Below are 113,063 nucleotides of genomic sequence, written 5' to 3'. Positions count from 1 at the left end.
CCGGAGGCAATGCGGAACAGCAGGGCGTAGCCGATCTGGCCGGCGGCGCCCGTGACAGTGACCTTGGTGGCCATCAGACGTTCATCTCCTTCTTCAGGTTCTCGTCAATCGCGGTGAGGAACTCCTGCGTGGTGAGGAAGGGCTCGTCGGGACCGATGAGCAGCGCGAGGTCCTTCGTCATCTGACCGTTCTCCACGGTCTGGATGCAGACCCGCTCCAGCGTCTCGGCGAACGCCGTCACGTCGGGCGTGTCGTCCATGCGCCCGCGGTAGGCCAGCCCGCGCGTCCACGCGAAGATGGAGGCGATCGGGTTCGTCGAGGTCGGCTTGCCCTGCTGGTGCTGGCGGTAGTGACGGGTGACCGTCCCGTGCGCCGCCTCGGCCTCGACCGTGTTGCCGTCGGGCGTCATCAGCACGCTGGTCATCAGCCCGAGCGAGCCGAAGCCCTGGGCGACCGTGTCGGACTGCACGTCGCCGTCGTAGTTCTTGCAGGCCCACACGTACCCGCCCTCCCACTTCAGCGCGGCGGCGACCATGTCGTCGATCAGCCGGTGCTCGTAGGTGATGCCGGCGGCGGCGAACTCCGAGGCGAACTCGGCCTCGAAGACCTCCGCGAACAGGTCCTTGAAGCGCCCGTCGTAGCGCTTCATGATCGTGTTCTTCGTGGACAGGTAGACCGGGACGCCGCGGTCGAGGCCGTAGCGCATCGAGGCCCGCGCGAAGTCGCGGATCGAGTCGTCGAGGTTGTACATGGCCATCGCCACGCCGCCGCCCGGGAAGTCGTAGACGTCCAGCTCGGTCGGCGCGCTGCCGTCCTCCGGGGCGAAGGTCAGCGTCAGCTTGCCCTTGCCCGGCACCACGAGGTCGGTCGCGCGGTACTGGTCGCCGAAGGCGTGGCGGCCGATGATGATCGGCTTCGTCCAGCCCGGCACCAGGCGCGGGATGTTGGAGATGACGATCGGCTCGCGGAAGATGACGCCGCCGAGGATGTTGCGGATCGTCCCGTTGGGCGACCGGTACATCTCCTTGAGGCCGAACTCCTCGACGCGCGCCTCGTCCGGCGTGATCGTCGCGCACTTGACGCCGACGCCGAACTCCTTGATCGCGTTTGCCGCGTCGACCGTGATCTGGTCGTCGGTCGCGTCGCGCGCCTCGATGCCCAGGTCGTAGTACTTCAGGTCCACGTCGAGGTAGGGCAGGATCAGCTGCTCCTTGATGAACTGCCAGATGATCCGCGTCATCTCGTCGCCGTCGAGCTCGACGACTGGGTCTTTCACCGTGATCTTCGCCATGAGGCAGGCGATGCTAAGACAACGCTGGCCCCAGCGCTGTCGCCAGCGGCCCGAGGTCCAGGCGTTCAGGGGGTCTGTGGCGCGGGTATCGGCCGCTCATGACCGGATGGCGAGGCCTGAGCGGCACGGTGGCCGCCATCGTGTGCGCGACCGCGATGGGCTGCGGGGGAGGCGGCGCTGACCCGCCGTCGACGACCGCCGCCACCGGCGCCGCGACCAGCCTGCGCCAGCTGACCGAGCGCTTCTCGCAGTACACCGGCCTGAACGCCGAGCTGCGCACCAGCTCCAACCGGTATCTCGACGACAGCATGCGCGTCGATCCCGCCGACGACGCGGCCCGCCGGCTCGGGGGCTTCCGGGTCGAGTGGGCCGAGGACGCGACCGAGGAGGCCGGGTCGCTGGACCGCACCGCCGGTCCGAACGGCTGGTACGTCTCCGAGGACGGCAACAGCCTGGCCAAGCCGTTCGGCCGCCACGCCGTCCTGCGCGGCTACGACTTCGACGAGCAGCCGGGGCTCCCCGCCGACCTGCTGGCCGCCGAGCGCGCCGTCCGCGCCGCGAACGCGGGCCGACCCGAGCTGCTGCCCGCGGCGGAGCGCGCGTGCAAGAACCAGCACCTGACGCCGTTGCGCGGCCCGACCGGCGCCTGCGCGGTCGACGGCGTCCCGACGACGTTCGTCGACGCCACCACCGCGCTGCGCACCGAGGCGCTCGGCGCCCGCGTGACCGGTGTCGAGATCCGCGACACGCTGGGCGAGACGTCCGCGCTGCCCCAGAAGGCCGACCCCGGTCAGACGTTCGTCGTCGTCGCCTACCGCGTGCACAACCGCACCAAGGAGGAGCTGTTCCCCGGGCACGAGCAGCTGCGGGTCGGCGACCGCACCTACGAGTCCGACCTGTCGGCCGGCTACGTGCTGGCCCGTCCGGCCTCGACGATCGAACCGGGCGCCACGGTCGAGACGGTCGCCGCCTTCCCGGTGGATCGGGCCGTGGCCGTTCGGGCCCGGGCCGGCGGCGCGCTCGTGCTGGCCACCGGGCTGCGCACGCACGGGGTGCTGCAGCCGGAGCTGGCCCAGGGCTGGATCCGCCTGGCCCGCGCGCCGTCGCAGCTGCCCAAGCTGTCGGGCGGCGCGCCACCCGCCCCGGCGCCCGCACCGCAGCCGACCGGCCCGCCGGACATCCCGGTCGAGGTGGGCAGCGGCCCGGAGATCGGCTCGGCCGCGCGCTCGGCCTACCACGCCAGCATGTTCTTCCCGGTCCCGGCGAACTTCCGTCCGGGCGGCGTCACCGTGGGCACGCGCGCCGGGCCGTGTCAGGTTCCCCGCCCGACCGACGAGGACCGCGAGCAGATCCGCCAGATGGCCGCCACGGGCACCCCCGACCGGGTCGTGGGCATCTTCGACCGGAGCCTGCTGCTGGCCGAGTGCGACAAGCTCGGCGACTTCGGGATCGTCTTCTGGACGCACGTGACGCCGAAGGGCAAGCGCATCATCAGCGGCGTGGAGATCATCCGGCGCGACGGCCGCTGGGTGGAGAACAAGGGTCGCTTCTACCCGGGTTGCACGATCCCGCTGGACGCCGCCGCGGCCTGGCAGCTGGACGTCTCCGCCTGTCCGAAGAACGCCCCAAGGCCCGAGGCCAAGGGCGATCTGGCCTGATCGGCAACCGCTTTCAGCTTTTCCCCACTTGTCTCGTTTGAGGCAGTAGTGTCGCGTTTGCCGGGTGCACGACGCATGTGCACGGACCGCTTTGCGAGGCCCCGGCGCGCCCGGCCGCCCCTGGCGGCTGTTCCCATCAGCGTCGCCGGGGTCTCGCAAAGTCGTTGATCGGCAGAACGCAAGCCGCCTTGCGCCACTCTGGAAGATTGAGTGTTCGGCCGACGTCTGGGTAGACGACGACTTACACCACCGCATCCGGGCGTGGGGAAGCGACCGGATGCGGGGCAGACAACGCGGGGACCAGGGCCCGGCGGAGGTCCCGCAACGCGTGCCCCAACTCCGATTCATCCGCCCTCGGGCCCTGACCATCGCCATCATCGGCGCGGTCGCCTTCGCCCTCACCGGCCTGCTCGCCCTGCCCGACCACCCGTCGGCGCCGGCCGCCCCATCCGAGCGCCTGGCCACCGGCTGGCAGCGTGGCGTCGCGCTGACCGACTGGAGCGAGGCGGGGCTGGGCACCCATGCGGCCGACCAGGCGATCGACGACGCGATGGCCATCGGCGCCGATCGCGTCGTGCTCAGCCCGACGCTCTACATGGCCGACGCCAACGCCGCCGGCGTCGAGCCCGACCCGACCCGCACCGCCGGCGATCCCGCCCTGCGCGACGCGATCGCCGCCGCCCGGGCCCGCGGCCTCTCGGTGACCCTGAAGCCGCACGTCGACGTGGCCGACGACCGCACGCCGCGCACGGAGATCGCCCCGGACGACCCCGCCGCCTGGTTCAGCTCCTACCGGCTGTGGCTGGTGCACTACGCGCGCCTGGCCCAGCAGACCGGCGCCGACACGCTGGTCCTCGGGGTCGAGCTGTCCGGGCTCCAGGACCAGGACACCCAGTGGCGGGATCTGGCCTCCCAGGTGCGCCGGGTGTTCACCGGCCAGCTGACCTACGCGGCCAACTGGGATGCGCTGGACCTGCGCTGGTGGGACGCCGTCGACCTGATCGGCGTGGACGCGTACATGCCGCTGACCGCGACCGACGAGCCGACCGACGAGCAGCTCGCCGCCGGCTGGGCCGGCGCCCGCGAGCAGCTGGCGGCGCTGCACGCCCAGTGGAACAAGCCGCTGCTGCTGACCGAGATCGGCTATCCCGACACCGTCGGCGCGGCCGCCGAGCCGTGGGCGCCCGACGGCGCACCCGATCCCGCGCAGCAGGCCCAGGCGGTCAAGGCCGCGTTCACCGCACTCAGCCGTGAGCCGTGGCTGGCCGGCGCGTACTGGTGGGACTGGCCGGTCGACGACGCGCAGTCCAGCGCCTACTCGCTGCGCGGCTCGCCCGCGGCTGACGTGCTCCGCGCCTGGCAGGCGCCCAGCGGCGGCCCGGTGCAGGCCGCCCTGCTGCCCGACAGCCCCGGTCCCCTGCTGGCGCTCGCGCTGGTCGGCGCGGCGCTGGCCGCGGGCGGCTACCTGCTGGGCTGGGTCGGCCGGCGCTCGCGCCGGGAGGAGGAGGCCGCGCTGGCCCGCGCCGCCCCGGCGGCCGCCCAGGACACGCGCGAGCTGGAACGCGTGCTGATGCGCACCCTGCGCGCGCACGACGCCGACACCGCCGATCATGCCGCGCGCGTGGGCGCCCTGGCCGCGGCGGTGGCCGGGCAGCTGGACCTGCCCGCCGACGAGACCGCCCGGTTGCGGCGCCTGGGCGAGCTGCACGACGTGGGCAAGCTGCGCATCCCCCTGGAGATCCTGCTCAAGCCCGGCCGCCTGAACCCGGACGAGCGCGCGCACGTGCGCCGCTGGGGCGAGTGGAGCGCCGAGCTGATCGCCCACGTGCCCGATCTGGCCGGCGATGCGCCGATGCTGGAGCGGGCCTGCCGGCTGGACGACTCGACCCCGCTCCCCGCCCAGGTGATCGCCGCCTGCGACGCGTTCGACTCGATGACCCACCGCCGGCCGTTCCGCCCGGCGATCCAGCGCCGGGCGGTGCTGGCCGCGCTGGCCGCGGACCGGCGGCTGGACAAGCGCATCGTGCAGGCGCTGGACGCGGTCGCCCCCGCGGCGGCGCCCGAGCCGACCGAGCGCCGGTTCGAGTGGGCCGGCGACCTCGTTGCGACAAGGACTGAATAGTGATTCACTTCTTGTCACGATGGCCTACCGGGCAACCGAGCGCACCGAGGCGCGCCGACTCGCGGCCCGCGAGCGGATCGTCGCCGCAGCGCATGCGCTGATCGCCGACGACGGCTACCGGGCGGCGTCGATCGCCACGGTGGCCGAGCGCGCGGGGCTGGCCACCGGCAGCGTCTACCGCCACTTCCCGTCCAAGGCGGACCTGTTCGCCGAGGTCTTCCGGCGCGCCTCCCAGCGCGAGGTCGACGCCGTCACCGCGGCGTTGGAGCAGGGCGGGGTGGCGGCCGGCGTCGAGACGTTCGCCCGCCGCGCGCTGCACGGGCGGCGGATCGCCTGGGCGCTGCTGGCCGAGCCGGTCGACCCGGCCGTCGAGGCCGAGCGCCTGGCCTTTCGGCGGGCCTTCCGCGACGCCTACGCCGCCGCGCTGCCCGATCACGTCACCGACCGCGAGCTGATCGCCGCCGCCCTGGTCGGCGCGATCGGCGAGGCCCTGGTCGGCCCGCTCTCCCCCACCGCCGACGGCGTGCGCGACGAGGACGCGCTCGTCGCCGCGCTGGTGGGCTTCGTCCTCCGTTCCGTCTCGCAAGAGGAGCCCGTCCCGTGCTGACCGAGTCGCCCGACCGCACCGCCGCCGCCAACCAGTCCGTCCCGCTGGAGGACTACGACACGTTCGCCGCCGACCGGCCGCTGGTCGAGGCGCTGACCCGCGAGGGCGCCGACTGGGCCGTCGAGCGCGCGCACGCGCTGGGCACGATCGGCGGCAGCGCCGACATCCTCGAGGCCGGCCGCCAGGCCAACGCCAACAAGCCGGTCTTCCGGCCCTTCGATCGCTTCGGCCACCGCATCGACGAGGTCGACTACCACCCGTCCTACCACCGCTTCATGAGGCTGGCCGTGGAGCACGAGCTGCACGCGCTGCCCTGGCGCGAGGGGCGGGCGGGCATGGGTGGCGCCCACGTGGCCCGCGCGGGCCTGTTCATGACCCTGTCGCGCGCCGAACCGGGCCACGGCTGCCCGATCTCGATGACCTACAGCGCCGTGCCCGCGCTGCGGGCCAGCCCCGAGGTGGCCGCCGCCTGGGAGCCGCGCATCACCTCGACGGTCTACGACGGCGCGCTGCGCCCCGACAAGCCGGGGGCGATCGTCGGCATGGCCATGACCGAGAAGCAGGGCGGCTCGGACGTGCGCGCGAACATCACCGCCGCCGAGCCCGACCCCGCCGGCGGTTGGCGACTGGAGGGCCACAAGTGGTTCTGCAGCGCGCCGATGAGCGACCTGTTCCTGATGCTCGCGCAGACCGCCGAGGGCGTGACCTGCTTCGCGGTGCCGCGGCTGCTGCCCGACGGCACCCGCAACCCGATCCGCATCCAGCGCCTGAAGGACAAGCTGGGCAACTGGTCCAACGCCAGCTCGGAGATCGAGCTGCACGGCGTGTGGGGCGAGCTGGTCGGCGAGCCCGGCCGCGGCGTGCCGACGATCATCGAGATGGTCGGCCACACGCGCCTGGACTGCGTGCTCGGCTCGACCGCCGGGATGCGCACCGCGGTCGAGCAGGCGATCCACCACGCTCGCCACCGCAGCGCGTTCGGCCACCTCCTGATCGACCAGCCGCTGATGCGCAACGTGCTCGCGGATCTGGCCGTCGAGTCCGAGGCGGCCACCGTCACCGCGATGCGCCTCGCGCGCGCGTACGACGAGGCGGCCGACGACGAGGGCGCCGTGCTGTTCAAGCGGCTGGCCACCGCGGTGGCCAAGTACTGGGTCTGCAAGCGCGGGCCCGGCCACGCCGCGGAGGCGATGGAGTGCCTGGGCGGCAACGGCTACACCGAGGAGTGGCCGCTGGCCCGCGTCTACCGCGAGCAGCCGCTGCTGTCGATCTGGGAGGGCTCGGGCAACGTGATCGCGCTCGACGTCCTGCGCGCGATGGCCCGCACCCCGGCCGCGCTCGGCGTGCTGCTCGACGAGATCGGCGAGGCGGGCGGCGCCGACCCGCGCCTGGACGCCCACGTGGCCGCGGTCGTGCGGTCGCTGCGGGACCCCGAAGGGCTGGAGTCCCGCGCCCGACGCGTCGTCGAGGACCTCGCGCTGGCCCTGCAGGGGTCGCTGCTCGTGCGCCACGCGCCCGCCGCCGTGGCCGACGCGTTCTGCGCCACGCGGCTGGCCGGCCTGGGCGGCCACGCCTACGGCACGCTGCCCGCCGGCGTGGACGTCGACGCGATCATCGAGCGACACGCCGCCATGTAGCTGGCACCATGGGGCGTATGCCCACCGGCAGTTCGATCCAGCTCGTCCGGATCTTCGGGATCCGCATCGGCGTCAGCGTCAGCTGGTTCGTCGTGCTGTTCGTGTTCATCTTCATCCTCTCGGACACGTTTCGCGACCAGCTCGGGGGGTCGCAGACCGAGGGCTACGTCGTCGCGGTCATCGCGGCGCTGCTGTTCTTCGTCTCGCTGATCATGCACGAACTCGGCCACGCGCTGGTGGCCCAGCGCGCGGGGATCGAGATCACCGGGATCGACCTGTGGTTCTTCGGCGGCATCGCCAAGATGAGCCGCGACACCAAGTCGCCGGGCGAGGAGTTCCGCGTCTCGGCGGCCGGACCCGCGGTCACGCTGGCCATCGTCGCGCTGTGCACGGCGATCGGCGTGCTCGTCGACGGCAACACGTTCTTCGACCTGGCCGTGTTCGACACGACGAACGGCAACGAGAGCGCGCCGCTGGCCCTGCTGGCCTGGCTGGCCACGATCAACGCCTTCCTGTTCGTGTTCAACCTGATCCCGGCCTTCCCGCTGGACGGCGGGCGCATCTTCCGCTCGGTCCTGTGGAAGCTCACCGGCCAGAAGGCCTCGGCCACGCGCTGGGCCGGGCGCACCGGCCAGCTGTTCGCCTACGCGATGGGCGGCTACGGCCTCTACCTGATCTTCACCGGACGGACCGCCAACGGCCTGTGGCTCGGCGTGCTGGCCGTCTTCCTGGGCCAGGCCGCGCGCGGCGCGGTCGTCCAGAGCGACGTCGACGAGCGCCTGGAGGGCGTGACGGTCGGCGACGTGATGGACCCGCATCCGTTCACCGTCGCGGCCAACCTCACGGTGATCGACGCCGCCGACCACGTCTTCGGGCCCAACGGCTGGCCCTGGGTGCCGGTGGTCGAGTCCGACGGCACGTTCGCCGGCGTCGTGCACCGCGAGGCGATCGACCGCGCGCTGGCCGACGGGCAGCCCGCGCTGAGCGTCCGCGACCTGGCCCGCGAGGACGGCTGGCGCTGGCGGATCGACATGGACGAGCCGCTCGAGGCGCTGATCGGCACCGAGGGGATGCGCCACCTGGGCGCGGTGTTCGCCGTCGACCATCAGGGCGTCCTGCGCGGCGTCGTGACGATCGACCAGGTGCGCCGAGCGCTCACCCCGGCGCGATAGCCCCCACTCGGGGGTGCCCGCGCACCCGTACGGGGGATTGAGGGCACCCGAATTTTCGCCGATCCTCTTTGGGTCGTGCCCAGCCAGGGACACGGTCTCCGCCGCCAGCGACTCTCGCTGCGCGAGACGTGGGACTCCACCATCGGAAAGAAGATCGCCGTCGCGGTGTCGGGGGCGGTCCTCGTCGGCTATCTCGTGTTGCACATGGTCGGCAACCTGAACTCGCTCTACGGCGCGGGCGACGGCGACCCCCGCGTCGACGACTACGCGCACTGGCTGCGCACGTTCGGCGAGCCGCTGCTGCCCTACGGCGCGCTCGTGTGGGCGATCCGCGCGCTGCTGCTGGGCGCGCTGGTGATCCACGTCACCGGCATCGTGCAGCTGCGCCGCCGGGCCGCCGCCGCGCGCGGCCCGTATCCCGCCAAGCGCGTCGCCCGCCCGCTGTCGGCCCGCGCGATGGCGGTCACCGGGACGCTCGTGCTGGCCTTCGTGATCTTCCACATCCTCCAGTTCACGACGCTGACCATCGACGTCACGCCGCTGCGCGAGGGCGCGGTCTACGCCAACCTCTACGGCGCCTTCCAGAAGTGGTACTTCGTGGCGATCTACGTCGCCGGCGTGGGCGCGATCGCCTTCCACCTGCGCCACGGCATCTGGTCGGCGGCCCAGACGCTGGGCTTCGACCGCCCGTTCCGCCATCGCCTGATCCGCTCGACCGCCACCTGGGGCTCGATCGTCCTGGCCGTGGGCTTCCTGTCGGTGCCGATCTGCTTCTGGACCGGCGTGCTGGGAGCGCCCGCATGATCTTCGACGCCCGCATCCCCGACGGCCCGCTGCCCGAGAAGTGGGACAACTGGCTGGACGCGCACCGCATGATCGGCCCGGGCAACCGTCCCGGCCGGCGGGTGATCGTGATCGGCACCGGCCTGGCCGGCGCCAGCGCCAGCGCGTCGCTGGCCGCGCTGGGCTACCGCGTCGACGCGTTCTGCTTCCAGGACAGCGCCCGGCGCGCGCACTCGATCGCCGCGCAGGGCGGCATCAACGCGGCCAAGGACTTCGCCAACGAGGGCGACTCGATCCGCCGCCTGTTCACCGACACGATCAAGGGCGGGGACTTCCGCGCGCGCGAGGCCAACGTGTGGCGCCTGGCGCAGCTGTCGGCCAACATCATCGACCAGGCCGTCGCCCAGGGCGTGCCCTTCAACCGCGAGTACGGCGGCGCGCTGGCCACCCGCTCGTTCGGCGGCGTGCTCGTGCAGCGCACCTTCTACGCCCGCGGGCAGACCGGGCAGCAGCTGCTGCTGGGCGCCTACAGCGCGCTGCAGGCGCAGGTCGCCCAGGGCCGCGCGCACGTCCACAACCGCCACGAGATGCTCGACGTCGTGCTGATCGACGGCGTCGCGCGCGGCATCATCGCCCGCAACCTGGTCACCGGGGCGATCGAGCGCCACGTGGCCGACGCGGTGGTGCTCGCCTCGGGCGGCTACTCCAACGTCTTCTACCTGTCGACCAACGCGATGGGCTCCAACGTGACCGCCACCTGGCGGGCCCACCGGCGCGGCGCGCTGTTCGCCAACCCGTGCTTCACGCAGATCCACCCGACCTGCATCCCGCAGACCGGCGAGTACCAGAGCAAGCTGACGCTGATGAGCGAGTCGCTGCGCAACGACGGGCGCGTGTGGGTTCCGCGCGATCCGCAGGAGCGCCGCCCGCCCAACGAGATCCCCGAGTCCGGGCGCTACTACTTCCTGGAGGAGCGCTACCCGGCGTTCGGCAACCTCGTGCCCCGCGACATCGCCTCGCGCGCCGCGCAGGCGGTGTGCGACGAGGGCCTGGGCGTCGGCCTGATCAAGCGCGGCGTGTACCTCGACTTCCGCGACGCGATCGTGGCCCAGGGCCGCGAGACGATCGCGGGCCGCTACGGGAACCTGTTCGACATGTACCGGCGGATCACCGACGTCGATCCGTACGAGCAGCCGATGCAGATCTACCCGGCCCCGCACTACACGATGGGCGGCCTGTGGGTCGACTACGAGCTGCAGACCACGGTCCCGGGCCTGTTCGCGATCGGCGAGGCGAACTTCTCCGACCACGGCGCCAACCGCCTGGGGGCCAGCGCGATGATGCAGTGCCTGGCCGACGGGTACTTCATCGTGCCGCGCACGGTCACCAACTACCTGTCGACGCTGCCCAACGGGATCACCACCGAGCATCCGGCGTTCGCGCAGACCGAGCGCGACGTGCGCGAGCGGATCGAGGGCCTGATGGGCATCGGCGGACGCACCGCGCCGCAGGTCTTCCACCGTCAGCTGGGCCAGATCATGCTCGACAAGTGCGGCATGTCGCGCGACGCCGCCGGGCTGACGCAGGCGCTGGGCGAGATCGCCGAGGTGCGCGACGCCTTCTGGAGCGACCTGTTCATCGACGGGCGCTCCGACGAGCTGAACCCGACGCTGGAGTACGCGGCCCGGCTGGCCGACTTCCTCGAGCTGGCCGAGCTGATGTGCCTGGACGCGCTGCGCCGCGAGGAGTCCTGCGGCGGGCACTTCCGCGACGAGCACCAGACGCCCGACGGCGAGGCGCTGCGTGACGACGCCCACTACGCGAAGGCCACCGCCTGGGAGCACACCGGCGGCGACACCCCGATCCCCCACGACGAGCAGCTGGCCTTCGAGGCCGTCGCGCTGGCCACGAGGAGCTACAAGTGAGGTTCACCCTGGAGGTGTGGACCCAGGCCTCCCGCGCGGAGCCGGGCCACTTCGAGAGCTACGAGGTCGACGAGATCGCGGCGGACGCCTCGTTCCTGGAGATGCTCGACCAGGTCAACGAGCGCCTGGCGCAGCGGGGCTGGCGGACGATCGCCTTCGACAGCGACTGCCGCGAGGGCATCTGCGGCGCCTGCTCGCTGACCATCGACGGGCAGCCGCACGGGCCCAACCAGGTCACCACCTGCCAGACGTACATGCGCGACTTCCAGGACGGCGCGACGATCCGCATCGAGCCGTTTCGCAACCAGGCCTTCCCGGTGCTGCGCGACCTGGTCACCGACCGCAGCGCGCTGGACCGGATCGTCGAGGGCGGCGGCTACATCTCCACCACGACCGGGCCGCAGCCCGATCCCAACTCGATGCCGATCTCGCCCGACGTGCAGCAGCGCGCGATGGACGCGGCCACCTGCATCGGCTGCGGCGCCTGTGTGGCCGCGTGTCCCAACGGCGCCGCGATGCTGTTCACGGGCGCGAAGGTCAGCCACCTGAACCTGCTCCCCCAGGGCCAGGCCGAGCGCCCCGCGCGGGCCCGCTCGATGGTGCTGGCCATGGACGCCGAGGGCTTCGGCGGCTGCACGAACTTCGGCGAGTGCGCGCGCGCATGCCCGCAGGAGATCACCCTCGACGTGATCGGGATGCTCAACCGGGAGTACCGCCGCGGCGCGCGCCGGCGCACCGACGCCGTGGGCCGCGTTCCGTAGCCACCGCATTAGGGTTACCGAATAAAGCGAGACGGCGAGAGCGCCCGATATGGTCCGCTCCTCAATGCCCGCACATGACGTCCTCATCATCGGCGCTGGTCTGGCCGGTCAACGGGCCGCCCTTGCCGCCGCCGAAGCCGGCGCGACGGTGGCCATCATGAGCAAGGTCCACCCTGTCCGCTCGCACTCCGTCGCCGCTGCCGGCGGGATCAACGCGGCCATCAGCGTCTCCGACGACTGGCGCTCGCACGCCTACGACACCGTCAAGGGCTCAGACTTCCTGGGCGACCAGGACGCGATCGAGGTCATGTGCTCGGAAGCGCCCCACGAGGTCATGCACCTCGAGCACATCGGGGTCACCTTCCACCGCAACGACGCCGGCGAGCTCGACCTGCGGGCCTTCGGCGGCGCGTCGACCAAGCGCACCGCCTACGTGGCCGACATCACCGGCCAGGCGATCCTGCACGTGCTCTACGAGCAGCTGCTCAAGCACGGCGACAAGATCGACCGCTACGAGGAGTGGTTCACCACCTCGCTCGTCGTCGAGGACGGCGTGTGCATCGGCGTCGTGGCCCGCGACATCCGCACCGGCGCGATGGAGACCTTCTCGGCCAAGAACGTGATCCTGGCCTCCGGCGGCGCGGGCCAGTGCTTCAAGCCCACCACCAACGGCCTCATCTGCACCGGTGACGGCATCGCCCAGGCCCTGCGGGCCGGCGCGCCGATCATGGACATGGAGATGATCCAGTACCACCCGACCTGCCTGGTGGAGAACGGGTTCCTGATCACCGAGGGCGCGCGCGGCGAGGGCGCCCATCTGCTCAACGCCAACGGCGAGCGCTTCATGGAGAAGTACGCGCCCAACAAGCTCGAGCTGGCCTCCCGCGACGTCGTCTCGCGCGCGGAGCAGACCGAGATCAACGAGGGCCGCGGCGTCGGCCCCGGCGGCGTGGGCATCTGGCTCGACGTCACGGTGGTCCCGAAGAAGCGCACGCTCGAGGCGCTGCGCGAGATCGTCAACATCGGCAAGGACTTCGCCGGCGTGGACATCACGAAGGACCCGATCATGATCCGCCCGGGTCAGCACTACATCATGGGCGGCGTCAAGACCGACATCAACGGCCAGACCCCGCTGGAGGGGCTGTACGCGGCCGGCGAGGTGGCCTGCGTCTCGGTCCATGGCGGCAACCGCCTCGGGGCCAACTCGCTGCTGGACACGTTGATCTTCGGCCGCCGGGCCGGCGAGCACGCCGCGCAGCGGGCCACCGGGATCCGCATGCCGACCGTGTCGCGCGCCCCGCTGACCGACGACACGAAGATGATCGAGTCGATCATCGCCCGTCCCAAGGAGGGCGCGCGGCGCATCTCCGAGATCAAGGACGAGCTCGGCACGACGATGAACCGCTACGTCGCGGTGTTCCGCGAGGAAGAGGGCCTGAAGAACGCGCACGAGGTCGTGCTGCGCCTGAAGGAAGAGGCCAAGACGGCCTACATCGACGACCGCGGCACCATCTTCAACCAGGACGTCCTCGGGGCGATCGAGCTGGGCTACATGCTCGACTGCGCCGAGGCGACCGTCATGTCGGCGATCGAGCGCAAGGAGTCACGCGGGGCGCAGTTCCGCACCGACTACCCCGAGCGCAACGACGACGAGTGGATCAAGCACATCGACATCTCCCGGAACGGCGACGACACCCCGACGATCTCCTACTCGGACGTGACGTTCACCCAGTGGCAGCCTGAGGAGCGCAAGTACTGATGGCCGAAGCGACCGAATTCACCCTGCGCCTGCGGCGCTACGACCCCGAGTCAGGCGAAGCGGCCTACTGGGACGAGCACACGATCGAGCTCGAGCCCCACCGGTCGGTGCTGGAGGCGATCCTGCAGGCCAAGAACCGCTTCGACGGCTCGATCGGCATCCGCTGCTCGTGCAAGGCGGCGATCTGCGGGTCCTGCGGCGTGCGCGTCAACGGGCAGCCCGGCCTGGCCTGCCACACCCACCTCGACAAGGCGAAGGCGTCCTCCAAGGACGGCGTCATCGAGATCGAGCCGATGGGCAACATGCCGGTGATCAAGGACCTGATCGTCGACATGGACGCGGTCCACTGGAAGAAGATCCAGCGCGTCACGCCGTGGCTGATCACCGACGACGAGAACATGCCCGAGCGCGAGCACATCGTGCCCCGCGAGTCGATGGTCGACGTGACCCAGTCGATGGCCTGCATCCAGTGCGGCGCCTGCGTCAGCGACTGCTTGGCCATGGAGGTCGATCCGCTGTTCGTGGGTCCGGCCGCTTCGGCCAAGTCGTACCGCTTCGTCGGCGACCCACGGGACACGCAGCAGTTCGAGCGGCTCAAGGACCTGGCCGAGGACCCGCACGGCATCTACACCTGCACGCACTGCTTCAAGTGCATCGACGCCTGCCCCAAGGGCGTGGCGCCGATGTCGCAGATCATGCGCCTGCGCCGCCGCGCGACCGGCGATTACCACATCAACGATCGCAACAACGGCGACCGCCACGAGCAGTCCTTCGTCACCCTGATCCACGACTACGGCCTCCTGCACGAGGCCGAGCTGCTCCCGCGCTCGTGGGGCGGCAACTCGTGGTTCGGCAAGTTCCACCCGGCCGCGGGCAAGGTCCTGCTGGAGTCGCTGCCGGTCGTCACCAAGGCCGTGCTGCGCGGCAAGATGTCGATCAAGCTCGCGCTGCTCGGCCACAAGCTGCCCGCCCAGGACCTCAAGGCCGTGCAGAAGATCTACGACAAGGTCGAGAACCGGCCCGAGCGGATCGAGCTGAACCTCTACATCGTCGGCGACGACAAGGACAACGAGGACAACCAGTCGGCGGTTGCCGAAGGGAGCGCAACGGCATGAAGGTCGCCTACTGGCCCGGCTGCGTGAGCCGCGGCTTCACCCCCGAGCTGCACGGATCGATGGCCAAGGTCGCGCCGCTGCTCGACCTCGAGCTGATCGAGCTGGACCGCGCCTGCTGCACGGGCGCGGGCGTCATCGCCGAGCACAACCAGGAGCTGGCCGACACGCTGAACGCGCGCACGTTCGCGCTGGCCCAGCAGACCGACGGCGAGCTGATGATGAACATCTGCTCGACCTGCCAGGGCGCCCAGTCGGAGTGCCAGGAGCGCCTCGACGCCAACGCCGAGTACCGCGGCATGGTCAACGAGACGCTGGCCGACGAGGGCCTCGCCTACGAGGCGGGCATCAGCAACAAGAACTTCCTGTGGCTGCTGGTCGAGGAGATCGGCCTGGAGACGCTGAAGTCCAAGGTCAAGGTGCCGCTGACCAACCTCAAGGTCGGCCCCTTCTACGGCTGCTACATCGTCCGTCCCGAGGACCGGCTGGGCATCAACGCCGAGCTCCCGCGCGACACGTACCTGTCGCAGGTCATCGAGGCCCTCGGCGGCACGGTGATCGAGTACGCCGGCATGCACAAGTGCTGCGGCTTCCCGATCATCACGATGAACCAGGAGGCCTCGCTCAAGCAGGCCGGGACGCACATGGGCGACGCCAAGGACGCGGAGGCCGACTGCGTCGTCACCCCGTGCCCGCTGTGCCACCTGAACCTGGACCTGCAGCAGCCGCTGGCCGAGAAGGCCGTCGGGCGCGTCATCGACATGCCCGTGCTGCACCTGCCCCAGCTGGTCGGCCTGGCCCTCGGCCTGTCGCCGAAGGAGCTGGGCATGGGTCGCCACGTCGTCAAGCCGACCTCGGTCATCGACTGGTCGACCTCGGTCGTCGCCGGCGTGGGTGCCGGCGAAAGCGGCTGGTGAAGCTCAGCGAAGAGCTCGCACGGATCCTGCCGGGACGACGCGCACCGCGTCGACCGGCGGATCAGGCGCCCCGCGAGATCGTGCCGTCCGGCGAGCCGACCGCCCAGGTCGAGCGCCTCGACGAGGCGCGCGAGCGCCTGCGTCGGCAGATCCCGCCGCGCGCCGACGACGAGTAGCCACGCGGCGCGCGCGGCTCAGGCCGGCCGGGTCAGCTCGCGGCGCGTGCGCACGCCGAGCTTGCGGTAGATGTTGCGCGCGTGGGTGCGGACGGTCTCGATGCCCACCTGCAGCGCGAGCGCGATCTCGGCGTTCGAGCGGCCCTCCTGCAGCAGCGCGAGGACGTCGGCCTCGCGGCTGGTCAGCGGCTCGGGGCCGCTGGGGCCCAAGCCCTGCTCGCCGGCCTTGGCCCGGGGCAGCACCTGCAGTCCGCGGGAGGCCAGGTGGATCGCGTTGAGCACGTCGCGGGCCTGGGTCTCCTTCGACAGGCACGCGGTGGCGCCGAAGGTCAGCATCTGGTTGGCCTCGGCCGGCGTCGGGCGGCTGGCCAGCACGACCAGGCGGGTGACCGGGTAGGCGACGTGCAGCGCGTGCACCTCGAACGGCGTGCGCAACGAGCCGTAGTTGAGCAGCGCGACGTCGGGCTGGCGCCGGCCGAGCACCGTGCGCAGGCGCTCGTCGTCGAGGTCCTCGGCCACCACCTCGAGGTTGGGGTCGTCGTCGATCAGCGCGGTCAGCCCGCGGGCGATCAGGTCCTCGAAGCGGGCGAGCGCGACGGTGGCAGCCATGGTCCGGGTGTCTTATCGGCAGGAGCGGACGAAAGGGTGAGGGTCAATTCACCCTTGTTCTCCCCCATCCTCCCCCCAAGATCCCCCTCGGCGGGTGACGCATGCCGGGCCAGAAACGGGAATAGTCGTCTTGCCAGCAGGCAACGTCTTTTCCGAAGGACGGCAGATCAGGGGTACGACAACGTGCACCGGAAGGGGCCCTCGATGGGGCCCCTTTCGTGTTTCTGGGGCCGCGCGGCAAGTGGGCGGCAAGCGCCGATCGGCACGCTGCGGCGATGCGTACGCTCGACAGCATCCTCCTGCGCGACGGGGTGGACTTCCGTGCCCATCCCCAGGCCGGGCCGGCGATCGACGATCGACCGGTGGCGATCGCCGTGCCGCGCAACGTCGACGAGGTCCGCGCCGTCGTGCAGCACGCCGGCGAGCAGGGCTGGCGCATCGCGATCCACACCACCGGGCGCGGCGTCCGCCAGACCGGACCGCTCCACGAGACGCTGCTGATCCGCACCGGCGAGCTCGGCGGCGCCCAGCTCGACGCGCCCGCGCAGATCACGCGCGTCGGCGGCGGCGCGCAGTGGGCCGACGTCTCCCAGGTGGTCGGACCCGCGGGTCTGGCCGCCGTGGCCATCACCACCCCGACCGTCGGCGTGGCCGGGACCGTGCTGGCCGGCGGCACCGGCTGGCTGGGCCGCCGCTTCGGCCTGGCCTCGGAGTGGCTGCGCGCGGTCGAGCTGGTCACCGGCGACGGGCAGCTGCTGCGCGCCGACGCCGATCACGAGCGCGACCTGTTCTGGGCGCTGCGCGGCGGCGGTGGCGGGCTCGGCGTGATCACCGCCATGGAGCTGGCGCTCGTCGCGCCCCAGCCCCTGCAGCTCGGCTACCTGGGCTGGCCCGGCCCACGGGCCGACGAGGTCCTGCACGCCTGGCGCGCCTGGACCCAGGACCTGCCCCGCGAGATCACCTCGATCGCGCGCATCGTCGGCGGCGACCACGAACCGCGGGTCTACGTCGAGGCGGCCGTGCTGACCGGGACCGCCGAGGCCGACGCGCTGCTGGCCCCGCTGCGCGCGCTGGCGCCCGAGGACGACACGTTCGCCCCCGCGGCCCCGCCGGCGCTCGACACGCTGCACTTCGACGTGCTCGGCCAGCGCCCCGTCTTCTACGACCACCTGATGCTCGACAGCCTGCCCGAGGAGGCGATGGACACCTTCCTGGAGGTCGCGGGCCCCAGCGGCGGCTGTCCGTTCCTCGACGTCGAGCTGCGCCACCTCGGCGGCGCGCTCAACGACCGCCAGCGCCACGGTGGGGCGCTCGGCGCGCTGGACTCCGAGTACGGCCTGGTCGTCGCCGCCGACCCGGCGGCGGCCGCCGCGGCCCGTGAGCTGTGCGACGCGGTCTCGCCCTGGGCCGCCGGGCACATCTTCGTCAGCTTCCTCGGCCAGTCGTCGGTGACCGACGATGTGTTCACCTCCGATGCGCTGCGCCGGCTGCACGCCGTGAAAGCCTTGTACGACCCCGCTGACCGCTTCATCTGGCCGCTGTAGGCTCGCGCCCGCATGTTCCAACCAACCGTGACCGGAGCGTCGCTGATCGAGCGACCGGAGCTGGCCGAACGGGTCCGGGCGGGCATCGATCGCGGCTCCATCGGCCTCGTCGCAGGGGCGGGCTACGGCAAGACCGTGCTGGTCGAGCAGGCGCTGGAGGGCCGCACCGCCGCCTGGCTGAGCTGCCGCTCGCGTGACCTGGAGGTCGATCGCCTGCTGGTCGACGCGCTGCAGGCGATCCGCCGCGCCGTGCCGGGCGCCGCGGACGTGCTGCTGGAGTCGGTCGGCGGCACCGGCGCGCCGCTGTCGCCGATCAACCTGACCCGCGCGATGCTCGACGAGCTGGAGGCCCTGCTCGTCGAGCCGCTGGTGTTCGTGCTCGACGACGCCGAGCAGCTGGCCGACGCGCGCCCCGTGCTGGACCTGCTCGAGCAGCTCGTCGAGACCGAGCACGGCCGCCTGCGCATCGTCATCTGCACCCGCCGCCCGCTGGACCTGCGCGTGGCCCGGGCCCAGGCCACCGGCCGCGTCTCGCTGATCAGCGAGAGCGAGATGGCCTTCAGCGCCGAGGAGACCGCCGCGCTGCTGGCCTCCCAGCTCGGGCGCACGCCGACCGACGACGAGGTCACCGACACCATGCAGGCGACGCTCGGCTGGCCGCTGGGCGTCGCGCTGGGCGCCACCGTCGGCAACCCCAACGGCGGCATCGCGCGCTTCCTGGCCGAGGAGGTGCTGGCCGGCCTGGATCCCGACCTGCGCGCGGCGATGCTCGCCTCCAGCGCGGTCGAGGAGATCACCCCGGCGATGGCCGAGGCGCTTGCGCTGCCCAACGACCTGGCCGCGCGCCTGGGCCGACTGGGGGTGCTGCTGCGCCCGGTCGCCGGGCGCCCCGACGCGCTGGCCTACCACCCGCTCCTGCGCGATCACCTGCGCAGCGTGTGGCAGGGCGAGGCCGACGCGGCCACGCGAGCCGACGTCCTGTCGCGCGCCGCCCGCCAGCTGCTGCGCGAGGGCCGCACGACGCAGGCGATCGACGCCTGGCTGGCCGCGGGCGAGCCCGGCCCGGCGCTGGACGCGATCTTCGCCCAGGCCACGGGCCTGGTGCGCAGCTCGCCCCGCGGCGTGCGCGCCTGGCTGTCGCTGCTGCCCGACGGCTTCGCCGACGACCCGCGGGCCGCCGCCGTGTCCGGGCGCCTGGCCCACACCGAGGGTCGCCACGAGGACGCCGTCTCGCTGCTGGGCGCCGCGGTCGCCGCGCTCCCGCCCGACGACGCCCCCGGGGTGGCCAGCGTCGCCGCCGAGAGCCTGTACTGGCTCGGGCGCACCGAGGAGGGCATCGAGCTGCTGGCCGCGCTGGAGCGCCCGACGGCCGAGACGCTGTCGTGGTGGGCCGCGCTGTTGGGCGGGATCGGGCGCCTGGACGAGGCGGCCGAGCGCCTGGCCCGCATCGAGCGGATGCCCGACGCCCCGCTGGCCGCCGGCATGCGCGCCCTGGGCGAGTTCTACATCGCCATGCCCGACGGGCGCCACGACGAGATCGTCCAGCTGCTGCGCCGTCGCCTGGAGTCCCTGGGCGACGACCACCGCGCCGCGCACCGCCCGGAGTACCTGGCCGGGTTCGTCGCCTTCGCCCTGGCCGACAGCGGCCACCCCGACGAGGCGGTCGCCTGGACCGACATCCTGCTCGAGGAGGCGGGCAAGTCCGGCCTGCCCTCGTTCATCACCGCCGAGACGCACGCGCTGCGCGCCTGGCTGCTGGCCATGGCCGGGCGTGAGGCCGAGGCCGAGCTGGCGCTGGGCGCGATCCGCGAGGTGCCGCCGACCGACGGCTGGGCGCCGGGGATCGCCGAGTCGGCGATGGCCGCCTGCCTGCTGGCCCGCGGCGAGCGCGCGGCCGCGCAGGCGCTGGCCGAGCAGGCCCGCACGCACGTGGCGATCGCGCCGATGCCCTTCCGCAACATCGTCGAGCTGCTGGTCATCCGGGTGCTGGCCGAGGCCACCTCGCCCGCCCGCGGCATCGAGCAGGCGACCGAGACGCTGACCTGGATGACCGAGGTCTACGCCCCCGACCACGGCCGCCACCACCGGGCCCGGGCCCTGGCCCTGCGGGCCTGGGCGCGGTCGCTGGCCGGCGACGTCGCGGGCGCGGGTGCGGACATGCGCGACGCGCTGGAGATCGCCGGGCCCGGCGCCGCCGCGGTGCTGCGCGTCGAGTGGCTGCGCATCGGCGACCTCGTCTACGAGCTGCTGGCCGCCGAGCTGCTCGACCCGGTGGCCACGATCGCCGCCGCCGAGCGCGCGTTCCCGGGCGGCCAGGAGCTGATCGACTTCGCCGAGCATCCGTCGGCCGCGGTCCGCGCGGTGGCCGCGCGCTCGCTGGGCTCGTCGGGCCACCCGCGCGCCGAGGCGCTGCTGGAGGCGCTGTCGGCCGATGACGACCCGCAGGTCGCCGCGGCGGCGCACGCCGCCCGCGCGGCCGGGCGCCGCTCGCCCCCGTCGCGCACGTTCACGCTGTTCGGCGCCTTCTCGCTGCGTCGCGGCGACTGGCCGGTCGACGAGCGCGCCTGGGGCCGCCCGACCACCGCGCGGCTGGTGCGCGTGCTGCTGGCCCAGCGCGGCGCGTTCCTGCCCGAGGAGGCGCTGACCGACGCGCTGTGGCCCGACAAGCCGCCCAAGTCGGCGCGTGCGTCCGTGCAGGTCGCGGTCTCGCGGGCCCGGGCGGTGCTCGACGGGCCCAACGCGACCAAGAGCGCGATCCAGTACTCCGAGCGGGCCTACCGGCTCGTGCTCGACGACCGCGACCGGGTCGACACCGAGTTGTTCAGCGTCGCCGCCGAGGCCGCGCTGGCCGACTCGACCCCCACCCACCCCGCGCGCCTACGACTCCTGGAGCACGCCGCCGCGCTGTGGACGGGCGAGCCGATGCCCGAGGAGCGCTACAGCGACTGGGCGGCCCAGTGGCGCGAGGACCTGAGCGCGACCTACGCGCGCGTGCTGTGGATGCTGGCCGACCTGCGCGGCCGGGCCGGCGATCACTCCGGCGCGGCCGCCGCCGCCGGGCGCCTGGTCGCCCTGGACCCCCTCGACGAGGGCGCCCAGCGGCTGCTGATCGCCGCGCTGGCCCGCTCCGGCAACCGGGCCCGCGCGCTGCGCCAGTACCTGGCCTGCCGCAAGCAGCTGGTCGACGCGCTCGGCCTGGAGCCGACCGAGGAGACGCGCGCGCTCCAGCGGCGGGTGCTCGCGGGCCAGCCGGTGTAGCGTCCAGGACGCTTTGCTGCTGCTGCAGGAGTCGTTCCCCGACCGTCCGGCCTTCGACATGGCGGTCTCCGCGGTGCTGCTGGAGAAGGTCGCCTCCGGTGAGCTGCCCGACGTGCTGCGCCTGCAGCGCCACGCGCCCGCGGTCGCCTTCGGGCGTCTGGATGCGCTCTCCCCCGGCTATCCCGCCGCGCTGGCCGCCGCCCGCGCGGGCGGGCTGGTGCCCTTCGAGCGCCTGGCCGGGGGGCGGGCCGCCGTCTACCACGAGGGCGTGATCACGATCGGCGAGGCGGTCGCCGATCCCGAGGCCAACGTGCACATCGCGCGCCGCTACGAGCACACCGCCGAGGTCGTCGCGAGCGCGTTGCGGGGGTTGGGCGTCGACGCCCGCATCGGCGCCGTCGACGGCGAGTACTGCCCGGGCGACTTCAGCGTCAACGCGGGCGGCGTGCGCAAGCTCAGCGGCACCGCACAGCGGGTGGTCCGCGGCGCGGCCTACGTCGGAACCGTGCTCGTCGTGCGCGACGCGGCGCCGATCGCCGCCGCCGTGGCCGAGCTGTACGCGGCGCTCGGGCTCGAGGTGGACCCCGCGGCGACCGGCGCCGTCGACGACGACGTGCCCGGCGTGACGTTGGAGACCGTCGAGCAGGCGCTGCTGGCCGCGTACGCCGCCGCGGCGGGCGGGCTGGACCGCACGCAGCTCGATCCGCGCACGCTGGCCGCGGCCGAGCAGGCCGAGGCGCGCTTCGCGCCACGCGAGCGTTCAAGCGCCGTCCCACCGCGCCGATGAAGGAGACAGCGCCACGGATGGCGTAGTCGGTCCCTCTCACCCACGAGCAAAGGATTGCCCGTTATGCGCAAGCTGTTTGCCGTTCCCGCTGCCGCCACGATCGCCGCGGTCGTGCTCGCCGTCACCGGGTGTGGCTCGAGCTCGTTCGACACCAAGGACCTGCAGTCCAAGCTGTCCGCCGACATCGCCAAGACCAACGGCCTGAAGGCCGCCGACGTCACGGTCACCTGCCCGGACGACTCGCCCGCCGACAAGGGCTCGGAGTTCACCTGCGACGCCACCGCCGGCGGCACGAAGCACACGATCGCCATCACCGTCACCAACGACGACGGCGACTTCACCTACGAAGAGGCCAAGAAGTAGTGCATGCGGGCCGCCGGGGCTTTGGCCACCGGCGGCCGTCCGCATAGGCTTGCGCCCCATGCGCACCACCCGACTGCTCGCCATCGCCTCCGGCGCCGTGGCGATCCTGGCCGTCAGCGGCTGTGAGGCCTCGTTCAGCGTCGGCGACAAGACCGTCGACAACGGACAGCTCGAGAAGCAGCTGGCCGAGAAGCTGGCCACCCAGGCCGGCGCCGATCCCAAGAAGGTCACCGTCGACTGCCCGGACGATCAGAAGGCCGAGAAGGGGCGCACGTTCGACTGCACCCTGACCGCGCCCAACGGCGACAAGGTCGTCGTGAAGGTCACGCTGACCGACGACGAGGGCGGCTACAACGCCACCGTGCCGCCGACCACCTCCGACCCATCCTGAGCCGAGCGGCCCTGATCGCCGCCGGCACGATCGCCGTGCTGGTCAGCGGCTGCGGCACCAAGACGGTCGACACGGGTCGCATCGAGCGGCAGCTGTCGGAGCAGGTGGCCGCGTCGTCCGGCGTCGATCCGGCCGACGTCAAGGTCAACTGCCCGCGCAGCCGTGAGGGCAAGCCGGGGCTGACGTTCGACTGCATCGTCAAGTACGACGGCACCCGGCGCGCGATCACCATCACCCTGGGCGACGGCGATCGCTACACCGCGACGCTCCAGACGAACACCACGCCGCCGCTCGCCGTGCCCGGCGAGGACGGGCTCGGCGGCTAGGCGGCCGGGGCGGCCGAGCCGACCAGGCCGCGCTCGACCACGAGCTCGGCGATCTGGACGGTGTTCAGCGCGGCGCCCTTGAGCAGGTTGTCGCCGACGACGAAGAAGCTGAGGCTGTGCGGGTCGCTGAGGTCGCGGCGCACGCGGCCGACGACCGTCTCGTCGCGCCCGGCCCACTCCAGCGGCGTCGGGGCCTCTTCGACGAGCAGGTTGGGGAACTCGCGCAGCGCGTCGAGGGCCTCGTCGAGGTCCGGCTCGCGCTCGAAGGTCGCGCGCACGGCGATCGAGTGGCCGACCATCACCGGCACGCGCACGCACGTGGGCGTGACGCGCAGGCCGGGCAGCGACAGGATCTTGCGCGACTCGTTCTGGAGCTTCATCTCCTCGTCGGTGTAGCCCTGGTCGTCCAGGGTCCCGAGGAGCGGCACGACGTTGAAGGCCAGCGTGTTGGCGTGCACGCTGTGCTGGACCTTGCGGGCGGCGCTGGCGCCATCGTTGACCAGCTGATCGACGTCCTCGGCCAGCGGCGCGACCTGGGCGGCGAGCTCGTCGATGCCCTTCTGGCCGGCGCCACCGGCGGCCTGGAACGACGTGGCGACCATGTCGGTCAGGCCGAAGCGGTCGTGCAGCGCCTTGACGGGCAGCATCGCGACCATCGTCGTGCAGTTCGGGTTGGCCACGATCCCCTTGCGGGCGTCGTCCAGCGCGACGGGGTTGACCTCGGAGACGATCAGCGGCACGTCGGGATCCATGCGCCACGCGCTGGAGTTGTCGACCACCACGGCGCCGCCGGCGGCGAACTTCTCCGCCCAGGCCTTCGAGGTCGAGCCGCCGGCGCTGAGCAGCGCAACGTCGAAGCCGACCACCGTGTCGTCGCGCAGCGGCTGGACCGTGAGCCCGTCGACCACCTTGCCGGCGCTGCGCTCGGAGGCGAACAGCACGACCTCGTCGGCGGGGAAGTCGCGCTTGCGCAGCTGCTCGCGCATGACGGTGCCCACGGCACCGGTGGCTCCGACGACGGCGATCCTCATGAGAACTCCCCAAACGGCTGCTCCGGGCGGATCGTGTCCGGACCACCCAGGTCGAAGGCGGCGTGCAGTGCGCGCACCGCGTCGGGCACGCGCTCGCCCGACACGACGCACGAGATGCGGATCGGCGAGGTGGAGATCATCTCGATGTTGATGCCCTCCTCGCCCAGGACGGTGAAGACCTTGGCGGCGACGCCCGGATGCGTCTTCATGCCGGCGCCGACGATCGAGACCTTGCCCATCGCCGAGTCGGCCAGGATGCCCATACCCAGCTCGGCGGCCAGCGGCTCCAGGGCCACGCGCGCGGCGGGCAGGTCGTCGCGCGGCACGGTGAAGGACAGGTCGGCGCGCGAGCCGCTGGAGACGGGCTCGTTCTGGACGATCATGTCCACGTTCACGTTGGCCTCGGCCAGCGTCATGGTGATGCGACCCGCGACACCGGGCGTGTCCGGGACGCCGGTCAGCGTCACGCGGGACTCCCCGGTGGAGTGGGTGACGGCGGTGATGAGCGGGTTCTCCACGGTGACGTCCTCTCCGACAACAACGGTACCGGCCGAGTCGTCGAAGCTCGATCGGCAATGAATGCGCACGCCGTGGTTGCGGGCGTACTCGACGGAACGCAGCTGCAGCACGCCGGCCCCGGAGGCCGACATCTCGAGCATCTCGTCGAACAGGACCATCGACAGCTTGCGCGCGTTGGGCACGATCCGCGGGTCGGCGCTGAACACGCCGGCCACGTCGGTGTAGATCTCGCACTCGTCGGCGTCGATCGCCGCGGCCAGCGCCACCGCGGTGGTGTCCGAGCCGCCGCGGCCGAGGGTCGTGACGTCGTGCGCGGTGCTGACGCCCTGGAAGCCGGCGACGAGCACGATCGAGTCCTCGTCCAGCGCCTGGCGGATGCGGTCGGCTCGAACCTCGAGGATCCGGGCCTTCGTGTGCGAGGTGTCGGTGACGATCCCGGCCTGCGAACCGGTCAGCGAGATCGCCCGGTGACCGAGGTCGTTGATCGCCATCGCGCACAACGCGCAAGACTGCCGCTCACCGGTGCTGAGCAGCATGTCCATCTCCCGCGGATCCGGAGTCGGCGAGATCTCCTGGGCCCAGGCGATCAGCTCGTCCGTCGTCTTCCCGCGCGCGGACAGGACCGCGACCACGCGCAGCCCTTCCTCGCGCTTGGCGACGATGCGCGCAGCGGCGCGCTTGATGCGCTCGGCGTCGGCGACGGACGTGCCGCCGAACTTCATGACCACGGTTCCCGGCATAGCGACCGTCCAAGGTACTAAGTGAGTCGCGCGTGGCGTCAGCGCATCGGCCTCGCGGTCGCCTGTGCCGTCGCGCTGGCCGCCGGCGCGGCGCTCGCGCTGGGCACCCGGGGCGGCGGCGACGGCACAGCCGCGATCGTGGTCACGACCGTGCCGGCGTCCACCCCGGCCTCCGTCCCGCTGCCCGATCCGCCGCAGGTCGTGGCCGAGCAGCTGTTCCTGGTCGGCTTCGCGGGCACCAGCGCTCGGGACCGGCGCGTCAAGGCGCTGGGCGAGCACGACTGGGCCGGCGTCGTGCTCGAGCCGCACAACGCGACGAGCCCCCGCCAGGTGCGCGCGCTCGTGCGCGCGCTGAAGCGCGACGGCGCGGCCGACGGCACCGATCCGCCGCTGATCGGGATCGTCCAGCCCGGCGGGTCGCGCTCCACGCTCCCCCAGCTGCCGCCGGTGCCGCAGTCCGACGTGTCGGTCGCGCGCGAGGCCGCCCGCACCTCCAGCGACGCGGCGGCGGCGCTGACCGGGCTGGGGATCGAGCTGACGCTGGCCCCGGTGGCCGACCTGGCCTACCCGAGCGGGCCGATGGCCGCCCGCGGGTACTCCGCCGATCCTCAGGTGGCCAGCGACCTGGTCGCCGCCTCGGTGCAGGCCTACCGCGAGGGGCGGCTGGCCAGCGCGCCCGGCGCGTTCCCCGGCCAGGGCGCCGCCTCCCAGGATCCGGCCGATGGCCCGGGAAGCGTCGGCTTCAACCTCGACGAGCTCCAGGCCGCCGACCTGCTGCCCTTCACCGCGGCGGTGCGGGCGGGCGCGCCGGCGATCCAGATGTCCAACGCGATCTACGTCGCCTGGGACGGGGTCACGCCCGCGACCATGGCGCCCGAGGCCTACGACCTGCTGCGCCGCGGCGCCGACTTCGGCGGCGTGGCGATCAGCGCCGATCTGCAGGCCACGACGGGGTCGACCACCGTCTCGGTGGCGCAGGCCGCGGTGCAGTCCCTGCGCGCGGGCGCCGATCTGCTGTGGGTGCCCGGCGATGCGGACGACCAGGAGGCGGCGGTCACCGCGGTGGCCACGGCCCTGAAGCGCGATGCCGGGCTGCGCCGGCGGGCGGCCGAAGCGCTCGCACGCGTCAGCTTGCTGCGCTCGCGCTACGCGTCGCCCTAGATTGGGCGCGTGCGCGCAGCCGCTCTCGCTCTTCTCCTGCTCTTCGCGCTTCCGGCGGTGGCCGGGGCGGACGGCCGCTGCGGCCCCAAGGAGTGCAAGGCCGACGTGGGCATCGCCGGCCACGCCGAGCCCCAGCCGATCCACCGCGGCGAGACCGCTCGCCTGAAGATCACCGTCAAGAACAACGGGCCTGACGGCGCGCTCGGCGTGTGGATGCAGACCGATGTGCCCCGCCAGCTGCAGATCGTCAAGGTCGACCGCTACGGCGGCGGCTGGTCCTGCGACACCCAGGGCACGTTCGTGAAGTGCGACCTGGGCGACTTCCGCCGCGAGCAGGAGGTGGTCGTCGTCATCACCGTGCGGGCCCGCAAGCTCGGCACGTACATCACGACCGCCTACTCGTACAGCAAGGACGGCGGCGACGGCAACGAGCGCAACGGCCAGGTCGACATGACCCTCGGCGTGCGACCGCGCGGTTAGCGCACACCCGCGTCGCGCATTCGTCGCAGACACGTGGTCCGCTGTGACATCTGATTCGTCACCGTGGGCCCATGGGCCCGCCCACCGACCCGCCCCCGCCCGCGGACTCGCCCCCGCCCGCGGTCCCGCCTCCGCCCGCGGACTCGCCCCCGCCCTCGGACTCGCCCCCTCCGGCCGAGTGGCATATTGCCGCCGCTGAGCGGAGTGAAAATGCCACTCGGCGGGTCGGGCGGGTTGCCGGTCGGCAGCACGGCGTGATCTCGGCCGCCCAGCTGCTCGAGGCGGGCGTATCGACCGCGACGATCGCGCGCTGGTGCCGAGACGGACGGATCATCCGCCGGTATCACGGGATCTATGCCGTCGGGCACGCGTTCCTCACCGCCGACGGGCATCGGATGGCGCAGGTGCTCGCCGCGGGGCCTGGTGCCTGTCTCACGGACCGGTCTGCCGGCGCGCTCCACGGCGTGCTCGTCGACCGGCGCGCGGTGGTGGATGTCGCCACGCCGCGTGGCGGCGCGCGCAATCGCGCCTCCTTCGTCGCCCACCGCAGGACCCTGCGCCCGGACGAGATCACGACGGTCCGTGGCATCCCCGTCACCACCCTGGAACGCACGTTGCTCGACGTTGCGGCGACCGGGCGCTCGGGCGATCTGGCCAGGGCGCTCGAGCGCGCCGAGGAGCTGCGGATCCTCGATCTGCGCCGGCTGCGCGCGCAGATCGCCCGGTCCAAAGGTCAGCGCGGCGTCGCGCGCCTGCGCGCGACCGTGGACGCCCTCGAGCCCAGGGACCCGCGCCTGATCCGCTCCAAGCTCGAGAAGGGCGTGCTGCGGCTGATCAAGGAGCGGCGGCTACCGGAGCCGAAGGTCAACCTGTGGCTGTTCGAATGGGAGGTCGACCTGCACTGGCCGGAGCTGCAGGTGGCGATCGAGCTCGACGGCTGGGAGGCGCACCGAACGCGGGCCGCGCGCGCTCGGGACTACGACCGGGATCTGGGGCTGGCCCGGCGCGGGTACGAGACGCACCGCATCTCCTGGGACCAGTACCGCTATCAGCGCGCCGAGGTGGCGGCTGCGCTGGAGACGATCCTCAGACCGCGCGGCGGCCGGCGAACGCCCGCCCGAGGGTGACCTCGTCGGCGTACTCCAGGTCGGAGCCCACGGGCAGGCCCGAGGCCAGCCGGGTGACGGTCACGTCGGGCGCACGGTCGCGCAGCCCGTCGGCGATGTGCAGCGCGGTGGCCTCGCCGGTGGTCGTCGGGTTGGTGGCCAGCACGACCTCGCGGACGCCGCCTTCGGCCACCCGCACGTAGAGCTGGGCGATCTTCAGGTCCTCGGGATCGACGCCGTCGATCGGCGACAGCGCACCGCCGAGCACGTGATAGCGACCGGGAAACTCGTGCGTGCGCTCGATCGGGATCACATCGCCGGGCTCCTCGACCACGCAGATCAGCGACGCGTCGCGGCGCTCATCCAGGCAGATGCGACAGCGCGGGCCGTCGGCCAGGTTGAAGCACACCTCGCACAGGCCGATGCGCTCCTTGACCTCGCGGATCGCGTCGGCCAGCGCGTTGGCCTCCTCCGCCTCGACGCGCAGGATGTGGAAGGCGAGCCGCTGAGCCGTGCGGTTGCCGATGCCGGGCAGCTTGGCCAGCTCGGTGACCAGCCGCTGGATCGGCGGGGCGTTCACCGTGGGAAGCCGCCTCGGCCACCGGGGAGGCCGCCGCCCGGGCCGCCCATGCCCGGCAGGCCCATCGAGCCGAGATCCAGGCCGCCGGTCAAGCCGCCCATCTTCGTGGCCGCCAGCTCCTGCGCGGCGCGCAGCGCCTCGTTGGTGGCCGCCAGGACGAGGTCCTGCAGCAGCTCGACGTCTTCGGGATCGACCGCGTCGGGGTCGATCACGACGTCCTTGATCTCCAGGTCTCCGGACACCTTGACCTTCACCATGCCGCCCCCGGCGGACGCCTCGACGGTCTCGTTCTTCAGCTGCTCCTGCGCGGCCATCATGTCGGCCTGCATCTTCTGCACCTGCTTGAGCATCTGCTGCATGTTCGGCTGGGGCATCGCTTACTTGGCCTCGTCGTCGTCGTGGATGAGCTCTTCGGCGTCGAACGCTTCCTTGAAGCGGGCGATCACCTCGTCCTCGGTCAGCGGAGGCGGCTCCTCCACTCGCGGCATCTCGTCGCGCAGTTCGTACTCAGGGCTGAGCGCGTGGCCGGTGACCGAGCGCAGCGCGTTGGCGACCAGCTCCCGGCTGGCGGTGTCCGCGCACTTCTTGTGCGCGAAGCCCTCGGACGCCGGGAAGGCGACCTGCAGCACGGCGCCGCTGAGCCCGACCGGCTGAGCCGAGCCCAGGCAGGCGGCGAGCATGCCGTTCTCGGCGCGCACCGCGTCCAGCACCGCCGGCCACACGTCGTTGACCGACTCGAAGGTCGCCGCGCTCCCGGAGGCCGGGGTCGACACGACCGGCTCGACCTCGGGCACGTCCAGCGCCGCCTCGTAGCGCGACTCGTCCTCCGGGTCGGGGGCCAGCGCGGCCAGGTCGTCCGGGACGACCTGGTGGCCGTTGCTCTGCGCCGCGACCGGCGGCGGCGGCGGTGCGGGGGCCGGCGGTGGTGCGGGGGCCGGCGGCGGCGGCGCGGGGGCCGGCGGCGAAGCCGGCGGGCCGGCGGCCAGCTGCGCCTCGAGGCGATCGATGCGGGCCAGCAGCGCCTTGGTCGAGGCGTCCACCTGCGGCGCGGCGGCCTTCACCAGCGCCAGCTCCAGCTGGGTACGCGCGTCGGCCCCGTTCTTCGTCGCCTCGCGAGCGGCGGCCAGCAGATCCAGCAGCCGCACGACCGAGGCCATCGAGATGTGGTGGGCCTGCGCGGCCAGGCGGTCGTCGTACTCGGCGGTCAGCGCCAGCTCCGGCGGCACCTCCCCCAGCGTGCGCACGACGAGCAGCGCCCGCGCGTGGCCTTCCAGGTCCTGGGCGAACGTGGCGGCGTCGCGTCCGGTCTGGGCCAGGCGGTCGGCGGCCAGCAGCGCGGTGCGCGCGTCGGAGGAGCCGACCGCGTCGAGCGCCTCGAACAGCAGGTCGACATCGGCCACGCCGAGCACGGCGAGCACGTCGTCCAGCGCGATCGCGTTGCCCGAGTAGGTGACGAGCTGCTCGAGCGTGCCCAGCGCGTCGCGGAACGAGCCGGTCGCGTGACGCCCGATCAGCGCGACCGCCTCGGGGCCGATCTCGATCGACTCCTGCTGGGCGACGCGGCGCACGACCGAGGCGAGCTGCTCGGCGGTCGGACGGCGGAAGTCGAAGCGGTGGCAGCGATCCACGACCGTGGGCAGCACCTTGTTGGCCTCGGTCGTGGCCAACACGAAGATCGTGTTCGGCGGCGGCTCCTCGAGCGTCTTGAGGAACGCATTCCAGGCCTGGGACGAGAGCATGTGCGCCTCGTCGAGGATGTAGACCTTGTGGCGGCCGCTCACCGGGGCGAAGGCGACGCGCTCACGCAGGTCACGGATGTCGTCGACCGAGTTGTTGGAGGCCGCGTCCATCTCGATGACGTCCATCGAGGTCGCGTTGGCGATCGACACGCAGGACTCGCACACGCCGCACGGCGAGACGGTCGGCCCGTTGACGCAGTTCAGGCACGAGGCGAGGATCTTCGCCATCGACGTCTTGCCCGTCCCGCGGGAGCCGACGAACAGGTTGGCGTGGTGGACCTTCCCCTGCTCGACGGCGTTGGACAGGGTGCGCACGACGTGCTCCTGCCCGACGACGTCGGCGAAGGTCCGCGGGCGATGGCGGCGGTACAGCGAAGGCGCAGACGACACGGCTTTGCAGTCTAGATGCGCGCACCGGCGGCGCAGTGAGGGCCATCGGCGTCTATCATTCCCCGGCCATGAAGGTCGCCCATGAGCACCATGGTGGAACCGGCACGCCGCTGCTCCTGCTGCACGGGTTCACCGACACGTGGCGCGCCTGGACGCCGCTGCTGGGCGCGCTGGAGGCCGCCCACGAGGTGCTCGCGCCGACGCTGCCCGGCCACCACGGCGGCGACGAGCTGCCGCCCGACCAGGAGCTGACCGTCGAGGCGACCGCCGACGCGATCGAGGAGCGCATGGACGCGGCCGGCTGGCCGACCGCCCACATCGCGGGCAACTCGTTCGGCGGTTGGCTGGCGCTGGAGCTCGCCTCCCGCGGGCGCGCGCGCAGCGTGATCGCCCTGTGCCCCGCCGGCGGCTGGGAGCACGGCAGCCGCGAGGGCATGCACATCTACCGCTACTTCATGCGCACCCACCAGTCGCTCAAGCGCGCGCCGACCGGACTGCTGCGCCAGGTGGCCGCGCGCCCGCGCCTGCGCGCCGTCGGCCTGCGCGAGATCGTGGCCCATCCGCAGCGCGTCCCGCCCCAGTCGGCGCTGGACATGATGGAGGGCGCGCGCGGCTGCGCGGTCGTCGTCGAGGGCATCGAGCTGGCCCGGCGCGAGGGCGCCTTCGGGGAGCTGACCGGGATCCAGTGCCCGGTGCGGATCGCCTACGGCGAGCGCGACTGGCTGATCCGCTGGCCGAACTTCTACGGGCGCCTGCGCCGCATGCTGCCCGACGCCGAGTACGTCGGCCTGCCCGACTGCGGACACCTGCCGATGTGGGACGACCCGGGGCTCGTCACCCGGACCATCCTCGAGGTCACGTCAGGGCACTAGCGAGCAGGGCACTGGTACCCGTGGTCGAACCCCCCACGGACATGACCGGAACCAGCCTCCAGCTCGGCCTGCTGTTCAAGCGCATCCTGATCGGGTTCTGGGCGCTCTTCTTCTCGTTCATCGCGCTGACGAACTTCGTCGACCTGCTCGACGTCCTCGGCGCCTTCAACTGGCGGTTCCTCAACTCGGAGAACTACGCCTACCTGCGCTCGGTGGTCGAGGTCTACGACGTCGGCCCGGCGCTGACCAAGCTGCTGCTGGCCGGCGCGTGGGTGATCGAGTCCGTCGCCGCCGTGCTCTTCTGGCGGGCGCTGCTGGCCTCCGGTCCCGGCCGCACGGCGCGCCCCGCGCTCGTCGCCCTGTGCTTCGGCGCGCTGGTGTGGACGGCGTTCATCGCCATGACGGAGTTCTTCACCGCGTACGGATCGGAGTCGGTCTTCCGCGAGCTGCTGACGATCACGATCGCCGCGGCCCTGGCCGTCGTGCTGATCCCCGACGACGCGGGCGCCGAGACGACCTAGTGCCCTGAGTCACTAATTCGCCCGCATCTGGCGGCGCCGGAATCGTGTCTGCCAGCGCTCGCCATCACCACCCGTACCACCAGTACGACAGGTGATGGCGATCACCGGCAGACCCGCCCCGGCATCCACCAGCTGCACACGAATTACCGACTCAGGACACTAGACCAGGCCGCCGACCTGGGCGAGATCCGCGCACACGACGCAGATCGGCCAGGGCGGGTTCCACGGCCACCCGGTGACGTCCTTGCCGCACAGCGCGGTGTCGGGCTCGTCGTTGGTGACGATGTGGCAGAGCTCCTCGCCGTAGTGCGTGGGACCGTCGAGACGGATGGAGTCGGGGACGAGGGGGCTCATGCAGCGGCGGGACCCTACCGGATCCTTGGGGGAAACAAAAAGCGGACCGTGCACCCTCCTCTGAGGTTCGGTCTCCGGGCGCTGACGTCGTTATCGGCTCCGGATCGGGAGCTCCCGCTGCGCCTGCCGGTGACCGCTTAAGGCTGCTTCCTTCCGGACCTGACCTGGTTCACGAGCCGACATCGCGCGGGACCCGGTCCATCGACACCGAAAACGGCGCGCTGACCCCGAAGGCCTCGCCCCTCGAGAGGGGATTCGGCCTCGCTAGAGCGGATTGCGAGCGACAGGGCACCGCTACCTCCCCGCCTAGCACGGTCCACGACGCATGGTACCGTCAGAGCCGCGGACCGGCTGGTCCAACCAGCGTCACTGATGGCCTCCCCGTCGAATCCACCCCGCCTGCGCTCCGAGGCCGTCCACGATCGGCTCCGCGTGATGATCCTGTCGGGTGAGCTCCAGGCCGGCGACCCGCTCCCGTCCGAGCGGGCGCTGAGCGAGAGCCACCGGGTCAACCGCCACGCCGTGCGCGAGGCGATCAAGCGCCTCCAGCAGGCCGGCCTCGTGCAGGTCTCCCAGGGCGGCGCGACCCGCGTGCGCGACTGGCGGGCCACCGGCGGGCTCGACCTGCTGGCCGACCTGACCCACACCGAGGACTTCGAGCCGCTGCTGCGCTCGGTCGGCGAGATGCGCGCCTGCATCGGCGCGGACGCGGCGCGCCTGTGCGCGCTGCGCGGCCCCGACGAGCTGCTGGCCGAGCTGCCCAAGCTCGCGGCCAAGCTCCCCGAGCCGGGCGACGTGCGCCGCTACGAGACGCGCTTCCGCGCCTACGAGGCCTTCTGGGCCCAGATCGTCGAGGGCTCGGGCAACCTGACCTACCGCCTGGCCTTCAACTCGCTGGTCGGCGCGCGCGACGACGGCGGCATCAGCCATCAGGTCTACGCGGCCGAGGTCGACGACGCCCGCGCGGCCGCGGTGCCGCTGGCCCGGGCGATCGCCACCCGCGACGGCGACACCGCCGCCGGGCTCGCGCGCGAGCTGCTCGGGCGCGCCCTGCAAGACTGACCGGGCGCCATGCCCAGCGAGATCCCGGCCAGCCTCCGACGCAGCCTGCTGGCCCCGTTGGCCGCGCGCGGGCGTGCGGACGAGATCGAGCGCCGGCTGATCGAGGCGATCGACCTGGGCGAGTTCGCCGACGGCGAGCAGCTGCCCGCCGAGTCCGAGCTGGCCACGCTGCTCGGCGTCGCCCCGATGACCCTGCGCGAGGCGCTGGCCGGCCTGCGGCGCATCGGCTTGGTCGAGACGCGCCGGGGCCGCGGCGGCGGCACGTTCGTGCGCGTGCCCGCGGGCCTGGACCGGGTGCTGCGCCGGCTGGCCGGCAGCAGCGTCGACCAGCTGCGCGATCTCGGGGTCATGCACGAGGCGGTGGCGGTGGCCGCGGCGCGCCGCGCGGCCGAGAGCGCGTCGGCGGCCGACGTGGCGCGCCTGCTGGGCCAGGTGCGCGCGCTGGCCCAGGCCGGCAGCGAGACCCAGCGGCGACTGGCCGACTCGCGCTTCCACATCGAGCTCGCCCTGGCCTCCGGCTCCCTGCGCCTGGCCAAGGCGGAGACCGAGCTGCAGACGGCGGCCCGCGCCCTGACCTGGCTGCTGCTGGGCGAAGGCGCCGCCCGCGCCGCGGCGGCCGAGCACGAGCACATCGCCACGGCGATCGGCGCCGGCGACGTCGACGGCGCCGAAGCGGCGATGCGCGCGCACCTGCGGCGCGAGACCGCCGCGCTGGTGGCCGAGCGCGTCGCGCTGCATCGGGTCGCCGCGGGGCGGACCGCGGCGATCACCCCCGGCGAGGTCCTGGCCCGCGTGGAGGCGGCGCTGCTGCCGGTCTTCGACATGCTCGAGGCCACGCGCGAGACGCTCGGTCTGGCCTGCGCCCCGCCCGACCCGGACCTCGCGGCCTGGCAGGCGCACATCGCCGGCGTGCTCGCCGACCCACCCGCGCCGCTGGACGGCGTGGGGATCGCCTGGCGCCACACCCACAGCGACTCGCCCTCGCGCTGGGCCTGGTGGCGCGGGACGGGCGACGCGATCGCCTTCCTGGCCGTCGAGCTGGATCCCGAGCACCCCGACTTCTACGACTACGAGGCGGCCGCGTGGTTCACCGGACCGCTGGCCTCCGGCGCGCCGACGATCACCGGTCCGTTCGTCGACCTCGGCGGGGCCGACGATCACATCTTCACCCTCGCCGTCCCGATCGTCGCCGAGGGCGGGGAGACGATCGGCGTGGTCGGCGCCGACATGCGCGTGTCCCAGCTGGAGGAGATCGCCACCCCGCTCCTGGCCACGCTCGATCGGCCGGCCGCGCTGGTCAACGCCGGCGACATCGTCGTCGCGGCCAACACCGCGCGCTGGCTGCCCGCGACGCGCGTCGCGCTGGCCGCCGGCGACGAGCGCGTGGGCGGCGGCCGCCTGGGCTGGAGCGTCGTCGTCGCCGCCACGCCGTAGGGCGCCCGCCCCAACGAAGCGTCGGCCCGGATTGGTCCGTCGGTCCAACGACAGACTGAACCAATTTGTTCATCGTCCGCAGCACACCGATTGCTGCGGAGGGATGCGATGCCGGAGAAGACGTGGGGGTCCGCCCCGTATTGGGGGCTCGGCTACGACTGGGACCCCGACTGGGTGCTGACCGAACGCCAGCTGGAGCTGCGCGAGCTGCTGATCGAGCTGTGCGAGCGCGAGATGCGCGCCAACGCCAAGCGCTTCGACGACGCGATCGAGTACCCGCGGCGCAACCTCGAGCTGCTGGGCGAGCACGGCTTCCTGGCGCTGTGCGTGCCCGACGAGCTGGGCGGGCTGGGCGAGGACCACGTCGGCTTCGCGATGGCCGCCGAGACGATCGCCCGGTACGGCTGCGCCTCGACGGCGATGTGCTGGGTGATGCACACCGCGGCGGTCCAGGCGATCATGCTGCGCCCGACCGACGCGCTGATCGACAAGTACATCCGCCCGCTCAACAGCGGCAAGATCGGCACGCTGTCCTACTCCGATCCCGAGACGGGGTCGCACTTCTGGTACCCGATCTCCTCGGGCGCCGAGCGCACCGAGACCGGCTTCCGCGTGCGCAAGAAGGCGTCGTGGACGACCTCGGCGGGCTTCGCCGACTTCTACGTCGTGCAGACCACCAGCCCCGAGTTCTCCGGCTACGACGACCTGTCGGTGTTCGTGATCGACGGCGACGACGCGGTGGCCCAGCCGGCGACCTGGGACGCGATGGGCCTGCGCGGCAACCAGTCGGGCCCGCTGGAGGTGCCCGAGGTCGAGATCCCGGCGGCCAACATCGTCGGCCCGGTGGGTGACGGCGCCGCCTCCAACGACGAGTCGGTCGATCCCTGGTTCCTGATCGGATCCTCCTCGGTGTGGAACGGCCTGGCCATGGGGGCGATCGACATCGCCAAGCGCCAGACCACGCGCAAGCGCCACGTCGACGTCGGCCTGCGCGTGGCGGACTACCCGACCATCCAGGACTACGTCGGCGAGGCGGTGATGGACACCAACGCGTGCCGCATCTTCAGCTTCTCCGTGGCGCAGGCGATGGACGCGGCCACCGACCACAACAGCCGGGTGCTGGCCCCCGGCGAGTTCGCCCGCGCGACGTACCTGCACTGGGCCTGGCAGATCAAGTTCGAGGCGGCCAAGAACACCGCGCACGTCGTCGACAAGATGCTCCACGCCTGCGGCGGCACGGGCTACAAGCGCGGCGACATGGAGCTGGAGCGCTACCTGCGCGACGCCAAGGCGGGCTGGGTGATGGGGCCGACGAACGAGGTGCTGCGCCAGTTCGTCGGCAAGGCGGTGCTGCTGGGGTTCGATGCGCTGGACTACTGGAACCAGACCTACAACCAGCGCGCGGTCGACAACGAGCTGCGCAAGCTCGACGCGGCCGGCAAGCGCGAGCTGGCCGAGCAGCTGCTGGCCGAGGCCGCGCAGGGCGAGGCCACGACGGCGGCATGACCGAGTGCTGGTGGGTGCGCGACGGTGGCTCGACCACCGTCGCGCTGGCCCCCGACGATCGCCTGCGCGTCACCGACCTGCTGCACAGCGGGCGCGAGGCGCACGTGACGCTGCACGGCGCCGCGCTGGGTCCCGTGCCCAGCGGCACCGAGCTGGTGGCCGAGCGCGCGACCACCGCGGTGGTCGCCGCCCCCGCCGATCCGGAGCGCGACCTGGGCGTGCTGCCGGGCGCGCTGCTGGTCGAGGTACTGCGCGCGACACCCCGACCGGGCGCGACGGAGGTCGAGCTGCCCGCGCCGCTGGCCGAGCCGCGCCTGGACTTCCGCGTCGACGCCGCCACCGCGCAGGCCTACGAGGTCCGCGCAGGCGAGTACATCCAGGTGATCGACGTGGCCGGCCGCCAGTGCTCGGACTTCCTGGCCTTCGACCTGGCCGCGCTGGAGCGCGGCGTCGAGCGCGGGCTGGACGCGACGACGACGCGCACGCTCAGCGGCGCGGCCTTCCCGACGCCGGGACTGAAGAACACGTTCTTCGACCCCGACATGCAGCCGCTGGTGTCGATCGTGCGCGACACCGTCGGGCGCCACGACGCGTTCGCGCTGGCCTGCACCGCGCGCTACTACGAGGACCTCGGCTACCCCGGCCACGTCAACTGCTCCGACAACTTCAACGACCGGCTGGCGCCCTTCGGCATCGCCGGCCGCCAGGGCTGGCCCGCCCTGAACTTCTTCTACAACACCGCGTTCGACGCCGACCACCTGCTCGTCGCCGACGAGCCCTGGTCGCGCCCCGGGGATCACGTGCTGCTGCGCGCGTCCACCGACCTGCTGTGCGCGTCGTCGGCCTGCCCGGACGACGTGGACCCCTCCAACGGCTGGGAGCTGACCGATGTCCATGTCCGCGTGTACGCCCCCGAGAACCGCTTCTCGATGGCCGTGACGCGCCGGCCCGCGCCGGGCGCCGAGCCGGTGACCACCCAGGAGTCGGCCTTCGGTGGCCGGGTCCGCGCGCTCACGGCCAGCGTCAGCGACGTCGGGGGCGTGTGGCTGGCCGATCACTTCGACGGCCTCGGCGCCGTCAGCGAGTACTGGGCCTGCCGCGAGCGGGTCGCGGTGATGGACCTGTCGCAGCTGCGCAAGTGGGAGGTGCTCGGGCCCGACGCCGAGACGCTGATGCAGCGCTGCGTCACCCGCGACGTGCGCCGGCTGGCCGTCGGCCAGGTCGTCTACACGGCGCTCTGCCAGGACAGCGGCGGCATGCTGGACGACGCCACCGTGTTCCGCATGACGCCGGACAACTTCCGGCTGGTCGGCGGGTGCCCGGGCGACGGCGACTGGCTGGAGGAGCTGGCCGAGCGCTTCGGGCTGCGCGCGTTCGTCAAGCCGGCCAGCGACGCCCTGCACAACCTCGCGATCCAGGGACCGCGCAGCCGCGAGCTGCTGGCCGATCTGGTGTGGACGCGGCCGGGGCAGCCCCAGCTGACCGACCTGCGCTGGTTCCGCTTCCTGGTCGGGCGGCTGCACGGCCGCACCGGCGTGCCGGTCGTCGTCTCGCGCACCGGCTACACCGGCGAGCTCGGCTACGAGCTGTTCTGCCATCCCGATCACGGCGAGGCGGTGTGGGACGCGGTGATGGCCGCCGGCGCGCCGCTCGGCGTCTCGCCGCTGGGCATGGAGGCGCTCGAGCTGCTCCGCGTCGAGGCCGGGCTCGTGCTGGCCGGCCACGAGTTCGACCAGGACGTCGATCCCTACGAGGCCGGGATCGGCTTCACCGTCGCGCTGGACGGCGAGGACTTCGTCGGCCGCGACGCGCTGCGCGAGCGCCAGGCCCATCCGCAGCGGGTGCTCACCGGGCTCCTGGTCGAGGGCGGCGAGTGCCCCGCGCACGGCGACGACGTGCTGATCGGCCGCCGCCGCGTCGGGGTGGTGACCAGCGCCGTGCGCAGCCCGACCTTCGGCCGCCCGATCGCGCTGGCCCGGCTGGCCGTCGGCGACAGCGCCCCGGGCACGGCGGTGGAGATCAGCTGCGACGGCGGGCGCTACCGGCGCCTGACCGCGACCACGACGACGATCCCGTTCTACGACCCGACCAAGGAGCGTCCGCGCGCATGAGGACGGCATCGGCGGGCATGGCCGCCCACACCCCCGTGCACCGCGCGACGGCGCCGCGCCGCCTGCGCACCGCGATGGGCCGGTTCGCCACCGGCGTGACGGTGATCACCACGCTGGAGGACGACGCCGTCCACGGCATGACCGCCAACGGCGTCCTGTCGGTCTCGCTGGATCCGCCGCTGGTGCTGGTCAGCCTCGGGCGCTGCCGCATGGCCGAGATGCTCCCGCGCACCGGCCGCTACGCGATCAGCGTGCTGGCCGAGGACCAGGCGCCGCTGGCCGCGCACTTCGCCGGCCAGGCGGCGCTGGAGCCGGCGCCCGGGTTCCACGAGCTGCACGGGCTCCCCGTCGTCGACGGCGCGCTGGCCCACCTCGTCTGCCGCGTCGTCGACCTGCACCCGGCGGGCGATCACTGCCTGTGGATCGGGCGGGTCGACCACATGCAGCACCGCGACGGCGACCCCCTGCTGTTCTACGCGGGCGGCTTCCACGGGCTGGGCACCGCGACGCCGTAGGTTCCAGCGGGAATGACGCTCAGCACCACCGAGGACAGCCGCCGCGCGGCGCCGCTGGTGGACGCGGCCGAGCACTCGCTGCGCGGGTGGCTCGCCCCGGGCCGCCGCCGCCCCGGCGACCGCCTTCCGCCCGAACACGAGCTGGCGGCGATGCTGGGCATCTCGCGCGGCACGCTGCGGGCCGCGCTCAAGCGCCTGGAGAGCAGCGGCGAGATCGTGCGCCGGCGGGGCAGCGGGACGTTCGTCGGCCACGTCGGCGCCGCGCCCGCGCTCAGCGCCGGGCTGGAGGTCCTGGAGAGCTACGCGTCGCTGGCCCGTCGGCAGGGCCTGCGCCTCAGCGTGGCCGATCTGCGCGTCGCGCCCGGACCGGTGGGCGCCGACGCGTCCGACGCGCTCGGCCTGGACGCCCGCGCCGAGGCGCTGGTGATCGAGCGCACGCTGCTGGCCGACGGCGAGCGCGCCGCCTGGATGCGCGACGTCGTCGCACCGTCGGTCGCCGTTCCCCGTCTGGCGCAGCTCGAGCGGCGCCTGCACGAGGGTCAGATGCTGCTCGACGTGCTCGCCGCCGAAGGCACGCCGGTGGCCTACGCGCGCACCGAGGTGCGCGCGCTGCTGATCTCGCCCGGCGAGCCGCTGGCCGCCGCGTTGGGGCTCGACGCGCCGGTGGCCGGCCTGGAGCTGACCGAGACGATGCACGGCCGCGACGGTGCCGCGCTGCAGCACTCCCACAACGTGTTCGGCCCGGGCCGCATGGCGGTCCACATCAACCGCGCCCTGCAGCACGACGAGCCGCTGCGCTCGATCCTGCCGCCGCTGGCCCGCCGGGGCTGAACGAGCGAACGGCCCCGCGGGGGTGATCCCGCGAGGCCGCCTTGCACGCTCACCCGACGCGGCCTGGGGACCGCGACGCTTTGGTCAGAGCTCCGGGTCGTCTGGCTCCAGCGCGACCGGCGCGGACACGTTGCCCGCGTGGATCTCCTTGTAGGAACGCGTCTCGTGCATCATCGATCGCACGATCACCGCGCAGAACAGGACCACCGCCAGCACCAGGAACAGCCAGGTGCCGAAGGAGTTGGGGCCGAAGGTGAAGTAGTCGGCCGCCCCCTCCCACTTGTCAATCGGGCTCGTGTTCATGTCGTACCTCCTCTCGTGCTCGTGGTGATCAGATGTCGGACTGGCGATGCATCACGACGGGCTGCGGTTCCAGCCCACCGCCCATCGACGCCGTGATGGGCGCGCCCATCGTCGAGGGGATGCCCTCCGGGTACGGCGTCGCCGGGATCTCCGTGGCGTCCAGGCCGGTGACCTCCGCCTCCGGCGGCACCCGCAGCACGCCGGCCAGCTTCAACGCCCCCGAGATCAGGTAGCCGGGGATGAAGCCGAGCGCGACGAACACGATCAGGCAGACCACCTGGCCGCCCAGCGACACGTCCGGGCCGACCACGTTGGGGTAGCCCGACGCGAACAGCCCCACGGCGATCAGCGACCAGGCGCCGCACACCATGTGGACCGGGATCGCCCCGACCGCGTCGTCGATCTTCAGCTTCTCCGTGAGCCGGCCCACGTAGGGCAGGCTGGCACCGCCGATGACCGCGACCACGAAGGCCACCGCCGGGTGGTAGACGTCGAGCCCGGCCGCAGCCGAGATGACGCCGGCCAGGCCGCCCGAGACGGTCCAGAACGGCTCGCCGCGGGAGGTCAGGTAGGCGCCCAGGACGCCGCCGGCCAGGCCCATCAGCGTGTTGAACACGAAGGCCGACATGTTCATCGGCGTTCCGTAGATGGTCAGGTAGCCGTCGCCCGTGTAGATCGCGCAACCCATCAGGAAGCCGAAGAAGCCGACGAAGATGAGCATCAGGCCCAGCATCGTCATCGGCAGGTTGTGCGGGATGATCGCCTGCGCCTTGCCCCGGACGAAACGCCCGATGCGCGGCCCGAGGTTGATCAGCACGCCGAGCGTGAAGGCGCCCGCGACGAGGTGCACGCAGCCGGCCGCGCCGACGTCGTGGAAGCCCAGCTCGGTGAGCATCCAGCCCGCCCCGTGCCAACCCCAGGCGGCGGCGATGATCCACACGACCGAACCGAGGATCGTGGCCAGGATCAGGAACGCGCTGATGCGCACGCGCTCGATCAGCGCGCCCGACATGATCGACGCCGTGGTCGCCGCGAACAGGGCGAACGCGCCCCAGAACACGCCGCTGGCCGGATCAAGCAGGTTCGGCCCCATGTTCGCGCTCCACGGCAACGCGGCCTCGGCCAGGGGATTCAGCCGGGGAACACCCGTCGGGAAGCTGTTGTAGAGAAACCAGCCGAAGAAGAAGAAGCTTGGAATCACGACCGCCAGGGTCAGCAGGTTCTTCATCGCGGCGGCCAGGACGTTCTTCACCCGCGACGCGCCTCCCTCATAGAAGAGGAAGCCGGCGTGGATGAGCATCATCAGGGCGATTGACACCCAGTAGAAGAACTCGGTGTTGACGGCGTTGACGGTGTCCAGCGCCGTCCGGACCTCTTCGTTCACGGGCGATCCTCCTCGAGGCAGAGCAATGGGCAGCGGGTCGAGAGGGCAGTATCCGAGCGGGTCACGGGGCGGGCCTACCGACCGCCGGTCCGAACCCGACTGGGCAAATTTGTCCACCCCTCGGACGGCCGGTCCAAGGTTGCGGGAGAAAACCCCTAGGAATGGACGTTTTGGTCGGCGGGCGTCACACTCCCCGGGCATGGCCGCCCTGCCGGAGACCGTGCGCACGACCTGCCCGCGCGACTGCTACGACGCCTGCGGCGTCCTGGTCATCCGTCGCGACGACGCGATCCACGCCGTCCGCGGCGATCCCGAGCACCCCGTCAGCCGCGGGCGGCTGTGCCGCAAGTGCACCACTGGCTACAACGGCGCGTTCCTGGATCCGGCGGCGCGGCTGACCCAGCCGCTCGTCCGGGCCGGCGCCAAGGGCGAGGGTCGCTGGCGCGAGGCCTCGTGGGAGGAGGCGGCCGGGATCGTGGCCGAGCGGCTGGGCGCGATCGTGGCCGAGACCGGACCCGAGACGATCCTCAACACGCACTACACCGGCACGTTCGCCCAGCTCGGCTACGGCTTCGGCCAGCGCTTCATCAACCGGCTCGGCGCGACCGAGGTCGATCCCGACTCCGTCTGCAACCTGGCCGGCCACATCGCGCTGGACTACGTGTACGGCGCGTCCGAGGTGGGCTTCGATCCGCGCACGCTGCGCGACGCCGCCTGCCTGCTGGTGTGGGGCGCCAACCCGTCGGCCTCGGCGCCGCACATGGACGAGCACTGGGTCTCCAGCGGACCGGGCGACGTGATCGTCGTGGACCCGATCGCCACGCCGACCGCGCGGCGCGCCGACCTGCACCTGCAGCCGTTCCCCGGCGCCGACGCGGCACTGGCCTTCGCGCTCGGCCACGTGATCGTCCGCGACGGCCTGGCCGACCGCGCGTTCCTGGCCGAGCACGCGATCGGGTTCGACGCGCTCGAGCCGACGCTGGAGCCATGCACGCCCGAATGGGGCGAGCGCACCACCGGCGTCCCGGCGGCGCTGATCGAGGAGGCCGCGCGCCGCTACGCGCCCGGCCCCTCGCTGCTGTGGATCGGGCAGGGCATGCAGCGCCAGCCGATGGGCGGCAACGCCACGCGCGCCGTGGGCCTGCTGCCGGCGCTGAGCGCCAACCTGGGCCGGGCGGGCGCGGGCTTCCTCTACCTCAACGGCTCGGCCCGGCGGGGCGTCGACGGCGATTGGGTCACCGCGGCCCACCTGGCTCGGCGCCCGCGCCCGGTGATCAGCCAGATGGATCTGGCCGAGCGGCTGGAGGACAACGAGACGGCGCGCGCGCTGATCGCCTGGAACATCAACATCGCCGCCTCCAACCCGCAGCAGGCGCGCCTGCACGCGGCGCTGCGCCGCGAGGACCTGTTCACGCTGGCCATCGACATCTTCCCCACCGACACGACCGACCTGGCCGATGTCGTGCTGCCCGCCGCGACGTTCCTGGAGTGCGACGACCTCGTCTTCCCCTACTTCGACCTGACCGTGTCGGCCCAGGTGCGCGCGGGCGACCCGCCGGGCCAGGCGCTGCCCAACAGCGAGATCTTCCGCCGCCTGGCCGCGGCGATGGGCTACACCGAGCCCGAGCTGTACGCGTCGGACGCCGAGGTGATCGCCGAGATCCTGCGCCAGACCGGCACCGGCGTGGACTTCGCCACGCTCGCCGCGGCGGGCACCGTCCCGTTCACCCCGGAGCCGATCGTGCAGTTCCCCGACCTCGCGTTCCCGACGCCGAGCGGGCAGATCGAGCTGGCCAGCGACCGGGCCGTGGCCGACGGCCTGCCCCGCCTGCCGTTCGCGCACGCCGACCCGCGCCCGGCCGACGGCATGCTCCGCCTGCTCAGCCCGGCGTCGCCCTGGCTGCTCAACGACATGTTCGCCGTCGATGCGGGCGTGAGCCGGCGCATGGGTCCGGCGCTGGTCGGCCTGCATCCCGACGACGCCGCCCGGCTGGGGATCGCCGACGGGCAGCGAGTGGCGCTGACCAACGCGGTCGGCCGCCTGGAGCTGCAGGCCGCCTTCTCCGACGCGGTGCCGCTCGGCGTCGCGCTCTCGACCAAGGGTCGCTGGCCCAAGCACGACGGCGCCAACGTCAACGTGCTCAACCCCGGTGACAAGTCCGACATGGGCGACGCCACCGCGGTGCACGGCGTCGAGGTCCACGTCTCGCCCCTCTAGTGCCCTAGGGATCCTCCTCCAGCAGGCCCAGGCGGCGGGCCAGGAACCCGGCCGGCATGGCCTGGAGCACGAGCGTGGCCAGCACCGCCAGCGCGACGACGCTGGCCAGGATGTCGACGTCCGGTACCCCCTGGGCCGCGAGCACGCCGACCAGCGCGGCGGGCACGACGCCGGTCTCGCGCGTCCAGCACAGGAAGGCGAGCTCGTTGCGCGTCCAGCGCGCCCGGCGATCCGGCAGCGCGCAGGCGAGCACGGCGATCGGCCGGGCGACCAGCAGCAGCACGGCGACGACCAGCACCGCAGCGCCGAGGTGGTCGACGAGCGAGTCGATCGGCAGGTTGGCGCCGAGCACCAGGAAGACCAGGAGCGTGACGATGTCGGCCACGTTGGAGGCGAACTGGCGCATCTCGGCCGAGTGGTCGCCGTGCATCCGCAGGCCCAGCAGGTTCATGTTCCCGACCACCAGCCCGGCCAGGAACGCGCCCAGGTAGCCCGAGCCGCCGTTGCTGTCCAGCGACACGTAGGACACCACGACGATGGCCAGCACCGCGGTCGCGGCCGACTCGCGCCAGATCCCCACGCGCTTGGTCGAGATCACCGCCGAGAGCACGACGCCGGCGATGATCCCGACGATGGCGCTCTCCCCCAGCGAGCGCGCGAACTCGCCCACCGTGCCGCCGATCGAGGCGTCGCCGCCGACCACGCCCGCGGCCAGCGTGACGGCGAGCACGGCGCCGGTCGGGTCGTTCAGCGCCGACTCGGCGATCACCGTCTGGGAGATCTTCGCGCGCACCCCGAGCGCCAGGAACAGCGGGATCAGCACCGCGGGGTCGGTGGGCGACAGGACCGCGCCCACGAGCAGCGACTCGTCCCATTTCAGGCCGAAGGCCAGGTGAGCCGCGGCGCCGGTGATGACCGCGGTGAGCAGCACGCCCGGGATGACCAGCAGCCCCAGCGTGGGCGCCACGCCGCGCAGCACCTTCAGCGACAGGTGCAGGCCGCCGTGGAAGAGGATCGCCGAGACGCCGATCGTGGCGATCAGCTGCGCGCCGGTCGACCGCAACGGCACGTCGAGCAGGTCGGTCACGTTGGGGCCCAGCAGCACGCCGAAGACGACGAGCAGCAGGACCTCCGGGACGCGCACGAAGCTGGCGATCGCGCGGGCCACGAGGCCGGCGGCGAGCAGCACGCCAAGGGTCGAGAGGGCGTCTTCAGTCACGGTCGGCGCGCCGACTGTACGGCGGCGGGCCGGTCGGCGCGCGCAACTCTGACAACGTGTCGAGCCGGTCGGGTGCCGTCTCCGACCATCGGTCCGCGTAAACCTCTACTTCCAGAAGTTATGATCGCGACCGTGCAGACGGCCACGCCGCAGCCGACCGGGGTCAGCGCGCTCCACACGAGCGTGCCGCACCCCACGACGCTCGCGCCCGACCGCGCCGGGCGCGCGCACCTGGTGGTCGCGGCGCCGGGCGGCCGCGCGGTCGCCCAACTGGTGGAGGCGCTGCGCGCGGACGCGACGGTCGCGGTCGAGGTCCTCGTCGGCGACGGCGGCAGCGATGCCGAGCTGGAGGCCGCGCTGCGCGACCGCCTGGATGGCGCCAGCGTGGGATTGCGCCTGTACGTGGCGGCCAGCGAGACGCTGGTGCGGCGCATCGTCGCGCTGGCGCTGGAGTCCGGCCTGGAACGCGACGAGATCCACACCGAGGTGACCGCGTCGCAGGCGCGCAGCGTGTGGTGCACGCACTGCAAGGCCGTCACGCCCGACGTGACCACCTCGCACGTCGCCTGCTCGGGCTGCGGTCGCACGCTCGAGGTCTACCACCACTTCTCGCGCCGTCGGGGCGCCTACATGGGCTTCCAGGCCGACGCCGAGGCGCCGGGCGACCTCCCCGAGCCGGAGCTCCGATGGGCCTGACGCTGGCCGTCCGCGTCGCCGCCGCGCGCGACCTCACGCCCGACGTGCGCGAGCTCGTGCTCGAGCCGGTGGACGGGACGCCGCTGCCCGTCTTCTCCCCCGGGAGCCACGTCGTCGTGCACGTGCCCGGGGAGCACACCCGCCGCAATCCCTACTCGCTGGCCTGTGCGCCGTGGTCGACCGACGCCTACCGGATCGCCGTGCGGCGCATCCGCTCCGGACGCGGCGGGTCGGTCGGCGTGCACGAGCGCATCGCCCCGGGCGACGTGCTCGACATCGAGCCGCCGCGCAACCTGTTCGCGCCACTCCTCCGGGCCCGCCGCCACGTGCTCGTGGCCGGTGGCATCGGCATCACGCCGTTCGTCTCCTATGCGCATCAGCTGCACGCCGACGGCGTCCCCTTCGAGCTGCACTTCGCCTTCCGCGAGGCCGGCGGCGGGCCGCTGCTGGACGAGCTGGAGGCGCTGTGCCCCGACGCGGTGCGCACCTACGCCGACCCGGCCGGCACGCACCTGCTGGCCGCGCTGGAGGAGACGCTGGCCGACCAGCCGCTGGGCACGCACCTGTCGATCTGCGGGCCGCCGCCGATGATGGACGCCGTGGTCGAGCTGGCCCAGGCGCTGGGCTGGCCGCCGTCGCGGGTGCACCTGGAGCGCTTCACGGTCGACAGCGGGCCGATGGAGCCGTTCGAGGCGCAGTTGGGACCCGGCGGGCCGACGCTGACCGTGGGCGACGACGTCACGCTGCTGGAGGCGCTGGAGGAGCACGGCCTCGAGCTCCCCTACCTGTGCCGCCAGGGCATCTGCGGCGAATGCCGTCTGGGCGTGGTGGCCGGCACGCCCGACCACCGCGACATCTACCTGACCCCCGACGAGCGCGCGTCGGGCGCGGTCGTGATGCCCTGCATCTCGCGCTGCGCCGACGACGGCCCGCTCGTGCTCGATCTCGCCTGAGAGGAACCGCGCGTGCCCGCCAACAGTCCGGAGGCGATCGCCCGCTTCCCGTTCCCCTTCGAGGGCGACAGCTACATGTACGCCACCAACGTCGAGCAGGCCGAGCGTCCGCACGCCAACGGGGTCGGCGTGTGGGGCGAGCACGTCTACGACGTCGACGAGCACTACCTGATCGAGGTGGCCGAGCGCGACCGGGTGCTGGCCGCCGACCCGGCCCGCTGCCAGGTGCTGCCGCACATGCGCCTGGCCGCCTGGGACGTCGTCGAGGACGCCACCGCGCGCCTGGCCCGCGACTTCCCCGAGCACTTCACGCTGGAGCGCCGCGGCGACCAGCGCCACTGGACGAACCGGCTGCTGGATCTCGAGCAGACCTACGCGGTCGGTGACGACGACGCGTTGCCCCGCGAGCCGTTCGAGTGGATCACCCGGCAGCTGCAGGAGGACATCGAGCTGCTCGACCACCGCGGCGACAACCTGTTCTTCGACGCGGGGATCCTGACCTTCGGCGCCGACTGGTCGCTGGACTTCGACCTGGGCATGAGCTTTCTGGAGATCCACGGGCCCGTGCCGCGCGTGCACGAGATGGGCGTGATCCCGCGCGCGTTCCAGTTCCTGCTCGGCCTCTCCCCTGGGGTCTCCTACCGGCGCACGAACTGGACGATGACCGTCGGGCGCCGGCTGGACACGTGCACCGAGGTGTACCCCGAGTGGGGACCCGACCGGGCCTCGCTGCGCTACGAGGATCTGGGCGAGCGCCTGCACCTGCGCGTCGAGATCCAGCACTTCGTCCGCCTGCCGCGGTCCAACGCGGTGATGTTCCCGATCCACACCTACCTGGCCTCGCTGGACGAGATCTGCACGGTGCCCGCTTGGGCGCTGCGCCTGGAGCGGGTCCTGGCCTCGCTCCCGCAGGACCTCGTCGACTACAAGGGCCTCTCGCGCTACCGCGACATGGCCGTCGACTGGCTGGCCGAGCGCAACGCGACCCTCACGGAGGCAGTTCGATGACCCACCCTTGGCGCATCTCGGCCCTGGCCGACCGGCACCTGGCGCTCGGCTCCGACCTGGAGGACTGGAACGGCATGGGCACCGCGTGGACGTACGCGGGCGACCTGGCCGACATGCACGAGGCGATCCGCACGCGGGCCGGGCTGATGGACGTGTCGGGGCTGAAGAAGGTCCACGTCGTCGGCCCGCACGCCGAGCAGGTCATCCAGGAGGCCGTCACCCGCGACGTGCGCAAGCTGTATCCGGGCAAGGCGGTGTACGCGACGATGCTCGACGAGCGCGGCTGCTTCGTCGACGACTGCATCGTCTACCGCACCGGCCCGACCGCGTGGTTCGTCGTACACGGCGCGGGCGACGGGCTGGCCCAGCTGACCCGCTCGGCCACCGGGCGCGACGTGGCGATCCACTTCGACGACGACCTGCACGACCTGTCGCTGCAGGGGCCGGTGGCGGTCGACTTCCTGGCCGAGCACATCCCCGGCGTGCCCGACCTCAACTACTTCCATCACCGCTACGCGACGCTCTTCGACTGCCCGATCATGCTGTCGCGCACCGGCTACACGGGCGAGCGCGGCTACGAGATCTTCTGCAAGCGCGAGGACGCGCCGAAGATCTGGGACACGGTCCTCGAGCTCGGCGCCCCGCTGGGCATCGTCCCGTGCGCGTTCACGACGCTGGACTGGCTGCGCGTGGAGAGCTACCTGCTGTTCTATCCCTACGACAACTCCGAGATGTACCCGTTCGCCGACGAGCGCCCCGGGGACACGCTGTGGGAGCTCGGCCTGGACTTCACGGTGTCGCCCGGCAAGACCGGCTTCCGCGGGGCCGAGGAGCACGCGCGCCGGCAGGGCCAGGAGCGCTTCAAGATCTTCGGTGTCCTGCTCGAGGGCCAGGCGGCCGCCGCGGAGGGCGACACGCTGTGGGCCGACGGCCGGCAGGTCGGCGTCATCACCTGCGCGATGGTCTCGCGTCTGGTCGGTACGTCGATGGCGATCGCCCGTCTGGACGTGCCGTTCGCGGTGGCCGACACGCCGCTGGAGGTCCGTGGCAGCGTCTCGGTGGCCGCCACGGCGCAGGCGCTGCCGTTCGACGACCCCTCCAAGAGCAAGCGCATCGCCAAGGGCTGAGACTGGCCCGTCAGCGGCCCGGGTACGCCCGGGCCATGCTGCGCAGAGCCGCCTTCGCCACCCTGGCTGTCGCGCTCGTCACCGCGCCGGGCGCGGTGGCCGCGCCTCAGTCGCTGCCCCGCCAATCGGTGGCCTACGGCACCGGCGGAGGCGCGGCCACGATGAACGCCTACGCCACGGCGTCGGCGATCCGGGTCCTGCGACAGGGCGGCAACGCGGCGGACGCGGCGGTGGCTGCGGCGGCCACGCTCGGCGTCACCGAGCCGACGGTCGCCGGCCCGGGCGGCGGCGGCTACTTCCTGTACTACCGCGCCCGCGACCATCGCGTGTTCGCCATCGACGGCCGCGAGAACGCCCCGTCCGGCGCGCGACCCGACATGTTCCTGACCGCTGGTGGCGGGTCGATGCCCTTCGAGGACGCCGTCGAGAGCGGGCTCAGCGTGGGCGTGCCCGGCAACGTCGCCACGTGGGGCGCGGCGCTGGACCGCTTCGGCACCCGGCCGCTGGCCGACGTGCTGCGTCCCGCCGTGCAGGTCGCCTCCGAGGGGTACGTGATCGACTCCGCGCTGAGCGAGAACCTCAGCCGCAACGCCGGCAAGCTCGGACGCTTCGCGGCCAGCGCGGCGCTGTTCCTGCCCGGCGGCTCCGTCCCGCCCGCGGGCACGCTGATCCGCAACCCGGATCTGGCCTCGACCTACGAGCAGATCGCCGACCACGGCTGGCGCTGGTTCTACACGGGCCCGATCGCGCAGGACATCGCCGCCACGGTCCAGGCGCCGCCGCCCGCCGCCGGCGCGACGCCGGCGGCCGGGGGCAGCATGACCGCGGCCGATCTGGCCGCCTACCGGGCGCTGTTGCGCGATCCGGTGACGTGGGACTACCGCGGATATCAGCTGTACGGGATGGGGCCGTCCTCCAGCGGCGGGCTGACCGTGGGCGAGACGATGAACATCCTGTCGCGCTTCGACCTGGCCCAGCTGCCGCGGGCCGACGCGCTGTATCGCTACCTGGAGGCGTCCAAGCTGGCCTACGCCGACCGCGGCGCGTCCGTCGGCGACACCGCCTTCGTCGACGTGCCCGTGCGCGGGCTGCTGTCGCCCGACTTCGCCGCCCAGCGCGCGGCGCTGATCGGCCCGACGGCGCTGACCACGCCGGTCGCGCCCGGCGACCCGTGGGCGTTCCAGGGCGGGTCGGCCGGCCTGCGCACGACCGTCGACGGCGGTCCCGAGCACGAGCAGCACACCAACCACCTCGTGGTGGCCGATCGCTGGGGCAACGTCGTGTCGTACACGAACACGATCGAGCAGATCGCGGGCTCGGGCATCACGGTCCCGGGCCGTGGGTTCCTGCTCAACAACGAGCTGACCGACTTCAACTTCCCGCCCGGCACCGCGAACTCGGTGCAGCCGGGCAAGCGGCCGCGTTCGTCGATGAGCCCGACGATCGTCCTGCGCGACGGCAAGGTGGTCGAGGCGATCGGGTCCCCCGGCGGCGCGACGATCATCACCACCGTCCTGCAGACCCTGATCAACCAGATCGACTTCGGCATGACGCTGCCCGAGGCGATCGAGGCGCCCCGGGCCAGCTCGCGCAACGGCGCGACGATCGAGGCCGAGCCGAGCTTCGTCAAGCGCTACGGCGACCCGTTGGGGGCGCTGGGCGAGACGTTCACCACCAGCGACTACATCGGGATCGCCGCCGGCCTGTCGTTCCTGCCCAACGGCCGCCTCCAGACCGCCACCGAGTCCTGGCGGGGCGGCGGAGGCAGCGCGATGGTCGTGCGCCCGGAGAACCCGGACCCGACCGCGGGCTAGGCGCGCTGCTTCGGCGCCAGCCGGATCGACACGCGCGCGCCGGCGCTCGCGCGGGTGCCCGCGCGACGCGACTGGCTGCTCACGCGCAGCTGCTTGCCGTGCTTGGGCTGGATGACGCGCCCGACCGTGCAGTGGGCCTTGGTCAGCGCCTTGCGGGCGCTCGACGCGGTGCGTCCGCGCAGGTTGGGCACGCGGCAGCCGATCGCCGCCGTGCTCGGCTTCGTGGTCGCGGACGGCGCGGTGCCGCTCGGGGTCGGCGCCTGCGCGGACGGGGTCGGATCGGTGCCGGTCGGCGTCGTGGTGGTGGTCGCACCGCCACCGCCCCCGCCTCCGCCGCCCCCGCCGCCCGGGATCGCCGGGGGCGCGACGCCGGCCCGCTCGAAGGCGCCGATGTCGGTGCGCGCGGTGCCGTCGCCGTCGCCGTCGGTGACGCGGGCCAGGCCGGCCAGGTCCAGGGCGCTCAGCGCGTAGCCGGGCGTGCCCGCGTCGATCATCGGCGAGCCGGCGGCCAGCGTGTAGTCACCGGCGGCCGCGTTGGTGAAGCCCGGCGTGACGTCGACGTTGTCGGTCGAGACGGTCGTTCCCGGGCCGGTGCCCGCCGGCAGGCCCGAGACGTTGCTGCGCTGCACGGTCAGGTTCGCCGCGTGGCCGCCGGTGCCGACGCGCGTGGCGGTCACGTCGGGATCGCGCATGATGCTGTCGGTCATGGTCAGCGTCGCGTCCGCCGAGGCGCTGGCGTTGACCGAGAGGCCCTTGGTCGCGCCCCCGGGGAACCCTGTGGGGATCACGATGTCGACGTGGTCGAGCGTCGCGCTGGTCGTGGCCGGCGATGCCCCCGAGGACACCAGGACGCCCTGGGCCTGGTTGACGCCGTCACCCTGGAGCTGGATCAGCGAGTTGCGCACGGTGGCCGTCGCGGACGCGTTGACGTACAGCCCCAGCGCGCTGATCCCCGCGTCGACGCGGGCCACGAGCCGCGAGCGGTCGATCGTCGCCGACGAGCCGTTCTGGAGGAACGCGGCGACGGAACCTTCCAGATGGGAGCCCGTGATGGTGGCGTTGGTGCCGGTCGTGGCCCAGAACGCGTTGTTGCCGGGCGTCACGATGTCCACGGCGTCCAGCGTGACCGTGTTTCCACCCGTGGTCAGGCCCAGCCCGCCCGGGTTGTCGCTCTCGATGCGGAGGTTGCGCAGCGTGCTGGTGGCGGAACCGGCGGTGATCGCGCCGCCGCCGCCGTCCGGGGCGCTGGCCGGGATGCGGACGCGCAGGTCGCTGACCGTGCGCGGGTGCGTGGTGCCGAGGTTGAGCACGTAGACGTTGGCGTTGCTCGTGCTCGTCAGGTTCGTCGCGGTCGCGCCCGCACCGGTGATCGTCACCGGGTCGAAGCCCGGGACGTCCAGCGTGAAGGTGCCCGCGGTCGTGTAGGTGCCGGCGGCGATCTGGATCGTGTCCGGCGTGCCGTCGTTGAACGCGCCGGCCGGCGCCGCGCCGCCCGACAGCGCGCCGCTCTGCAGGTTGGCGGCCGACACCGCGGTGCCGACGCACCCGACGGGCGCGTTGACGCACAGGTTGGTCGCCGACGCCGTCGACGTCGCGCAGGCCAAGCCGGCCGTGGCCAAGGCAAGAGACAGTCCGTATCGCATGTCCGGTCGACGGACCGGATTGCGGGGTTCTTCCACTTCCTTGTGTCAAATGCGCGACACAAGGACCGCGTCGGTTCAGCTGGCCGCGGGCCGGCCGTCCCTGTCGCAGGGCGGCGTCGCCGTCGAGCCCGGCAGCGTGGCGATCCGCCGCTCGACGTCGCGCATCGCGCTCGGCTCGATCTTCGCCGGCCCGGAGAACGGCCGGTCGAGGTCGTGGATGACCAGCAGCGTGAGGCCGAACACCACGGTGGTGCCGACGAGGATGCCGACCTGGATGCGCGTACGGACCGCCGGGTGCCCGAGCGCGCCGAGCCCGGCGATCATGATCGCGACCGAGACGATCAGCAGCGCCCACAGCTCGGTCGGGACGCTCGGCCGGCTCTCGTCCAGGCGCGAGATGCGCGCCTGGATGCGCGTCGAGTCGTCGGCCAGGACCGCACCTGCCGCCACCTGATCGGCCGTGCTGGTCCGGGCCCGGTCGAGCGCCTCGGTGATCCGGTTGGAGGCGGCGTCGGTGATCGGCGATCCGCGCCCGTCCGAGCTGGCCGCCTGCGCCGCCCAGTCCGGCCCGATGACCGAGCGGGCGTAGCAGCTGAGCGTGCCGATCACGTCGGTGCGCGCCGTGTCGCTGAGCACCACCGCGTCCTCGGCCATCGCCAGCACCGCGCCCGCCTCCGAGGCGGCCGCATCCTGCGCGTCCTGGTAGGAGGTGTACGACGACAGCAGCACGAACGCCAGCAGCAGCGCGGCCAGCGTCCGCACCGGAATCACCAGCTCCGCCGCCGGCAACCCCTCCACATCCGCATCGGGATGCCGGCGCCCCCGCCGGGCCAACAACCGCTGCTGCCCGAAGAACCCAACGACCGCCGCGGCGACCAAGATGGCGACGATCCAGAACATCAGGCCCCGACGCTATCCATCTCTCGCTACCATCTCCACCCGCCATCCGGGCGCGTAGCTCAGTGGGAGAGCGCTCGCTTCACACGCGAGAGGTCGCTGGTTCGAAACCAGCCGCGCCCATCAGACAAAAGCCCCGCAAAAGCGGGGTTTTTTGCTGGCCCGGATCCGCCTGTTGGACAAGCCAGCCAGGCGCTTAATGCACGCACAATGCACAGCCCGATCACGACTTGAACCCCAGCAGCCGCAGCAATGCAGCCGCCGGAATCCCGCTAGAGAGCCAAATCTCGCGTGTCTAAGCGCTCGCGCATTGGCTGTGCATTGTCCTTCCCCACGGGCGTTGCTGGGGTCGCTAGCCCTCTTGACGCGCGACTAGCTCACTGATGAGTTCGAGCACGGCGAGTAGCGCGTAGATCACCGTTGACAGGTTGTCCGAGACGCCCGCACCGGCCATCGTCTCGGCCGCGTTGCAGAAAGAGAAGAGGGCGGTTAGGCCAAGAACGAAGATTCGCCGCTGCTCGATAGGTGGTAGCTGTTCGACCCAGCTTTCAACCGTCTCGTCCTCCCCGAGTTCAACCGTCTCTGCGGCGGCGACCCACTCGGCAACCTCCTGGGCCTGTACCGCAGTTTGGGCGATCCGCACGTTGGCCAAGACCGAACTGGCAGCCGACTGCCTAATCGCGTCACGCAGGTCCGGCGTGATCGCGTTCTGGTAGGTCTTCAGTGCCTCTTGCACTCCTGCCGAGATTGCAGGCATCGACTGGGGCCAGGCCCCTTGCGTCGCATCGAGGTAGGCATTGATGAACCGTTGGGCACCGTCCATTGCTGGCCGCATCTGTTCGATGGCGTCGTACACGGGCCGTAGCTGCCGCTGAATGCGGGCTAGTTCCTCCGGGTCGAAGAAGCCTCCGGTAGCCATGCTGGGATTCGTACCACTTCCCAAATTCGGCCTTCGGTGTGGGACCACTACCCCGTACTCAAGGCAACCCCAGAGATGTAGTGGGGATTCTTTCTCCCGGCGGGCCGGCGACTGGCTCAGACCGCGCGACTGACCCGAGACGGCAGCGTCATCCCGCCGGGGAAGATCGCTCGAATCAGGCCGTCATGCTTCATGCGAAGTAGCTCGTTGTGCAGAGGGACGGCTTCGCACCCGAGCGCCTGCCGGATGCGGTCGCCGTTGGTCTCGGTGCCGTCGTCCGGGATTGCGCGCCAGATGCGCTCTCTGAGGTCCATGCGGGCATCGTGGAGTTCGAGGCAACCGAGTAGTGAGCCAGTTAGCGTCCGAGTTGCTTCGCTGGGGTTGCTAGGGGCGCAGAGCGATCCGGCGCGCAGTCATCGGGTACCACGCCTGTCCGCTCGGTGGCTCGACGGCATCGGCGTTGAGAGCGTCGGCCACGGCCTGCCAAGTGGCTACGCTCTCGCGCATGGACCGAATGCGGCCGATGACGGCCTGCTCAGCCTCCACCGGCACGTACTCGCCATCTTCGAGTCGGTAGCCGTAGCGACGATGCAGGCGCGGCCCGCCGATGTAGCCACCGCGCGCAGCCTTCCGACGACGACCACCGTGAAGACGCGCCTTGATCAGTCCTCGCTCAAGCTCAGCGGCAGCACCCACGACCTGACGCAGGAAGCGACGGTGTGGGTCGTTGGGGTCGTCGCGCGGCACTTCGCCTTCGACCACTTCGAAGACGCAGACGTGATCCCCAACGTTCCAGGCGTGGGCTAGGGCGACTTTCTGTACGTGAAGCTCGCGAGCCAAGCGATCGAGCCGATGGACGATCAGCCCTTCAGCCTCGCCGGACTCAAGCGCGACCAACGCAGCGCCCAGGCCCGGTCGGTCTTCCACGCCCAGGCCACCCGACAGGGCTTCATCGCGGAACACGGACACGACCTCATGGCCGTTCTCGTCGGCCCACGCACGACAGGCGTCGGCTTGAGCCGATAGCGAGTCTTGGCCCTTGCCGTTGGCGGTCGAAGTTCGGGTGTAGGAGGCAAGCTTCATATCCGCGATGTTGGCGGCGGATATACAGTGCCGCCAGGGCGGGTGAAATGAGGCGCCTGCTCTCAGTTAGCGACCCAGCGACCCAACGGGACGCTAGGGAGCTTCACTCCCCGCAGAAACGCGGATCCAGGTCCGAAGACTGATCGGGATTAGCTCATCCATCTGATCGCACACGTCTTCGAGAGCCACCGCGAGGCGAGAGCGGTTGAGGTCGATTGCCGCCATCCAATGCTCGGGTTCGTAGCGGACAAACGTCGACAGGGCGTGCAGGAGGAGCCACATCAGAGCCGGGTATGGCGGCGCTGGGGAGCCTCCCAACGCTGGAAACACCATTCGCACGGTGTCGGTCTTCCTCACTGGAACCGGGGCGACGCGTTCGAACAACTCCTGCGCGTCATCCTTGCTCATAGTCAAAAGGGACCAGGAGACGACCGGCGCGTTCTTCGTCCATTGGACGCCAGGGATCCTTAAGCCACGTCGCGGGGTTTCGTCGGCAAACCGAAGCTGAGCCTTCCCCTTGACATGCGGTTGACCAAGGATCTCCTCATCTGGGATCAAGGTCGAGGTCGGTACAGCGCCCGCAAGCGTCGGGTACGCCTTCAGCGCCTCCACCAGTTCTTCGTTAGCGAGATCTGCGCTTAGGCCCTCAAGCGCGAGGTCGACACGACCCGCCTTCAAGGCCATTTCGTGCACCTGCTGCACCGGAGGGACATGCACGCGCAGCGGGCGCGCGCCAACGACGCGAAGGTCGTCGGGTAGGTCGGGAATCCGGGCGTTGGCTAGCCAGATCGCACCGAACGACATCGCCTCTGTCATTGGCAGGGACTGAAGCTCGGAGCCGCCCTGCGCAGCCGTCAGGCTGTCCATTGAGTCCGACTTGGCCGAAGGCTTTGGTGTCGTCTTCGTTGCCATCAATTTGTCGCCGGTTTCGACGCTCGCGCCGTGGCCTCTGATTCGCCACCGGTCGGTTTCCTCTACGGCTGCGTTCAAGGCCCGCAGGCCCTGACTCAAGGCGTAGAACTGAAGCAGAGGCTTCGTGGCATAACCGGCGTCTGATGAGGCGTCGGCAAGCTCTTGAGCCTGCTGAAGCGAGGACGAGAAGACAGCCCGTCGAGCTTCGTCCTCAGCCGCCATACCGACCGGCGCGGCCCTCATCGCTCGGAGATCCCGCCATGCCTGAGTCCGTTCGTCTGGCACATGCGCATGGTCGCTCGACCATCGGCGGAACTACTCAGGCTCTGAGAACACGTCTTCCGGTCGCTTGTCGGAACGAGATGTAGGCAGCAGGCCACGACCGGCGTTGGGGATCTGCACTACCTCCGGAGAGGTCGGATCCGTGATCACGCGGTCAGTCGTGACGTGGGTTTCGGTGGTTTCCATGCCTCCAGTTTTTGATCCCCAGCGTGCCAGTTCTCGGGGCGCGCCAGGTGGGCGACAAGCGACCCCCAGCAACCCCCAGCACGCCGACCGACGAACTCCGACCCCGGAGCGCGTGCGGTGATTGGGTCGCTGGGGTTGCTGCGCCCGGTCAGTGCTGACGATTCGGCACTTCGCGAGACCGGACGATCTGGCGTCCGCTGCCCCAAATCAGCGGGGCAATGCGTGGACCTGCACGCTCTGGAAGGATGCTCAGCGATCTTCATGCGCTGGCCTTCACGGGACTACCGCGACTACCTACCGAGGCAGAAGTCTGTGACCGCTAACGAGCAGCCCGAACAGCCTTACGACGAGAAGCCCTCGCTCTGGGACTGGGCGCGTTGGGCCTTCGCGTTCGCAATCGCAGTCGGAGCGCTCCTGTTCTTCCTAGGGGTCGTTGGCAGTGCCGATGTCTGTCACGGAGTCGTGGCAGGGCCGGACCAGAACCCTCAGATCAAGACCGTCTGTGATCCGCCGCGCATGCTCGAACTCGTGCCGTTCTTCCTCCTCATCGGGCTACTGCTCTGGCCCGACCTAAGCGAGATTGGCATCGGGGGAATGATCACCCTGAAGCGTCGAGTTCGGGAGCAGGAGAAGCGTCTAGCCGAGACTGAAGATCGAGTCTCGACCCTGCATCAGACGCTGCTACAGACGCTCTCCGTGCAGCAGACTCAAAAGCAGGCAAACACGGTGAACGTCTCGTTTGCGCCCGACCAGGACGACGTTGCGCGCAACATTCGAGAGAGCCAAGTGCCACAGTCCCCCGAGCAGACCGCAGAGCCAAGTCCCGAGAGCGACGACCGCGACCGGCTGCTGGGCCAATTTCTTGATCTGTACGCGCGGCTTGAACCGTACGTCCAATTCGCGACTGGCCAGAACCGCCGTAGGTATCAAGGGCGGATCTGGTACGAGGACGAAATCGAGAGGTTGACGCCAAGGATGCGCGACGGTTTGGAACAGTGGTCCGAACAGTTCGCGGAGCCAATTCGCGCCCTCAAAGACACGCGCAATGTCGCCGTACACAGCCCTTCGCGAGTGAGCACTGAGACGCTCCAAAAAGCCATCGATAATGCCGGGGTACTCCAAGAACTCCTGTACCGCCTCATGGGCGAGTTCAACGCGATTGATCACTAGCCCGCCGACCAGAGGCCGAGCCTCCGGACAGCCAAGTCCATGATGCGACCGGCCCGCTCGTTGTCCATCGCAATCCCGAGCTTGCGGGCCTCCGCGTAGATCGGATCGAACTCTCAGGCTGCCAGCCAGCACGCAGAGCGGCACGCCGGGCCATGGAGCTACGCCCAGGTGATTGGACACTACACACGCCGCCAGTGCATCGAGGCTTCCGAGGACTGTCTCGCAGCGAGCGAGTTCGCGCCGAGTGGTGGCCGCGAGATCGCCGACCTGCGCCTGTACTGCGGCGCGGATCCGGCCCCGCTGAGCCTCGTCGATGACCACCGTTGCGTAGTAGTCCTCCACCGCCAGCTCCACTCGGTCCACTCGGAAGTAGCCCTCAACGCACTGCTTGCGCTGGCGCATCGGGCAAACGAAGTAGGCGTACGTGCCGCCGTTCCCCTTGTTCTCGGAGTAGGTCAGCCGCCAGGCGCAATCTGAGCCTCAAGAACCTGCCTGAAGCTGGCCGAGGGGCTGGACACTGACCCGGGCGAACTCGTGACAGGTCTGAAGTCAGACGGGTTCGAGGCGGCAGAGGAGCGGGACCACAGCGCGCAGTGAGTTGCCGGCTCGACGAGCAGACGCACGGCTGCTCGTCGTACCAACAGCGCGGGGCCGGGACCTAGACCCGGGCCAAACTCGTCAGAGCGTGAAGACTCTGACCCGACGATTGGTTCCGGGCGCACTGACGACGACCCGCCGTTGCGTTCCCGAAAGCTCGTAGTGCAGGCCACTTGCAAGTCTGGGCAGCGGTCGCGCCTCAGTCTTGCCGGTGCGGAATACCCGGACATGTAGTCCCCGGCCATCCGCCCATGCCGCATACCGCGCGGTCAGCATGGGCGAATCAAAGTTCGCCTTGCTCAGCGTCACCTCGTGGTGGCTGCCACAGCGCTGCAGCGTCAAGCTTGAAGTGGACTTCGGTGCCGTACCGGTCGGCGGGAACGCGGGCTTGTCCCACCGCCGTAGCGTCCAGCGTCCAACTGCTTGCGCCGCTTGGAGCTGGCGGTACCGGTCGCTGCCATCGGTACTCGCCGACCGCGTCCTGCGCACAACTGGCTGGCAAAGCGGCGCCGCGCCCGTCGGGGTGTCGGGGGTCGAGACGCGGTTGCGGCGCTCGGATGCCGAGAACGACACGCGTGAGCCGGTTGCGAGATCGACGAACTCCCGACCAGCACTCTTGCCGCCCTCCGCCTCCAGGATCGCCAAAGATGTGCCCAAGGCAGAGAACGAGAAGCCGTCGACCTGGCCGCTGGACAGCCTCGTGCGCTGATACTCCACGAGCGCCGGTCCCCCAGCCGGCGTTTCCCATCCGCCGCCCGTCGCCCGATAGATCAGCGGCGAAACGGCGCCCGAACCGTCAGAATCACACGAGAATAGGACGCGGGCGTCCGGAGCGGCCGCGCTCGGAAAGCAGCCGTCCGGAGGAGTGACTGTGCTGGTGTTGCTGTCCAGTGCAGTGCCGTCTGGGACAAGCAGCGCCACGTGGTGCGCCCGGTCCCAGACCACGAGCGTTCCCGAACCATCCGTGATCGCGGTAACGCCCGTCGGCAGTATCGCCGGCCCTGCCGCCGCGTCGGCCGAAGCCGCTACGACAAGCGTCCCGAGCAGCACGGATGTGATCAGTCGAAGCGATCGCAAAGCGCTAGCAATTCGCCGGCGGGCTGAACGAAGACGGGCGTTTGGGGCGGTTACTAAAGATGGTCCAGTCGGCGCGCGGACTAATCGAGTTCTGTGCAAGCAGGCCCGAGTCGAAGCCAGGTTCGCCGCGCATCTGGTAGTAGAAGAACTTCTGGATTCGCGAGGAGATTGTCCAGGACTCCTTGACGTAGCAGCTCGTAACACGGGCCGCTGCTGGGTCGGTGAAACCTCGATCTTCGCCGTCAGCTCAAGCAAGGAGTTGAACGGGACCGCACGTCCAGACTCAATGCCGTGCGCTTCGTTGGGAGTGATCCGAACGACACCGCGGGTCCAACCATGCTTCGGCAGGATCTCTCCTTCAGGCGCAAGGTCATTCGTCCAGAAGCGGACTTTGATCTCGAGCATCCGCTCGCCCCGACGCGCTGGGCGAGCAGCGGTCTTTCCATCCATCAAAGTTCTCCGATCATCGTTGATGAGACGTAGGTCTACAAGACTCGACCGTCTCGATGTGCGGCCGATCCGCTTGACTAGTTGCGGCCATCAAGCGCATGCTGGGAGGTGTCGGCATGCGCCGCACCGGCCCCAGAATGCGCCAAGCCCGCAACTCGAATCCAGTTCCACCCGAGCAGACGCCTCAAGTGAGAGAGGTCGTCGCGTTCGAGGCGCTACCAATTGAAGCGAGCGGGTCGCGACGGGCGATCGTCGAGTGGTCTGATGGATCAGTTGGCGAAGCAGCTCGCTGGTACCACGACGAGATCTTGATCAGCGAAGGGCGATCTCGTCGGGAAGACTGCCGCAGAGATCACGCGCCTCGTCTCGTCGCGACCGGGATTACCTATCGGGCGAGTGATAGGTCAGCTGTTTTGGCGCCAGGCGTAGAGGCCCCACCCCACACGCTCGACGGTGGCATCAGCGCCTTTGGCGAGCCCGGAGGCGGCAGCCTTGATCGAGCTGTAGGCCACCGGCCCGTCTAGCAGGCGTTCGACCTGCGCCTGGAGGTCGGGCGAGGTGACCGGATCCACTCAGGACGAAATGACCTGGGTGATCGCTCGCTCTATGGAGCCATGACGGGCACGACGGGCAGTGGCGGCCGCGGTCGCGTCGGGCTGATCCCATTGCGGCCAGTGCGCGGCGTCGCCGATCACCTGCTGGGTCGAGTCGCGAAACAGCCGGTGCAGGTGTTCGGCGACGCCCGCGTTGAAGTAGGGGTCGTGCTCGCCGAAGGCGATCGCCACGGGGACCTCGAGTTGGGCGACGTCGCCGCTTCGGATCTGCTCGTTGTGCTCGGCGATGGCGGGGAACAGCGTGGCCGTCCAGGCGCGGATGGCAGCGATGGCGTCGGGCTGCTCGCTGTCGCCGAAGAACTGGGGCAGGATCGCTTGCACGCCCAGTCCCTCCGGATCGGGCGGCCCCGGGCTCAGGCGGCTGTTGGTGAACAGCAGGATCGGCCCCAGCAGCGTGGGGTCGGCGATGATCAGGTCGGCCAGGCGCGTGAGGTGGGGGTCGGCGAGCAGGCGGATAAACTCGGGGAACTCGAGCGTCGGCGAGTCGCCGAAGAACGTGTTGATCAGCATCAGGCCGCCGACGCGCTGACGGTTGGCGATCACCGATGCCGCCACCGGCAACAGCAACGTCAAGGCCCTCGTCTACGTCGACGCCTACGCCCCCGACGAAGGCGAGTCGATCTCCCAGTTGACCGGTGCCGGCTCCTGCCTCGCGGTCCAGGACCCCACCACCGTCTTCAACTTCGCCCCGTTCCCCGGCGCGCCGGAGAAGGTCGTCGACGCCTACGTCAAGCAGAGCATCTTCCCGCGCTGCTTCGCCAACACCCTCCCGACCGCACGGGGCAACGTGCTCGCCGCGACGCAGCGACCGCTCGCGCTCAACGCTCTGACCGATGCGTCCACGACCCCCGCGTGGAAGACCATCCCGTCCTGGGCGGTCGTTGGGACCGTCGACCACATCATCCCGCCCGACAGTCAGCTGATGATGGCCAAGCGCGCGGGCGCGCACATCACATCCATCAAGGCGCCGCACCTCTCCATGGTCGCCAACGCCGCAGCGGTCGCCACGGTGATCACCAAGGCTGCGGCTGCCACCACCTAGCGAGACCGAGGGGAAAGCCCCGGAGACGGGGCTTTCCTCGTTTCCGCGTGGCGCTCTCGGCGCATTTCCATGACCTGTCAGACCACGTTGAACTCGGGCCGCTCGCCCGCCGCGGCGAACCGGTCGGCGGAGAGCGGGGTGACGTCGACGAAGGGCGTGCGGCCGAGGTAGAGGTCGCGGAGGATCTCGCCGACGGCCGGGCCCTGGAGGAAGCCGTGGCCGGAGAAGCCGGTGGCGTAGAGGAAGCGGGAGGCGGTCGGGGCCTCGCCGATCAGGGCGTTGTGGTCGGGGGACATCTCGTAGTAGCCCGACCAGCCGCCCTTGATGCCGGCCCGGGCGATGGCCGGGGCGCGGCGCTCGGCGACGTCGATCAGCGCGGGGATCCAGTCGTCGCTGGCCTGGGTGTCGAAGCCGAGGCTTTCGCCGGGGTCGGGCATGCCCATCAGCAGGCCCGGGCCTTCGCGGTGGAAGTAGAAGCCGGTCGCGAAGTCGATGGTCATCGGCACCTCGGGCGGGAGGTCGGGCATCGGCTCGGTGAACAGGATCTCCCTGCGCAAGGGCAGCACGGGCAGGTCGACGCCCGCCAGCTCGCCGCAGGCGCGTGACCAGGGACCGGCCGCGCAGATGACCGCGTCGGTCTCGATGCGCCCGTGCGAGGTGACGACCGCGCGGATCTCGCCGCCCTGGACCTCGATGTCGAGCAGCTCGCACCCGACCTGGATGTGGGCGCCGTACGCCCGCGCGCCGCTCGCGTAGCCCTGCACCACGCCGTCCGGTGTCGCGTGGCCGTCGCTGCGCGAGAACGCGGCCGCCAGCACGTCATCGACGCGCAGCAGCGGGCACAGCGCCTGGGCCTGCGCCGCGGTCAGCATCTCGCTGGGCACGCCGAGGTCGCGCTGCAGCGCGACGTTGCGCTCGAACTCGGCCACGTCCTCGTCGCGCGTGAGCAGGAACAGATAGCCGACCAGGCGCAGGTCGATCTCCGCGCCCGGCCGCGCGCCGAACTCGGAGAAGGCGCGCAGGCTGCGCTGGGCGATCTCGATGTTCAGCTCATCGGAGAACTGCGCGCGCACGCCGCCCGCCGAGCGACAGGTCGAACCGGAGCCGAGCTCGGCGCGCTCGATCAGGACCACGTCGCGCACGCCGGCCTCGGCCAGGTGGAAGGCGGCGCTCGTGCCCATCACGCCGCCGCCGACGATCACGACGGAGGCGCGCGCGGGAAGCGGCCGCCTCACGCGAAGTTCACGCCCTGCGCGAGGGGCAGCTGGTCGGAGTAGTTGATCGTGTTGGTCGCGCGGCGCATGTAGGCCCGCCACGCATCCGACCCGGACTCGCGCCCACCGCCCGTCGTCTTCTCACCGCCGAACGCGCCGCCGATCTCCGCACCGGACGTGCCGATGTTCACGTTGACGATCCCGCAGTCGGACCCGTCGGCGGCCAGGAAGCGCTCGGCCTCGCGCTGGTCGAGCGTGAAGATGCTCGACGACAGCCCCTGAGGCACGCCGTTGTGCAGCGCGATCGCCTCGTCCAGGTCGGAGTACTCCATCACGTAGAGCAGCGGCGCGAACGTCTCGCCGCGCACCACCTCCGTCTGCCCGGGCATGCGCACGATCGCCGGCTCGACGTAGTACGCGTCCGGGTGCTCGGGCGTGTCGCGGCGCCGGCCACCGACGACGATCGAGCCGCCGTCGCCCACCGCGCGGGCCAGCGACGCCTGCATCCGATCGAAGGCCGCGCCGTTGATCAGCGGACCGACGAGCGTGTCGTCAGCCAGCGGATCGCCGATCCGCAGGCCCGCGAAGATCGCCGCCAGGCGCTCGACCAACGCATCGGCGACGTCGGCGTGGACGATCAGCCGGCGCATCGTCGTGCAGCGCTGCCCGGCGGTGCCGGCGGCCGCGAACGTGATGCCCCGCGCGGCCAGCTCGAGGTCGGCCGACGGCGCGACGATGGCCGCGTTGTTGCCGCCCAGCTCAAGCAGCACGCGACCGAAGCGGGCGGCCACGCGGGGCGCCACCTCCGCCCCCATCCGCTCCGAGCCGGTGGCGCTGAGCAGCGCGACGTCCGGGCTGTCGACCAGCGGCGCAGCGTTGGCCGCGTCGGCGACGACGACCGTGTGCAGGCCCGCCGGCGCGTCGCACTCCGCGATCGCGCGGTCGAGGATCGCGCCGCAGGCCAGCGCGGTCAGCGGCGTCATGTCCGACGGCTTCCACACGATCGTGTCGCCGCAGACCAGCGCCAGCGCCGCGTTCCACGACCACACGGCCATCGGGAAGTTGAAGGCCGAGATGATCCCGACCACGCCGAGCGGGTGCCACGTCTCCATCAGCCGGTGGCCGGGGCGCTCGGACGGCATCGTCCGCCCGTCCAGCTGCCGCGACAGACCGACCGCGAAGTCGCAGATGTCGATCATCTCCTGGACCTCGCCCAGCGCCTCGGACGGGATCTTCCCGACCTCGACCGTGATCAGCTCGGCCAGCGGCACCTTGTGCTCGGTCAGCAACTCACCGAGACGCTTGACCAGCGCGCCACGCACGGGCGCCGGCACCGTGCGCCACGACCCGAAGGCCGCTTTCGCCTGGGCGATCGCCGCCTCGACGGCCGGCGTGTCGCAGGCCGGGACCGCGAACAGGTCGGCGCCGGTGATCGGCGTGCGCGCCTGCACGACCGGCCCGCCGCTCTGGCCGAGGGTCACACCGCAGGCGTCCAACGCCCGGCGCGCGCGGTCCCGCACCGCATCCGTTCCGATGGGGGTGATCGAAGTGCTGCTCGTCACGCTCATGGCCCCCGATCATCGGTGTCCCGATCGCCCAGCACAAGTGACCGGTGGTCGAAGCCGCCCCGACGGCGCCGGTGGCGTTCTGCGACCGTGCGGTGGATGCCTGGCCACCCCTGTCCGTGTTGCGGCTACCTCACGCTGCTCGAGCCCGGCGCGTATGAGATCTGCGACGTCTGCTTCTGGGAGGACGACAGCTTCCAGCGCGACAACCCGGACGACGCGGGCGGCGCCAACAAGGTGAGCCTGAGCGAGGCGCAGGCCAACTACCGGTCCTATGGCGTCAGCGAATGGCGCTTCAAGCGCAACGTCCGCCCGCCGCGACGCGACGAGCAGCCCTAGTGCCCTGACACTAGGCACCCTGGAAGTACACGGTCTTCCACTCGGTGAAGAACTCGCGCGCGGCCTTGCCCTGCTCGCCCGGGCCGTAGGCGCTGGCCTTGGTGCCGCCGAAGGGGACGTGGATGTCGTTGCCCGGGGTCTCCTGGTTGACCTTGATCATCCCGACGTGCAGGGCGTCGATGCAGTGCAGCGCGGTGGCGCTGGAGCGGGTGAACACGGCGGCGGTCAGGCCGAAGCGCGACTCGTTGGCCAGCGCGATCGCGTGCTCCGTCGAGTCGGCGCGCACGAGGGCGGCCACCGGGCCGAAGGTCTCCTCGCGCAACAGCGCATGCCCATCGGGGAGGTCGGCCACGATCGTGGGCGGAACGTAGGCACCCGCGGGGACGTCGGCCTGGTCGCGGCTGGTCAGGCGACGGCCGTCGCCCGTCGCGACGGCGACCGCCGCGGCGACCTCGTCGGCGCGCGGCACCGAGGCCAGCGGGCCGAGGTCGACGCCGTCGTCCAGCGGATCGCCGACGACCATCGCGTCGGCGGCGGCGACCACGAGCTCGGTGAACGCGTCGGCCACGCGCTCCTGGACGATCACCCGGCTGGTCGCCGTGCACTTCTGGCCGGCGCTCAGGAACGCGCCGCGGGCGACCGCCGCGGCGGCCCGCTCCAGGTCCGCGTCGGCCAGCACGATCGCCGCGTTGCTGCCGCCCATCTCGGCCTGCGCCCGCTGCCCGGCCTCGGCGGCCTGGGCGGCCAGGCGTCGGCCGACCCCGGTGGATCCCGTGAAGGTCACGGCGTCGACCGATGGGCTGCCGACCAGCACGTCGCCGGCCACGTCGCCCCGGGCCAGCAGCATCTGCAGCACCGACGCCGGCACGCCGCCCTCGACGAAGGCGCGCATCAGGTGCGCCGAGGTCATCGGCACGAGCTCGGCGGGCTTCCACACCACCACGTTCCCGTAGGCCAACGCCGGCGCGAGCTTCCACACGGGGATGGCCAGCGGGAAGTTCCACGGCGTCACCGCGGCCACGACGCCGACCGGCACGCGGCGCGCGTAGAGCAGCTCGTCGCGGCTGGACGGGAACGTCTCGCCGTCGGGCTCGTAGGCCGCCTGGTGAGCGAAGTAGCGCAGGATGTCGACCGCGCGCCCGACCTCGGCCAGCGCCTCGGGGCGCGTCTTGCCCTCCTCGCGGGCCAGATCGGTAGCGATCCCCGCGGCCCGCTCGCGCAGCACGTCGGCGGTCGCGCTCAGCACGCGCGCGCGCTCGACCGCCGGCCGCCGGCCCCACGGACCGGCCGCCGAGCGGGCCGACGCCACCGCGTGGCGAACCAGCGCCCGATCGGCCTGCGCGGTGCGGGCGACGACCTCCTCCGGGTGGGCCGGGTTGTGCTGCGGCACCTCGGTCGCGCCGAACCACCACTCCCCGTCCACCCACGACCCCAGCACCGGCGGCGACGACATCACTTCGTCGGCACCAGGCCGGCGGGGGCCAGCGCGGCCAGGCGCTCGTCCAACCGCGACGGCGGCCGGCCCGCGTCCTCGGCCGCCTCCTTGCGGGCCACCGCGTGCTTGACCAGGCGGCCGCCGATCGAGCGCAGGGGCTCGGGCGGCAGCCCGCCGGGCACCGGGCGCACCAGGCCGCAGCTGGCCCACTCGTCCTCCCGGCCCAGGGCCATCGAGGCCAGCACGCGCCCGGCCAGGACACACGGCCCCACGCCGTTGCCCGAGAACCCGGCGGCGCAGATCAGGTCCTCGCGCCCCAGCTCGGAGAAGAACGGCATCCCGTCGACGGGCCGGTCGATCGGGCCGGTCCAGGTCGACGCGATCGGCACCTGGGCCAGCTCGGGATACAGGCGGTGGATGCTCTGCGCGATCCACGTGGCCGCCGCTTCCGGCGACCGGCCCTGGAAGGACGCGTCGATCCGCGAGCCGAAGGCCAGGCGCGCGCCGCCCCGGCCCAGCGCCAGCCGGCCGTCCGGCGTGGTGCGGTAGTAGTGCACCATCAGGCGCGAGTCCGAGACGCACACGCCGTCGGCCAGCCCCAGGCCGCCGAGCAGCTGGGGCACCGGCTCGGTGATCGCGATGTCGCTGGAGATGATGGCCAGCGTGTTGCGCAGCTCGCGGACGCCGGCCGACCACGCGTTCATGGCCAGCACCACGCGCCCGGCCGAGACCGACCCGGCCCGCGTCCGCACGACCAGCGGCCGCGACCGGTCCAGCGAGGTCATCGGCGAGCGCTCGTACACGCGCACGCCCCGCTCGATCGCCACCCGGCGCAGGCCGCGGGCCAGCGCCGCGGGTTGGATCGACGCCGCCTCGGCCTCGAACAGGCCCGCGAGGTGCGCGCGGCTCCCGGTCCGGGCCTCCAGCTCGTCGGCACCGACGGCCACGAACGGGTGCTCCCCCACGCGGTCCAGCGCATCGACCGTCGACTTCCAGCGGTCGACCTGCGCGGCGTTGGTGGCCGTCCACATCCAGCCGTCCTGGCGGAAGCCGGCGTCGATGTCGTGCTCGGCGCAGAACGCGCCCAGCTCGGTGATCGCCGCGGTCGACGAGCGGGCCAGGCGCAGCGCCTCGACCGTGCCGCAGATCCGCTGCAGGCTGGTGAAGTGGTGCCAGAGGGTCAGCGCGCAGCCGCCGTTGCGCCCGCTGGCGCCGCTGCCGCAGGTCTCGGCCTCGACCAGGACGACGTCGAGGCTGGGCTCGTGCTCCTTGAGCCGCAGCGCCGTCCACAGACCCGTGTAGCCCCCGCCGACGATGCACACGTCCGCGGTCGTCGGACCCTGCAGCGACGGGGCCGGCGGCGCGCCGTCGGCCGCGTCCGCCAGCCACCAACTGCGTGGCGTCACGGATGCACGTCGATCATGGCGTCGCCGATCACCGATCGGGAGTGGCGCAGGTGGCGCTCGATCACGTCCGGCGCGTCCGGGCGCCGCTCGAGGATCGCCGCCGCGACGCGCTCATGATCGAGCACGTAGGCCTCGGGGTCGTACGGCGGGTGCGCCTGCAGCAGGTACATCCGCGTCTCCGCCGACAAGGTGCGGAACATCCGGTGCAGCCGCGGGCTGCCCGCGGCCGCGACGATCGCCTCATGGAAGGCCACGTCGGCCTCGACGACGGCGACCGTGGGCCGCGCGCCGCTGGGCGCCGTGCGCAACGCGTCCAGCGCCCGCTCGATGCCGCCGAGATCGACGGCGTCGCCGCGCTCCAGGATCAGCTGCACGGCCCGTCGCTCGATGCCCTCGCGCGCGATGTAGATGTCGGCCAGGTCGGTCTCGGTCAGCACCACGACCATCGATCCGCGGTGGGGCTCGTGGACGACGAGCCCCTCCTGCATGAGCTGGCGCAGGGCCTCGCGCACGGGCGCGCGCCCGACCCCGAGCTCCGTGGCCAGGTTGACCTCGCCCAGCGCGGCGCCGGGCGCGAGCTCGCCCCGCGTGATCGCGTCGCGCAGGCGCACGATCACCTCCTGGCCGGCGGTCGTGCGATCGACCGACGGCAGCAGCAGTTCCTTCATCCCCAGGACCCGTCCTCGCTCAGCGCAGCTCGGGCACGCCGTCGAGCGCCGCCGTGCCGTACTTCGGCTCCTTGTAGGAGTCGAAGACCTCGATGCATCGCTCCGAGCAGAACATCACCGCTCGCCCGAGTCGCACGACCGTCAGCCCGTCGACGTTCAGGAGCTTGCCGCAGGACCCGCACTTCGGCATCTCGTTGACTTCGCGGTACATCGTCAGGCCTCCTGTCCGGTGCGCAGCGTTGCGGTGGCCTGGCCGTCGACCCGTCCGTCGACGATGACCACGCCGTAGACGTCGTGCGCGGTCTGCGCGCTGATCAGCTCCTCGGCCACGTCGTTGAGGACCAGCTCCGGCTCGCGCTCCAGCGGATCGCCATAGCCGCCGCCCGACGGCGTGACGAACAGCATCTCGTCGCCCGAGTTCATCACGATGCCCGAGAACTTGCCGTAGGACTCCTTGCCGAAGCCCTCCCGCGCGCGGACCCACTCGGTCTCGCCCTTGCGCCGGAACGCGATGACGGTGTTGGAGCCGTCGTGCCCGCCCTCGAGGCCCCAGGCCGACACCGTGTGGCGGTTGGTGTGGGAGGCGATGTTCACGCCGTCGCTCTGGAAGCGGAAGATCCGCCGCGTGCCGAACCCGCCGCGGTGGCGGCCGTGCCCGACGTTGCCGGTCTCCAGCTCGTAGGCCATGTTCATGAACGGGTAGCGGGTCTCGGCGACCTCGACCGGCGTGTTGGCGCAGTTCCCGTTCTTGACGAACTGCGCGTCGTTGCCGTCGTTGTCGTTGCGCCCGCCCCAGCCGACGCCCTCCAGGTGCAGGTGCGCGTACGGCTCGCCCGTCTTGGGGTTCTCGCCGCCGAACCCGATGCAGCCGCAGGTGCCGCCGTCGGCCGCGCTGCTGTGCTCGCTGATCTGCGCGAACGCGCGCAACAGGATGTCCACGGTCGTCGGGTGCGTGTCCGAGTTGCCGCCCACGCTGGCCGCCGGGTAGCTGACGTTGACGAACGATCCCGGTTCGGTGACCACCGAGATCGGCCGGTAGGCGCCCTGGTTGTAGGGGATCTTCTTGGTGATCATGTGCAGCACGGCGTTGTAGGCCGACGAGGCCGTCGTGCCGAACGTCTGGTTGGCGCTGCCGAAGCACTGCGGGTCGGTGCCGACGAAGTCGACGATCAGCTCGTCGCCGCGCACCACCATGGTCGCCCGGATCGTCCAGTTGCGGTCGGCCACGACGCCGTCGTCCTCGATGATCCCCTCGGCGGAGTACTCACCGTCGGGCCACTTGGCGATCTCGGCGCGCATCAGCCGCTCGGAGACGTTCTTGATCTCGCGGCAGTACTGGGTGAAGCGCTCCGCGCCGTGGCGCTGGACGAGCTCGTCGATCCGGCGCTCGGCCAGGTACAGCGAGCCGATCATCGCCTTCATGTCGCCGTAGCTGGCCTTCGGGGTGCGGACGTTGGAGATCATGATCTTGAAGATCGCCGGCACCTCCTCGTCGCGCTCGTAGCACTTGACCGGCGGGAAGCGGATGCCCTCCTGGAAGGTGTTGCGGTGGTCGCCGAACGCGGCGGGCACCATCCCCCCGATGTCGGTCATGTGGGCGATGTTGATCGAGTAGGCCAGGATCTTGCCGTCGTGGAAGTACGGCTTGATCACGACGAACTCGGGCAGGTGGTTGTCGCCGCGGTACGGGTCGTTGGTGAAGATCACGTCGCCCGGGTTGATGTTCTCGATCCCGATCTCGTGGACCGCGGCGGGCACGACGTGCACGGTCGTGCCGATCTGCGCCGGGCAGAACGGCGCCTGGGCGATCATCTCGAGGTCGGCGTCGAACAGCACGCACGTGAAGTCCAGCGCCTCGTTGAACATGGGCGAGTAGCTGGTGCGCATCATCGCGATGCCCATCTCGCGACAGGTCGTGACGAGGTGGTTGCGGATGATCTCCAGCAGGAACGGATCGGTCTCCGTCTCCGTCGCCGGGGGCTCGGTGGTGATGGCGGTGGTGTCGGTCATGGGAAGGCTCCGATCTCAGACCGTGACGTGAAGGTTGCCGTAGGCGTCGGTGGTCGCCGTGCTGCCGGGCGGCAGGAGCGAGGTCGTGTCCAGCTGGCCGACGAGCGCCGGGCCGGTGATCGTCGCGTTGGCCGGCAGGTCGCCCCGCCAGTACAGCGGCGTGTCGATCGGCTCCTCCGAGCCGCTGAAGAACACCGGTCGCGATCCGACCGGCTCGGGCGTCGGGCCCTCGGCGATCTCGGGCAGCTCCAGGGAGTGCCGCGTGCCGATCGCGGTCAGGCCGAAGGTCAGGATCTCCAGCTCCTCCTCGGGCAGGGCGTACCCGTAGACGCGCGCGTGCTCGTCATGGAAGCCCTGCGCGGCGGCGTCGACGTCGGTCTGGGTCAGCGCCCCGCCCGGCAGGTCGACGCTCAGCTCCCAGTTCTGCCCGACGTAGCGCAGGTCGATCTTGCGCGACAGGATCGGCGCGCTGGCGAAGCCCTCCTCGCGGAACTCGTCGCTGGCCTGACGCTCCAGGCCGGCGAAGATCTCGTTGACGCGGGCCACGTCCAGATGGCGCATGCGCATCCAGTCCGTCTTGGAGTAGTCGAAGCGCGCGTCGGCCAGCAGCGCGCCGAACGCGGAGAACGCGCCGGGGTACAGCGGGATCAGCACCTTGCTGATGTGCATGGCCCGGGCCAGCTCGCAGGCGTGCAGCGGGCCCGCGCCGCCGTAGGCCAGCAGCGTCGCGCCGCGCGGGTCGTAGCCGCGGTCGGTCGAGACGAGCCGCAGCGCCTGGGCCATGTTGTGGTTGGCGATGTCGACCACGCCCTGGGCCACGCGCGTGCGGCTCAGGTGCAGCTCGTCGGCCAGCGAGTCGATCGCCTGGGCGGCCGCGTCGAAGTCGAGCTCGTACTGACCGGCCAGCCGGAACTCCGGGGCCAGGCGCCCGAGCACCGCGTTGGCGTCGGTCACCGTCGGCTCGGTCCCGCCCTGCCCGTAACAGACGGGCCCGGGAACCGCACCGGCGCTCTCGGGGCCGACGGTCATGATGCCCGCCGTGTCCAGCCGGGCCAGGCTGCCGCCGCCGGCGCCGATCGACCGCGCGTCGACCATCGTCAGCGCGATCGGAATGCCCCACTCGAGCTCTTCTTTGTTCGTATAGGTCGGCTGCCCTTCAGGGAGCAGACAGGCCTCGAAGCTCGTGCCGCCCATGTCGGCGGCGATCAGGTCGCCGGTGCCGAGCATCGCGCCGAGCTGCTGGCAGGCGACGATCCCGCCCGACGGGCCCGAGCGCACCAGCGACACCGGCAGCTCGCCGGCCCGCCGTGAGGTCATCACGCCGCCGTTGGAGCCGAGGATGAACAGCTGGCCGATGCCGCCGGCCGTGCAGTCGTCCTCCAGCCGGCGCATGTAGGCCGACAGGCGCGGCTTGAGGTAGGCGTCGATGGCGGTCGTGGAGGTGCGGTCGTACTCGCGCCAGCGGGGCAGCACGTCGGAGGACAGCGAGACCTGCGCGTCGGGCCACACCGAGTGGATCAGCTCACGCGTGCGCTGCTCCTGCTCGGGGTTCATGTAGGAGAACAGGTAGGAGACGGCGATCGCCTTGACCTGCCCCGCGTCGCGCAGCTCGGTGGCGCGGGCGATGACCTGCGCCTCGTCGAGCTCGATCAGCGTCGAGCCGTCGCGCTGCGTGCGCTGGCGGATGCCGAAGCAGCGCGAGCGCGGGATCAGCCCGCGCGACTTGACCCAGGACAGGTCGAAGTGGTCGGGCCGCGTGGTGCGCTGCATGTGCAGCATGTCGCGGAACCCGTCGGTGACGAACAGCGCCGACTCGGCGCCCTTGCGCTCGATCAGCGTGTTCGTCGCCACGGTCGTGCCGTGGACGAAGTACGTGATGTCCGTGGTCTCGAGCTCGGCCTTGTTGAAGACGTCGAAGATCGCCTCCGACGGGGCGCTCGGTGTCGAGAGGGTCTTGGACAGCCGCAGCGCACCGGTCGCCTCGTCGTAGGCGACGAGGTCGGTGAACGTCCCGCCCGTGTCGACTCCAGCACGAATTGCCATCTATCTGGTTTCCCTTCTCGCCAGCATTGCCGAGACCGCCGTTGTCGACAACATATTGACGGCATGGAGGTGCGTCAAGCTGCTACGGTCGGCGCGATGGCGAGCACCGCGAAACCCCCTGCAAACGCGCCGGACGTGGATGTGGCGATCGTGGGCGGCGGCATCCTCGGGTTGGCTTGCGCACGCGAGCTGACGCGCCGCGATCCCGGGTTGCGCGTCGTCGTGCTCGAGCGCGAACCGGACGTCGCCCAGCACCAGTCCGGGCACAACAGCGGCGTCATCCACGCGGGCGTGTACTACGCGCCCGGCTCGCTGAAGGCGCGCCTGTGCGTCGACGGCGCGCAGCGCATGTACCGCTACTGCGAGGAGCAGGACATCCCGTTCCGGCGGGCGGGCAAGCTGATCGTCGCCTCGTCCGCCGCCGAGCTTCCGCGCCTGGACCTGCTGGAGCAGCGGGCCATCGCCAACGGCGTCGGCGACCTGCGTCGGGTGGGGCCCGAGCAGATGCGCGAGATCGAGCCCAACGTCGTGGGCGTCGCCGCCCTGCACTCGCCCCAGACCGGGATCGTCGACTACCGGGCGGTGTGCGTCGCCCTCGCCCGCGAGCTGGCCCAGCAGGGCCAGCCGGTGCTGACCGGCTGCGAGGTCACCGGGGTCCAGGAGCGCCCGCGGGGCCTGCGCATCACGCACGGCCGGGGCGCCGTCGACGCCCGCCTGGCCCTGTTCTGCGCCGGCGGCTGGGCCGATCGCCTGGCCATCAAGGCCGGCGCGTCGCCCGACCCGCGCATCGTGCCGTTCCGCGGGGCCTACCTGCACACCCCGCCCGAGCGCCGCGAGCTGGTGCGCGGTCTGATCTACCCGGTGCCCGACCCGGCGCTGCCCTTCCTGGGCGTCCACCTCTCGCGCCACATCGACGGCAGCCTGTCGATCGGGCCGACCGCGCTGCTGGCCGGCTCGCTCACCGCCGGGCCGCTGCGGCGCATCCAGCCGCGCGACGCGGCGCGGACGCTGGCCTGGCCGGGCACCGCGCGCATGGCCTGGCGCTATCGCCGCGCGGCCGCGGTCGAGCTGCGCCACGCCGCCAGCCGCCGGGCCCTGCGCGACGCCGCCGCGCGCTACGTACCGGACCTCCGCCTGGACGACCTCACGAACCCGACCTCCGGCGTGCGCGCCCAGGCGCTCGGCCGCGACGGCGCGCTGGTCGACGACTTCGTGTTCTCCCAGACCGCGCGCGCGCTGCACGTGCGCAACGCGCCGTCGCCCGCGGCCACGTCCTCGCTGTCGATCGCCGCCTACGTCGTCGACGAGCTGTCGACGCGCTTCGACCTCACGCGCTGACGGCCGACCGGATCGTCGCGTCCGCCGTGGCCCGGATGTGGTCGACCATCGCGGCGGCCGCGGCCTCGCCGTCCCCGGAGACGAGCGCGGTCAGGATCGGCTCGTGCTGCGCGGCGATCGCCACGAGCGACTCCTCGCCGCCGAGCGTCTCGTAGCCGTGGGAGATCAGGAACTCGCGCAGCTCGGCCACCACCTGGACGACGCGCTCGTTGCCCGAGAACCCCAGGATCAGCGCGTGGAAGTCCCGATCGATCAAGGCGAACGTGGCCAGGTCGCCGTCCTGGGCGGCCTGCACCAGCTGCCCGAAGCAGGCGGTCAGCGCGTCCGCGTCGGCCGCGGTCATCTTGGCCGCCGCGGCGCGCACGGCGGGGCCCTCGAGCCACTCGCGGATCTCGAAGACCTCCTGCAGGTCCGCGGTCGTGCGGCCCAGGATGCGCACGCCCGAGTTGCGTTCGATGCGGACCAGCGAACGCTGCTGCAGCTGCAACAGCGCCTCGCGCACCGGCGTCCGCGACACCCCGAGCTGCTCGGCCAGCGTCTGCATCGGATAGACACTGCCGGCCTGCAGCGCGCCGTCGGCGATCGCCGCGATCAGCGTCTCGCGGACCTGGTCGGTGTACGTCTCGGCGCTCCCTCGACGACCCCGGCCCACGGACATGCCGACAGACTAGTCAGGGAAGGATGTCGCGCAGGAAGACGAGCGCGCGCCCGCGATGCTCGTCCAGCTCGGTGACCAGCCGATCGGCGTCCCGCGCGCGCAGCGCGTCGATGATCCGGTCGTGCGCGTCGAGCGTGGCGCCCCGCTCGTCGGGCGAGTTGTAGTAGAGCGCGCGGTAGCTCTCGGTCGAGTCCCACAGCAGCTGGATCAGCCGCATCAGGTGCGGGTGGGCGGGGTGCTCGAGGATCGCGAAGTGGAAGCGCCGGTTGGCCACCAGCTCCCCGGACACGTCGCCGGCGATCGCGGCGTCGGCGCATTCGCGGGCGGCCGCGGCCACCCGCTCGAGCGCCTCCTCGTCGATCGACGGCAACGCCGCTCGCGCGGCGCGCTCCTCGAGCACCTGGCGCAGCGCGTAGATCTCCTCCAGGTCGGAGATCGACAGCTCGGTGACGAAGTACCCGCGGCGCGGGCGGTAGGTCAGCTGCCCTTCCTGCTCCAGCACCCGCAACGCCTCGCGGATCGGGGCGACGCTCAGGCCCAGGCGCTCGGCCAGCTGCTCCTGGTTGACCCGCTCACCCGGGCGCAGGACCCCGTCGATGATGCTCTGGCGCAGCGACCGCAGCGCGAAGTCCTGCGCGGTGCCCGGGTCCGTCACGGTCATCGGAAGGCCTGGATGCCCGTCAGCGCCCCGCCGATGACCAGCGCGTGGACGTCGGCCGTGCCCTCGTAGGTGACGACCGACTCGAGGTTGTTCATGTGCCGGATCACCGGGTACTCGAGCGTGACGCCGTTGGCGCCGAGCACCTGGCGGGCGGTGCGGGCCACCTCGAGCGCGGCGTTGACGTTGCCCAGCTTGCCCATCGACACCTGCTCGGGCCGCAGGCGCCCCTCGTCCTTCAGGCGGCCCAGGTGCAGGGCGAGCAGCGTGGCCCGGTTGACCTCCAGCGCCATGAAGGCGAGCTTCTGCTGCTGGATCTGCGTCGCGGCGATCGGGCGGCCGAAGGCGATGCGCTCGAGGCTGTAGCTGAGCGCGGCCTCCAGGCAGGCACGCGCGGCGCCGGCCGCGCCCCACACGATCCCGTAGCGGGCCTCGTTGAGGCACGAGAGCGGGCCGCGCAGCGAGGTGGCCTCGGGCAGGCGGGCGCTGTCGGGCAGGCGCACGTCGTCGAGCAGCAGCTCGGAGGTCACCGACGCGCGCAGCGACAGCTTCTTGTGGATGTCCTGGGTGGTGAAGCCCGGCGTGTCCTTGGGCACCACGAAGCCGCGGACGCCCTCGTCGGTCGCCGCCCACACGACGGCGACGTCGGCCAGTGACCCGTTGGTGATCCACATCTTCTGGCCGTGCAGGATCCAGTCGTCGCCGTCGCGCCGGGCGCGGGTGCGCATGGCGCCCGGGTCCGAGCCGGCGTCGGGCTCGGTCAGGCCGAAGCAGCCGATCGCCTCGCCGGCGGCCATCCGCGGCAGCCACTCCTGCTTCTGCTCCTCGCTGCCCCAGCGCCAGATCGCGTACATGGCCAGCGAGCCCTGCACCGACACGAGCGACCGGATGCCGCTGTCGCCCGCCTCCAGCTCCAGGCAGGCCAGCCCGTAGGCGGTGGCGCTGGCGCCCGCGCAGCCGTAGCCCTCCAGGTGCATGCCCAGCACGCCGAGCTTGCCCAGGGCGGGCGCCAGCTCGGCGGGGATGCGCGCCTCCTCGAACCAGTCGCCCACGTGCGGCGTCACCTGGTCGCGCACGAACGCGCGGACCGAGTCGCGGATGTCGCGCTCCTCGTCGCTGAGGAGGTGGTCGATGTCCAGGAAGTCGTTCGGACGGATATCGGGCACGGCGGCGGCGGTGGACACTCGGGCTCCTTGACCCTCGATCTTCGAAGATCTAGGATTCTGCCACATGACGTCCGCGCTTGGCAACCTCACGATCGTCGACTTCTCCCGCGTGCTGGCCGGCCCGTTCGCGACGATGATGCTGGCCGACCTGGGCGCGACCGTCCTGAAGATCGAGCGTCCCGGCCTGGGCGACGAGACGCGCGCATGGGGTCCCCCGTTCGACGACCGCGGCGAGTCGACGTACTTCCACTCGGTCAACCGCAACAAGACCTGCCTGGCGCTGGATCTGTCCGATCCCGCCGACCTGGAGCGCGCGCGCGAGCTGGTCAGCACCGCCGACGTGGTCGTCGAGAACTTCCGCCCGGGCGTGATGGAGCGCCTGGGCCTCGGCTACCAGGACCTGCGGCCGAGCAACGAGCGCCTGCTGTACTGCTCGATCACCGGCTTCGGGGCGGGCGCCGGCGCCGGCCTGCCCGGGTACGACCTGTTGATCCAGGCGCTCGGCGGCCTGATGAGCATCACCGGCGAGCCCGACGGCGAGCCCCAGAAGGTCGGCGTCGCGCTGGTCGACGTGCTGACCGGCCTGTTCGCCAGCGTCGGCATCCTCGCCGCGCTGCGCCATCGCGACGCCACGGGCGAGGGTCAGCGCATCGAGGTCAACCTGCTGATGAGCCTGCTCGCCGCGCTGGTCAACCAGGGCGCCGCGTACACGGCGGGCGGCACCGTGCCCACGCGCCTGGGCAACACGCACCCGAGCATCGCGCCCTACGAGCTGCTGGCCTGCGCCGAGGGCACGCTGGTGCTGGCCGTCGGCAACGACCGGCAGTTCGGCGCGCTGTGCGCGGTCGTCGGGGCCCCCGACCTGGCCACCGACCCGCGCTACGCCACGAACACCGAGCGCGTGCGCCACCGCGACGCGCTGCGGACCGAGCTCGAGCGGCTGCTGGCCGCCCGTTCGGCGACGCAGTGGACGGCGCCGCTGCTGGACGCCGGCGTGCCCGCCGGCGAGGTCAACGACATCGCCGGCGCGTTCGACCTGGCCCACCGGCTCGGGCTGGCGCCGACCGTCGACCTGCCGCGCGCGGACGGGTCGACCGTCGCGCTCACGCGCAACCCGATCGGCCTGTCGCGCACGCCGGCGGCCTACACGCACGCGGCGCAGTCGCGGCCGGCCTCCGCGTAGCCGCACCCCGCCCCGGCCCGTTGTCCGCTTCGACCCGGTATGCGGGTCGGAGCGGACAACGGCTGGGGCGGGCGCGGCGGCTCAGGCGTTGCCGCGCGAGCCCAGCGTGTTGACCACGATCGCGGCCAGGATGACCAGGCCGGAGACGATCTGCTGCCAGAACGGCTCGAAGTTCAGGAGGTTGAGCGCGTTCTGCAGGAGCGCCAGCAGCAGGACGCCGAACACGGTGCGCCACATCGCGCCGCGGCCGCCCGTGATGCTCGTGCCGCCGATGACCACGGCGGCGATCGCGTTCAGGGTCAGCGTGCTCGACGCGCCGTAGGTGTTGCCCACGCCGGTGCGGCTGACCAGCAGGACGCCGGCCAGCGACGCGGTCAGCCCGCCGATCGAGAAGGCGATCGCCATGACCTTGGCGATCGACACGCCGGACAGGCGCGCGGCCTCCGGGTTGCTGCCCACCGCGAAGACCTGGCGGCCGAACACGGTCAGCGAGAGCACCGCCCACAGGGCGAGGAAGACGATCGCGGTGACGATCGCCGACACCGGCACGACGCCGAAGCGGTGGCTGCCCAGCCACACGAACGTCGAGTCGGCCGACAGGTCGATGCTCGCCCCTTGGACGACCAACAGCGCAACGCCACCGAACACCAACCCGGTGGCCAGCGTGGCCAGGAAGGAGTTCAAGCGCAACGCACCGACCAGCAGGCCGTTGAGCAGGCCGATCGGGACGCCCATGGCGATGCCCAGGAGGATGCCCGCGACGGGGTCGCCGACCTTGACCGCGAACCACGCGCTGAGCACACCACCGAGCGACAGGATCTGGCCGGTGGACAGATCGAACGCGCCGGCGATGATCACGAACGTCGTGCCCAGCGCCACGAGCATCAGCGGCGCGTTGGCGTCGAGGATGTTCATGAAGTTGCGCATCGAGAAGAAGTTGTCCGCCGTGAACGACATGGCGACGAACAGCCCGACGACGATCACGACGACGGAGTAGTCCCGCAGGCCCGTCAGCAGGCGGTCGCCGAACGCGACTTCGGTGGTGCGGCCGACTTCGGCCTCGGCGGTGGCGCTCATGTCACTTCCTTGATGAAGGTCGACGATTCGGAGACCCCAAACGCAGCGGCGAGGGCCGACGCATGCGACACGTTGGACTCGGTGAACTCCTCGACGATCCGGCCCTCGCGCATGACGCAGAGCCGGTGGGACATGTGCACCACCTCGTCGTACTCCGACGAGATCAGGATGACGGCCATCCCATCTGCCACGAGGTCGGCCACGATGTCGTAGATCGCGCGGCGCGCCCCGACGTCGACCCCGCGGGTCGGCTCGTCGAGGATCAGCAACCGCGGGTGGCTGAGCAGCGTCTTGGCGAACAGCACCTTCTGCTGGTTGCCGCCCGACAGGACGGCGACGTCGCCGTTGGGCGTGACCGGATCCACGCCCATCGCGTGCAGCTGGTCGACCGCCGCTTTGCGCTCCTCGTTGGAGCGCACGACGCCCATCGTGTCGAAGTCGTTCAGGCAGGTCATCGTCGCGTTGCGCCGCTGCGACATGTCCAGGAACAGGCCCTGGTCCTTGCGGCTCTCGGGCAGCAGCGCGATCCCGCGCTTGAGCGCGGCCCGCGGTGAGCTCAGGCGGATCGACTCGCCGTCGAGCAGCAGCTCGCCGGAGGCGTGGCGCCCGTCGGCGCCGAACAGCGACTGGGCCAGCTCGGACCGACCCGCGCCCACCAGGCCGAACAGGCCGACGATCTCGCCCGCGCGGACCTGCAGGTCGACGCCGATCTGCTGACCGCGGCGGCACAGGTCGCGCAGCTCGAGCACGACCGGCGCGTCGTCGGGCACCGGCGGCAGCTCGGGGAAGTTCTCCTCCTGGACGAAGCCGAGCATGCCCTCGACGAGCGTGTCGACCGTGGCGTCCTGCGCCGCGAGCGTCCGCACGTGGCGGCCGTTGCGCATGATCGTGACGTCGTCGCTGAGCGCCAGCACCTCGTCGAGGAAGTGCGAGATGTAGATGATGGCGACGCCGGTGTCGCGCAGGGACCGGACGACGGCATGCAGCCGCTCGCCGTCCTGGGCCGACAGCGCGGCCGTCGGCTCGTCCATGATGATCACGCGCGCGCCGCGGGCCAGCGCACGCACGATCTCCACCTCCTGCTGCTTGGCCAGCGGCAATGCCTCCACCCGCGTGCCGCCGTCGAGCTGGAAGCCCGTCCGCTCGATGATCTCGTCGAAGTCACGACGCATCCGCCGGCCCGAGACGAAGCCCAGGCGCGACGGGTGGCGGCCGAGGATGACGTTCTCCCGGACCGTCAGGTCCGTGGCCAGCGACAGCTCCTGCTGCATGATCGTGACCCCGGCCGCGAGGGCCGCTCCGGGCGAGTGGAACGCGACTTCCGTCCCACTCACCCGGAGGGTCCCCGAGTCCGGCCGCATGACACCGCTCAGGATCTTGCTGAGCGTCGATTTCCCGGCCCCGTTCTCGCCCACGAGACCGTGGACGGTTCCCGGTCTGATGGTGATCATCGCGTCGTCGATCGCCCGGTGGCGTCCGAACGACTTGACGATCTCCTCGGCCTGGAGGATCGGCTCGGTGTCCAATGCGGTCGTCATGGCTACTGGCTCAGCCGTCCCACTGCCCGGTCACCTCGGGGTGCTCCTTGAGGACCTCCGCGGTGAGCTTGTTGTCCACCGAGTCGAAGTCCTTGTCCTGCACCAGGAAGGACAGATCCTCCGACGCGGGAGCGCCGTCGAGCTTGAGCAGGAGCAGCCGGGTCGCGGCGGCTCCGATCGACTGACCGCGGTTGTAGCTGGTCTGGAACCACTTGCCGTCGCGCACCTGCTGCACGCCGTACTTCGTGGCGTAGGCGCTGACGATCTTGACGTCGTCCGGCCCGGTGCCGAACGTCATGCCCGCGCCGGTGATCGCCGCCTCGGCGCCGTGCGTGGCCTGGTCGGCCTGCGACGCCAGGACGTTGGTGTCCGGGTTGGCCTGCAGGCAGTCGGCGGTGACCTTCTGGCCGGTCGCCTTGTCGTAGTTGCCGTCGGCCTCGCAGACCACCTTGATGTTCGGATGGGCCGAGATGATCTTCTCGAAGATCGGCGGCTTCACCTTGTCGAAGGCCAGGGCGCGCGCGCCCCAGATGACGACCACGTTGCAGGGATCCGTGTCACCGCAGGCGTCGACGACACCGTCGGCCATCGCCGTCGCGTTGACGGTCAGATCCTCGATCACGTTGCCGGTCAGGCCCGGGATCTGGTTCTTCATGGCCAGGACGTCCGGTCCGGCCGGCTGCAGCACGCTGACCACGGGGACGTCGGCAGACACCAGCTGCTTCAGCGCCGGGGTGATGCTGGTCGAGTCGTTGGGCAGGATCACGAGCCCGTCGTAGTTCTTGCTGGTGGCCAGGTCGGTGGCCAGCTGGAACTGCGCCTGGGCGTCGAAGCTCGGCGGACCGATGAACGTCGCCGAAGCACCGAACTCCTCGGCCTGGCACTTGATGGCCTTGAACATCCACTGCGAGTAGACGTTGTCCTGGCCGAAGCCGATGTAGGCGATCTTCTTGCCCTTCAGGGCATCCGGGTCCGGCGGAGCAGGCAGCTGCTTGCTGCCCTCGTTCCAGTCGGCCTCCGTGATGGCCCCGTCCTCGGAACACTTGAAGCTCGACTCGTCCGACGCGGTGGTGGCGGATCCGGCCGCCGCCGTCGTATCGGCCGCAGCCGTGTCAGCGCCCGTCGATGCAGCGGTTGAGTCGGAGTCCGAGCTGGACCCACAGCCGACGCCGAACGCCAGCAACAGCAGCACGAACGGCACGGCGAACAGCATGCGTGGTTTGCGCAGCAACATCCCAGTCCTCGCGGTAGCGGTTCGAACGTGACCGCCGTTTCCGGCGGGTCACGATCCCCGGTGCGAGATAACCACGGCGGGCCGAGGCGCCGAGTTCGTTCCGACTATGAAGCGCCGCCGGACGTTGGTTCGTTGGTATGAGGACCGCGTGTTGGTCGAGCGTTCAGGATCGGGCGCTCCACCAGCAAGGAGCCGGGCCATGCGTGATGAGCGACGAACGTTCTGCCGACTGTGCAATGCCAGCTGCGGCGCGATCGTCACCGTCGAGAACGATCGCGTGGTCGCGGTGCGCGGTGATCGCGAGCACCCGATCTCCCAGGGCTACCTGTGTCCGAAGGGGCGGGCCATGGGCGGCCACCACCATCACCCGCGGCGGCTGGACCGACCGGCGATCCGCCGGGACGGCACGCTCGTCCCGGGCTCCTGGGAGAACGTGCTCGACGACCTGGCCGAGCGCATCCAGGGCTCGATCGCCGCGGCCGGCCCCGCCGCCCTGGGCATGTACAAGGGAACCGGGCACTACCTCGAGTCGGCCAGCGCCGGGCTGCCCCAGGCGATCCTCGGGCAGATCGGCTCCCCGAGCTGGTACACGTCGCTGACCGTCGACTGCCCGGCCGCCACGATGGTCGCCGAGATGGTGGCGGGCCACCCGTGGTTCCTCCCGGTGCCCGACCTCGATGCGCAGCTCGTCGTCTTCGTCGGCACCAACCCGATGGCCTCCCACGGGCACACGGCCAACCTCCCCCGCCCCAAGGCGTACCTGCGCGAGTGGGCCAGCAAGGGCAAGGTCTGGGTGATCGACCCGCGGCGCACCGAGAGCAGCGACGTCGCCGTGGGGCACATGGCCGTCCGCCCGGGGACCGACCACCTGCTGCTGGCCCATCTGGTCCGCGAGCTGCTGCGCGCCGGCGCCGATCGCGACTACCTCGCCCGCCACGCCATCGGCGTCGAGGAGCTGACCGCCGCCGTCGAGCCCTTCACGCTGGAGCGCGCGGTGCGCACGACCGGCGTGCCCGCCGAGCAGATCACCGCGCTGCTGAGCGACATCCGCGCGGCCGGGCGCGTGGCCATGCCGTTCGGGACCGGCATCAACATGCACCGCAGCGCCAACCTCGCCGTGTGGATGGCCTGGATGGTCTGCGCCGTCACGGGCTCGCTCGATCGCCCGGGCGGGATGTGGTTCAACCCCGGGTACTTCAGCTCCGGCAAGGGCAGCTGGCCGCTGCTCGATGGCACGCCCGGGCCGGGGCCCCAAAGCCGACCGGAGCTCCCGCAGCGCTTTGGCGAGCTGCCCTGCGCCGCCGCCGTCGACGAGATCGAGGCCGGCAACCTGCGCTCGCTGGTCGTGCTCGGCGGCAACCCGCTGATCGCCTGGCCGCAACCCGACCGCCAGTCGGCCGCGTTCCGGCGGCTGGACGCCTTCGCGGTCGTCGACGTCATCGCCCACGACCTGACCGACCTGGCCACCCACGTGCTGCCGGCCACGAGCACGCTCGAGCGCGCGGACGTGACCACCGGCCCGGAGGTCTACGGCGTCGAGGCGTTCGGCCAGTACACCGACGCCGTCGTCCCGCCCGCCGGCGACCGGCGTCCGACCTGGTGGATCCTGCACCAGCTCGCGCAGCGCCTCGGCGTCGATCTGCCGGGCGGCGCGGACGACCCGCGCGACGAGGAAGCGGCGCTGCAGGCCATGTACGGCGCCGACACCGTGCGCTGGGAGACGACCCGCCACGCGCCCAACGCCGTCGTCGACCACGAGCGTCCGTACGGCTGGCTCCACGATCACATGCCCGATGGACGTCTCCGCCTGACCCACCCGGTCCTCCTCGAGCAGCTGGCGGCCATGCCCGACCCGCGCCCGGAGCAGCTCGTGCTGATCCCCGGCCGCCAGCTGCGCAAGACGAACTCGGTCCTGTCCGACGGCGAGGGGCTCACCACCCCCGCCCGGCCGGAGACGTCGCTCCACCCGGACGACGCCGTCTCCCGCCAGATCGCCGACGGGGCGAGCATCGTCATCACGTCGGCATACGGCACGCTGCAGGCGACGGCCCGCCTGGACGATCGCGCGGTCCCCGGCACCGTCCGCACCCCACACGGCTACGAAGCGACCAACACCGGGCGACTGACCTCGTCTGACGACGTCGACCCGCACACCGGGATGCCGGAGATGTCCGGGCTCGAGGTCGAGGTCGCGCCGGCCTGAGCCGGCGCGCGCGGCTCAGGACTTCGGGCCGGAGTCCGTGAAGCTGGTCGGGTCCAGCGACGCGACCGCGCTGAGCAGGCGGTTCGGCGTCCGCCCGAGATCCTCGACGTCCTCCTTGCGCGAGACCGCCGCGCGCACGACGCGTCCGGCCAGGTAGCGCAGCGGCTCGGGCGGCAGGACGCCGTGATGGGGGCTGCGCAGCGCCTCGGGAATCTCGTCGACGCTGCGGCCCAGGACGCTCTGCGCGAGCGCGCGGCCGGCGACGAACGAGGGTCCCACGCCGTTGCCCGAGAACCCGGCGGCCACGAGCACCTGGGGCGCTCCGGGCACCGGCCCGACGAAGGGCAGGCTGTTGATCGAGTAGTCGACCGGCCCCCGCCAGGTCTTGCTCACGGCCACCCCGCGGAGCATCGGGTAGATCCGGCGGAACTGCGCCTCCACATCCCCCGCCCGGCCGTCCGAGCGGTCGAAGCTCCCCGGGATCCGATGGCCGAGCCCCACGTCGCCGCCGCCCTTGCCGAACACGAGCCGGCCGTCCTCGGTCGAGCGGTAGTAGTTGACCAGGCGCCGGCTGTCGGAGATCGAGAGCCCGAGCGCGATGCCGAGATCGGCCAGGCGGCCGGGCATCGGCTCGGTGGCGATCACGTCGCTGGCGATCGTGATGAGCGACGGCCGTGCGGCCTCCAGGCCGGCGGTCCAGGCGCCGAGCGCGACCACGACGCGGTCGGCGGACAGCGTGCCCTGCGCGGTGGTGACGACCGGCTGAGGGTCGGCCGTGATCTCCGTGACCGGGCAGCGCTCGAAGACCAGCACGCCGAGCTCGAGGGCGACCCGGCGCAGGCCGCGGGCCAGCCGTGCTGGGTGCACCGAGGCGGGGGCGGCCTCGAAGATCCCGGCCAGGTGCACCGGCGAGCCCGTGCGTTGGGCGGTCTCCTCGGGCGTCATCAGCTCATAGGGCGCCTGGCCGGTCTGGGCCAGCGAGTCGACGGTGTACTTCCAGGCGTCCACCTGCGCCGCGCTGGTGGCCGCCCACACCCAGCCCGCCTGGTGGAACTCGGCGTCGATCCCGTACTCGGCGCAGAACTCGCCGATCTCGGCGACCGCCGCCTCCACCGCCTGCGCGTAGACCAGCGCCTGCTCGGGACCGCACAGCTTGGTCAGGCTGGCGAACTTCGACCACGAGGTCATCACGAAGCCGCCGTTGCGCCCGCTGGCGCCGGCGCCGCACAGCGCGGCCTCCAGCACGGCGACATCGAGCGATGGGTCCTGCAGCTTGAGCTGGATCGCGGTCCACAGACCGGTGAACCCCCCGCCGACGACGCACACGTCAGCCCGCGCGGGGAGCGTGGCCTCCGCGGGCGGGTCCGACTCCGAGGCGAGCGCCTGGTCGAGCCACAGCGACTGGTCTGCGGGCGCGACCGTGGCTGGCGGCCGGAACGTGGCGAGGGGCTTCGTCATGGAAAGTGGTCCGGAAACGGGCGCACGAGGTCACCCGGGGATCGAACCGTCCGAATCCCCGGGTGGTGCTCGTGGCAATCGTCCTGGCTAGGCGAGCTCGTTCCGGCGCGCCGCGGTGGCGGCCTCGTCCAGCTCGAGCGTGTCCGTGAGGATGACGCCGTAGTCGTTCGCCGCCTTCTCGGGCGAGACGACCTCGTTGCGCACGTCCAGCGCCACGCGCTGCGGATCGCGCGTCAGCGCCGAGCCCCAGCCGCCGCCTCCGGAGCTCTCGAACACGAACGACTCGCCGGGCATGAACGGGATGTTCCCGAGCATCTGCGGGAGCCACGTGCCGTCCTCCGCCGGGCCGCCGATGACCGACAGGCTGCCGTCCACCGCGCGGCGCAGCTGCTTCTGCTCGCGGGCGCGGCCGCCGCCGTTGATGCCGGGCGACCCCTCGCGGGTGCGCGAGGACTCCATCGTGATCATCTGGCCGCGGCCGAGGAACTGGATCTCGGCCCGGACCCCGCAGCCACCGCGGTACTTCCCGGCCCCGCCGGAGTCGGTGATCATCTCGTAGGAGAGGTAGCGGATCGGGAACGACATCTCGGCCGTCTCCGCGGGCAGGTTCTGGCAGTTGCCCAGCGGGTCCATCGTGACGTGCATGCCGTCGTTGAAGGGCGTGCCGCCCCAGCCGCCGGCGGGCAGGTCGCTGAGGACGTGCACCTCACCGGTCTCGGGATCGGTCGCGCTGGCCACGAACCAGTTGCACTCCGCGCAGGTCGGGGCGATCGCCTCGTCCGGGATGGCCTTGGCCATGGCCAGCCAGATCGCGGCGCAGATCTTCGAGGAGGCCGCGGTCGTGCAGCCCAGCGTGGGCGACGGCCAGGCCGGGTTCAGCCAGGTGCCCTCCTTGATGATCAGGTCCAGCTGGCGGTACAGGCCGGCGTTCGGCGGCGCGTCCGGGCCGAGGAAGAACTTCAGCGAGTAGTACACGGCCGACGCGGTGTTCGCGTAGGGCGAGTTGATCGGCCCGAGCGTGACCGGATCGCTGTCGCTGAGGTCGATCTCGATGCGGTCGTCGGCGACGGTCAGCTTCACGCGGACCGTGACCGGGTCCTCGGAGAACCCGTCGCTGTCGATGTAGTCGCTGGCCTCGTAGACCCCGTCCGGGATCCGGCGGATCGCCGCGGCCGTCATCGCCTGCGTGTAGTCCAGCACCTCGGTCATGCCCTGGCGGACGACGTCGGCGCCGTACTTGTTGGCCAGGCGCAGCATCTCGTCCTCGGCGGCGCGCAGCGCGCCGATCTGGGCCTGGATGTCGCCCTCGATGTAGGACGGCGTGCGGGTGTTGTTCTTGATGACGGCGACGAGGTCGTCGTTGAGCACGCCCCCGTTCATCAGCATCAGCGGCGGCAGGCGCAGGCCCTCGCCGCCGATGTGGATGTCGAGGTTGCCGCCGAGGTCCGTCCAGTGCGCGCGGCTGACGGCGACCGCCAGCAGCTCGTCCTCGAAGAAGATCGGCATCGACAGCGTCACGTCCGGCACGTGCGTGCCGCCCGAGTACGGGTCGTTGAGCACGATCACGTCGCCCGGCCCCAGCGTGTCCAGCGGATAGCGGGCCAGAGAGGCCCGCGCGCTGAAGTGCATCGCGGCGATGTGCACGGGGCAGTTCGCCGTCTGGCCGATCAGCTCGACGTTGGGGTCGAAGATCGCGTTGGAGTAATCGACCATGTCGTAGATGATCGGGGAGAACGACGCCTTCTGGAGGACCTGGCTCATGCGCTCCGAGGCGTACTCGAAGCTGCGGCGCAGGACCTCGAACGTCACGGGGTCCAGGGTGCGCTGGCCGGCGGTCGGAATGGTGGCGCTCATGCGATTGCCTCGTCGGTCGTGATGAGAACGTTCTCGTATCGGTCGGCGCGGCCGATCGCTCCTGGCGGAAGCACGATCACGCCGTCTGTCTGCTCGATGACCGCCGGCCCGTGCACGACCTGATCGGTCTTCAGCTTGGCCGCGTCGTGGATCTCGATGTCGTGGTGCGATCCGTCGAAGTAGGCCTGACGGCGCTCCTTCAACGACCCGGCGCCGTTCGTCGAGACGGTGGTGGAGAGGAGCGCCTCGCGGAACGCGTCGCCGTCCGGCTTGGCGGTCGCGCCGACGCCGGTGACGCGCAGCGTCACGAAGGCGACCGCGAAGGCCTCCGACGAGACGCCGTACTCGCGCTGGTGGACGCCGTTGAACGCGGTGGCCACCTGCTCGACGGTCTCCGCCGTCAGCTCGCCGGCGGGAACGGGCGTCGGGATGTCGTACGTCTGGCCGACGTAGCGCATCAGCGCCGTGCGCTCGAGCGTGATCGCGTCCGCGTCGACGCCATCCTGCTCCAGCAGCCCGACGACCTGGCCCTCGAGCGTCGCGTAGGCCTCGTTGAGCGCGGCCACGTCGACCTCGGTGGAGTGCGCGAAGAACGTCACCTCGAGGTCGTGGCGGACGTCCATCGTGGTCGCGCCGAACGCGCAGGCCACGCCGGCGAAGCGCGGCACCAGCACCTTCTCGATGCCCACCGACTGCGCGATCGCGTAGGCGTGCAGGGCGCCCGCCCCGCCGAAGGCGACGAGCGTCGAGTCACGCGGGTCGCGGCCGCGGTCGGTCGAGACCATGCGGACGGCCGAGGCCATGTTCTCCGACAGGATCTTCGTGATCCCCTCCGCGCACTCGTGCAGCGACATCCCCAGCGGCTCGGCCACCGAGGTGATCGCGCTCACGGCCGCGTCGAGATCGAGGTCGAACTTGCCGCCCAGCGTCGGGTCGATGCGCCCGAGCACAAGGTTGGCGTCGGTCACCGTCGGCGTCGTCCCGCCCCGGCCGTAACAGGCCGGCCCGGGGTCGGCGCCCGCGCTCTGCGGGCCGACCCGCAGCGAACCGCCGTCGTCGATCCAGGCGATCGAGCCGCCGCCCGCGCCGATGCTGCGGATGTCGAGCATCGGCGTGATGATCGGGCGCTCCCACTCGATCTCGTACTCGTCGGTGACCAGGCCCTGGCCGTTCTCCATGAGGCTGGCCTCGAAGCTGGTCCCGCCGACGTCGGTGACGATCAGGCTGGGCGCGTCGAGCAGCTCGCTGAGGTAGCCACCGGCGGCCACACCGCCGGCGGGGCCGGAGGCGATCAGCTCCTCGGGGCGCTCCTTGGCGGTCTCGGCGCTCATCATGCCGCCGTTGCTCTTGACGATGTACAGCGGCGCCGTCGAGCCGTAGGCGTCGAGCTTCTCCAGCAGGCGGTCGATGTAGGCGCCGACCGAGGGGAGCAGCGCCGCCCGGATCACCGTCGTGGTGAAGCGGCCGAGCTCGCGCATCTTCGGGCGCGTCTCGGAGGAGAGCGCGATCTGCGCTTCGGGCATGACCTCGCGGATCAGCGCCGCGAGCTCCTGCTCATGCTGGCCGCTGCGGTAGGAGTTGATGAACGCCACCGCGATGCTCGGGATGCCCAGCGCGGCGATCTCCTCGATCACGGCGAGGGCCTCGTCGCGATCCAGCGGGGACACCGTGTTGCCCTGCGCGTCCATCCGCTCGCCCACCTCGAAGCGCCGGCTGCGGGCGATCAGCGGGGCGGTCTTGACCTGGTAGGGGTCGTACAGGTGGACACGGCGCTGCCGCCCGATCTCGATGACGTCGCGGAAGCCGCGCGTCGTGATCAGGGCGGGCTCGGGATAGCGGCGCTCGATGAGCGCGTTCGTCGCGATCGTCGTCCCGTGGACGACGGTGTCGATCTCGCCGGCGGTGATGCCCGCCGCTGCGAGTGCATCCATGACCCCGATGGACGGGTCGCTGGGCGTCGAGAGGACCTTGGCCTCTCGGACCTTCCGGCCTTCCGCGTCCCAGGCAAACAGGTCCGTGAAGGTTCCGCCTACGTCAATTCCTACCCTGAGCATCGTGTCGTCGCTCCCGATCGAATGGGGACTGGGCGGAACCTAGATCGGCTTCGCTTGCTTCGCCTCGGGCCGCCGTTATGAACGATCGAAGGCAGTCTGTGCGTTGGTATGAGGCACGGGTTTCCCGGGTGCGTCCTGCCCGCTCAGCGCAGGATCTCCAGGGCGCGCAACGCGGGCCACAGCTCGGCGATCGACTCGGTGTCGTTGAGCTTTCGCCCGGACAGCTCCTCGACGCGGCGCATCCGGTAGACGAGCGTCTGCTTGTGGACGAACAGCTCGGCCGCGGCCTGCTGCCAGGACCGATTGCAGCGCAGGAAGACCGACAGCGAATGCACCAGCTCGCTGCCCCGTTCGCGGTCGTACTCGATGAGCGGCCCGAGGACCCGGTCGATCAGGTCGCGGGCCTCGCCCACCGACCGCGGGCCGCCGACCAGGAGCCGCTCGCCGTAGCGGGCGCAACGGCGCCCCTCGGCCCGCGCGGTGTCCAGCGCCCAGCGGGCCTCGTGCACGGCGTTGGGCAGCGTCTCCAGCATGGTGAACCCGTCGCTGACGCCGACCGTGGTGCCGTCGACCTCGAGCACCTCGAGGATGTCGCGGACGGTGTCCTCGCCGGCCGGGGCCAGGCAGAACAGCAGGTCGCCGCTGGCCCGGAGCATGTTGGGCACGTTGCGCTCGGCCAGCGCGTGATGCACCCAGCCGTTGCGATCGCCCTCGCGATGGCTGATGACCATCACGTACGGGCCCGACCCCAGGCCGTGCGTCTCCAGTTGGGTGGCGGCCGACACGGCGGACAGACGACCTTCGAGCAGGTGCACGAGCGTCTCGCTCCCGAAGCGGCGCGTCTCCTCGCGTTGGGCGAACAGGCGCTCGACCTCGAGCGCGGCGACCGTCGCGACGTGCTGGAGGATCGCGTAGGGCGGGAACTCCGAGCCGCGGGGCACGGCCAGCAGCGACACGGGGCGCTGGGCCGGCACCGGGACGACGATGGTCGTCCGATCGCCGACGGGGATGCGCAGGATGCCGGGCATCCCGTTGCTGCGGGCCGCGGTCACGTCCAGGAAGGCCTGGACGACCTCGGGCGCGGGGACGTGGGCGTCCGGGAACACGGCCCGCCCGGCGCCGTTCGTGCACACCGAGAGCTCGCAGTCGATCTCGCGACCGAGCGCCTCCAGCAGCTCGGCCGGGGTCGAGCTGCGGATCGCCGCCGCGCGCAGGCTGTCGTAGATGCGGACCGTCTTGACCAGCCGCAGGTGCTCCGGCCCCCGGCTCGACGCGGCCACCGTGCGCGCCACCTGGACGAAGGGGATCTCCAGCGCGGTCCACAGCAGCGGCAGCGCCAGCCGGTCGGCCGCCGCGACCATCTCATCGGTGAGCGGGGGCACGAGCATGTCGGCGCCCAGCGCGATGCCGCTGACGCCGACGGCGGCCAGCGCCTCGACGAAGCGGACCTGCCCCTCGGGCGTCTTGGGGATCCCCAGCCCGACGGTCATCAGCAGGTCGCCGGCCTCCAGCCACTCCCACGGGTGCGGCATCTCCACGCTGTGGGCCCACAGGATCCGGTTCTCGGCTCCAGCGGCTCCGGCGAACAGGCGCGTGCGCAGGAAAGGGACCTCGGTGAGTTCCCGAACAGTGAGCGCCATCTGCGAAGCCTAACCAGGTCTGACATCGACACGGGGCGGTATCGCCTGGCCCTGAATGCGCGGAAGATCCCGTGTCAACGGGGCCTTTGGAGTGCCTGATCAGGCCTTGACTTGCGGGGTGCGCAGGTGGTCTGCTCGCCTCCATGGGTCTCTTCCGTCGGATCAAGCGCCCGGTGGACGGGCATGCCGAGATCGTCGAGACGTGGAAGCGCCGCGCGGATCGGTCGACCGGCAACTGCAAGATGAAGCTGCTGCTCGACGTTCCCGGGGTCGCGCCGCAGGTGGTCAAGCACCACGAGCCGATCATGACCGCGAACCGGTGGCCTGAACTGGGCATGCGCGTTGCCGTGACCGTCGACGCCGACCATCCCGATCGCGTGGACGTGCACTGGGACTCGGTCTTCGGCGAGGTGCGCGGGGGCATCCTCGGGCGCGGCCTGGAGGCGGTCGCCGTGGAGTTCGGGGTCGACGTCGACCTGTCGCGCGGGGTCCCCGATCCGGATGCCGGGTCGGGCCGGCCGGCCGCCGACTACCAGGCGCAGATCGACGCGCTCAACGCCCAGTTCGCCGCCGGGCAGATCACCTACGAGGAGATGTCCGAAGGCGTGCTGCGGGCGATCGGCGCCAAGCGCTGAACCGGCCGCGGGCATGCCCGGGCGGCGCCCCGGGTATGGACTCGGCGACGCGCAATGGGACTTCGATCGAAGCTCGCGGCAAAGGCCGCTGAGGCGACCACCAAGGCGGCGGACCTGGCCGGCGATCTGGCCGGCGCCGCGGCCACCGAGGCCAAGGAACGCGCGTCCGACGCGGCCGACGTCACCAGGACCGGCATGGGCAAGGCCGGCGAGTGGCTGCAGGGCCGGGACCCCTCGGCGTCCGCACGACTGAAGCTGATGACCGACGACAGCGCGCGGATCAGCGTCGAGGCGTTCATCGTGCTGCTCGTCGACGCGCTCAACGACGACGAGGTCCGGCTGATCTCCGGCGACGACGTGCACCGCGCGGGCAAGCGGCGCCAGCGCCAGGCCGGGCTGGTGGGGATCTTCGGCGGGCCGCTGGGCCTGTTCGTGGCCAGCCTCTACTCGGAGGCGATGCTCGTGTGCGACATCGTCGATCGCCACGGGCTCGCGCTGAGCGACGAGGAGATCGCCGCCCACCTGCTGCTGCTGTGGCAGCTGACGCCGGACCTGGAGTCCGCCCGGGCCTCGATCGAGGGGACCGGGCCATCCGTGGCCGACCAGCTGGTCGACGAGCGCGTCACGAAGAAGTCGCTGCGCGAGATGTCGCCGATGGACGCCGCCCAGGCGCTGTGGCGGCTGCGCAAGCTGCGCGATCCCGACGAGCTGCCCGGCACGATCAAGCTGCGCCACTTCGCGCTGCCCAACCGGCGCACGCGGAAGATCACCGAGCAGGTCGAGGCGCAGCTCGGCGTCGCGGCGCTGCCCTCCTGACCAGGGTTCAGACGGTGCGCAGGCCGGCGGCGCCCAGCTTGCGCAGGCGGCAGATCAGCGCGTAGCGGGCGGCCCGCAGCATGTGCTGGTGGGCGTGCGTGGCCCCCGGCGGGGGCGTGACCGGCGCGCCTCGGTCGCGCACCTGGACGGTCATCATCATCCCGCCGTCCTCGTGGGCCAGGATGTGGCAGTGGAAGACGAAGTGGCCGGTGAACTCGTCGAAGGGGATCCGGATGACCACCTCGCCGGCCTGGCCGTTGCGGCGGTGGGGGATGATCACCACGTCCTGCAGGCCGGAGGCGTGGTACGGCTTGCCGTTGACGCTGATGACCTGGAAGTCGTTGACGTGGATGTGGAACGGGTGGTCCTCCGTCGTCGCGTTGCGCAGGGTCCACTCCTCGACCGTGTTCACGTAGGGCGCGACGTTGGTCTTCGTCGGGTCGAAGGCCTGCCCGTTGATCCGGGCGAACTCGCTGCTCTTGAAGTCGAAGCTGAACGTGAACGTGCGGCGCCGGACGATCGGGCGGCCGACGATCGGCCCGGCCGGGCTGGCCTCGACGGCCGGGTTGCGTCCCGAGGGCAGCTGGCGCACGACGCGCTGACCGGGCGCCCGGGGCAGCACGTCGACGTCCATCAGCTTGACCTCGGGCAGCAGCTCGAAGCCCTCCTGGCGGTGGTACTTGCGCGTCTTGAACACGTACCGGCCAGGCCGGCCGCCGACCACCAGCACGTCGAAGCGCTTGCCCGGCGGCATCACCAGGTGGTCGACGGTGCGCACGCGCCACTTGGGCGAGCCGTCCTCGGCGATCACCGTGAACTTGTGGCCGACGAGCTGCACGTCGTAGAACAGGTCGGAGCCGATGTTGCCCAGGCGCCACAGCTGCGTCTCCCCCGACCGCAGCGCCATGCGCGGCTGCAGGCGGCCGTTGACCAGGCGCGTCGTCGGCTTCTGCACGTCGATCATCTCGCCGGTCAGCGCGGTCGACCAGGGCTCGGCCGACGAGGTCTGCAGGTCGCGGATCGCCAGCTGGTGCTGGCGGATGCCGTGCAGCGCCCTGGGCAGGTAGCGGTCCAGGCCCTCGACGACGATCAGCCCGGACAGGCCGCCCATCAGCTGCGGCTCGGTCAGCCCGTGCAGATGCGCGTGGTACCAGTACGTGCCGGGCGAGTGGTCCAGCGGCAGCGTCACGCGCGAGTGCACGGTGGTGCCCGGCCGGAAGCTGCGGAACACGTTGTCGCCGTCGCCCTTGGGCGAGACGTGCATGCCGTGGAAGTGGAAGTTCGTGTCCTGCGGCGTGGCGTTGCGGAACGTCACGTCGATCGTGTCGCCGGGACGCACGTGCAGGGTCGGCCCGATCAGCCGCCCGTTGAACGGCTGCGCGATCACCTTGGAGCCGGACACCGAGATCGTGCGCAGCTCGGCGTCCATCGTCACCTTCAGCACGCCGCGGTGGGGATACACCTGGACGGGCTCCTCCAGCGGCAACCCGGCGATCGGCTTCCAGGGTGCGGGCTGGTCGGCGGCGTGGGCCGCCCCGGCCCCGAGCAGCAGCGCGACCAGCGCGCAAGGGACAGAGATCCAGCGTGACCGGCCGCGTTCGTGGAGCATGCTGAACGCGGTATTCGGCAGCAACGGCCGCGTCCCTTAGTTCTGCCGGTCCGCCGTTCAGACGGCGATGCGGCCGATCGCGCGCAGCCGGTCCCCGCCCGGCCCGATCGCGCGCACGCGCACCGCCGGGTCGTGGGAGCGGGCCGGCACCGTCACGCGACCCCCGCGCACCGTGCGCCAGCGGCCGTCGGTGCGCAGCTGCACGCGCACGTCGCGGAGCCGGGGACCGGTGAGCCGATAGCGCAGCGTGTCGCCCGAACGCGTCAGCCACAGGCGGGCGCCCGACTGGGTCAGCTTCAGCACCCGGCCGCGCGTGGTCAGGCGGTGCGAGCAGATCCCGGCGGCGACGCGCACCGTGCGCGAGCCCAGCAGCGGCGCGGTGGGCAGCGCGCGCGAACCGCAGCGCACCGAGGCGCCCTTGAGCAGCAGCACGGCGTCGCCGGCGCCCAGCGCCGAGAGCTTCCCGCTGCGCGTCGCCTCGACCTGGCGCAGCGGCACCGCGGTTGGCTTCGCCGTCGGCTGGGCCGGGAGCGTGGCGGCCTGCAGCGCGGACCGCAGCCCGGAGGTGGGGCTCGCGCAGGGACCCGGCGGCGGCGAGGTGACCGCCGCCGCGACCGCCTGGGCCAGCGCCGGATCGTTGAGCTCGGTGGTCGCCGTCAGGAACGTCAGCGACACCGAGTGGACCGCGTCGTACAGCTGCGGCAGACCGCCGGGCGGCGCGACGGGCGTGAACGGCGCCGCCGTCAGGATCGGGATGACCGTGGCCTGGTTCAGCGCGCTGGCCTGGCCGACGATGCCGTCGTTGGCGCTGTAGTACGTGCCCACGCCCAGGTCCCAGCCGACGTGGTCGCCGCCCAGCGTGGTGACCGCGCACCCGATCGTGGTCGTCGGGTTCCACTGGCTCAGCCAGGCCGACGACAACTCCTCGATCGTGGCCTGCCCGGTGTCGGCGAAGATCTGCTCGACCGCCTGGTAGGAGGCGATGCAGACCGCGTACTCGAGGTCGCTGAGCCCGTTGCACGAGCCGCCGTCGGCGGCGATCGCCACGGCCAGGTCGGCCCCGAAGGAGCCCGTGTGCGGCGTGCCGATCGTGGTCAGGCTGCTGACCGTGACCGGCGATCCGGACGCGCGCAGCTGGGAGATCGCCGCGCGCGACCACAGGCCGCCGTCGCTGTGGCCGACCAGCGAGACGTTCGTGATCCCGTAGGACTGGTTGAGGAACTGCAGGAAGGCGACGAGCGCCGCCGCGTTGTCGGCCAGCTCGCCGTTGGAGTCGATCACGGTGGAGCCGCCCGACGGGATGTCCGGCGTGTTCTGCCCGCCCAGGCAGGAGGTCGGCGGCGGGGCGTCGGCGTTGGCCACCGGCGCCGTGTAGACCGAGAACCCGCCGGCGGTCAGCGCGGCCGCGGGCCCGGTGGCCACGCCCCAGGTCGACCCGCGACCGGTCGTCGCGCAGGCCGGCGTGGAGAAGGGCGAGCTGGTGTTGAAGCCGCTGACCAGCACGACGGCGGAGGTCGAGGTGGGCGTCGCCGTCGGGGTCGTCGGGGTGACCGGATCCAGCGGCGGGGCGACCGGCGTGATCGGCACGACCGGCGGCGTGACGGGCTCGATCGGCGTCGCCTGCGCGAGGGCGGACGGCGCGGCCACGAGCAGGGCGACGAGCGCGGCGGGAACGGCGGCCCAGGCGCGGCGTCGGCGAGAGGAGGCGAGCGGGGCGGCGACCATGACGGCGACCACTGTAGGGAGCGCTCAGCCGGTGACGGCCGCCAGCAGCGCGTCGTTGGCGTCGGGCAGGCCGATCGTCGCGCGCAGGCAGCCGTCCAGGCCGGCCCGACCGCGCACGTCGCGGATCAGCAGACCGGCGGACAGACACCGGGCCAGCACCGCGTCCGGATCGGGCGGCGCGAACAGCACGAAGTTGGCCTGCGACGGCCACACGCGCACGCCCTCGAGGGCCCCCAGCCCGGCCTGCAGGCGCTCGCGCTCGGCCACGATCGCGGCGATGCGCGCGGTCCGCGCGTCCAGCGGCTCGGCCAGCGCGGCGCGCGCGCCCGCCTGCGTGAGCGCGCTGACCCCGCCCGGCAGATGGCCGTCGAACAGCGTCTGCACGATCGCGGGCGCGGCCAGCGCGTAGCCGACCCGCGCCCCGGCCAGCGCCCAGGCCTTCGACAGCGTGCGCACGATCACCAGGTTGCCCGCGCCGAGCGAGGCCATCGACGGCGCGTCGGCGAACTCGACGTAGGCCTCGTCGACGATCACCAGCGCGTGGCTCGCCGCCCGGCAGATCGCCCGCACCGCCTCGGGATCCTCGGGCCGCCCGCTCGGGTTGCCCGGATGGCACAGGAACACCAGATCGGGCCGATGCTCGGCCACCGCGGCCAGCGCCCGTTCGGCGTCGACGCCGAAGGCCTGGTCGCGGGCGGCCAGCGCCACGGTCATCCCCCGCGCCGCGCACAGGCGCTCGACGCCCTGGTAGCCGGGCGCGAACGCCAGCGCCACCCGGCCCGGGCCGCCGTAGGCGTCGACCAGGCGCTCGAGCACGGCCATCGAGCCACCGGCGACGAAGATCTGCTCCGGCGGGCGGCCGGTGTAGCCGGCCAGCGCCGCGCGCAGCGGACGCGCCTGCTCGTCGCCGTACGCGTTGAGCGACACGTCGGCCAGCTCGGCGGCCAGCCGCTCCGACCAGCCCGGCGCGGGCGCGGGCGCGGTGTTGAGGTCCAGGCGGGTGAGATGCGGCGGCGTGTCGTCGCGCCCGCCCAGCACGCTCAGGCGCAGGCGCTCGGCCCGCGGCTCAGGCGACGACATCGATCCCGTGGGCGTCGTAGGCCGCGAGCTTGTGCTCCCGATAGCCGGGGATGCAGCCGCAGACGCGTTCCCAGTTGGGGTTGGCGTGCTTGTCGCGGCGCTCCACCGGGGGCGGCGCGGCCGGCTCCTGGTGGAAGACCTCGAGCCCGGCGACGAAGCGGGCAACGCAGCCGCCGCGGACGATCATGCGGTGGGCGAACTCGTCGTCCTCGTAGCCCCAGCGGCCGTCGAACGCCTCGTCGTAGCCGCCGACCGCCAGCGCGTCGGCGCGGCGGAAGACCGTGTTGCCCCCGTGCAGGTAGTCCCACGGGTGGTCGAGGTCGGGCAGGCCCGCGATCTCCGGGAAGCGCCGGTCGCGCGGCAGCTCGTAGTTGGAGGCGCTGGCCACTCGCGGCGCGGCCTCGAGCGCCCCGGCTCCCCCCAGGATCGCCTCCTCGGTCAGCCCGTGCCCGCTCACGAAGATGCGCTCGCCGGTGAGCATCACCGGCGCGTCGGGCAGCGCCTCGCGCAGCGCGGCCAGCGCGCCCGGCGCCGGGATCGAGTCGGAGTCCAGCGTCCAGATCCATCGGCCGCGGGCCACGGCCAGGCCGAGGTTGCGCGCCCGGCACAGCGCGTAGGGCTCGGGCAGCGGGCCGCGGCGCACGAGCAGCAGGTCGAGGCGGCGGCGGTGGGTGCGCCACACCGCCTCCAGCCGCGGGTCGGCGCTGTCGTTGTCGACGAGGATGATCTCGATGTCCGCGGTGCCGCCGACCTGCGCGGCGAGCCCGGCGAGGGTGCGACCGAGCGCCTCGACCTCGTCGTGGCAAGGGATCACCACGCTCACCAGCGGAGCGTGCTCGGGGGCCGACGGCACGTCCGTATGCTAGGGCCGTCCGCCCCGCCGCACCCCCATCGAAGCTCTTCGGAATCGGCCTGAGCCGCACCGGCACCCGGAGCCTGACGGTGGCGCTGGACCGGCTCGGCCTGCGCGCGCTGCACTATCCGTTCGACGCTCGCACCGAGAGCCAGCTGTTCGGCGGCGCGCCGAGCCTCAGCGTCCTGGATCACCACGATGCGCTGCTCGACCTACCCGCGGCGGGCTTCTTCGCCCAGCTCGACGCGCGCTATCCGGGCAGCCGCTTCGTGCTGACCACGCGCGAGCGCAACGCCTGGCTGGACGCGGTCGAGGCGCACTACGCGCGCCTGCTGGTGGCCTGGCCGACGACGACGCCCCGCTTTCAGGCCTTCGGGGAGCGCATCACCCGCCACTGCTACGGCGCCTTCCCGCCTGCCCGCGCCGACTTCGCCGCCGCCTACGACCGCCATGAGGAGGCCGTGGCCACGCACTTCGCGCAACGGCCCGACGATCTGCTGCGTCTCGACGTCACCGCCGACGCGCCGTGGGGCCGGCTGGCCGCGTTCCTGGGCGCCGCGCCCGCACCGGCCGCGCCCTTCCCGCACGTGACCGACGCCGACGAGGCACCCGAGGCGACCGCCCAGCACACCGTGCTGCGCACCCAGGTGACGGCGTGATCGAGATCCCCGGGGTCGAGGTGCTCGGCGCCGAGGCCCAGACCTGCCTGGCCGGTCCCAACCCGGAGCACAACACGATCGGCGCGGCGATCGTCATCGAGCTGGCCGAGCCGGTCGCGCCCGGCGACCTGCTCGCCGCGGTCAAGCGGCGTGTCGCCTCCACGCTGGACTTCGCCCCGCGCCTGCGCAAGATCGCGCTGCGGCTGCCCACGCACGCGCCCCTGCACGTCCTGGCCGACGCCCCCGAGCTGGACCTCGACGCGCACATCCAGCTCGTCGCCGCCGACGCCGAGGTCAGCCTGGCCCGTCTCAGCGAGCTGCTGCTGATGTTCAACGACCAGCCGATGGATCCCGGCCGGCCGCTGTGGCGCGTGATGGTCGTGCCCCGGATCGAGGGCGGCCGGGCCGGCGTCGCCTTCCGCGTGCACCACTTCATCCAGGACGGCGTGATGTGCGCGGTGACCGGCGCGGCGATGCTGCTCGACGACGCGCCCGATCGACCGCTGCGCACGCCGGAGCCCTACGCCCCGGCCCCGCTGCCGACGCCCGAGCAGCTCCAGGCGCTGGCCCACGACGTGCACCGCGAGCACCGTCACGAGGTCCGCACCCTGCTCGGCGGCGCCGTCGGCCACCCGGCGCACACGCTGAACACCGTGCGTCAGATCCACACCGCCTACCACGAGGAGCTGTCCGGAACGCCGAGCACGCTGCTGGCCCGGCGCAGCGACCGGCGCGCGCTCGAGCTGGTGCAGGTCACGCGGGCCGACGTCCGGGCCGCCCAGGACGTGCTCGGCCACCACGTCTCGTTCAACGACGTGGTCGTCACGGCGATGGTCGGCGGTCTGGCCGCGATGTTGGACCCCGTCGACAAGGCCGGCCAGACCGTCCGCGTCGAGGTGCCGGTGACGGTCGCCCTCCAGGATGGCGGGCCCAACGAGTTCGACAAGCACGCGGCGCTGATGGTGCTCGAGCTGCCGCTGGACGAGCCCGATCCGCTGGCCGTGCTGCGCATCGCGCACGAGCAGTCGGCGCGGCGCAAGACGACCGACGCGCGGGCGCTCGAGCGGCTGATGCACGCCTACATGTTGCTGCCGATGGGCGCGTTCGAGCGGCTGTCGGCCAAGGCCTGGGAGGGCGGCAACCTGCTGTTCTCCGACATCCCGGGCCCGACCGGCGACCTGTTCGTGACCGGCCACCGCGTGCAGTCGATCTACGGCGTGGGCAACCTGCGTGGCGCCAGCTCGCTGCGCGTCGTCGTGCTCAGCTTCGGCGACCACGTGACGTTCGGGATCCTCTACGACCAGGAGGCGGTGCCCGTGCACCACATCACGCGCGGGATCACCGACACGCTGGCCCGGCTTCAGCCCGACCGGGTGACCAGCCAGCCGTCGAGGTAGAGCAGGTCGATCGGCGCGCGCGCGAACGTGGCCAGCGCCTCGGTCGGCGTCTCGACGATCGGCTCGCGCACGTTCAGCGAGGTGTTGATGACGATCGGCGTGCCCGTGCGCGCGCCGAACGCGCCGGCGATCCGGCCCAGGCTGCTGTCGGCGGCGACCGTCTGGACGCGCGAGGTGCCGTCGACGTGGACCGCGGCGGGCGCCCCGCTGCGAGCCGGCTCGCGCGCGTCGACGATCCGCATCATGTACGGCGAGGGGCGGTCGAGCGCGAAGTAGCGCTCGGCGTCCTGGTCGCGCACCACCGGCGCGACCGGGCGAAACGGCTCGCGGAACTTGACGTCGCGGTTGAGCCGGTCGCGATGGCCGTCCGTGATCGGCGAGGACAGCAGCGAGCGATGCCCGAGCGCGCGCGGACCGTGCTCCGAGCGGCCCTCGAACCAGGCCACGAAGCCGCCGTCGGCCAGCACGTCGGCCGCGGCCTGCACGGCCTCGTCGCGCTCCACGGCGCGGTGCGGCAGGTCGCTCGCGCCCAGCGCGCGCTCGACCTCCGCGGCCGCGTACGGCACGCCCAGGAAGGCCAGCTCGCGCGCCGCCGCCGGGTCGAACTGCACCCCCAGCTCGTGATGGGTGGCGAACAGCGCGGCGCCGGCGGCGACGCCGCCGTCGTGGACGGCCGGCGGGACGTGGACGTCGGCGAACCCGCTCTCGCGGGTGATCGCCTCGGCCAGGTAGCCGTTGAGGGCGACGCCGCCGCTGATGGCCAGCGCCGGATGGCCCGTGAGCGCGCGCAGCGCACGGGCCAGGCTCAGGCCGGCGCGCGTGGTCACGGCCTGCACGGCGAAGGCGACGTCTCGCGCGTCGGGGTGCTCCCAGCCGATCCCCCGCGCGACGAACGGCGGACGCGGGAAGTCGGCCCAGAAGTCCTTGATGGTCACCGCGTCGGTCAGCACCGCCGGTACGTCGACGACGACGCGGTCGGTCATCGCCTCGACGAGCCGATCGCTGCCCAGCGCGGCCAGGCCCATCAGCTTGCCCGCGGACTGGCGGTCCCCGAAGACGGCGTGCGCGTAGGCCCACCACAACGAGCCGATGTCGGAGTTGTCGATGCGCTCGATCCAGTCCAGGCGCGAGCCCCGCCAGGACGACACGGTGGTCGCCGCGCCGGCGTCGACGGTGTAGGCGTCGCCGCCGCCGTCGATGGTCAGCACCGCCGTGTCCGGCGCGGCGCCGGTGTAGCGCGCGTAGGCGGCGTGGGCCACGTGGTGGGGCACGCTCAGGCAGGGCAGGATGCGGCCCAGGCAGCGCGCCGACTGCCACTGCCAGTCGGTCAGCCGCTCGTAGCGGCGCCCGCCCAGCAGCGTGTGGCCCGGATCCAGGCCCTGCCACACCGGCTCCGACGTGGCCAGCACGTCGATGTCGCCGGCGGTCAGGCCCAGGCTGCGCAGCGAGGCGTCGATCAGCGAGACGACCGCGCCGCCGTCGTGGCGCCGGCGCGTGAAGCGCTCCTTCTCGAAGGCGCCCAGCAGCACGCCGTCGGCCACGACGCACCAGTTGGCGTCGTGCCCGCCGCTGAGGCCGAGGACGATCAACCGAGCCGGTCGACCGCGTCGATCACGAGGTCCCAGAACCGATCGGCGTCGATCCCGATCGCCACCTTCGCGTTGGGCGCGTGGCCGGTGACGCCGAAGCGGTCGCAGGCGGTGGCGCCCCGCGTGTGGGTGCCGGTCAGCTCGATGGCCACGTGCGCGTCGACGAGCTCCAGCAGCGTCGGGTCGATCAGGTGGGCGATGGTCACCGGGTCGTGCAGCGGCGGCTCGGGGATGCCCCACACGTCCAGGTAGCGGTCGGCGAAGAAGGCCAGCAGCACCGACACGGTCGAGGCCAGCTCGGTGCCCAGCGCGTTGAGGCGGTCGAACACCTGCGGCGTGGCCAGCGCCTGGTGGGTCACGTCCAGCGGGCACAGCGTCACCGGCACGCCGCCCGCGATCACGATCGCCGCCGCCTCCGGGTCGGTGATGATGTTGAACTCGCCCAGCGGCGCGACGTTGCCCGCTCCCAGCGTGCCGCCCATCACGATGATCTCGCGCACGCGCGCGGCGACCAGATCAGGGTGGACCTTCCACAGCAGCGCGACGTTGGTCAGCGGCCCGACCGCGCAGATCGTCACCGGCTCGGAGGCCTCCTCGAGCACCCGGGCCATCAGCGCGACGGCGGGCAGCTCGTGCAGGGGCACGTCGCCGACGCCGAGCTCGACGCCGTCCAGCCCGGACGCGCCGTGCACGTGGTCGGCCACGGTCAGCTCGCCGATCAGCGGCCCGTCCGCGCCCGCCGCGATGGGCACGCCCGTGATGCCGGCCAGCGCGCAGGTGGCCCGCGCGTTGTGCGTCACGCGCTCCAGGGACGCGTTGCCCGCCACCGTGGTGATCGCCCGCAGGTCGATCGCCGGGTGGGCCGCCGCGAGCATGATCGCGACCATGTCGTCATGGCCGGGGTCGCAGTCGAGGATCACGGGAATCGGGGACACGTCACTGCAGTCTGACGACCCCGCGCTGCACTAGATTCGCGACCATGCGACGGATCGCACCGTGCTGAGCCGCGGCCAGACGCTGACCGCCACGGTGGCGGCGGCGGGAATCGTGCAGTTGCCGACCGCCGCGATCGTCGTCGCGGTGCCGACGATCCACCGTGAGTTCGGCACGTCGATCGCCGAGCTGCAGTGGACCGTGACCGCGTTCATGATCCCGATGACCGCGCTGCTGATCACCGCGGGTCGGGTGGCCGACATCTTCGGGCGCCGGCGGATCCTGCTGCTGGGCACCGCGCTGCTGGCGATCGGCTCGCTGCTGGCGGCGCTGAGCCCGGGCATCGTCACGCTGCTGGCGGGCATCGCCGTCGCCGGCATCGGCGGCGCGCTGCTGATGCCGTCGTCGATGTCGATCATCACCAACGTGTTCACCGACGCCCGCCGCGGCTTCGCGATCGGCATGTGGGGCGCGGCGACCGAGCTGATCTCGGGTGTCGGCGTGCTCGTCGGCGGCGTGCTCACCGGCGAGCTGGACTGGCGCTGGATCTTCTGGGTGTGCATCGCGGTGGCCATCGCGATCGCCGTGCTGACGCTGCGCGGCGTGCCCGAGTCCAGCGACCCGACGATCTCGCGCGAGGTCGACGTGCCGGGCGTCCTGCTCTCGGCCGGTGCGCTGACCACCGTGACGCTGGCGCTGATCCAGGGGTCCACCTGGGGCTGGGGCTCGCCGGCGATCGTCGCGCTGCTCGTCGCCGCCGCCGTCCTGTTCGCCGCGTTCGTGGTCAACGAGCTGCGCTCGGCGCACCCGATCATCGACTTCAGCTTCTTCCGCCAGCGCAACTTCCTGGGCTCGACGATCGTGATCTTCGTGCTGGACTTCAGCTTCGGCGCGCTGCTGTTCTTCCTGCCGCTGTACTTCTCGGAGATCCTGGGCGACGGGCCGGTGAAGGTCGGCGTGCTGCTGGTCCCGCTGACCGGGCTGATGGTCGTCGGGTCGCCGCTGGGCGGGCGCATCGCGGCGCGCACCGGGCCGCGCCCGCCGATCGTCTTCGGCCTGGCGCTGATGGCCATCTCGGTGGCCTGGATCTCCACGCTCGACGTCCACACCACGTACGCCGACCTGTGGATCCCCACCGCGCTGATGGGCCTGGGCGTCGGCGTCTCGCTGACGCCGATGAACCTCGCGGCGATGAACGCGATCTCGCGCAACCACGCGGGGGCCGCCTCGGGCATGCTCGTGACGCTCAGCGGCCTGGGCGCGACGCTCGGCGTCGCGGTCACCGGCGCGATCTTCAACCAGCTGCTGACCGACCGGACGGTGAGCGAGACCGCACAGGCCGGTGTGACCGTCACCGCCGACCAGGCCGTGCAGCTCGACGGCGTCCTGGCCGGCACGCCCGGCGCCACGCAGACGCTCGACCAGCTCGCCGGGGCGCAGGCCAGCGAGGTGACCGAGGCGGTCCGCGAGGCGTTCGTCTCCGCGCTGGGCACGGCGCTGAAGCTGTCGGCCGCGCTGATCGCCGTCGGGCTGGTCCTGGCCGTCGTCCTGCTGCGCCGGTCCGGACCGGTCGACGCCGAGCCGGTCGAGGACCCGGTGCTGGCCACCGGCATGCCCCGCCCGGCCCCGCGCGTGGTCGACGGCGCCGCGCTCTGACCACAGATAGTCGGAAGCCCTCGTAGCGGCTACGCTGGCCGGGAAAGGAGCAGCGAATGGCGATCGAGGTCATCGGGGTCGTAGGTGCGGGGTTCATGGGCACGGGCATCGCCGAATCGGCGGCCCGGGCCGGGGTCGGCGTGCACCTCTACGAACCGCAGCAGGACGCGCTGGACCGCTCGCGGGCGGGCCTGGAAGCGTCGGTCGGGCGCGCGGTCGCGCGCGGGAAGCTGAGCGACTCCGACGCGGCGGGGCTGCTCGAGCGGATCGTCCCGACGACGAACCTCGACGACCTGGCCCCCGCCGAGCTGGTGATCGAGGCGATCGTCGAGGACCCGCGCATCAAGGGCCAGGTGTTCGCCGACCTGGACGCGCGCGTGCCCGACGCAAAGCTGCTGGCCTCCAACACGTCGTCGATCCCGATCGCCCAGATCGCCTCCTGGACGCAGCGTCCCGAGCGCGTCTGCGGCCTGCACTTCTTCAGCCCGGTGCCGGTCATGAAGCTCGTCGAGATCGTCGTCGCGCTGGACACCAGCGAGGAGACGTTCGCCACGGCCGACGCCTTCGCGCGGCAGATCGACAAGCACCCGATCCGCACCAAGGACCGCTCGGGCTTCATCGTCAACATGCTGCTGGTCCCCTACCTGATGGCCGGCGTGCGGATGCTCGAGGAGGGCTTCGCCACGCGCGAGGACATCGACGAGGGCATGAAGCTCGGCGCCGGCCACCCGATGGGGCCGCTGACCCTGTGCGACTTCATCGGGCTCGACGTCCTGTACGCCGTGTGCGACTCGCTGTATGAGGAGTTCAAGCGCCCCGAGTACGCCCCGCCGCCGCTGATGAAGCGGATGATCCTGGCCGGGAAGCACGGTCGCAAGACCGGCGAGGGCTTCTACGACTACCGGAGCGCCTGATGCCCTACGAGATCCCCCAGGAGTTCCTGGACTTCCGCGACACGATCCGTCAGATCGCCATCGAGCGCATCGCCCCGCGCGCGCAGGAGATCGACCTCAAGGCCGAGTACCCGTGGGACATCCGCACGCTGCTGAGCGAGAACGACGTGCTCGCGCTGCCCTTCGGCGAGGAGCACGGCGGCACCGGGACGGGCACGCTGATGCTGCAGATGGCGGTCGAGGAGATCGCCAAGGCCTGCGCCTCGTGTGCGCTGATCCTGATGGTCCAGGAGCTGGGCACGCTGCCGATCCAGCTGTTCGGCTCCGACGAGCTCAAGCAGCGCTTCCTGCCCAAGTGCGCCACCGGTGAGTGGGCGGCCGCGTTCGCGCTGAGCGAGGCCGAGGCCGGCTCCAACCCGGCCGACATGCGCACCACCGCCGTCCAGGACGGCGACGAGTGGATCATCAACGGCGAGAAGACCTGGATCACCAACGCCAGCGTGGCCGACTTCTACGTGGTGTTCGCGGTCACCGATCGCCCCAACCGGCGCATGACCGCCTTCGTCGTCGAGGCCGACCGGCCCGGCTTCTCCATCGGCAAGCTCGAGCACAAGCTCGGCATCAAGGGCTCCCCCACCGGCTCGCCGGTCTTCCAGGACGTGCGCGTGCCGACCGAGAACGTGATCGGCGAGGTCGGCCGCGGCCTGCCCGTCGCGCTGGCCACGCTGCAGCGCACGCGCCTGGGCGCCGCCGCGCAAGCCGTCGGGATCGCCCAGGGCGCCACCGACTACGCCAACCGCTACGCGGCCGAGCGCCTCGTCAACGGCAAGCCACTCCACGCCCTGCAGGGCATCCAGTTCAAGCTGGCCGACATGGAGACCGGCACCGCCGCCGCGCGCGAGCTGCTCTACAAGGCCTGTGTCCTGTCCGACGACGGGGACGCGGCCGCCGCCAAGTACAGCTCGATGGCCAAGCTGTTTGCCTCCGACAACGCGATGAAGGTCACCGTCGACGCGGTGCAGGTGCTCGGCGGCTACGGCTACGTCAACGAGTTCCCGGTCGAGCGCATGATGCGCGACGCGAAGATCACCCAGATCTACGAGGGCACGAACGAGATCCAGCGGGTGATCATCGCCCGCCAGATGGCGAGCTGAAGTCGTCCTCGTCGGCGCGCACGCGTTCGAGGGTCTCGATCAGGGACTCCAGCGCGTCCGCCGGCAGCGGATCCACGCCGAAGCGCAGCGCGTTGAGCGCGTCGGTCGCCTCGGTGGCCACCTGGCGACCACGGTCGGTGATCGTGGCCAGCGTCGTGCGGCGGTCGGTCGGGTGTGCCGAGCGCTGGGCCAGCCCGGCCTTCTCCAGCCCGTCCATCAGGTTGGTCATCGACGTGCGGTGCACCTGCAGCCGCGCGCCCATCTTCCCCAGCGGCAGCGAGCCGTTGCGCGACAGGAACAGCAGCATCAGCGCCTCGTAGCGCGGGAACGTCAGCTCGTAGGGCTCGACCGTCGCGTTCAGGCGGGCCAGCAGGATCTGCTGCACGCGCATGATCGACGTCGCCGCCATCATCGGGGCGACCGCCTCCGCGCCCCAGCGCTCACGCCACTGGCGGCCGGCCTCGACGATCGGATCGAACTTCAGGGGCGGGTCGGACACCGGCACAGGGTACGGTCCGCGACGTGGACGAGGACGAGCTGACGATTCGCCGGCTGGTCGAGGGCTGGGCGGTGTGGCGCGACGCGATGGACTGGGAGCGCTTCCGCACGGTCTGGCACGCCGACGGGCGCATGATGGCCACCTGGTGGCAGGGCCCGTTCGAGGAGTTCATCCGGGTCTCGCGCGAGGGCTACGCGCGCGGGGTGCGGATCCTGCACTTCCTGGGCGGGAGCGCGGTGGAGGTCGCCGGCGACCGGGCGGTCGCCCAGACGAAGATGACGATCGCGCAGCGCGCGGTCGTCGAGGACGTGGAGTGCGACGTCGTCTGCACCGGGCGCTTCTACGACTTCTTCGAGCGCCGCGTCGGGCGCTGGGGGCTGGTCCTGCGCCAGCCGATCTACGAGCGCGACCGCCTGGATCCCGTGGACCCGGGGGCCGCGCCGGCGCTGGACGCCGATCGGCTGGCCGGCTATCCCGTGGGCTACCGCCACCTGGCCTACCTGCAGGAGGGCATCGGCTACGACGTCAAGCGCGACATGCCCGGCCTGGACGGTCCCGAGGTGCAGGCGCTGTACGCCGCGGGCCAGGCCTGGCTGGCCGGCGGACCACTGGATCGCTGAGCCTCGTAGCCTCATCGGCCTCATGCCGATGGATTGCACCTACCGCCTGCGCATCCCGCACCGCGCGGGCCAGCTCGCCCAGGTCACCGGACGGATCGCCGAGCATGGCGGGCTGATCGGCGACATCGTCACGATCTCGGTGGCCAAGCACGAGGCGCTGCGCGACGTGACCGTCGAGGTCCGCGACAAGGCGCACGCCGAGGAGCTGGCCGACGGCCTGGGCGCGCTGGAGGGCGTGACCGTCTCGTGGTTCCACGACCGCGCGTTCCTGGCCCACGACGGCGGCAAGCTCGACGTGGTCTCCCGGCGCGAGATCCGCTCCAACCAGGACGTGCGCGACGTCTACACGCCGGGCGTGGCCCGCGTGTCGCTGGCCATCGCCGAGTTCCCCGAGCTGGCCGCGCGCTTCACGATGATCGGCCGCAGCGTCGCGATCGTCACCAACGGCACGCGCGTGCTCGGCCTGGGCGACATCGGCCCGGTGGCCGCCATGCCGGTGATGGAGGGCAAGGCGCTGTTCTACGCGCAACTCGTCGGCATCAGCGCGGTGCCGATCCTGATCGACACCAAGGACGTCGACGAGTTCGTCGAGACCGTCGTGCGCATCGCGCCCGGCTTCGGCGCGATCCACCTGGAGGACATCTCCACCCCCGCGTGCTTCGAGATCGAGCGGCGCCTGATCGAGGCGCTGCCCCAGCCGGTCATGCACGACGACGTCCACGGCACCGCGGTCGTCACGTTCGCCGCGGCGATCGCCGCCTGCCGCCACGTCGACATGCGCCTGGACGAGGCGGTCGTCGGCCAGATCGGCCTGGGCGCCGCCGGCTTCGGCATCGCCTCGCTGATCCACGACGCCGGCGTGCATCGCGTGCTGGCCACCGATCCCAACCCGGCCGCGCAGGCCCAGGCGGCCGAGCACGGCATCGAGATCGTCGACCTCGAGACGGTGATGCGCGAGGCCGACGTCGTCGTCGCCACCAGCGGCCGGCCCGGTCTGATCAAGCCCGAGATGGTGCGTCCGGGCCAGGTCGTGCTCGCGCTGACCAACCCCGAGCCGGAGATCACGCCCAGCGCCGCGCTGGCCGCCGGTGCCGCGTTCGCCGCCGACGGCACCAGCGTCAACAACGTCCTCGGCTACCCGGGCATCTTCCACGGCGCCCTGCTGGCCGGCGCCAACCAGATCAACCTCGAGATGAAGCGCGCCGCCGCCTGGGCGCTGGCCGGCCTGACCGTCGAGTCCGAGCTCGTGCCCGACGTGCTCGACCACGCCGTCCACGACGCCGTCGCCCAGGCCGTCCGCACCGCCGCGATCGACAGCGGCGTCGCGGACCTGATCAAGGTCTCCGGCTGAGCGCGTCTCGCGCCGCAGCTGGCGCGTTGCCGCTCTCAAGGTGCGTCGGCGCTGGCCGATTACCTGGATAGGCCGCTCCGATTCGGGGCGGCTCTTCTCGTTGTCGGTGGCGTCGGCGCGGGCGAACGACGGGCAGCGATGGCGCGTGAGTCGTACGCGCGCCGCGGTCCGCGTGGCGAAAGGAGCGACGTGTCCGGAAAGCGAACCGACCCCGCCCGCGCGCTCGGCGCGGCGGTCCGGGCCCGGCTGTCTTCGCTGCCCGCCGTTCGTTCGCGCCGCCGCGGCCCAGTGGCGGGCGTGAAGTCGGCGCCGGCGAACGACGGGCAGCGATGGCGCGTGAGGCGTCCGCGCGCCGCGGGCCGCGCGGCGAACAGGGCGACGTGACCGACCTTATGCTCGTATAGCGGGGTTAAAGTCGGTCACGTGCCGGTCCGAAAAGCGAACCGACCCCGGCGCGCTCGGCGCGGCGGCTCCGGGCCGGCTGTCTTCGCTGCCCGCCGTTGTCGTTCCCGGCCGGAGCCCTACTGGACGGGCTTCTCCTGGTGCCCGCCGAACTGCTTGCGCAGGGCGGACAGGACCTTGTCGGCGAACAGGTCGTTGCCGCGCGAGGCGAAGCGCGAGTACAGGGCGGTGGTCAGCACCGGCGCGGAGACGCCCTCCTCGATGGCGGCGATCGACGTCCAGCGGCCCTCGCCGGAATCCGACACGTGGCCCGAGTACCCCTCGAGGTCGGGGTCCTCGACGAACGCGGTGGCGGCCAGATCCAGCAGCCACGAGCTGATCACGCTGCCCCGGCGCCAGACCTCGGCGACCTCGGGGACGTTCATCTCGTACTGGTAGTACTCGGGGTACTCCAGCGGGGACGTCTCGGCGTCCATGTCCTGCTGGTGCAGGCCGACGTTGGCGTTGCGGATGATGTTGAAGCCCTCCGCGTACGCGGCCATGATCCCGTACTCGATCCCGTTGTGGACCATCTTCACGAAGTGGCCCGCGCCGTTGGGGCCGCAGTGCAGGTAGCCCTTCTCGGCGGGGATCGGATCGCCCTCGCGGCCCGGGGTGCGCTCGGCCTCGTCCAGACCGGGAGCGATCGTGGCGAAGACCGGCTCCAGCCGCGCGAAGACCTCGTCCTCGCCGCCGATCATCAGGCAGAAGCCGCGCTGGAAGCCCCACACGCCGCCGCTGGTGCCCACATCCATGTGGTGGATGCCCTTCTCCTTCAGCGCCTTGGCGTGATGCAGATCGTCGTGGTAGTGCGTGTTGCCGCCGTCGATGATCGTGTCGCCCTCTTCGAGGACCTCGGCCAGGGCGGCGATCGTCTTGTCGGTGATCTCGCCCGCGGGGACCATCACCCACACCGCGCGCGGCTTGTCGAGCTTGGCGACAAACTCCTCGAGGTCGGTCGCGCCGCCGGCGCCCTCGGCCTCCAGCGCGTGGACCGCGTCGGGGTTGACGTCGTAGCCGACGCACGAGTGGCCGTCGGCCATCAGGCGCCGCACGATTCCCGCGCCCATCCGTCCGAGCCCCACCATCCCGAGCTGCATCGGCCTGTCGGTCGCCATCGGTCCTCGCTCCTGTCGTCGTGTACCCCGGACATCATGGCGCAGGTAGGCTCGCGACATGGTCGAGCACACAGACTTCGTCTCCGTTTCTACACAAGACATGGCGCGCGCGAAGGCGTTCTACGGCGAGACGCTCGGATTGCCCATGAGCCACGCCTTCGAGGAGAAGTTCGCCGAGTTCGAGACGGGCAACCTGACGCTGCTGCTGACCGACCCCGCGGCGATCGGACGGGAGTTCGCCCCCAGCCCGGCCACGATCGCCCTACGGGTGCCCGACGTGCACGCCGAGCGCGAGCGCCTGGAGGGTCTGGGCGTGACGTTCTTCGGCGACGTGATCGACACCGGCGTGTGCCACATGGCGCCGTTCGCGGACCCCGACGGGAACGCGCTCCTGCTGCACCGGCGCTACGCGCCGAAGGGCTAGCGCGTCGCGGCGAACCACATCTCGACACGCGTGCCCGGAACGTCGGGCGCGAACGAGAAGCGGTCGGCCATCGCGGTCATCAGCGGCATGCCGAGACCGAGGCCGGGTGAGTCGTGGCGCGGCGCGAGGCCGTAGCCGTGATCGCGCACGACGACGAACAGGCCGCCGTCCTGCTCCCAGGCGCGCACCTCGATGATGTCGTCGTCCGCGGGGATCCCGCGGTATCCGTGGACGACCGCGTTGGTCACGGCCTCGGACACGCAGAGGGCGACGGCGACCTCGTCGACGTCGAGATGGGCAGCACCGGTCAGCTCGGTCAGCGCCCGCCGGGCGGCAGTGGCGCTGGCCACATCGGCCGGCAGTCGGAGGTCGAGCATCGAGGCTTCCATGGGCAGCAACGTTCCCGCGTGTGGGTTTGTTCGCGGTATGGGCTCGGTCGGATCACGGTATGAACAGCACCGGAACCGTTTCCGGTTAGGATCGAGCGATGATCGAGCGCCGCTACGAGCAGCTGCACGCGGCCGAGATCGAGGCGCTCGCGCAGGACGCGCCGATCGCCTGGGTGCCGATCGGCACGCTCGAGCACCATGGTCCGCATCTGCCCTTCGGCGTGGATCGCTTCACCGCCCACGGGCTGATGCTGCGGGCCGCGCAGCAGGCCGGCGGTGTCGTGCTGCCACCGAGCTACGTCGCTTCGGGCTGCCTGGACATGCCCTTCACGCTGACCTTCTCCCGCGCGCTGGTCGAGGCCACCGTGCGCGAGACGATCCAGCAACTGGCGGGCCGGGGGTTCGCGCTCGTCGTCGTGCTCACCGGCCACGGCCCGCTCGACCTCCTGCACCTGATCAAGCGCGTGTGCGCCGAGGAGCAGGCGGTGACCGACGGGCTGCAGGCCTACGGGCTGTGCTGGCTGGAGCTGAACGCGGCCCAGCTGGATCGTGCGGTGGAGGGCGAGCCGCGCGTCGTCGACCACGCGGCCCTGGTGGAGACGTCGTGGATGCTGGCGCTGCACCCGGAGCTGGTGGCGACCGACCGGCTGGCCGACGATCCCGACGCGACCCACGCCGGCGTGTACGGCCCCAACCCGCGCTTCACCGCCGACGCCGATTGGGGCCGCGCGTCGGTCGACGCCGCCGCCGCGTTGCTGGCCGCGCGCGCGACGAGCCTGCTGCGCGGCGGCCCGGCGCCCACGCTGGAGGACCTGGGCCGCTTCGTCGAGTTCTGCTGGCCCGAGCCGCTGCAGCTGACCCGCGACGGCCTGCACAACCCCGGGCGAGCGTCGCGCTACATCAGCGCGCTGTCGGTGGAGGCCGACGGTGCGGCGATCGATCCGGCGGAGGTCGTGCTGATCAACGACAGCCCGGGCGAAACGGGCATCCCGGTGCGCGCCGATGCGCTCGGCCCCGAGTCCGGCTTCTACGTGCGCCGCGGCCAGACCGCAACCGTGCGGCTGCCCGCAGCGGCGGCCGGCGCCGATCGCCTGCGCCTGACCGTCGGGCTGGCCGGTGTCGCCGCCCAGGTGATCGAGAGGGACTTCCGCAGCGATGGTTAGGATCGCGAAATGCGCGTGAATTCCTCAGCACTGTGGCGGCCGGAAAGCCGGTGACGCAGACTCGCGGCGAGCAGCGCCGCCCCGCCGCACGCGCGTCCATGCGCGAGGTCGCCGACCGAGCCGGCGTGGCCATGTCGTCGGTCTCGCGCGTGCTGTCCGGCCACCCGGACGTGTCCGCGCCCATGCGCGAGAAGGTCATGGCCGTGGTGGCCGAGCTCGGCTATCAGCCCGACCTGCTGGCCCAGTCGCTGCGCCGCCGGGAGACGCGGTCGGTCGGCTTCGTCGTCGGCGACATCGCCAACCCCCTGCTGGCCGAGATCGTCAAGGGCGCCGAGTCGGGCCTGCGCGAGCGCGGCTACTCGATGCTGCTGACCGACTCCGAGAACGAGCCGGCGCGCGACGCCGTGCACATGCGGCTGTTCGAGCAGCGCCGCGTCGACGGGCTGATGCTCTCGCTGGCCTCCGAGGACAACCCCGAGACGCTCCAGGTGCTGCAGCAGTTCGAGACGCCCGCCGTCCTGGTCGATCGCGAGCTGCGCACCGACGTGGGCGCCAGCGCCGTCCTGTCGGACCATCGCGGCGGCATGCGCGACGCCGTCAGCCACCTGCTGGATCTGGGCCACCGCCGCATCGGCCTGATCGTGGGCCAGCCGATGCGTCCGTCGCGCGAGCGCCGCGCCGGGCTGGAAGAGGCCTTCGCCGCGCGTGATCTGCCCGCCACCTACACGATCGTCGAGGGCATGCTGTCGGCCGACCACGGGCGCAACGCGACCCGCCAGCTGCTGGACGCCCCGGATCCGCCCACCGCGATCGTCGCCGGCGGCAACCAGCTGCTGATCGGCACCCTGGGCGAGCTGCTCAGCCGCGACCTGCGCATCGGCGCCGACGTCTCGCTCGTCTCCTGCGACGCGATCGACGTGACCGAGCTCTTCAACCCCCCGATCGCGGTCGTCCTGCGCGACAACCGCGAGATCGGCAGCCAGGCGGCCACGCTGCTGCTCGAGCGCCTGGGCGACGACGACCCGGGTCCCCGGACCGTCGTGCTGCCCACGGCGTTCCACGCGCGCGCGAGCTGCGCGCCGCCGCCCGGCGTCTGACGGTCTAACGCGGCGGCTGCGCGCCGACCTTCCGGTAGGCCTCGTCCGGCACCGCCGCCGGGTCCTTGTAGACGGTCCACGTGCACGGCGTGCCCGCCCCGTTGCGCGGCGGATCGACGACGCGGACCGGCGAGCCCCACTGCTCGATCGGCCACTTCTGCAGCGCGACCACGCAGTGGGCGCAGTACAGGCAGACGCCGCGCTCGTTGCCCGCCCAGTCGTGCTCCTCCTGCGTGACGCGGAATCCCGCGGCCGGCGTCTGGCGCCCGCCCGAGCCGCACGGGTCGAAGGCGATCACCCAGCGGTCGTCGTGCTCGGTCAGGTCCATGTCCCCCATGCGCTCGGGACCGACCAGGTGCGCCCGCATCGACTCGAACGCGATGTACAGGTTGCGCTCCAGCGTGTCCGCGTAGGGCTGCACGCGCGTGTCGAACACCGAGTAGCGCTCGGCCAGGTAGGGCTCCAGCACCGCCGCGA

At 71.9% G+C, this 113,063-nt stretch carries 102 protein-coding genes, 1 tRNA gene and 1 other RNA gene (2 of these 104 running past the window's edge); 54 read left to right on the top strand and 50 right to left on the bottom strand.

All coding sequences use genetic code 11. The features are described 5' to 3' along the window. Window positions 1–74, bottom strand: the 5' portion of a protein-coding gene (locus tag ACZ5UI_RS25155; RefSeq protein ID WP_464192326.1) for a malate dehydrogenase. 904 nt of this gene lie to the left of the window's left edge; only the first 74 of its 978 coding nucleotides appear in the window; its start codon is at window positions 72–74; the stop codon falls past the left edge of the window. Next, window positions 74–1,291 (bottom strand): NADP-dependent isocitrate dehydrogenase, encoded by a 1,218-nt coding sequence (locus ACZ5UI_RS25150; RefSeq protein WP_464192324.1) that lies wholly within the window; start codon window positions 1,289–1,291, stop codon window positions 74–76. The genes ACZ5UI_RS25155 and ACZ5UI_RS25150 overlap by 1 nt, the downstream gene beginning before the upstream one ends. Window positions 1,292–1,389: 98 nt before the next feature. Between ACZ5UI_RS25150 and ACZ5UI_RS25145 the strand changes: the two genes are divergently transcribed. The 12 genes from ACZ5UI_RS25145 to ACZ5UI_RS25090 all read left to right on the top strand — a co-directional run bounded on the left by ACZ5UI_RS25145 (window position 1,390) and on the right by ACZ5UI_RS25090 (window position 15,920). Next, entirely contained in the window at window positions 1,390–2,949 is a 1,560-nt protein-coding gene (locus ACZ5UI_RS25145; protein ID WP_464192322.1) for a hypothetical protein, read from the top strand. 328 nt (window positions 2,950–3,277) lie between these two features. After that, window positions 3,278–5,071: a glycoside hydrolase family 113 gene (locus ACZ5UI_RS25140; RefSeq protein ID WP_464192320.1), complete on the top strand. Its 1,794-nt coding sequence runs from the start codon at window positions 3,278–3,280 to the stop codon at window positions 5,069–5,071. A 19-nt stretch (window positions 5,072–5,090) separates the two neighbouring features. Beyond that, window positions 5,091–5,678: a TetR/AcrR family transcriptional regulator gene (locus ACZ5UI_RS25135; RefSeq protein WP_464192318.1), complete on the top strand. Its 588-nt coding sequence runs from the start codon at window positions 5,091–5,093 to the stop codon at window positions 5,676–5,678. Continuing rightward, on the top strand, window positions 5,675–7,315 hold the full coding sequence (locus ACZ5UI_RS25130) for an acyl-CoA dehydrogenase family protein (protein WP_464197884.1): 1,641 nt from the start codon (window positions 5,675–5,677) through the stop codon (window positions 7,313–7,315). The genes ACZ5UI_RS25135 and ACZ5UI_RS25130 overlap by 4 nt, the downstream gene beginning before the upstream one ends. Window positions 7,316–7,332: 17 nt before the next feature. Next, window positions 7,333–8,487 (top strand): site-2 protease family protein, encoded by a 1,155-nt coding sequence (locus ACZ5UI_RS25125; protein WP_464192315.1) that lies wholly within the window; start codon window positions 7,333–7,335, stop codon window positions 8,485–8,487. A 75-nt stretch (window positions 8,488–8,562) separates the two neighbouring features. Then, the gene (locus ACZ5UI_RS25120) at window positions 8,563–9,291 is read left to right on the top strand and encodes a succinate dehydrogenase cytochrome b subunit (RefSeq protein ID WP_464192313.1); all 729 of its coding nucleotides are present in this window, start codon (window positions 8,563–8,565) and stop codon (window positions 9,289–9,291) included. Further along, window positions 9,288–11,195: a fumarate reductase/succinate dehydrogenase flavoprotein subunit gene (locus ACZ5UI_RS25115; protein WP_464192311.1), complete on the top strand. Its 1,908-nt coding sequence runs from the start codon at window positions 9,288–9,290 to the stop codon at window positions 11,193–11,195. Before ACZ5UI_RS25120 ends, ACZ5UI_RS25115 begins: the two co-directional genes overlap by 4 nt. Further along, window positions 11,192–11,956, top strand: coding sequence for a succinate dehydrogenase/fumarate reductase iron-sulfur subunit (locus tag ACZ5UI_RS25110; protein ID WP_464192309.1), 765 nt, complete (start codon window positions 11,192–11,194; stop codon window positions 11,954–11,956). Before ACZ5UI_RS25115 ends, ACZ5UI_RS25110 begins: the two co-directional genes overlap by 4 nt. Before the next feature lie 64 nt (window positions 11,957–12,020). Further along, a complete protein-coding gene (locus ACZ5UI_RS25105; protein WP_464192307.1) occupies window positions 12,021–13,715 on the top strand; it encodes an FAD-binding protein in 1,695 nt (564 codons plus the stop codon). Further along, window positions 13,715–14,830: a succinate dehydrogenase/fumarate reductase iron-sulfur subunit gene (locus ACZ5UI_RS25100; RefSeq protein ID WP_464192304.1), complete on the top strand. Its 1,116-nt coding sequence runs from the start codon at window positions 13,715–13,717 to the stop codon at window positions 14,828–14,830. The genes ACZ5UI_RS25105 and ACZ5UI_RS25100 overlap by 1 nt, the downstream gene beginning before the upstream one ends. Next, a complete protein-coding gene (locus ACZ5UI_RS25095; protein ID WP_464192302.1) occupies window positions 14,827–15,744 on the top strand; it encodes a CoB--CoM heterodisulfide reductase iron-sulfur subunit B family protein in 918 nt (305 codons plus the stop codon). The genes ACZ5UI_RS25100 and ACZ5UI_RS25095 overlap by 4 nt, the downstream gene beginning before the upstream one ends. Beyond that, window positions 15,741–15,920 carry a hypothetical protein gene (locus tag ACZ5UI_RS25090; protein ID WP_464192300.1) on the top strand — a complete coding sequence of 60 codons (180 nt, stop codon included), beginning with the start codon at window positions 15,741–15,743 and terminating at the stop codon, window positions 15,918–15,920. Before ACZ5UI_RS25095 ends, ACZ5UI_RS25090 begins: the two co-directional genes overlap by 4 nt. A gap of 18 nt (window positions 15,921–15,938) precedes the next feature. On the opposite strand, the gene ACZ5UI_RS25085 is transcribed toward ACZ5UI_RS25090, so the two are convergent. After that, a complete protein-coding gene (locus ACZ5UI_RS25085) occupies window positions 15,939–16,529 on the bottom strand; it encodes a response regulator transcription factor (RefSeq protein WP_464192298.1) in 591 nt (196 codons plus the stop codon). Window positions 16,530–16,804: 275 nt separating this feature from the next. Here ACZ5UI_RS25085 and ACZ5UI_RS25080 point away from each other — a divergent pair, with 275 nt between their 5' ends. From ACZ5UI_RS25080 to ACZ5UI_RS25055, 6 genes are all read left to right on the top strand, one after another. Further along, window positions 16,805–18,073, top strand: a complete 1,269-nt coding sequence (locus ACZ5UI_RS25080) for an FAD-binding oxidoreductase (RefSeq protein WP_464192296.1) — start codon at window positions 16,805–16,807, stop codon at window positions 18,071–18,073. A gap of 12 nt (window positions 18,074–18,085) precedes the next feature. Then, on the top strand, window positions 18,086–21,331 hold the full coding sequence (locus tag ACZ5UI_RS25075) for a BTAD domain-containing putative transcriptional regulator (RefSeq protein ID WP_464192294.1): 3,246 nt from the start codon (window positions 18,086–18,088) through the stop codon (window positions 21,329–21,331). A 13-nt stretch (window positions 21,332–21,344) separates the two neighbouring features. Next, window positions 21,345–22,118 carry a lipoate--protein ligase family protein gene (locus tag ACZ5UI_RS25070; RefSeq protein ID WP_464192292.1) on the top strand — a complete coding sequence of 258 codons (774 nt, stop codon included), beginning with the start codon at window positions 21,345–21,347 and terminating at the stop codon, window positions 22,116–22,118. Window positions 22,119–22,181: 63 nt separating this feature from the next. Continuing rightward, the gene (locus ACZ5UI_RS25065) at window positions 22,182–22,481 is read left to right on the top strand and encodes a DUF4333 domain-containing protein (RefSeq protein WP_464192290.1); all 300 of its coding nucleotides are present in this window, start codon (window positions 22,182–22,184) and stop codon (window positions 22,479–22,481) included. Window positions 22,482–22,539: 58 nt separating this feature from the next. Continuing rightward, complete coding sequence (locus ACZ5UI_RS25060) at window positions 22,540–22,872, top strand: DUF4333 domain-containing protein (RefSeq protein ID WP_464192288.1); 333 nt, start codon at window positions 22,540–22,542, stop codon at window positions 22,870–22,872. A 35-nt stretch (window positions 22,873–22,907) separates the two neighbouring features. After that, the gene (locus tag ACZ5UI_RS25055; RefSeq protein ID WP_464192286.1) at window positions 22,908–23,198 is read left to right on the top strand and encodes a DUF4333 domain-containing protein; all 291 of its coding nucleotides are present in this window, start codon (window positions 22,908–22,910) and stop codon (window positions 23,196–23,198) included. Here ACZ5UI_RS25055 and ACZ5UI_RS25050 read toward each other — a convergent pair. Both ACZ5UI_RS25050 and ACZ5UI_RS25045 read right to left on the bottom strand, forming a co-directional pair. After that, entirely contained in the window at window positions 23,195–24,229 is a 1,035-nt protein-coding gene (locus ACZ5UI_RS25050) for an aspartate-semialdehyde dehydrogenase (protein WP_464192284.1), read from the bottom strand. The two genes, ACZ5UI_RS25055 and ACZ5UI_RS25050, sit on opposite strands and share 4 nt — an antisense overlap. Beyond that, complete coding sequence (locus tag ACZ5UI_RS25045; RefSeq protein ID WP_464192282.1) at window positions 24,226–25,488, bottom strand: aspartate kinase; 1,263 nt, start codon at window positions 25,486–25,488, stop codon at window positions 24,226–24,228. Before ACZ5UI_RS25045 ends, ACZ5UI_RS25050 begins: the two co-directional genes overlap by 4 nt. 21 nt (window positions 25,489–25,509) lie before the next feature. Here ACZ5UI_RS25045 and ACZ5UI_RS25040 point away from each other — a divergent pair, with 21 nt between their 5' ends. The 3 genes from ACZ5UI_RS25040 to ACZ5UI_RS25030 all read left to right on the top strand — a co-directional run bounded on the left by ACZ5UI_RS25040 (window position 25,510) and on the right by ACZ5UI_RS25030 (window position 28,256). Next, the gene (locus tag ACZ5UI_RS25040; RefSeq protein ID WP_464192280.1) at window positions 25,510–26,649 is read left to right on the top strand and encodes a glycoside hydrolase family 3 N-terminal domain-containing protein; all 1,140 of its coding nucleotides are present in this window, start codon (window positions 25,510–25,512) and stop codon (window positions 26,647–26,649) included. 9 nt (window positions 26,650–26,658) lie between these two features. Continuing rightward, entirely contained in the window at window positions 26,659–27,129 is a 471-nt protein-coding gene (locus ACZ5UI_RS25035) for a hypothetical protein (protein WP_464192278.1), read from the top strand. 254 nt (window positions 27,130–27,383) lie between these two features. Next, on the top strand, window positions 27,384–28,256 hold the full coding sequence (locus ACZ5UI_RS25030; RefSeq protein WP_464192276.1) for a type IV toxin-antitoxin system AbiEi family antitoxin domain-containing protein: 873 nt from the start codon (window positions 27,384–27,386) through the stop codon (window positions 28,254–28,256). On the opposite strand, the gene recR is transcribed toward ACZ5UI_RS25030, so the two are convergent. From recR to dnaX, 3 genes are read right to left on the bottom strand one after another with little or no spacing between them, the layout of a single operon-like run. Beyond that, window positions 28,216–28,815, bottom strand: a complete 600-nt coding sequence (recR, locus tag ACZ5UI_RS25025) for a recombination mediator RecR (RefSeq protein ID WP_464192274.1) — start codon at window positions 28,813–28,815, stop codon at window positions 28,216–28,218. The genes ACZ5UI_RS25030 and recR overlap by 41 nt on opposite strands. Then, window positions 28,812–29,189: a YbaB/EbfC family nucleoid-associated protein gene (locus tag ACZ5UI_RS25020; protein ID WP_464192272.1), complete on the bottom strand. Its 378-nt coding sequence runs from the start codon at window positions 29,187–29,189 to the stop codon at window positions 28,812–28,814. The genes recR and ACZ5UI_RS25020 overlap by 4 nt, the downstream gene beginning before the upstream one ends. A gap of 3 nt (window positions 29,190–29,192) precedes the next feature. Further along, window positions 29,193–30,944 carry a DNA polymerase III subunit gamma/tau gene (gene dnaX / locus ACZ5UI_RS25015; protein ID WP_464192270.1) on the bottom strand — a complete coding sequence of 584 codons (1,752 nt, stop codon included), beginning with the start codon at window positions 30,942–30,944 and terminating at the stop codon, window positions 29,193–29,195. Window positions 30,945–31,012: 68 nt separating this feature from the next. On the opposite strand from dnaX, the gene ACZ5UI_RS25010 reads away from it, so the two are divergent. Then, on the top strand, window positions 31,013–31,816 hold the full coding sequence (locus ACZ5UI_RS25010; protein WP_464192268.1) for an alpha/beta fold hydrolase: 804 nt from the start codon (window positions 31,013–31,015) through the stop codon (window positions 31,814–31,816). 41 nt (window positions 31,817–31,857) lie between these two features. Next, complete coding sequence (locus ACZ5UI_RS25005) at window positions 31,858–32,337, top strand: hypothetical protein (RefSeq protein ID WP_464192266.1); 480 nt, start codon at window positions 31,858–31,860, stop codon at window positions 32,335–32,337. Window positions 32,338–32,496: 159 nt separating this feature from the next. Here the strand turns inward: ACZ5UI_RS25005 and ACZ5UI_RS25000 are convergent, their stop codons facing one another. Together ACZ5UI_RS25000 and ffs are read right to left on the bottom strand one after the other, a co-directional pair. Further along, window positions 32,497–32,691, bottom strand: coding sequence for a hypothetical protein (locus ACZ5UI_RS25000; protein WP_464192263.1), 195 nt, complete (start codon window positions 32,689–32,691; stop codon window positions 32,497–32,499). 46 nt (window positions 32,692–32,737) lie between these two features. Continuing rightward, window positions 32,738–33,006, bottom strand: an RNA gene (gene ffs / locus ACZ5UI_RS24995) — signal recognition particle sRNA large type. A 57-nt stretch (window positions 33,007–33,063) separates the two neighbouring features. Between ffs and ACZ5UI_RS24990 the strand changes: the two genes are divergently transcribed. The 6 genes from ACZ5UI_RS24990 to ACZ5UI_RS24965 all read left to right on the top strand — a co-directional run bounded on the left by ACZ5UI_RS24990 (window position 33,064) and on the right by ACZ5UI_RS24965 (window position 40,150). Further along, on the top strand, window positions 33,064–33,753 hold the full coding sequence (locus tag ACZ5UI_RS24990; protein WP_464192261.1) for a FadR/GntR family transcriptional regulator: 690 nt from the start codon (window positions 33,064–33,066) through the stop codon (window positions 33,751–33,753). A gap of 9 nt (window positions 33,754–33,762) precedes the next feature. Then, window positions 33,763–35,187 carry an FCD domain-containing protein gene (locus ACZ5UI_RS24985; RefSeq protein ID WP_464192259.1) on the top strand — a complete coding sequence of 475 codons (1,425 nt, stop codon included), beginning with the start codon at window positions 33,763–33,765 and terminating at the stop codon, window positions 35,185–35,187. Between the two features lie 108 nt (window positions 35,188–35,295). Further along, the gene (locus ACZ5UI_RS24980) at window positions 35,296–36,693 is read left to right on the top strand and encodes an acyl-CoA dehydrogenase family protein (protein WP_464192257.1); all 1,398 of its coding nucleotides are present in this window, start codon (window positions 35,296–35,298) and stop codon (window positions 36,691–36,693) included. Continuing rightward, entirely contained in the window at window positions 36,690–38,804 is a 2,115-nt protein-coding gene (locus ACZ5UI_RS24975) for a DUF1989 domain-containing protein (RefSeq protein WP_464192255.1), read from the top strand. The genes ACZ5UI_RS24980 and ACZ5UI_RS24975 overlap by 4 nt, the downstream gene beginning before the upstream one ends. Continuing rightward, window positions 38,801–39,319 carry a flavin reductase family protein gene (locus ACZ5UI_RS24970; protein WP_464192253.1) on the top strand — a complete coding sequence of 173 codons (519 nt, stop codon included), beginning with the start codon at window positions 38,801–38,803 and terminating at the stop codon, window positions 39,317–39,319. The genes ACZ5UI_RS24975 and ACZ5UI_RS24970 overlap by 4 nt, the downstream gene beginning before the upstream one ends. Before the next feature lie 12 nt (window positions 39,320–39,331). After that, window positions 39,332–40,150 carry a GntR family transcriptional regulator gene (locus ACZ5UI_RS24965; RefSeq protein ID WP_464192251.1) on the top strand — a complete coding sequence of 273 codons (819 nt, stop codon included), beginning with the start codon at window positions 39,332–39,334 and terminating at the stop codon, window positions 40,148–40,150. Window positions 40,151–40,234: 84 nt separating this feature from the next. Here ACZ5UI_RS24965 and ACZ5UI_RS24960 read toward each other — a convergent pair whose 3' ends face one another. Next, window positions 40,235–40,453: a hypothetical protein gene (locus ACZ5UI_RS24960; protein ID WP_464192249.1), complete on the bottom strand. Its 219-nt coding sequence runs from the start codon at window positions 40,451–40,453 to the stop codon at window positions 40,235–40,237. Between the two features lie 28 nt (window positions 40,454–40,481). After that, entirely contained in the window at window positions 40,482–41,837 is a 1,356-nt protein-coding gene (locus ACZ5UI_RS24955; RefSeq protein WP_464192247.1) for an ammonium transporter, read from the bottom strand. Window positions 41,838–42,036: 199 nt separating this feature from the next. Between ACZ5UI_RS24955 and ACZ5UI_RS24950 the strand changes: the two genes are divergently transcribed. Continuing rightward, window positions 42,037–44,055, top strand: coding sequence for a molybdopterin-containing oxidoreductase family protein (locus tag ACZ5UI_RS24950; protein WP_464192245.1), 2,019 nt, complete (start codon window positions 42,037–42,039; stop codon window positions 44,053–44,055). 4 nt (window positions 44,056–44,059) lie between these two features. On the opposite strand, the gene ACZ5UI_RS24945 is transcribed toward ACZ5UI_RS24950, so the two are convergent. After that, entirely contained in the window at window positions 44,060–45,274 is a 1,215-nt protein-coding gene (locus ACZ5UI_RS24945) for a cation:proton antiporter (protein WP_464192243.1), read from the bottom strand. A gap of 120 nt (window positions 45,275–45,394) precedes the next feature. On the opposite strand from ACZ5UI_RS24945, the gene ACZ5UI_RS24940 reads away from it, so the two are divergent. From ACZ5UI_RS24940 to ggt, 5 genes are all read left to right on the top strand, one after another. Further along, entirely contained in the window at window positions 45,395–45,970 is a 576-nt protein-coding gene (locus tag ACZ5UI_RS24940; protein ID WP_464192241.1) for a dimethylamine monooxygenase subunit DmmA family protein, read from the top strand. Then, a complete protein-coding gene (locus ACZ5UI_RS24935) occupies window positions 45,961–46,923 on the top strand; it encodes a PDR/VanB family oxidoreductase (protein WP_464192239.1) in 963 nt (320 codons plus the stop codon). Before ACZ5UI_RS24940 ends, ACZ5UI_RS24935 begins: the two co-directional genes overlap by 10 nt. 75 nt (window positions 46,924–46,998) lie before the next feature. Continuing rightward, entirely contained in the window at window positions 46,999–47,931 is a 933-nt protein-coding gene (locus tag ACZ5UI_RS24930; protein WP_464197882.1) for a heme-dependent oxidative N-demethylase family protein, read from the top strand. Then, window positions 47,928–49,058 (top strand): aminomethyltransferase family protein, encoded by a 1,131-nt coding sequence (locus tag ACZ5UI_RS24925; RefSeq protein ID WP_464192237.1) that lies wholly within the window; start codon window positions 47,928–47,930, stop codon window positions 49,056–49,058. Before ACZ5UI_RS24930 ends, ACZ5UI_RS24925 begins: the two co-directional genes overlap by 4 nt. A gap of 35 nt (window positions 49,059–49,093) precedes the next feature. Continuing rightward, window positions 49,094–50,872 carry a gamma-glutamyltransferase gene (gene ggt / locus ACZ5UI_RS24920; protein WP_464192234.1) on the top strand — a complete coding sequence of 593 codons (1,779 nt, stop codon included), beginning with the start codon at window positions 49,094–49,096 and terminating at the stop codon, window positions 50,870–50,872. On the opposite strand, the gene ACZ5UI_RS24915 is transcribed toward ggt, so the two are convergent. Next, complete coding sequence (locus tag ACZ5UI_RS24915) at window positions 50,869–52,491, bottom strand: right-handed parallel beta-helix repeat-containing protein (protein WP_464192232.1); 1,623 nt, start codon at window positions 52,489–52,491, stop codon at window positions 50,869–50,871. The two genes, ggt and ACZ5UI_RS24915, sit on opposite strands and share 4 nt — an antisense overlap. Before the next feature lie 99 nt (window positions 52,492–52,590). Continuing rightward, a complete protein-coding gene (locus tag ACZ5UI_RS24910) occupies window positions 52,591–53,415 on the bottom strand; it encodes a bestrophin-like domain (RefSeq protein WP_464192230.1) in 825 nt (274 codons plus the stop codon). A gap of 48 nt (window positions 53,416–53,463) precedes the next feature. Between ACZ5UI_RS24910 and ACZ5UI_RS24905 the strand changes: the two genes are divergently transcribed. Further along, window positions 53,464–53,535, top strand: a tRNA-Val gene (locus ACZ5UI_RS24905). A 229-nt stretch (window positions 53,536–53,764) separates the two neighbouring features. Here the strand turns inward: ACZ5UI_RS24905 and ACZ5UI_RS24900 are convergent. The 4 genes from ACZ5UI_RS24900 to ACZ5UI_RS24885 form a co-directional block, all read right to left on the bottom strand. Next, the gene (locus tag ACZ5UI_RS24900; RefSeq protein WP_464192228.1) at window positions 53,765–54,331 is read right to left on the bottom strand and encodes a hypothetical protein; all 567 of its coding nucleotides are present in this window, start codon (window positions 54,329–54,331) and stop codon (window positions 53,765–53,767) included. A 116-nt stretch (window positions 54,332–54,447) separates the two neighbouring features. Beyond that, the gene (locus tag ACZ5UI_RS24895) at window positions 54,448–54,645 is read right to left on the bottom strand and encodes a hypothetical protein (RefSeq protein WP_464192226.1); all 198 of its coding nucleotides are present in this window, start codon (window positions 54,643–54,645) and stop codon (window positions 54,448–54,450) included. 70 nt (window positions 54,646–54,715) lie between these two features. After that, the gene (locus tag ACZ5UI_RS24890) at window positions 54,716–55,414 is read right to left on the bottom strand and encodes a recombinase family protein (RefSeq protein ID WP_464192224.1); all 699 of its coding nucleotides are present in this window, start codon (window positions 55,412–55,414) and stop codon (window positions 54,716–54,718) included. A 93-nt stretch (window positions 55,415–55,507) separates the two neighbouring features. Then, window positions 55,508–56,569, bottom strand: coding sequence for a YaaC family protein (locus ACZ5UI_RS24885; RefSeq protein ID WP_464192221.1), 1,062 nt, complete (start codon window positions 56,567–56,569; stop codon window positions 55,508–55,510). Window positions 56,570–57,106: 537 nt separating this feature from the next. On the opposite strand from ACZ5UI_RS24885, the gene ACZ5UI_RS24880 reads away from it, so the two are divergent. After that, window positions 57,107–57,964, top strand: a complete 858-nt coding sequence (locus ACZ5UI_RS24880; protein ID WP_464192219.1) for a hypothetical protein — start codon at window positions 57,107–57,109, stop codon at window positions 57,962–57,964. A gap of 678 nt (window positions 57,965–58,642) precedes the next feature. Here the strand turns inward: ACZ5UI_RS24880 and ACZ5UI_RS24875 are convergent. The 3 genes from ACZ5UI_RS24875 to ACZ5UI_RS24865 all read right to left on the bottom strand — a co-directional run bounded on the left by ACZ5UI_RS24875 (window position 58,643) and on the right by ACZ5UI_RS24865 (window position 61,212). Beyond that, the gene (locus ACZ5UI_RS24875) at window positions 58,643–59,611 is read right to left on the bottom strand and encodes a hypothetical protein (protein WP_464192217.1); all 969 of its coding nucleotides are present in this window, start codon (window positions 59,609–59,611) and stop codon (window positions 58,643–58,645) included. An 881-nt stretch (window positions 59,612–60,492) separates the two neighbouring features. Next, entirely contained in the window at window positions 60,493–60,660 is a 168-nt protein-coding gene (locus ACZ5UI_RS24870; RefSeq protein ID WP_464192215.1) for a hypothetical protein, read from the bottom strand. Beyond that, entirely contained in the window at window positions 60,661–61,212 is a 552-nt protein-coding gene (locus ACZ5UI_RS24865; RefSeq protein ID WP_464192213.1) for an alpha/beta fold hydrolase, read from the bottom strand. It abuts the gene before it with no gap. Window positions 61,213–61,234: 22 nt separating this feature from the next. Here ACZ5UI_RS24865 and ACZ5UI_RS24860 point away from each other — a divergent pair, with 22 nt between their 5' ends. Then, complete coding sequence (locus ACZ5UI_RS24860) at window positions 61,235–61,744, top strand: alpha/beta fold hydrolase (RefSeq protein ID WP_464192211.1); 510 nt, start codon at window positions 61,235–61,237, stop codon at window positions 61,742–61,744. Window positions 61,745–61,821: 77 nt separating this feature from the next. Here the strand turns inward: ACZ5UI_RS24860 and ACZ5UI_RS24855 are convergent, their stop codons facing one another. Both ACZ5UI_RS24855 and amaB read right to left on the bottom strand, forming a co-directional pair. Further along, a complete protein-coding gene (locus ACZ5UI_RS24855; protein WP_464197880.1) occupies window positions 61,822–62,925 on the bottom strand; it encodes an NAD(P)/FAD-dependent oxidoreductase in 1,104 nt (367 codons plus the stop codon). Between the two features lie 50 nt (window positions 62,926–62,975). Then, a complete protein-coding gene (amaB, locus tag ACZ5UI_RS24850; protein ID WP_464192209.1) occupies window positions 62,976–64,526 on the bottom strand; it encodes an L-piperidine-6-carboxylate dehydrogenase in 1,551 nt (516 codons plus the stop codon). Between the two features lie 96 nt (window positions 64,527–64,622). Between amaB and ACZ5UI_RS24845 the strand changes: the two genes are divergently transcribed. After that, the gene (locus ACZ5UI_RS24845) at window positions 64,623–64,862 is read left to right on the top strand and encodes a CPCC family cysteine-rich protein (RefSeq protein WP_464192206.1); all 240 of its coding nucleotides are present in this window, start codon (window positions 64,623–64,625) and stop codon (window positions 64,860–64,862) included. Between the two features lie 10 nt (window positions 64,863–64,872). Here ACZ5UI_RS24845 and ACZ5UI_RS24840 read toward each other — a convergent pair whose 3' ends face one another. The 6 genes from ACZ5UI_RS24840 to ACZ5UI_RS24815 are packed head-to-tail and all read right to left on the bottom strand — an operon-like array spanning window position 64,873 to window position 72,424. Continuing rightward, window positions 64,873–66,315 (bottom strand): aldehyde dehydrogenase family protein, encoded by a 1,443-nt coding sequence (locus tag ACZ5UI_RS24840; RefSeq protein WP_464192204.1) that lies wholly within the window; start codon window positions 66,313–66,315, stop codon window positions 64,873–64,875. Then, on the bottom strand, window positions 66,315–67,703 hold the full coding sequence (locus ACZ5UI_RS24835; protein WP_464192202.1) for an FAD-dependent oxidoreductase: 1,389 nt from the start codon (window positions 67,701–67,703) through the stop codon (window positions 66,315–66,317). The genes ACZ5UI_RS24840 and ACZ5UI_RS24835 overlap by 1 nt, the downstream gene beginning before the upstream one ends. Then, window positions 67,700–68,371 carry a GntR family transcriptional regulator gene (locus ACZ5UI_RS24830; RefSeq protein WP_464192200.1) on the bottom strand — a complete coding sequence of 224 codons (672 nt, stop codon included), beginning with the start codon at window positions 68,369–68,371 and terminating at the stop codon, window positions 67,700–67,702. Before ACZ5UI_RS24830 ends, ACZ5UI_RS24835 begins: the two co-directional genes overlap by 4 nt. Window positions 68,372–68,390: 19 nt before the next feature. After that, window positions 68,391–68,582, bottom strand: a complete 192-nt coding sequence (locus tag ACZ5UI_RS24825; RefSeq protein ID WP_464192198.1) for a hypothetical protein — start codon at window positions 68,580–68,582, stop codon at window positions 68,391–68,393. Between the two features lie 2 nt (window positions 68,583–68,584). Continuing rightward, complete coding sequence (locus ACZ5UI_RS24820; protein WP_464192196.1) at window positions 68,585–70,381, bottom strand: hydantoinase B/oxoprolinase family protein; 1,797 nt, start codon at window positions 70,379–70,381, stop codon at window positions 68,585–68,587. A gap of 15 nt (window positions 70,382–70,396) precedes the next feature. Further along, the gene (locus ACZ5UI_RS24815; protein ID WP_464192194.1) at window positions 70,397–72,424 is read right to left on the bottom strand and encodes a hydantoinase/oxoprolinase family protein; all 2,028 of its coding nucleotides are present in this window, start codon (window positions 72,422–72,424) and stop codon (window positions 70,397–70,399) included. A gap of 135 nt (window positions 72,425–72,559) precedes the next feature. Between ACZ5UI_RS24815 and lhgO the strand changes: the two genes are divergently transcribed. Beyond that, window positions 72,560–73,762 (top strand): L-2-hydroxyglutarate oxidase, encoded by a 1,203-nt coding sequence (gene lhgO / locus ACZ5UI_RS24810; RefSeq protein WP_464192192.1) that lies wholly within the window; start codon window positions 72,560–72,562, stop codon window positions 73,760–73,762. Here lhgO and ACZ5UI_RS24805 read toward each other — a convergent pair. Genes ACZ5UI_RS24805 through ACZ5UI_RS24795 form a run of 3 tightly spaced genes read right to left on the bottom strand, consistent with a single transcriptional unit; the run spans window position 73,752 to window position 76,283 of the window. Next, window positions 73,752–74,420 (bottom strand): GntR family transcriptional regulator, encoded by a 669-nt coding sequence (locus tag ACZ5UI_RS24805; protein ID WP_464192189.1) that lies wholly within the window; start codon window positions 74,418–74,420, stop codon window positions 73,752–73,754. The genes lhgO and ACZ5UI_RS24805 overlap by 11 nt on opposite strands. 13 nt (window positions 74,421–74,433) lie before the next feature. Then, on the bottom strand, window positions 74,434–75,081 hold the full coding sequence (locus ACZ5UI_RS24800) for a GntR family transcriptional regulator (protein WP_464192187.1): 648 nt from the start codon (window positions 75,079–75,081) through the stop codon (window positions 74,434–74,436). Beyond that, complete coding sequence (locus ACZ5UI_RS24795; RefSeq protein WP_464197878.1) at window positions 75,078–76,283, bottom strand: acyl-CoA dehydrogenase family protein; 1,206 nt, start codon at window positions 76,281–76,283, stop codon at window positions 75,078–75,080. The genes ACZ5UI_RS24800 and ACZ5UI_RS24795 overlap by 4 nt, the downstream gene beginning before the upstream one ends. A 25-nt stretch (window positions 76,284–76,308) precedes the next feature. On the opposite strand from ACZ5UI_RS24795, the gene ACZ5UI_RS24790 reads away from it, so the two are divergent. After that, a complete protein-coding gene (locus tag ACZ5UI_RS24790; protein ID WP_464192185.1) occupies window positions 76,309–77,427 on the top strand; it encodes a CaiB/BaiF CoA transferase family protein in 1,119 nt (372 codons plus the stop codon). An 81-nt stretch (window positions 77,428–77,508) separates the two neighbouring features. Here ACZ5UI_RS24790 and ACZ5UI_RS24785 read toward each other — a convergent pair whose 3' ends face one another. Genes ACZ5UI_RS24785 through ACZ5UI_RS24775 form a run of 3 tightly spaced genes read right to left on the bottom strand, consistent with a single transcriptional unit; the run spans window position 77,509 to window position 81,276 of the window. Next, window positions 77,509–78,504, bottom strand: a complete 996-nt coding sequence (locus ACZ5UI_RS24785) for an ABC transporter permease (RefSeq protein ID WP_464192183.1) — start codon at window positions 78,502–78,504, stop codon at window positions 77,509–77,511. Further along, window positions 78,501–80,042: a sugar ABC transporter ATP-binding protein gene (locus tag ACZ5UI_RS24780; RefSeq protein ID WP_464192181.1), complete on the bottom strand. Its 1,542-nt coding sequence runs from the start codon at window positions 80,040–80,042 to the stop codon at window positions 78,501–78,503. The genes ACZ5UI_RS24785 and ACZ5UI_RS24780 overlap by 4 nt, the downstream gene beginning before the upstream one ends. Before the next feature lie 10 nt (window positions 80,043–80,052). Beyond that, entirely contained in the window at window positions 80,053–81,276 is a 1,224-nt protein-coding gene (locus ACZ5UI_RS24775; RefSeq protein WP_464192179.1) for a sugar ABC transporter substrate-binding protein, read from the bottom strand. Between the two features lie 199 nt (window positions 81,277–81,475). Here ACZ5UI_RS24775 and ACZ5UI_RS24770 point away from each other — a divergent pair, with 199 nt between their 5' ends. Then, window positions 81,476–83,479, top strand: a complete 2,004-nt coding sequence (locus tag ACZ5UI_RS24770) for a molybdopterin-containing oxidoreductase family protein (protein WP_464192177.1) — start codon at window positions 81,476–81,478, stop codon at window positions 83,477–83,479. A 15-nt stretch (window positions 83,480–83,494) separates the two neighbouring features. Here ACZ5UI_RS24770 and ACZ5UI_RS24765 read toward each other — a convergent pair whose 3' ends face one another. From ACZ5UI_RS24765 to ACZ5UI_RS24750, 4 genes are all read right to left on the bottom strand, one after another. After that, window positions 83,495–84,937: an NAD(P)/FAD-dependent oxidoreductase gene (locus tag ACZ5UI_RS24765; RefSeq protein WP_464192175.1), complete on the bottom strand. Its 1,443-nt coding sequence runs from the start codon at window positions 84,935–84,937 to the stop codon at window positions 83,495–83,497. A gap of 87 nt (window positions 84,938–85,024) precedes the next feature. After that, window positions 85,025–86,791: a hydantoinase B/oxoprolinase family protein gene (locus ACZ5UI_RS24760; RefSeq protein WP_464192173.1), complete on the bottom strand. Its 1,767-nt coding sequence runs from the start codon at window positions 86,789–86,791 to the stop codon at window positions 85,025–85,027. Next, window positions 86,788–88,845, bottom strand: coding sequence for a hydantoinase/oxoprolinase family protein (locus ACZ5UI_RS24755; protein WP_464192171.1), 2,058 nt, complete (start codon window positions 88,843–88,845; stop codon window positions 86,788–86,790). Before ACZ5UI_RS24755 ends, ACZ5UI_RS24760 begins: the two co-directional genes overlap by 4 nt. 143 nt (window positions 88,846–88,988) lie before the next feature. Beyond that, entirely contained in the window at window positions 88,989–90,485 is a 1,497-nt protein-coding gene (locus tag ACZ5UI_RS24750; protein ID WP_464192169.1) for a PucR family transcriptional regulator, read from the bottom strand. Window positions 90,486–90,628: 143 nt separating this feature from the next. On the opposite strand from ACZ5UI_RS24750, the gene ACZ5UI_RS24745 reads away from it, so the two are divergent. Beyond that, a complete protein-coding gene (locus ACZ5UI_RS24745) occupies window positions 90,629–91,120 on the top strand; it encodes a hypothetical protein (RefSeq protein ID WP_464192167.1) in 492 nt (163 codons plus the stop codon). A 54-nt stretch (window positions 91,121–91,174) separates the two neighbouring features. Beyond that, window positions 91,175–91,936 carry a hypothetical protein gene (locus tag ACZ5UI_RS24740; RefSeq protein ID WP_464192165.1) on the top strand — a complete coding sequence of 254 codons (762 nt, stop codon included), beginning with the start codon at window positions 91,175–91,177 and terminating at the stop codon, window positions 91,934–91,936. 7 nt (window positions 91,937–91,943) lie between these two features. On the opposite strand, the gene ACZ5UI_RS24735 is transcribed toward ACZ5UI_RS24740, so the two are convergent. From ACZ5UI_RS24735 to ACZ5UI_RS24720, 4 genes are read right to left on the bottom strand one after another with little or no spacing between them, the layout of a single operon-like run. Continuing rightward, window positions 91,944–93,545 carry a multicopper oxidase family protein gene (locus tag ACZ5UI_RS24735; RefSeq protein ID WP_464192163.1) on the bottom strand — a complete coding sequence of 534 codons (1,602 nt, stop codon included), beginning with the start codon at window positions 93,543–93,545 and terminating at the stop codon, window positions 91,944–91,946. 57 nt (window positions 93,546–93,602) lie between these two features. Continuing rightward, the gene (locus ACZ5UI_RS24730; RefSeq protein ID WP_464192161.1) at window positions 93,603–95,270 is read right to left on the bottom strand and encodes an esterase/lipase family protein; all 1,668 of its coding nucleotides are present in this window, start codon (window positions 95,268–95,270) and stop codon (window positions 93,603–93,605) included. 24 nt (window positions 95,271–95,294) lie between these two features. Then, window positions 95,295–96,350, bottom strand: a complete 1,056-nt coding sequence (locus ACZ5UI_RS24725; RefSeq protein ID WP_464192159.1) for a pyridoxal phosphate-dependent aminotransferase — start codon at window positions 96,348–96,350, stop codon at window positions 95,295–95,297. After that, window positions 96,337–97,203 (bottom strand): glycosyltransferase family 2 protein, encoded by an 867-nt coding sequence (locus ACZ5UI_RS24720; RefSeq protein ID WP_464192157.1) that lies wholly within the window; start codon window positions 97,201–97,203, stop codon window positions 96,337–96,339. Before ACZ5UI_RS24720 ends, ACZ5UI_RS24725 begins: the two co-directional genes overlap by 14 nt. Before the next feature lie 89 nt (window positions 97,204–97,292). Here ACZ5UI_RS24720 and ACZ5UI_RS24715 point away from each other — a divergent pair, with 89 nt between their 5' ends. Both ACZ5UI_RS24715 and ACZ5UI_RS24710 read left to right on the top strand, forming a co-directional pair. Beyond that, window positions 97,293–97,862, top strand: a complete 570-nt coding sequence (locus tag ACZ5UI_RS24715; RefSeq protein WP_464192155.1) for a sulfotransferase — start codon at window positions 97,293–97,295, stop codon at window positions 97,860–97,862. After that, entirely contained in the window at window positions 97,859–99,259 is a 1,401-nt protein-coding gene (locus tag ACZ5UI_RS24710; protein WP_464192153.1) for a wax ester/triacylglycerol synthase domain-containing protein, read from the top strand. Before ACZ5UI_RS24715 ends, ACZ5UI_RS24710 begins: the two co-directional genes overlap by 4 nt. Here the strand turns inward: ACZ5UI_RS24710 and ACZ5UI_RS24705 are convergent. Together ACZ5UI_RS24705 and ACZ5UI_RS24700 are read right to left on the bottom strand one after the other, a co-directional pair. Further along, window positions 99,223–100,848, bottom strand: a complete 1,626-nt coding sequence (locus tag ACZ5UI_RS24705) for a carbamoyltransferase C-terminal domain-containing protein (protein WP_464192151.1) — start codon at window positions 100,846–100,848, stop codon at window positions 99,223–99,225. The two genes, ACZ5UI_RS24710 and ACZ5UI_RS24705, sit on opposite strands and share 37 nt — an antisense overlap. Continuing rightward, window positions 100,845–101,783 (bottom strand): nucleoside hydrolase, encoded by a 939-nt coding sequence (locus tag ACZ5UI_RS24700; protein ID WP_464192149.1) that lies wholly within the window; start codon window positions 101,781–101,783, stop codon window positions 100,845–100,847. The genes ACZ5UI_RS24705 and ACZ5UI_RS24700 overlap by 4 nt, the downstream gene beginning before the upstream one ends. Window positions 101,784–101,844: 61 nt before the next feature. Here ACZ5UI_RS24700 and ACZ5UI_RS24695 point away from each other — a divergent pair, with 61 nt between their 5' ends. From ACZ5UI_RS24695 to ACZ5UI_RS24685, 3 genes are read left to right on the top strand one after another with little or no spacing between them, the layout of a single operon-like run. Beyond that, the gene (locus ACZ5UI_RS24695) at window positions 101,845–103,437 is read left to right on the top strand and encodes an MFS transporter (RefSeq protein ID WP_464192146.1); all 1,593 of its coding nucleotides are present in this window, start codon (window positions 101,845–101,847) and stop codon (window positions 103,435–103,437) included. Window positions 103,438–103,493: 56 nt separating this feature from the next. Then, on the top strand, window positions 103,494–104,351 hold the full coding sequence (locus ACZ5UI_RS24690) for a 3-hydroxyacyl-CoA dehydrogenase family protein (RefSeq protein WP_464192144.1): 858 nt from the start codon (window positions 103,494–103,496) through the stop codon (window positions 104,349–104,351). Beyond that, entirely contained in the window at window positions 104,351–105,484 is a 1,134-nt protein-coding gene (locus ACZ5UI_RS24685; RefSeq protein ID WP_464192142.1) for an acyl-CoA dehydrogenase family protein, read from the top strand. The genes ACZ5UI_RS24690 and ACZ5UI_RS24685 overlap by 1 nt, the downstream gene beginning before the upstream one ends. Here ACZ5UI_RS24685 and ACZ5UI_RS24680 read toward each other — a convergent pair. Next, window positions 105,459–105,983, bottom strand: coding sequence for a MarR family winged helix-turn-helix transcriptional regulator (locus tag ACZ5UI_RS24680; RefSeq protein ID WP_464192140.1), 525 nt, complete (start codon window positions 105,981–105,983; stop codon window positions 105,459–105,461). The two genes, ACZ5UI_RS24685 and ACZ5UI_RS24680, sit on opposite strands and share 26 nt — an antisense overlap. A gap of 23 nt (window positions 105,984–106,006) precedes the next feature. Between ACZ5UI_RS24680 and ACZ5UI_RS24675 the strand changes: the two genes are divergently transcribed. Next, on the top strand, window positions 106,007–106,603 hold the full coding sequence (locus ACZ5UI_RS24675) for a nuclear transport factor 2 family protein (RefSeq protein WP_464192138.1): 597 nt from the start codon (window positions 106,007–106,009) through the stop codon (window positions 106,601–106,603). 22 nt (window positions 106,604–106,625) lie between these two features. After that, window positions 106,626–107,954, top strand: coding sequence for an NAD-dependent malic enzyme (locus ACZ5UI_RS24670; protein WP_464192135.1), 1,329 nt, complete (start codon window positions 106,626–106,628; stop codon window positions 107,952–107,954). Between the two features lie 521 nt (window positions 107,955–108,475). Here the strand turns inward: ACZ5UI_RS24670 and gnd are convergent. Further along, window positions 108,476–109,495 carry a phosphogluconate dehydrogenase (NAD(+)-dependent, decarboxylating) gene (gnd, locus tag ACZ5UI_RS24665; RefSeq protein ID WP_464197876.1) on the bottom strand — a complete coding sequence of 340 codons (1,020 nt, stop codon included), beginning with the start codon at window positions 109,493–109,495 and terminating at the stop codon, window positions 108,476–108,478. Window positions 109,496–109,571: 76 nt separating this feature from the next. Between gnd and ACZ5UI_RS24660 the strand changes: the two genes are divergently transcribed. Next, entirely contained in the window at window positions 109,572–109,937 is a 366-nt protein-coding gene (locus tag ACZ5UI_RS24660) for a VOC family protein (RefSeq protein WP_464192133.1), read from the top strand. Here the strand turns inward: ACZ5UI_RS24660 and ACZ5UI_RS24655 are convergent. Next, entirely contained in the window at window positions 109,934–110,314 is a 381-nt protein-coding gene (locus tag ACZ5UI_RS24655; RefSeq protein ID WP_464192131.1) for an ATP-binding protein, read from the bottom strand. The two genes, ACZ5UI_RS24660 and ACZ5UI_RS24655, sit on opposite strands and share 4 nt — an antisense overlap. Before the next feature lie 110 nt (window positions 110,315–110,424). Between ACZ5UI_RS24655 and ACZ5UI_RS24650 the strand changes: the two genes are divergently transcribed. Both ACZ5UI_RS24650 and ACZ5UI_RS24645 read left to right on the top strand, forming a co-directional pair. Next, window positions 110,425–111,489 (top strand): creatininase family protein, encoded by a 1,065-nt coding sequence (locus tag ACZ5UI_RS24650; RefSeq protein ID WP_464192129.1) that lies wholly within the window; start codon window positions 110,425–110,427, stop codon window positions 111,487–111,489. Between the two features lie 50 nt (window positions 111,490–111,539). After that, on the top strand, window positions 111,540–112,586 hold the full coding sequence (locus tag ACZ5UI_RS24645; protein ID WP_464192127.1) for a LacI family DNA-binding transcriptional regulator: 1,047 nt from the start codon (window positions 111,540–111,542) through the stop codon (window positions 112,584–112,586). A 4-nt stretch (window positions 112,587–112,590) separates the two neighbouring features. On the opposite strand, the gene ACZ5UI_RS24640 is transcribed toward ACZ5UI_RS24645, so the two are convergent. Then, window positions 112,591–113,063: the final stretch of a hypothetical protein gene (locus ACZ5UI_RS24640; RefSeq protein WP_464192125.1), read on the bottom strand. Its footprint extends 517 nt past the window's final position; the window shows 473 of its 990 coding nt (coding positions 518–990); its start codon lies off the right edge, out of view — the gene reads right to left on this strand; its stop codon occupies window positions 112,591–112,593.

The sequence above is a fragment of the Conexibacter sp. JCM 18997 genome, assembly GCF_055391915.1.
This window is presented reverse-complemented; position numbering and strand designations above follow the sequence as displayed.

Coding starts and splice junctions, on each gene's coding strand:
- ACZ5UI_RS24845 (WP_464192206.1), top strand. CDS start 64,623: ATGCCTGGCCACCCCTGTCCGTGTTGCGGCTACCTCACGCTGCTCGAG.
- ggt (WP_464192234.1), top strand. CDS start 49,094: ATGCTGCGCAGAGCCGCCTTCGCCACCCTGGCTGTCGCGCTCGTCACC.
- ACZ5UI_RS24895 (WP_464192226.1), bottom strand. CDS start 54,645: ATGGACCTCAGAGAGCGCATCTGGCGCGCAATCCCGGACGACGGCACC.
- ACZ5UI_RS24760 (WP_464192173.1), bottom strand. CDS start 86,791: ATGAGCGCCACCATTCCGACCGCCGGCCAGCGCACCCTGGACCCCGTG.
- ACZ5UI_RS24765 (WP_464192175.1), bottom strand. CDS start 84,937: ATGACGAAGCCCCTCGCCACGTTCCGGCCGCCAGCCACGGTCGCGCCC.
- ACZ5UI_RS25080 (WP_464192296.1), top strand. CDS start 16,805: ATGCGTACGCTCGACAGCATCCTCCTGCGCGACGGGGTGGACTTCCGT.
- ACZ5UI_RS24965 (WP_464192251.1), top strand. CDS start 39,332: ATGACGCTCAGCACCACCGAGGACAGCCGCCGCGCGGCGCCGCTGGTG.
- ACZ5UI_RS24930 (WP_464197882.1), top strand. CDS start 46,999: ATGTACGCCACCAACGTCGAGCAGGCCGAGCGTCCGCACGCCAACGGG.
- ACZ5UI_RS25045 (WP_464192282.1), bottom strand. CDS start 25,488: ATGCCGGGAACCGTGGTCATGAAGTTCGGCGGCACGTCCGTCGCCGAC.
- ACZ5UI_RS24825 (WP_464192198.1), bottom strand. CDS start 68,582: ATGTACCGCGAAGTCAACGAGATGCCGAAGTGCGGGTCCTGCGGCAAG.
- ACZ5UI_RS24865 (WP_464192213.1), bottom strand. CDS start 61,212: ATGCTGATCAACACGTTCTTCGGCGACTCGCCGACGCTCGAGTTCCCC.
- ACZ5UI_RS24950 (WP_464192245.1), top strand. CDS start 42,037: ATGGCCGCCCTGCCGGAGACCGTGCGCACGACCTGCCCGCGCGACTGC.
- ACZ5UI_RS24990 (WP_464192261.1), top strand. CDS start 33,064: ATGGCCTCCCCGTCGAATCCACCCCGCCTGCGCTCCGAGGCCGTCCAC.
- ACZ5UI_RS25105 (WP_464192307.1), top strand. CDS start 12,021: ATGCCCGCACATGACGTCCTCATCATCGGCGCTGGTCTGGCCGGTCAA.
- ACZ5UI_RS24975 (WP_464192255.1), top strand. CDS start 36,690: ATGACCGAGTGCTGGTGGGTGCGCGACGGTGGCTCGACCACCGTCGCG.
- ACZ5UI_RS25150 (WP_464192324.1), bottom strand. CDS start 1,291: ATGGCGAAGATCACGGTGAAAGACCCAGTCGTCGAGCTCGACGGCGAC.
- ACZ5UI_RS24780 (WP_464192181.1), bottom strand. CDS start 80,042: ATGACGACCGCATTGGACACCGAGCCGATCCTCCAGGCCGAGGAGATC.
- ACZ5UI_RS24900 (WP_464192228.1), bottom strand. CDS start 54,331: ATGGCTACCGGAGGCTTCTTCGACCCGGAGGAACTAGCCCGCATTCAG.
- ACZ5UI_RS24685 (WP_464192142.1), top strand. CDS start 104,351: ATGCCCTACGAGATCCCCCAGGAGTTCCTGGACTTCCGCGACACGATC.
- ACZ5UI_RS24805 (WP_464192189.1), bottom strand. CDS start 74,420: ATGTCCGTGGGCCGGGGTCGTCGAGGGAGCGCCGAGACGTACACCGAC.
- ACZ5UI_RS24785 (WP_464192183.1), bottom strand. CDS start 78,504: ATGAGCGCCACCGCCGAGGCCGAAGTCGGCCGCACCACCGAAGTCGCG.
- ACZ5UI_RS25060 (WP_464192288.1), top strand. CDS start 22,540: ATGCGCACCACCCGACTGCTCGCCATCGCCTCCGGCGCCGTGGCGATC.
- ACZ5UI_RS25010 (WP_464192268.1), top strand. CDS start 31,013: ATGAAGGTCGCCCATGAGCACCATGGTGGAACCGGCACGCCGCTGCTC.
- ACZ5UI_RS24960 (WP_464192249.1), bottom strand. CDS start 40,453: ATGAACACGAGCCCGATTGACAAGTGGGAGGGGGCGGCCGACTACTTC.
- ACZ5UI_RS24940 (WP_464192241.1), top strand. CDS start 45,395: ATGATCGCGACCGTGCAGACGGCCACGCCGCAGCCGACCGGGGTCAGC.
- ACZ5UI_RS24730 (WP_464192161.1), bottom strand. CDS start 95,270: ATGGTCGCCGCCCCGCTCGCCTCCTCTCGCCGACGCCGCGCCTGGGCC.
- ACZ5UI_RS24745 (WP_464192167.1), top strand. CDS start 90,629: ATGGGTCTCTTCCGTCGGATCAAGCGCCCGGTGGACGGGCATGCCGAG.
- ACZ5UI_RS24885 (WP_464192221.1), bottom strand. CDS start 56,569: ATGAGGGCCGCGCCGGTCGGTATGGCGGCTGAGGACGAAGCTCGACGG.
- ACZ5UI_RS24770 (WP_464192177.1), top strand. CDS start 81,476: ATGCGTGATGAGCGACGAACGTTCTGCCGACTGTGCAATGCCAGCTGC.
- ACZ5UI_RS25005 (WP_464192266.1), top strand. CDS start 31,858: ATGACCGGAACCAGCCTCCAGCTCGGCCTGCTGTTCAAGCGCATCCTG.
- ACZ5UI_RS25095 (WP_464192302.1), top strand. CDS start 14,827: ATGAAGGTCGCCTACTGGCCCGGCTGCGTGAGCCGCGGCTTCACCCCC.
- ACZ5UI_RS24690 (WP_464192144.1), top strand. CDS start 103,494: ATGGCGATCGAGGTCATCGGGGTCGTAGGTGCGGGGTTCATGGGCACG.
- ACZ5UI_RS24800 (WP_464192187.1), bottom strand. CDS start 75,081: ATGACCGTGACGGACCCGGGCACCGCGCAGGACTTCGCGCTGCGGTCG.
- ACZ5UI_RS25115 (WP_464192311.1), top strand. CDS start 9,288: ATGATCTTCGACGCCCGCATCCCCGACGGCCCGCTGCCCGAGAAGTGG.
- ACZ5UI_RS25135 (WP_464192318.1), top strand. CDS start 5,091: ATGGCCTACCGGGCAACCGAGCGCACCGAGGCGCGCCGACTCGCGGCC.
- ACZ5UI_RS24925 (WP_464192237.1), top strand. CDS start 47,928: ATGACCCACCCTTGGCGCATCTCGGCCCTGGCCGACCGGCACCTGGCG.
- ACZ5UI_RS24750 (WP_464192169.1), bottom strand. CDS start 90,485: ATGGCGCTCACTGTTCGGGAACTCACCGAGGTCCCTTTCCTGCGCACG.
- ACZ5UI_RS24985 (WP_464192259.1), top strand. CDS start 33,763: ATGCCCAGCGAGATCCCGGCCAGCCTCCGACGCAGCCTGCTGGCCCCG.
- ACZ5UI_RS25100 (WP_464192304.1), top strand. CDS start 13,715: ATGGCCGAAGCGACCGAATTCACCCTGCGCCTGCGGCGCTACGACCCC.
- ACZ5UI_RS24890 (WP_464192224.1), bottom strand. CDS start 55,414: ATGAAGCTTGCCTCCTACACCCGAACTTCGACCGCCAACGGCAAGGGC.
- ACZ5UI_RS24855 (WP_464197880.1), bottom strand. CDS start 62,925: ATGGGCACGAGCGCCGCCTTCCACCTGGCCGAGGCCGGCGTGCGCGAC.
- ACZ5UI_RS24980 (WP_464192257.1), top strand. CDS start 35,296: ATGCCGGAGAAGACGTGGGGGTCCGCCCCGTATTGGGGGCTCGGCTAC.
- ACZ5UI_RS24740 (WP_464192165.1), top strand. CDS start 91,175: ATGGGACTTCGATCGAAGCTCGCGGCAAAGGCCGCTGAGGCGACCACC.
- ACZ5UI_RS24670 (WP_464192135.1), top strand. CDS start 106,626: ATGCCGATGGATTGCACCTACCGCCTGCGCATCCCGCACCGCGCGGGC.
- amaB (WP_464192209.1), bottom strand. CDS start 64,526: ATGAGCGTGACGAGCAGCACTTCGATCACCCCCATCGGAACGGATGCG.
- ACZ5UI_RS24755 (WP_464192171.1), bottom strand. CDS start 88,845: ATGCTCAGGGTAGGAATTGACGTAGGCGGAACCTTCACGGACCTGTTT.
- ACZ5UI_RS24735 (WP_464192163.1), bottom strand. CDS start 93,545: ATGCTCCACGAACGCGGCCGGTCACGCTGGATCTCTGTCCCTTGCGCG.
- ACZ5UI_RS24650 (WP_464192129.1), top strand. CDS start 110,425: ATGATCGAGCGCCGCTACGAGCAGCTGCACGCGGCCGAGATCGAGGCG.
- ACZ5UI_RS24830 (WP_464192200.1), bottom strand. CDS start 68,371: ATGAAGGAACTGCTGCTGCCGTCGGTCGATCGCACGACCGCCGGCCAG.
- ACZ5UI_RS24815 (WP_464192194.1), bottom strand. CDS start 72,424: ATGGCAATTCGTGCTGGAGTCGACACGGGCGGGACGTTCACCGACCTC.
- ACZ5UI_RS24910 (WP_464192230.1), bottom strand. CDS start 53,415: ATGTTCTGGATCGTCGCCATCTTGGTCGCCGCGGCGGTCGTTGGGTTC.
- ACZ5UI_RS24935 (WP_464192239.1), top strand. CDS start 45,961: ATGGGCCTGACGCTGGCCGTCCGCGTCGCCGCCGCGCGCGACCTCACG.
- ACZ5UI_RS25075 (WP_464192294.1), top strand. CDS start 18,086: ATGTTCCAACCAACCGTGACCGGAGCGTCGCTGATCGAGCGACCGGAG.
- ACZ5UI_RS25125 (WP_464192315.1), top strand. CDS start 7,333: ATGCCCACCGGCAGTTCGATCCAGCTCGTCCGGATCTTCGGGATCCGC.
- ACZ5UI_RS24970 (WP_464192253.1), top strand. CDS start 38,801: ATGAGGACGGCATCGGCGGGCATGGCCGCCCACACCCCCGTGCACCGC.
- ACZ5UI_RS25145 (WP_464192322.1), top strand. CDS start 1,390: ATGACCGGATGGCGAGGCCTGAGCGGCACGGTGGCCGCCATCGTGTGC.
- ACZ5UI_RS25085 (WP_464192298.1), bottom strand. CDS start 16,529: ATGGCTGCCACCGTCGCGCTCGCCCGCTTCGAGGACCTGATCGCCCGC.
- ACZ5UI_RS25065 (WP_464192290.1), top strand. CDS start 22,182: ATGCGCAAGCTGTTTGCCGTTCCCGCTGCCGCCACGATCGCCGCGGTC.
- ACZ5UI_RS25020 (WP_464192272.1), bottom strand. CDS start 29,189: ATGCCCCAGCCGAACATGCAGCAGATGCTCAAGCAGGTGCAGAAGATG.
- gnd (WP_464197876.1), bottom strand. CDS start 109,495: ATGCAGCTCGGGATGGTGGGGCTCGGACGGATGGGCGCGGGAATCGTG.
- ACZ5UI_RS24775 (WP_464192179.1), bottom strand. CDS start 81,276: ATGTTGCTGCGCAAACCACGCATGCTGTTCGCCGTGCCGTTCGTGCTG.
- ACZ5UI_RS24655 (WP_464192131.1), bottom strand. CDS start 110,314: ATGCTCGACCTCCGACTGCCGGCCGATGTGGCCAGCGCCACTGCCGCC.
- ACZ5UI_RS24790 (WP_464192185.1), top strand. CDS start 76,309: ATGACGTCCGCGCTTGGCAACCTCACGATCGTCGACTTCTCCCGCGTG.
- ACZ5UI_RS25000 (WP_464192263.1), bottom strand. CDS start 32,691: ATGAGCCCCCTCGTCCCCGACTCCATCCGTCTCGACGGTCCCACGCAC.
- ACZ5UI_RS24725 (WP_464192159.1), bottom strand. CDS start 96,350: ATGTCGTCGCCTGAGCCGCGGGCCGAGCGCCTGCGCCTGAGCGTGCTG.
- ACZ5UI_RS24820 (WP_464192196.1), bottom strand. CDS start 70,381: ATGACCGACACCACCGCCATCACCACCGAGCCCCCGGCGACGGAGACG.
- ACZ5UI_RS25050 (WP_464192284.1), bottom strand. CDS start 24,229: ATGAGGATCGCCGTCGTCGGAGCCACCGGTGCCGTGGGCACCGTCATG.
- ACZ5UI_RS24660 (WP_464192133.1), top strand. CDS start 109,572: ATGGTCGAGCACACAGACTTCGTCTCCGTTTCTACACAAGACATGGCG.
- ACZ5UI_RS24840 (WP_464192204.1), bottom strand. CDS start 66,315: ATGTCGTCGCCGCCGGTGCTGGGGTCGTGGGTGGACGGGGAGTGGTGG.